Origin of the sequence: uncultured Streptomyces sp. (genome assembly GCF_947488945.1) — a bacterium.
Lineage (GTDB): Bacteria > Actinomycetota > Actinomycetes > Streptomycetales > Streptomycetaceae > Streptomyces.
The window spans coordinates 1-81,514 of record NZ_CANLBS010000026.1 but is presented as its reverse complement, the minus strand read 5'-3'; the positions used below and the strand labels follow the sequence as shown (position 1 = coordinate 81,514).

Here is an 81,514-nt window from a genome sequence, read left to right as displayed (position 1 = left end):
AGGAGGCCGGCGGCTGGCTGGTCGACAAGCACCCCCGCTTCCTCGCCGACACCACCGGCGACGGCAGGCTCGACATCGTCGGCTGCCACGACGACGGCCTCTGGGTCTCCCTCCAGGACGAAGAAGGGGTATTCGCCGAACCTCTCTACATCCTCGATGACTTCGGGGTCGACCAGGGATGGACCTCCATCGACGAGCACCCCCGGTTCCTGATCAAAACCACCAGCGACGGAGTGCCGGACATGGTCGGCTTCGGCCCCCAAGGTGTCGTCGTCGCCCGCGGACGCGGCGACGGCACGTTCGAACCCGCCCGGCTCGTCCTGAACGACTACGGGCAAGCGCAGGGGTGGACGGGCGGGAAGCACCTCCGCCTCCTCGCCGACGTCACGGGTGACAAGAAGCCCGACATCATCGGCTTCGGCAACGAGGGCGTGTGGGTCTCCCACAACAACGGCGACGGCACCTTCGAAAAGGCTCAGCTGGTATGCCGCGGCTTTGGGTACAACGAGGACGCCGGCGGCTGGCGGGTCGACCGCCACTCCCGCTTCCTGGCCGACATCACTGGCGACGGGCGCGTCGACATCGTCGGCTTCGGCGGGCCGGGCGTACACGTAGCCCGCAACCTCTTCCGCCGCTTCCGGACCCGATAGCCCACAAAAAGTACCCGCTGGCGGAGACCAGGGCGTCGCCCAGATCCTCCCCAGAACGGTGTCGCTCGAAGCCGCCGCCGCGGCGCGAGGGCCCGCGTTCCGGCTCTGGGCCGGTTGCTTGATCTTCACAACGTCAATGGTGGGCCGCTGCCCGGTGGTCCGGCGACGGCCCACCATTGACGTTGTGTCAGAGGCCGGGCGTGGAGCTCAGTTCGTCGTACTCACCGGGCGTAGGTGCCGATTCACCGGCCCATGGCAAGGCGGACAGCGGCAAGTGAACGAGTGGGCCGGCCCCGTTGCCCAAAGCACCTTGGGCCGCAGAGTGCCCATGGCGGGGCCGCAGATCCTTCTTGACCCCGCTGGTTCTAAAGTCACGCAGGGTTATTTCACCCAGACGCGCCCGGGACTGGCGGCTGGGAGGGACAGAGACGTATCCGGACACAGGAACTCCAGTTGATCATGGGGGCAGGTCCGCCCCTGCCTACCCGACCGCACGCTCGCCATCCACGACGGCCCTCGGACCACCCTTTTAGGGGACGGGCGATTCGAACAGGGCCCCCAGAGGCCGCCCGGCGGCACCGGCTCCGGCTGATCGCGCCGTGCGGGGGACGGGTCGCCCGTTCGGGAGGCCCAGCACGGCGGGCGAAGAAGCCGACGGACGCTCCGACGGACGCGCCGACCTCCGTCACATCGGACCCGGCCGGCCGCCGGGCGCAGACCTCGCACCCCGGCGGCGCCGGTACTCAGGCCAGGGCGCTGATCTCCTGGATGTACCCGCGGGCCTTCTCGTCGCCCACCTTTTCGAGGATCTCCACCAGCTTCGACACGTACTTCTCGTGGGACTCTTCCCGGGACACGTCCTTCACCGAAGTCCAGGCCTCCCACTTGTACTTGGCGGTGAAGTTCATCATCCCTGGCTTGGGTGTGTCGTTGTTCCCCACCTTCGCCTGCTTGAAGTACTTGTAGAGGTACAGCTGATCATCCGAGGTGGGACGGATCGGGCCGTCCTTGTCTAAATTGGCGACGGTGTCGGCTGACTTCTGGAACTGCGCCTCGCTGCCCATGGGCGGTCCTCCTGCAGGTCGTCCGGGGCAGAAAGCTCGTCCTTCCACACCCGTCACGTAGAGAACGCCTCCGCACGCCGATGGTGACGAAGGCCCGTCACCCGCCAAGCGGCCGGGAGACGGACGAAGCTGCTGACCTCCCAGCCCGGTCTCCCAGGAGTCCGGATTGTCTGTTTTCTCAGCGGAGCTGGGAGGCCGGCTCCCTGTTTTGCCTGGTGGTGGTGTCACCTGGGGCTGGGAGGCCGCGGGTCCGTCCCCATGGGTTCGTCGCAGGCGTGGCGGGATGTTTGGTTTCCGGGTGGGGGGTACTCAAGTGGGCAGGTGGTCGGCGTACGCGGCTGCTGAGGTGCTGGACGGTTGGGACAACAGCTCCCAGCGCCACCCCCCTCTGTCGCCTCCGGGCCGCCCCGGCCCCGCCGCGCCCGGGTGCACCCCGGTGCGCGGGGGCGTCATGCGCAGCTCCATGGGTGGTCACCGCGGTGGTGCGCGCCCGGCGCGGCGGACACCGCCGTCGGCACCCCGGCCTGAGCGGCCGTCATCATGATCTGCCTGAACGATCGCGAGTTTCGGCCCGCCGAGTCCAGGCCGACGCGCGCGGCGGTCCCGTCGACCGTTGCCGCAGCTGTGCCGCCAGTTCCGGCCCGTCGTGACCGCTCCGCTCCCGTGGCCGGCCCGGCGGCGGGCCGCATCCTGCTGTCCCGGCGGAGACCGTCGCCCCCGCCAGCAGGATCCCTCAGCCGGTCCCCGCCCGCAGGGCCGTACCCGGCCGGTGGGCAGTCGGCGGGCCCGGGCGGTTCTTGTGCTGCTGGTTCCGGTCCGCTGTCGGGCACCGCGTTCCGCCGTCCCCGCCGCCGCGCTCCCGCCGACGGCTCACCCCCGGCCCGGCCGGTCTCGTGCGGGCCGCGGGCCTGCTTCCGCGGGAGCGTGGCGCCGTTCCCGCTCACTGGCCGGGTTGCGGCCGTGCCGGCGGACATTGCTGGGCCGGCCGGGTGCGGGCCGTGTCCCGGCCGCCCTGGCGGAGGCTGCTGTCCCCGTATACCGCCAACAGCCCGCCCGGCCCGCCCCCGTCCGCCGTCCCGGGCGGGGCCGGTAATCCCGCACGGCACGGCGCGGCTCCCGTCCCGGAGTTCCGGGAGGGGAGCCGCGCCGTTACTCCGGTCCTGTGCCGTGCCCGGTCGGGGGCGGCCGTGGGTCGTTGTCCTAGCCGTGGCGGCGCCGGCGGATCATCACCAGGGCGCCGAGCCCGACGCAGCAGGCCGCGGCGGCGGCGATCAGGCCCAACAGGGGGTCAGTGTTGCCGGTGTTGGCGAGCGCGCCGTGCGGGTGCGGGTGTGGGTGTGGTGGAACGGGGCCCGTGTGGGTCGGAGTGTGGGTCGGGGTGTGGGTCGGGGTTGGAGTGGGGGTGGGACTCGGCCCGGCCTCGACGAGAACGGTCTCCGCCTTCAGGCCGAGGCCATGGCTCACGGGCACCTGGCCGCCGGTGAGGGCGTCGTGCGTCACTTCGGCGTCGAAGCTGTAGCAGCCGGCGTCTTCCGGATGCACCACGTCGGTGGTCTTCGTACCGTCCGAGGTGAACACGATGGGGGTGTGGCGGGCCGCCACCGGCAGGTCGGGTGCGGACCAGTCGATGCCGTCGCAGGTGCCGTCGGCGCCGGGCGCGAGGGGCCCGTAGAGCGTGACGGTGGCGGTCAGCGTGCGCTCGGAGGGGAGGCCGGATACCGTCACGTCGTCGCTCACGCCTTCGCCTGCCTGCACCGTGGTGGCCGACGCCCGGGTGGTGACGGAGAGAACGGGCGGTACGTACCGGGGCTCGACCAGGAACGTCTCGTGCGGTTCGCCCGGGGCGAAGGAGACGTCCTCGCCGAATGCGGGATCCAGAACGGCGCCGAAGGAGTAGCAGCCCTGCTCGGTCATGGTCTGTTCCGGCGTGGTGGTGCGGTCGGAACCGGTCAGTGTCACCGGGTCGAAGCGACGCGCGACGGGCGGTGTGCCGGTCCAGTCGACGTCGGCGCAGCCGCCGTTCACCGCGCTCAGGGGCCCGTAGAGAGTGATGGCGAGCGAGCCGGCCCCGGTGAGGCCCGACACGATGACGGTGTCGGTGACGGTCTCACCGGTGGTGAGCGTGGCAGCGGAGACCTCGCTGGTCATCCGGGGCGGGTCACCCGCCGCGATGTCCACCGTCACGGCCGACTTGCCCTGCAGCGGCAGTGCCTGGGCGAGCATCATCGCCTGCACCTTGTAGGCCGGGTCGCCCTTCATGAGGGTGCCGATCTGTGCCGTCACGGGCCCGGTGGCGGCCAGGGTCGCAGAGGCGGGCGTAGCCGAACGCAGCCAGAGCTGGCCACCGGGAGCGAGGGAGCCCCCGCTCGCGAACGGCTGGGTGCCCGCAGGGTCGAGGAAGGCTTCGGCGCCTTCGACGGTCACGGTGATCGGGCCGGTCGCGTTGGCCCCGATGGCGAACGGGCCGATCAGCTCTCCGGCCGCGCCGCCGTCCGGGCCCTCGATCGTCGGGGTGGGATCGGCGGCGGCCGGGGCCGGGCCGGCGGCCAGCACGTCGGTCACGATCTTCTGCACGACCTCGTAGAGCGCCCTGTCCTGGTAGTCCGGCGGCATCACGATGCCGTCGGTGAAGTAGTGGATGGCCATCGCGACCGTGCCCGAGCGCTGACGGTTGGCCACCGTCGCATTCGTGGAGGGCACTGCGGGCAGGTCCGTGGCGGGCCAGTACTCCTGCAGGATGCGCTGGACGTAGCCCGCGTTGCGGATGGTTCCGGCCGGTTCCGGGTCGTAGCCGGTGCCGGTGCGCTGGCCCTTCGCCCACTGGACGCAGTAGGCGGAGCCGATCACCGTTGTTCCGGTGGCGTCGCGGAAGTTGTAGCGGCAGGCGTTGGTGCCGTTGGTGACGGTGAAGCCGAGGGCGGCCGGGTCGTAGCCGAAGCCCGGGTAGGCGTTGGCCGCTGGTTCGTAGCCCTCGGGGGCCGCGTACGGCTTGGGCTGGGTCTCCCGGACACCGACCTCGATGCAGCCGTTCGTGCCGTACTGCACGGCGGCGAACGGTTCGGAAGGCGGCACCTCATCCGCGTTCGCGTGAGGCAGCACCGCCATGGCGCAGGTGATCAGGACGCCGAGGACGAGAGTCAAAGAGGTGCCGAGGCGTGAGCGCGGCATGAAGCAGCCTTCCTGCGGAAAATATGACAAATGCGACTCTCGGGCAGTTTTGTCCTGCAAGACACCGGCCACACCGGACGCGCCTCACCGATCCCCCGGCTGCACCATCCGGGACTGCGGAGTTCCGGCGGAGACCAGAGCCCCGGCGCGCACATGTAGGGGCATCGGCGCGGCGGTCTGCCTGCGGCCGGCAGCCGAAGGACATGACGCCTCCATCGGCGACCGGACGGACGCCGAAGCGGCCGAAGGCGTGGCCGAAGGGGTACGCGCGCTGGGCCGGCCGGCTGCCCCGGCGCGGTCCACACCTCCGACGCGGCGGACGCGGACCGTTTGTCCGAGACTGCCGCCGCGCACCTGGGGCTGGTCACCGGCCTGGTGAACAGCCCCGGGTTGAGCGGCCAGCCGGACCGCTGACGACCGCAGATCCCGAAGGGATGCGGCAGGCCCTGGAAGTCAACGTCGTGGGCTGCCTGCTGTGGGCCCGCCGGGCCACCGGCGACACGACGGCGGGCGGGGCGATCGTGAACGTCTGCTCCGTCGCCGCGACCCTCAGCAGCCCCGGCACCTACGTCCACTGCGCTGCGGGCGGCAAAGGCCGCCGTGGGCCGCCCCGACGGTCGGGTTGCCCAAGAAGGTGGCGGCCGGCGGCATCCGGGTCAACTGCGTCACCACCGGCAGGAACTCGACCGGTTTCCACGCTGACCCGCAGCGGCACGCCGGCCCGCGGAGATCGCCCCCACGAGCACCGCCGACCAGCCCGAGGAGATCACCGGAGCCCTCGCCCGGCTGCTCTCGGACGATGCCTCCTACACCACCAGCACGGCGACGAGGACCGCCGGCGGAATGTGAGCAGGAGCGGCCGGCCGGTCCCGGCGGCGGGCGAGGACCAGGCGCCGGAAGGCGTCACTTGCGGTCGGCAGCGAGACGGACCTGGCTGGTCTGCCGAACCCGGGAGCGCCCGAGGAGGACAGCCTTCAACCGGATTTCGTGCCGGCAACATATGCGCCGCTGCTCTTTCCGAGCGTAATCGTTTTCGGTGACCCGCCCGATGTTCTTCAAAGGAGCCCCCTGGGCTTGGCCTTCACCTCTTCGGCAACGGCTTCTCCAGGGCGGTGACGACGTCCTTGTCGAGGTGCATTCCGACTGCGTGGTGGTGGGCCGGCGCGGTCGGGGAGTCCGCGCTGAAACGGTCGTGGCCCGCAGGCAGTTCGTCGTGAGTCACGGTGGGTGCGTCCCGCCCGCTCGGTACCGCGCGACGCTTCGCGTGCCCAGGGTGAGGGTGTCCCCGGACCATCTGCCGAAGGACGAGAACGTCCGGTCCAACGTGGCACTGAAGAAGACCCGGCCTGCCTGCCAGCCCCGGCCGAGCTCATGGAGACGGCTCCTGATCGGGTGGGGTGTCTTGCTGGGCCTGGTGGAGGGCGGTGCCGAGAGGGCTTTGGCGGTAGAGGACATGGCGGCCGTGGCGGGTGCGGTCGATGAGCCGGGCAGCAGCGAGTACGGACAGGTGTTGGCTGACGGCTGCGGGGGTGACGTGTAGTCGGTGGGCGAGCTCGGTGGTGGAGGCGGGCTCGGCGAGCAGGGCGAGAAGACGGGCGCGGGGAGGGCCGAGAAGCCTGTCCAGGGAGGGGGAGGCGGAAGGCGGGGGGCTTTCGGCGAGGGTGGCCAGGCCGCGGGCGGTGTAGATGATGTGGGGTGGCGCGCCGGGGCCGAGCATGGTCGAGACGCCGTCGACGAAACAGCTGGGCGTGAGCAGGAGACGGCGGCCGTCGATCGGGATGTCGGTTGCGGACGCGGCCCAGGGGCCGTTGCGGTGGATGCTCAGCACGCCGTCGGTCCAGTTGAGGCGCGGGCTGATGCCGCTGAACAGGTGTCCGGCGCCGTGTTCGGCCAAGGCGCGGGCCCGGTGGGCGAGGTCCGTCTCCAGCACGGACCGAATGCGCGGCCAACGGGGCAGCAGACACGCGTGCCAGTACGCCTCCAGTGCGTCGGCGATGTCGGCCAGCAACCGGGCGGGGTCCGCGAGGCCGGCCAGCAGCCGGGGCGGGACCGGTTCACCCAGGGGATGGAAGGTCTGTTCCAGTTCCGGTCCGAGGCGGGCTGGGTCGACCGCGCGCAGGGCCATGAGCTCCGAGCGGATGCCGGGAGCGGGGGTGTGAGGACGGGGGGTGAGGAGATCGGGCACCCAGTAGCGGCACCGGGCCACCAGTGAGGTCAGCAGCTCCTGGTCGAGCTGCTCGAACGCCGGACGCATCGCGGTGCGTAGTTTCTGCAGGTGGGGAAAGCGGGCGGCGTGGTTGCCCCACAGGCGCAGACTCAGAACGGTCTCCTGTAGCGGCGAGTACGCGAAGGACGTCGCCGCGAGGTCGGAGAGGCTGAGACGGAACCGGATCATTAAGCCCCAGTCTTAACCCATTCTGCTGCGGCCGCACGCAGGGTTGGCTCACGGCCATGACTCCCGCACCACCTTCCCGGCCGCCGATCGTGCCCGCAACACCGTCCACAAGAGGACGGCGCGTCTCCCTGTCTCCCGATCCGGTCGTACGCGCCCTGGCCGCCCTGCTCGTGGTCAATGCGACCGGCAACGGCCTGTTCCTGACCATCAGCACCCTCTGGTTCACCCACGGTCTGGGGTACTCCGCCCCGCAAGTGGGCTTCGCCCTCACTCTCGCAGGCCTCTGCGGCGTCCTCGCCGCCATCCCGGCAGGGCGCGCGTCCGACCGGCACGGGGCCAAACGCGTCCTGGCCGCCCTGCACCTGGTCCAGGCAGCGGCGATGGTCGGCTACGCCGTCGCCGACACCTACACCGCTTTCCTACTGCTGGCCTGCGGTGTCACCGCGGGCAGCAGAGCCAACGCCGCCGTACGCAGCGCCCTGTACGCGCACAGCCTTCCCGCGGCCACACGCGCTCCCGCCCTCGGACTGCTGCGCGCCGTCAACAACGTAGGTATCGGCGCGGGCGCCGCCCTGGGGGCCGCAGTCGTCGCCCTCGACCGCCCCGGCGCGTTCCAAGCCGCGATCCTCGCCGACGCCGCCACCTTCGTCCTCGCGCTCATCCCACTGCGCAAGGTCCCCGCCACGCAGGCCACCCCTGCACGGGTCCACACGGGTCACCCCAAGGCGGCCAGCGCGCTGCGCGACGGCCCCTACCTGCTCGTCACGGGGCTCAACGCGATCGTCAACACGCTCTACGTCGTCCTGGAAGTCGCCCTGCCCCTGTGGCTCGTCAACCACACACGTGCTCCACGAACCCTGGTCGGCGCCCTGCTGATCCTCAACACCCTCCTCGTCGTCGTGCTCCAGATCCGCGCCGCACACCGAGCCACCACCCTCCCCGCGGCCATACGCTCCTTCCGACTCGGAGGCATCCTCACCGCCCTCGCCTGTGTCACGGCAGCCGCAGCCCCGCACCGCTCTCCCACAGCCGCCACCGTGATCCTCCTGACCGCCGTCGTACTCCTCACCCTCGGCGAAGTCACCTCGCAAGCCGGCAGCTGGACCCTCGGCTACGCCCTGGCGCCCGACCACGCCCAAGGCGACTACCAAGGCGTCTTCCAGACCGGGATCTCTCTCACCCAGGCCCTCGGCCCGATCCTGATCACCACCCTCGTCCTCCCTCACGGAGCCATCGGCTGGATCGCGCTGGGCGCGGTCTTCTGCGCCGCGGCACTCGCTCTCCCACCCGCAGCCCGACGCGCCGAACAGGCGGAAACCGCACGCTTCGGATGACGCCCCCCTTATCCAGCCGTGATCCGCCTCTTCGGCGGGAAGGCAGGAAGCAGGCCTCCTGCCTCACACGGGCGCTCACGGCGTATCCAACAGAGAACTTCAGTGAGCCGTAGCGTCCGGCGCTCTTCGGGCCGGCGTGCGCCGCCCTCACCCGCAGCGACTGCTCGGGGCCCCCGAGAAAGCCGCTTACATCGTGGTGCTCCGCGATTCCCTCTGGACGGAGGTGAACGCGTCGGGGTGCTCCCCGAGAGGCGTGGCCTGCGGCATCGTGAGATGCCGGTCGCCGAAACCGTTCGGCTCCTCGGGAAGCTAAATGAGGCGGACAGACTGAAGATCGCCTCGCCCGCTGGATCGCCGTCACGCGCCGGGACACGCAGCTGCGGCCGTCCCGAAGCCGCTCCACCTGGTAGACGATCGGATCGCGGGTGTCACCGGCGCGGAGGGAGTCCCCGTGCAGGGAGTGGGCATCAGCGCCGCTCCGGCCGTGTGACCCGCGGCGGTCAGGGCCTGTCCGGCCACCTGTCCGCCGTAGGCCCGCATGCGGGCGCCCTCGTGCAAGCCTCCGGCGCCAATATGCACGACAGCCAGGGCCTGGAACCGCTCATCCGCAGCATTCCGCCTCGTGAGGGTTCTGGTTGGTACGGGTCAATCCCTTGGCCGCGCGGGGGGCGGCCATCGTCGGGGTGCCTGATGCCCGCGAAGGCCCCGGACCGCGGCCGGGAGTTCAGCACCTCGGTCGGGGCACGGTCTGCGGTCCTGCTCGAACGCGGGCACCCACGTCCCCGCGCGGCGGTCGGCTCCTGCAGGAGTTGGACGGCGGCGGCCGGCGCGGGGGGTGCGGGGGGTGCGGTAATTCCTCGGGCTGTGCGCCCATCAGATCCTTGAGGAAGGTCGGCGCTCCCACCGTAGCGCCGCACCGGCCGGCCGCGTCCCGGTCCTGGCCTACAGGGCGAATTCGGTGCGCTCGGTGTCGGTGAACTCGGCAGGAGGTCGTCGGCACGGCAGCCGCGGTCCTTGAAGTTGGTCTGCCGCAGATCTTCGGCGACGATGCGGCGGAGCTAGTGCCGCATGCAGCAACGTTCGCCCGGTTGGCGACTGCGCTGGGCGCTTGTCCTGGGCGGCCTTGTGCGGGGCCGGGTGCTGCTTGCACGCGGGAAGGCGTGGCGTTGAACGCCCTATTTGCACCCCTGCGCATAGTTTGACTTACGTCGGTCGGGGTGCGGGTTGACCTTCCCGGACTGGCGGCCTTCCCTGCCCCCTTCTCGATCTGGAGCCACCCATGGGACGACCACTGCGGGTCTTGGTCGCAGGCCAGGGATATGTGGGGCTGCCCTTGGCCATGGCAGCGGTGGATGCCGGGCATTCGGTAACTGCCTACGAACCCGACGGTGAGCGCTGCTCCCGGCTGTGGGAGGCGGACTCCTACGTGGAGGACGTCTCGTCCGGGCGGCTGATGGCCGCGCTTACCACCGGCCGCTACGTACCGGTGGCCGATCCTGCCGCGGTTGCCCCGGAGTGGGATGTCGCGGTCATTGCCGTGCCGACGCCTCTCAGGGACGGGATGCCGGACCTCGGCTGTGTCCGCGCTGCCGGTGTTCTGCTCGGCCGCGGCCTGTGCGGCGGACGGCACCAGACAGTGGTCCTGGAGTCCACCACTCATCCGGGCACAACGCGGGGTGTCCTGACCCCCCTTTTGGAGAACGAGTCGGGCCTGACCGCCGGAGAGGACTTCCATGTCGGTTTCAGTCCCGAACGGATCGACCCGGGGAATCAGCGGTGGACGTTCGCCAACACTCCCAAGGTGATCTCCGGCCTGACACCGGCCTGCCTGTCCCGGGTAGGGGCTTTTTACCAGACCATTACGGAGACACTGCACGAGGCTGGTTCGATGGAGAGCGCGGAGCTGGGGAAGATCCTGGAGAACACCTTTCGGCATGTCAACATCGCGCTGGTCAACGAGATGTCTCGCGTGGCGCACACGCTCGGCCTCGATTTGTGGGACGCCCTGCGGCTGGCCGAGACGAAGCCGTTCGGCTTCATGAAGTTCACCCCGGGTCCGGGGGTAGGGGGCCACTGTCTGCCGGTGGATCCCGTCTACCTGAGCCACCACGTCAGAGCGACTCTCGGCGAGTCGTTCCGCTTCATCGAACTTGCCCAGGACATCAACGAGCAGCAGCCCGGCTACGTGGTGCGACGGCTCCAGGACGGCCTGAATGCCCGGGGGAAACCACTGAAGGGCTGTCTGATCGCCGCACTCGGCCTGTCCTACAAGCCTGGACCGACGGACGTGCGGCAGAGTCCTGCCCGCGCCGTCATCGACATGCTGCGGGCCAGGGGCGCCACGGTGGACATCATCGACCCGCACGCCGCCTCGACCCAGCCGGGGGTCCTGTACGAGATGAACCCCGCAGGCGACTACGACGCCGTCGTCGTCCTTACGCCCCACCCCGAATTCGGCCTGGAGAAAGTCGCCCGCGAAGCCACCTACCTCCTGGACACCCGGGGCGTTGCACCATCAGGTCCCACCGTCGAGTACCTCTGAACCAACCCCACCAGACCCCGCCCGCCTCGGCCCGGGACCGGCCTGAATGGCACCCTTCGACGCCCACTTCTACAAAGCCACCCCCTGAGCCCGCTCGCGACCTCGGGCCCGATCACCCCGCGGTCCGCAGGTATGCCAGGCCCGGGGGCCAGCGGCCCTCCCGCAGCACCGCGGAAGACGAGTCGGAGTGGCTGGTAGTCCACCTGGACCGTCGTTTCGTCCCGGGCGGAGGAACCGGCTCACGCAGACGGCACGCGGACGCCGGACCGGAGAAGAGACCCCTGGCACCGGGGACGCCGACCTGCTGTCCCCTCCACCGTGGAAGCACCGTTCCCGCCCGTGTCCGGTGCGGGCTTCCCACGCGAAAAAAAGGGGTACCCGCGCATGTCCGAAGGACAACTGGCGAGAACCGGTCTGGGGATCGGCACGATGACCGCGTTCGGAATGACGTTCGACGGGATGTGGCTGCTCGCCACCGCCGCAGCCCTCGTCCTGACCGGCGTGATCCTGCTCCGCTGCACCTGGCGCCGCGGCCGCCCAGCCGGCCAGTGAGAACCACCTCACCCCACACCCCGCTCGCACCGCGCGCCTCCTGAAGGGGCCCCGCCATGACCCGCATCACCCCCGCCTCCGCGCTGCGCCGCCGCGCCCTGGCCGCCGCAACCGTCGCCACCGTCCTGCTCGGCTACCTCCTGCTGCGCCGCGTGGACGCCTTCGCCGCCCTGGGCCACGGCGGACGACCACCCTTCGTGATCCTGTACACGCTGACGTGCGCATGGGTCCTGTGGCAGACCCTCCTCGCCTACACCGAACGCCCCCACCGCGCCGCGCCGAACCAACAGCACATCCTGGACACCGCCCACCTTGCGATTCTCGTGCCCCTCTACAACGAGGACCCCGCCCTGCTGCACCGCTCGCTGCAGTCGCTGCTGGAGCAGACCCGGCTCCCGGACACGGTGAGCGTGACCGACGACGGGAGCGGGAGCGACTACACCGCCCAACGCGACTGGTTCACGAAAGCGGGCACCGAGGCCGGGATCCGCGTCGTCTGGCAGCGCACGGCCAATCGCGGGAAACGCCACGCCCAGATCACCGCGGCCGACGCCGCACCCGAGGCGCAGTACTTCGTCACGATCGACTCCGACGTCGAACTCGACCCGCTCGCCCTCCACGAGATCCTGCAGCCGTTCAGCAACCCGGACGTGCAGTCCGTCGCCGCCGTCGTCCTGTCCGCCAACGCCCGCACGAACTGGCTGACCCGCCTCTTCGACCTCCACGCCGTCAGCTGGCAGCTCAACGAACGCTCCGCACAGTCCGTCCTCGGCTCCGTCACCGTCAACACCGGTGCCTGCGCCGCCTACCGGGCCGCCGTGATCCGCGACCACACCCGCGCCTACCTGGAAGAGACGTTCCTGGGACGCCCCGTGGCCTTCTCCGACGACTCCATGCTGACCCTCCTGGCCAAACTCCGCGGCAGAACCGTCCAGCAGCCCACCGCCTTCGCCCGCGCCACCATGCCCGAAAACCTCAGCCACCACCTACGCCAACAAGCCCGCTGGATGCGCGGCTCCGCCATCCGCTCCTTCTGGCGCGTCCGCTACCTCCCCACCACCAGCTACGCCTTCTTCGGCCAGGTCTCCAACTGGTTCATGACCCTCGCCACCACCGCCACCTTCACCTGGATCATCATCCTCCAGCCCCTCAGCGCCACCGCCCCCTTCTGGGCCCTGCTCATCGCCCCCATCCTCTTCGGCTACCTCCACACCCTGCCCTACCTCACCATCCGCCCCGAAGACGAACCCCTGCGCACCCGCCTCCTCGTCTACGCCTGCACCCCCCTCGCCACCCTGTGGAGCCACACCGTCCTGCGCACCATCCGCTGGTACGGCCTGGCCACCTGCGCCCGCACCGGCTGGGGCACCCGCGAGAAGATCGAGGTCTACGCGGACAGTTCCTCCTCCCTCACCCGGGAGCCGGCGACGGCAGGCGCAACGGCACCAGGCCTCCCATCGCCCAAGATCCTAGAAAAACGATCTTGACCACTGATCGAACGACGTCGGCGGAATGGTTTCTGGGCGGCCCGGGCTAGTCACATCAAGCTATGGATTCTCCCGACCGCTCCCGTCACAACGGATGTGGGGCCCTCCCATGCGAGGGCCCGGGACTGGAGGCCCCGATGTGCCCGAGTTTTCGCCCCATGGCCCTGCTGGCTGCCGCTGCGGAGGCCGTCGCCCCCGCCAGCAGGTCCCCTCAGCCCGTCCCCGCCCGCAGGACCGGACCCGGCCGGTAGGCAGTCGGCGGGCCCGGCCGGTTCTTGTGCTGCTGGCTCTGGTCCGCTGTCGGGCACCGCGTTCCGCCCGCGCCGTCCCCGCCGCGCTCCTGCCGACGGCTCACCCCGGCCCTGGGCGCTCTTCTTGTCGTAGAGGTCCGCGATGCGGGGTCGGCCAGGGCTGCAAACGCGGCAAGGAAGAAGGCCCGTTTCAGCTGCTTGTTTCCCCTTTGGGAGGGCTGCTCCCCGCGGATCGAGGACCCAGAACTGCGGGTCGCGGGTGCGACTCCTGCGTAGGCGGCAAGGTGGCCGGCGGTCGGGAAGGTGCCGCCGTCGCCGACTTCGATCAGGATGCGGGCTCCGGTCCTGACGCCGAGTCCTGGACCGAACTGGCTGGCCGCCGCCGAAAGCCCCGGCAGCCGCATCATCGACCGCAACGCCGCCCACTACCTGGCCGGCGGAATCCCGGGCGCTGGCACCGCTTGACACCACGTCGGCGCGGGCGGGTCATGCCCCGGCCCGCCCGACCCCCGTACGCCGACGGCTCATTCCCGCCCGCTGACCGCTAGTTGGATCCCCAGGCCGACCATCACGAAGCCCGACGCCCCACCGATCCACGACAGCCGACGCGGCGACTTGGCCAGCCAGTTGCGGGCCGTCCCGGCAACGAGGCCCCAGGCCGCGTCGGAGACCAGCGCAATCAGGACACAGATCGTGCCCAGCAGCAACAGCTGCATCTGCGCGTTCCCCGTTGAAGGGTCGACGAACTGCGGCAGAACCGCACCGAAGATCAACAGGCCCTTGGGGTTGCTCACCCCGACGATGAAACCCTCCCGGAAGACCCGGCCCGCACGGCCCGCCCCCGACGCGTCCTGCTCCTGGACCACCAGATGCCTGCGATGCCGCCAGGCCTGCACACCGAGGTACACGAGGTAGAGGGCACCCGCGAACTTCAGGATGGAGAACACCAGATAGGAGCGGGCGAGCACCTCCCCGAGCCCCAGTGCCACGAGGACCACCTGGACGAGGAGCCCCGCCTCGTTCCCCACCGCCGTGGACACGGCGGCCCGTCGCCCAAGCGCCACTCCCCGGCTCACCACAAACAGGACACTCGGTCCTGGCACAGCGATCAGCACGGTCACCACGGTCAGAAAGACGGCGAGACGCTCTAATGCGATCACGCCCACAGGGTACGCACCACGCCTCCAACACCTCGGCCCTTCCGGCGATCTGCCCAAGGCCCACAACCGCGTGCGGCCCCACACATGGGCCACGCCTGCGCGACCGTGCCGAGCGCCTGGCCCGGCGGCCGGCTTACACGTCTGGCAGCGCCGGGGAGAAGTGTTAGCGGGGCGATCCGGTGCGGCGTACGCGAGACGCACCCTCGCGGTCATCGGTGGTCGCACCCCGCACGCCTTCTACGTCGAGGGCTGCGGCGGCCACGCCCCGAACGCCTGCAGCTGGCCGGCGTGGCGAACATCATCGGGTCCTGCACCAATCCGCCGCCGAGTACGGCCCGCATCGGAACGGAGACCGACGGATCCGTCGACGCACATCTGCGCGTGCACGGCGTCGCCAGGCTCAGGGGCGCCGTGCATGTCGGTGTTTCCGACGATCACCCACGGGAACACGCACGCGCCGAGCGCCCTCGTCGGGGAGGGGGCCGCACAGCTGATCACGGCCGCCGGGTAACCGGACCGGTCGACGAGGCGGGCAGCCGGTGGCGGCCGCCCGCGCCGAGGGTGCTCAGTAGATGTTGGCCTCGATCTGCGAGCCCTCCTCGCGGCCGGCGTTGATCTGCGCGCGCAGCGAGATCTCGTCGTAGACACGGACCTCCTTAACGATGCGGCCCTCCTGGATCAGGAACTGCGAGACGCCGAGCACCGTGACCGGCTTGCCAGTGATCGGCCCGAAGGACGGGGTGCCGCGGTAGGTGCCGTGCATGGTCCACAGAACTGCCACGCGCAGGCCCGCGTAGCGCGGGGAGAAGTTCGTCTGGATGTCCCGGACCGCGAACCGCGCGTCGGGGAACGGGCCGACCATGGCGAGCAGATCGGCCTGGTAGCGCTCGGGCCGGATGACCGTCCGGTCGCCGATCGTGTGGAGGAACAGGTCACGGTCCATGTAGTCGTGAACCTTGTTCAGCTGACGCTGCGTCCACACCTCGTCGATGAACCGGAGCACCATCTCGCACTCGGGACGGAACTCGTCCGGACGCTCACCGCTGACCCCGTTGACCAGCACGTCCTGCGGCGGTTCGTCGAGCATCGAGCCGCTGTAGCCCTGGAAGGTCAGCTCACGGGCCGCCTCGGCCGGGTCCTGGCCGCGCTGCAGACAGTCCGCGAGGTCGTCGCGCACGACCCACTCCTCCACCATCCGGCCGCGCCGGTAGAGGCAGTTGGCCACGGTGCGCTTGCGGATGCGGATGTTGCGGCCGTCCACGAGGTGCTCGTCGGCGGAGAAGACCAGGTGCGAGCTGAGGAACGCGTCGTCGCCGCGCGCCTCCCACACCACGTCCTCGGCCTGGCCGATGTGGCCCGGCGTGCTGCCCATGCGGATCGTGCTGCCCTCGATGACGCCGTCACGTCCGACGACGGTGCCGAGGCTGGCGTGCACGATCGAGTCGGGCTCGTAGTTGTCGACGATGTGGGCGATGTCGCGGTCGACCCAGATGCGGTCGGTCACCTCGCGGATGAATTCGTCCGGGTCCTTGTAGGGGAGGTATGCGACAGGGGCCAGGGCCATGGTGCTTTCCGTTCCAGTGGAGTGGTGCGTGTGTGAATGCGTATGCGGACGGCTGGTCATGAGGGTAGCCGGGGGGCCGACGCCGCCCCGGCGGGGGCTAGCGGGCGAACTTGTCCGCGCCGAGCTGACTGCGGTACGTCTCCGTCATGAAGGCGCTCACGACGGCCAGCGCCAGGAGCGCGCCCACCGCCAGGTAGGCCCAGACGGCGTAGATGGTGTCGAAGGTGCTGACCAGCAGGGTCGCGACGAACGGCGTGGTGCCCATGAAGATGGAGAACGAGCTGTTGTACGCGATGGCGCTGGCGCTGAACCGGGTGCGGGTGGTGAACAGTTCGGCCGCGCAGACGGTGACGATGCCCGTGAGGAAGAACTCCGGCACGAGGTAGATGAGCTGGCTGGCCACGGCCGTTCCGAAGGTGCCGTGCTCGCCGACCATGAAGGCGACCGGGACCAGCACGATGCAGGCGATGGCCCCGGTGACCAGCATCGGTTTGCGCCCGATGCGGTCCGACAGCATGCCGGCCAGCGGCAGCATCGGGATGAGGACGGCGATGGAGATGGCGTTCGAGGTGAGGGCCATCCACCGCGGCAGGCCCAGGGTGTCGGTCAGGTACTGGGGATAGAACGTGACCCAGGTGTAGGACAGGATCGCGAGCATGATCGAGATTCCGCAGAAGACCAGGATCGGCCGCCACTGCGAGCGCAGTGCCTCGCGGATCGGGTCCTCGACGACGTCCGCCCCCTCGTTGGTCGCCCGGACGAACTCCGGCGTCTCCTCGATGTGGCGGCGCAGCCACACCCCGACCAGGCTGAGCGGGATCGCCAGCAGGAAGGGAAGTCGCCAGCCGTACGAGTCGAGTGCCTCGCCCTCGAACACCCAGCTGGTCAGGGCCGCCGTGCCGGCGCCGGCGAGAGTGCCGACGAAGCAGCTGTTGGAGGCGTACGACGTGTAGTAGGCGCGACGGTTCGGCTCCGCCCATTCCACGATGAACGCGACGGCTCCGACGTACTCGCCGCCGGAGACGGAGCCCTGGACGACGCGCAGCAGCAGGAGCAGCACCGGGGCGCCGACGCCGATCTGCTGGTACGTGGGCAGCGCCCCGATGAGGGCGGTGGCCACACCCATGGCGACGATGGTCCACAGCAGGGTCTTCTTGCGGCCGACCCGGTCGCCCCAGCGGCCCACGAGGGTGCCGCCGAGCGGGCGGAACAGACAGGCGACGGCGATGATCGCGTACGTGCTCAGGACTGCTACGGCCCTGTCGCTCTGGGGGAAGAACGCCGGGGCCATGATCGGCGCCATGTAGCCGTACAGGCCGTAGTCGAACTGTTCGACGAAATTACCTATGCTGCCCGCGCCGATCGCTCGGCGTATCGCTTTCCGCCTGTTCGGGTCGGCCTGGGGGGAGGTGACGGCTGGGCCGGGTGGCGCCGTGGCGGACATGGCTGCTCCGATCACGCGGGGAATGAGGAATGCATACGTATGAATCACGAGGGCTGGTCGAGAACACTAAGGACCCCGGTCCGGGGCGTCAAGGGTGTGCCGGGAGCGGGCCGGCAGGCCCGGAAAGCGGCAGCCGGGAGCCCGGCGGGGGCGGCGCGCAGGGGGTGCCGTGACGCCACGCCGCAGGCAGGGCCTCGGCCGTCCCGGATCCGGTCAGGCGGGGGCTTCGGCCGCGTCCGTCGTGCCGGGCCCGGCGAGGGCGCGCATGGTGTCCATGAGGACATGGGCCATGTTGTAGAGGACGAGTTGCGCCCCCTGGCGCTCGGCGGTCCGGCCGGCGTCGAGGCTCGGCACGATCGTCATCACCGCGCGCTTGTTGGCCCGCGCCGCGTCGTGCGCCCGCGCGGTCAGCCCCTCGACGACGCCGGGCCCCGGGAAGCCGCAGTCCACGGCCAGGTCGGCGGGGCCCACCAGGACCGCGCCCACCCCCTTGGTGCCGAGGATCGCGTCGGCGTCCTCGCAGGCGCGCCGGGTCTCGATCATGGCCACGACCAGGGTTTCGCGGGACGCGGCCACATGGTCGGCCGCCGTGACCGTGCCGAACCGGCCCGCCCTGCTGTAGGTGGCGAAGCCCCGCTCCCCCCACGGCGGATAGTGGCTGGCCGCCACCGCCCGTACCGCGTCCTCGTGGCTGTCCACATGCGGGAAGATCAGCCCGGCCGCGCCCAGGTCGAGGCAGCGCAGGGCGAGCGCAGGCTCGGCCGAGCCGACCCGGACCAGGACGTCGGTGCCCTGCGCCGCAGCGGCCGTGAGGTGCTGCTGGAGGAGGGCCGTGTCGGCGGGGCCGTGCTCGCAGTCGATGACGACGTAGTCGAATCCCGCGACCCCGGCCATCTCCACCAGCGTCTCCGAGGGGAGCCGCAGCAGGGCGCCCCGCAGCTGCTCGCCGTCCGCCAGCCGCTGCTTGAGGCTGCGGTGCGGTGTGCGGTGCGCGGTCACCGGGCCACCATCCCCGCGGAGAGGTCGATGTCGGCCCCGCACAGGCCGCGCATGCGCAGCATCGCGGTGACGGCCTCGCCCACCTCGTCCTCCGTGACCATCCGCCCCAGGGCGGAGCGACCGACGAACTCCTGCTCGGCCTGCGCGTGCGTGCTCCCGGTGCGCTCCGCCTCCAGACGGAAGTTGCGCTCCATGCGGGGACCCGAAACAGGACCGGGGGAGAGCGAGTTGACTGTGACCCCCAGCGGTCCGACCTCGCCGGCCAGCGTGGTCGTGAGACCGATGACCGCCATCTTCGACGCGCAGTACGGGGTGCGCCGCGACAGCGGGCGCTTGCCCGACACCGAGGCGATGTTGATGACGTCTCCCGCGCCCCGTGCGGTCATGGCGGGCAGGAAGGCCCGGCACATCAGGAACACCCCGCGCACGTTCACGTCGAAGACCTCGTCCCACTCCTGCGGGGTGATCTCGGTCAGCGGGGCGACCGGGCCGGCGATCCCGGCGTTGTTGACCAGGATCGATATCTCCTCGCCGGCCAGACCACGGGCGAGCTCCTCCACGTCGTCGGGGTGGGAGACGTCGCAGACGCGGTACGAGACCCGCGGGCCGAAGCGCGCCGCGGTCTCCTTGAGCGCGGCCTCGTTGCGGCCCGTGATCACCACGCGGGCGCCGTCGGCGAGCAGCGACCCGGTGACGGCCCGGCCGAGACCGCTGCCGCCGCCGGTGACGAGCGCGGTGCGGCCGGTCAGCGGTGTGGTGCGGCTGGTCATGCGGCGCCCTCCTCGTTCCACGGCAGGGTGCCCTTGCCGTACTTGGCGGCGCGGACGTCTCCGGAGCGGGCGTGGCCCTCGAAGAGCTCGATGCGCGCGGCCCGGCCGCACACCTCGCCGAGCAGTGCGGAGGACGTGGTGTCGGTGACCTCCTGGTACGTCACCGTCTTGAGGTACTTGCCGACCCACAGGCCACCCGTGTAGCGGGCGGCACCCCGGGTGGGCAGGACGTGGTTGGTGCCGATGACCTTGTCGCCGTAGGAGACGCAGGTGCCCTCGCCGAGGAAGAGCGCTCCGTAGTCGCGCATCTTCTCCAGTGCCTGGCGGGGGTTCTCGGTCAGCACCTCGACGTGCTCGCTGGCGTAGGAGTCGGCGATCCGGAAGGCCTCGTCGAGGGTCTCGGCCACCACGATCTCGCCGTGGTCGCGCCAGGCGGGTTCGGCGAAGTCCTTCGTGGGCATGCCCGGCAGGAGGCGCTCGATGTGCCGCTCGACCTCGCGGCCCAGCTGCTCGGAGGTCGTGACCAGTACGGCGGGGGAATCCGGGCCGTGCTCCGCCTGCGACAGCAGATCGACGGCCACGACGAACGGGTCCGCGTTCTCGTCGGCGATCACCAGGATCTCGGTCGGTCCGGCGAACAGGTCGATGCCGACCTCGCCGAACAGCTGTCGCTTGGCCTCCGCCACGTACGCGTTGCCCGGCCCCGCGAGCATCGGGACGCGGCCGATGGTCTCGGTGCCCACGGCCAGCGCCGCGACCGCCTGGACGCCGCCCAGCAGGTAGATCTCGTCGGCGCCCGCGAGGTGCATCGCCGCGACCGTCGCGGCGGGGATCTCGCCCCGGATGGGCGGTGTGCAGGCGGCGACGCGGGGAACGCCGGCCACCTTGGCGGTCACGATCGTCATGTGGGCCGACGCCGTCAGCGGGTAGCGGCCGCCGGGCACATACGCGCCGGCGGCGGCAACGGGGACATGCCGGTGCCCGAGGCGGACGCCGGGCAGCGTCTCGATCTCGACGTCGGCCAGCGAGTCACGCTGGGCCTGCGCGAACGTACGGACCTGCTGCTGCACGAAGCGGATGTCGTCCAGGACCGTGCCGGGCACCTGGGACACGATCCGCCGGACCTCGTCTGCGCTGAGGCGGAACGACTCGGGGCTCCACTTGTCGAACTGCTCGGAGTACTCACGGACCGCGTCGTCACCGCGCCGGCGGATGTCGTCGAGGATGGCGTGGACGCGCTCGGCGACATCCGCCCGGGCCGCGCTGACCTGCGCGGCGGGGAGGGGGGACTTGAGGTGTCGGGGCATGACGGCTCTCTTCCGATGAGGATGAAAGGGGGCGGGGTGGTGCGTTCAGGGAGCGGCGGGCGCCGGTCTCGTACCGCCGGCGGCCGTGACGAGTCCGCGCAGTGCGGCCGTCACCGCCTCCGGCCGCTGCCACGGCAGCAGGTGTCCCGCCTCGGGCAGCAGGGTCAGGGCGGCTCCGGGGACCGAGTCCGCGATCGCCCGGTGGTAGGAGGGCGGGCACAGGGTGTCCCGCTCCCCGGCCAGTACGGCGGTGGGGCAGCGGGCCGTCCGCAGGGCGGGGGCCGCGTCCGTGCGGGTCGCCTGCGCGGCGAGCTGGGCGCGGGCGGCCGTGGCGCCCACCGAGTGCGCCATGGCGCGGTAGCGCCGCGCGGCCTCGGGCGTGGGGGTGCGGTCCGGGAACATGTCCGGCAGCGTCTGCTCGACGGCGTCCGCGAACCGGTCGGCCGCGATCAGTTCGTCCATCGCCCGCCAGGCCGTGTACTGCTCGGGGCGCGGCGGGCCCGCGTTGGTCGCCATTACGCACAGACCCGCGATCCGCTCGGGCGCCCGGCGCAGCGCCTCGAAGCCGACGATGGCTCCCAGGCTGAGCCCGACGAGCACGAACGGGCCTGTCACCGTGGCGAGCACGTCCTCGGCGAGCTCCCCGATGTCCCTGCGCCGCAGGGCGACGTGGTGGACGTCGTGGCCCTCGGGGAAGCCGACGTCGCGCCACAGGCTCGCGTCGCAGAGCATTCCGGGTACCACGACGAACGGCGGCGGACGGCCCGTGTCCCCGTCCTCCACGCCGGTCACCAGGAGCGCGCGGAGCGGGGCAGCAGGGCGTACGGGGCGACGTAGCCGTTGTGGTCGATGCCCAGGCCCGCGTCCGCCGCGCTCTTGCGCACCTCCTCGTCCCACTCCAGACGGACGCGCCCGTCACCGGAGTTGACCACGAGGAGGTCGCCCTGCTCGTCGCCGACATTGCGCACGGTGCGCCAGGCGTCCTGCGGGACGGAGAGCATGTCGCGGGGGCCGAGACGGACAGTGAGGGAATCGGTGCGGTTGACGGTGACCTCCCACAGGCCGTCCTTCACGATCAGTGTCTGGGTCTCGTGCTGACGGTGCGCCGAGACGCCCTGCCCAGGGTCGGCGCGGAGCCAGGCGACGTTGTGCCCGTGCGGGTTGAACACGCGGGGCTCCTGGTGCGGGTCCTCCGTCATGCCGTAGCCGATAACGCAGCTCAGCCGGGCGCCGCCGCCGGGCAGGGCGCTGTCGAGGAAGGGGTGCTCGGAGAAGACCAGCTCGTCCGCGGCGGCGATTCGGCGCTTCATCTGGTCGGGGGTGTAGTGGCGCAGCCGGTCGATGTGCTCCTGCGTCATCGGGCTGACCAGCTCGGACTCCGGCGGGAGGGTGTCGCCGGCGACGGTGTCGACCAGCTGGTTGTCCGCGGTGAGGTACAGGCCGTGCTTCCCGGCCTCCCGCAGGACCGAGGGGCCCCAGATGATGCCGCCGGTGTGGTCCATGCCCAGCACGGTGAACATCCAGCCGTCGTCCGGCCCGGTGTTGGTGAAGCCGCGGAAGATCCAGGTGGGGATGGAGGCGATGTCGCCGGCCCTGAGGGTGAGTTCTCCCTCGGTGCCGTCGGCGCCCCAGCGCAGCAGGTACTCGCCCTCGGTACAGACGAACACCTCGGCGGTGTAGTGCAGATGGAGGTTGTTGGTGATGCCGTGCGGCATCGCGGCGGCACCGATGTTGTAGCCGTGCGGCAGCCGGAGGTTGACGTGCTGACCGGCGGCCTGGGAGACGCCCGGCCCGATCATCGCGTAGTTCTCCTTGCGGTCCGACCCTGGCGTACGGCAGTCGATGAAGGCCTGATTGCACGAGACGAAGTCGCTGCGCGGGACCGTGCGACGGGCCAGCTCGCTGGGTGATACCACGACGTCGGGCATGACTGCCATGACTGCTCCTTGCGTGTGAATACGTATGTATTACATGACAGGCGCCGATGTGTTGGATGTCAAGGGGGCTGGGTTGGAAATTGGGTGGTGCATGCGTTTCCGTGCGCGCGCCGCAACGACCGGGCGGTGCACGGCCACGCGTGCATAAGGCATACGTATACTGATCCGGAGGCGCGGTCGGGCGGCTCCGGTGGCGACGAGGAGAGAGCCGATGGGGATCACCAGTCACGACGTGGCCAGGCTGGCTGGTGTCTCGCAGCCCACGGTCTCGCGCGCGCTGCGTGACGACCCCCGTGTGTCCCAGGCCACCCGCGAGAAGGTCAGGCGGGCGGCCCAGGCGCTGAACTACGTGCCGAGCGAAGCCGGGCGCACGCTGTCGACGAGCGCCACCCGGCGGGTGGGCGTCATCGTCACCGATCTGACGAACCCCTTCTACCCTCATGTCATCGCCCCGCTCCACGACGAACTGAGCAGTCTCGGCTACCGGATGATGCTGATCACCGAGCGGTCCGACGAGGCGGTCGCCGAGGAGAAGCTGCTCGACCAGTCGATGGACGGAGTCGTCCTCGCCACCGCCACCACGGACTCCCGCCTGCCGGCCCAGCTGGAGCGGCGTGGCATGCCGTTCGTCTTCCTCAACCGCGACACCGGGCGGAGCGACGACTTCGCCTCCGTCGTCGACAACGAGGGCGGCGGACGGCTCGTCGCGCGGGAACTCGCGGCCCTGGGGCACCGCCGTGTCGCCGGGATCTTCGGTTCCGCCAACACGACGACGGGGCGCGAGCGCGAGCTGGGCTTCCGGCTGGCCCTCGCCGAGGCGGGCGTAGGGCTTCCGGAGAGCCGGGTGGTGCGTGGGGCCTTCGAGTACGAGACCGGCTACCGGGCGCTGCCCGCCCTCCTCGACGCGGACGAGCCGCCCACGGCGGTGTTCTGCGGCAACGACGTCGTCGCCATCGGTGTCCTGAACGCGGCGCTCGCGGCGGGTGTCAGGGTCCCCGAGGACCTCACCGTCATCGGCTTCGACGACCTCCCGATGGCGGCCTGGGAGGTGTTCCGGCTTACCACCGTCCGGCACGATCTGCGGGAGCTGTCGCGCCAGGCGGCGCGTCTGCTGGTGCGGCGGATCGCCAAGGAGGTCGACCCGGCCGGTGAACGCCTGGTCCTGCCGACGGAGTTCGTCCCCCGCGCCACGCACGCCCGCGCCCGCTGAGCCGCCCCGGCCCCGTCACACCGCCCGCTCCGGAGTCCGCTCCGTGCCCGAGGGGCATGCCGCCGGACCGTCGCCCGTGGCACCCGCCCGGCGCTGCCGCGCCGCCCCCACCGCGACAAGCATGGCGGCGAGCCCCAGCGAGAGCCACAGCTCCAGTCGGTGACCCGGCAGTACGGCCATGAGCACCAGCACCCCGGCGATGAAGGCGACCGTGGCGAGGGTGAGGTAGGGGAACGCCCACATCCGGACCTCGGCCGGCAGGCCCCCCTTGCGGCGGGTCGCGTACTGCGTGAGCGCGATGACCATGTACATCATCAGGGCGATCGCTCCGCTGGAGGCGATGAGGTACGAGAAGACCTCCGGCAGCAGGTAGTTCGCGATGACCGCGGCGATCCCGATGACGGTGGAGGCCACGACCGCGTTGGCCGGAACTCCGCGCCGCGAGGTACGTGCGAAGGCGGCCGGGGCGTCACCCCGGCCGGCCAGTGAGAACATCATTCGGGACGCGGTGTAGACGGCGGAGTTCAGGCAGCTGCTCACGGCGACGACAAGGACGACGTCCATGATCCACGCGGCGCCCGGGATGTTCATCCGGTCGAGGGCCGCCTGGTAGGAGCCGGCCGCCAGGTCACCGGCGTTCCACGGGACGAGGCAGACCACGATGAAGATCGAGCCGATGTAGAAGAGGCCCAGCCGCCAGACCACGGCGCGGACGGCCTTCTTGATGTTCTTGCGCGGCTCCTCGGACTCGGCGGCGGCGATGGTGACGATCTCGCTGCCCTGGAAGCTGAACATCGCGGTGAGCAGGCCGGCGATGACGGCCATGGCGCCTTGCGGGGCGAAACCGCCGTGGCTCCAGAGGTTCGAAACGCCGTGGGTGTCCGAGCCCGGCAGCACACCGAGCACGGCGAGCACGCCCAGGACCAGGAACGCCACGATCGCGATGACCTTCAAAAGGGCGAACCAGTACTCGAATTCCCCGTAGTTGCGCACCGCGAGCAGATTGCTGCCCGCCAGTACGGCGATCACCACGAGCGCCGGGATCCAGCTGGGGACCGAGGTCAGGCCGGCGATCACCTCGCCCGCCGCGATGGCCTCGATGGGGATGACGAGGATGTAGAACCACCAGTACAGCCAGCCGATCGAGAAGCCCGCCCAGCGGCCCAGCGCGCGGTCGGCGTAGGTGGAGAAGGAGCCCGTGTCCGGCTGGGCGACGGCCATCTCGCCCAGCATCTGCATGACGAGCACCACGAGCGCGGCCGCCAGCAGGAACGAGATCAGAACGGCCGGCCCCGCGGCGACCACGGCGGTGGACGAACCGACGAAGAGGCCGGCGCCGATCACCCCGCCGATGGAGATCATGGTGATCTGGCGGCCCTTCAGGCCCTGGGTGAGAGCGGTGCCGTTCCCGCCTCCGGGAGGCGGGAACGGCGCGGACGGGCGATGTCGCATGGGTGGACCTCGGTTGTGGGCGGTGTCAGGGGGGAGCCGGTGCGGCCCAGGGCGCGGCCGACAAGGGGCGCGCCCCGGCGACCCCGTGCCGCCGCACGCGGAGCGGCGGCACGGGAGAGCGGTCAGAGCTGGTCGCGCAGAGCGGCCGGGATCTCGTCGAACGCGCCGGACGTCCGCCCGATCCGGTCGATGCGGAGCGTCGCCGTGGCGCCGTGGGCGGCCAGCCCTTCGAACGCCGAGATACGCTCGACGGCGGGAGCGAGGGAAGCGGTCCCCTCCTTCGAGGCGCGCTGGTACGTCAGCGGCTTGAGGAAGCGGGAGACGGAGAGCCCCGCGTTGTAGCGTGCCGTCTTGCCCGTGGGCAGCACGTGGTTGGTGCCGGCGATGCCCTTGTCGGAGTAGGCGACCGTCGACCACGACCCGATGAACAGCGAGCCGTAGTTGGAGAGGTTCCCCAGGTAGTAGTCGTCGTCCTCGGTCTGGATCTCCAGGTGCTCGGGGGCGATGACGTCGGCCACGGCGACGGCGTCGGCCCGGTCGGCCACCACGACGACGGACCCGAAATCACGCCACGCCGGGCCGGCGATGTCCCGGGTGACCAGGGACTCCAGCTGGCGGTCCATCTCCGCGATCACCGCGCGTCCCAGCTTCTCGGACGTGGTGATCAGCGCGGCGGGCGAGTTGGGGCCGTGCTCGGCCTGGCCCAGCAGGTCCGCCGCGACCCACTCGGGGTCGGCGCTGTCGTCGGCTATGACGGCGACCTCGGAGGGGCCGGCCAGCAGGTCGATGCCGACCCGGCCGAACAGCTGCCGCTTGGCCTCGGTGACGAACGCGTTGCCCGCGCCGACCAGCATGTCGACCGGGGCCTCGCCGAGCAGGCCGAAGGCCATCGCGCCGAGCGCCTGGACGCCGCCGAGCGCGAACACCCGGTCGGCGCGGGACAGATAGGCGCCGTACAGGACGGCGGGGTGCGCGCCGTGCTCACCCGATGGCGGAGTGCACGCCAGCACCGTGGGCACACCGGCGGTCTTCGCCACGTTCACCGTCATGAAGGCGCTGGCGAGCAGCGGGAAACGGCCGGCCGGCAGATACGCGCCGACCCGGGAGACGGGGACGTAGCGCTGGCCGCCGGCGACCCCCGGAGCGACCTCGACCTCGAAATCCGTCAGGTGCTCGCGCTGCGCGGAGGCGAACCGGTGGGTGCGCTCGTAGCCCATCTCCAGGGCGGTGCGGACGTCCGGGGGCAGCGCGTCCCCCGACTTCTTGAGCTCGGTGGCCCCGATCTCCACGTCGCCGGACCAGCCGTCCAGCTCCTGGGCGTAGGCGCGCACCGCGTCCATGCCCTTGTGCTCGATCTCCTTCAGCATCTGAGAGACCCGCTCGACCACCTTGGGGTCGCGCTGGGCGGGGGGACCGTCCACGGACGGCTTCTTGAGCCACTGGAACGGGGGGAGAGCCTGTGCTTCGTCGTGCGTGATCTGCATGGCAGGGACGCTAGACGTCTCGCTGCCACAGGACCAGAGGGGCGAGTCCTGTCCTATCCACAGGGTTTCCCTGATCCCCGCGTTGAGGCTGCGACTCAGAGACCGAGCTCGGTACGGAGTTCGCGAAGGGTGTCCTCGGCCAGCCGGGCGAGCTCCCTCGTGGCCCGCGACAGCGGATGTCCCCGCCGCTTGACGAGGGCGACCGTGTCGTAGAGGGGGTCGGCGAACGAGACGGTGCGCAGCCCCGACGGGAACGACGGACCGGCGACCACCGCCCTGCTGGCGATCGTGTCGCCCACCCCGGCCGCCACCAGGTCCAGCGCGGCCTCCACGCGCTCCAGCTCGATGAGCGGGTCGATGGCGACCCCGGCGAGCTGGGCCCGCTCCGCGAGCTGCCGCCGGGTGGGGTCCTGCCAGCCGTAATGCGCGTCGTAGAGAACCAGCGGGGCCCGGGCGAACGCCTCCATCGTCACCGGGATGCGGGTCCGTTCCTCGCTCGCGCTGATGTAGAACACCTCGTCGCGCAGGAGCGGGGTCACCACCAGCCCCTCGTCGTCGATCGGCAGGACGACCAGGCCCGCCTCGATCCGGCCGGCGGCCACGGCGGCGGCGGTCTCCGACGAGTTCTGCCCCACGAGCCTGACCCTGACGGACGGATACCGGGCGTGGAACATCTGCACGAGGTTGGACAGTAGGTAGTAGTCCGCGTTGCGCAGAACACCGAAGGTCGCCGTCCCTCCGCCCAGGGAGCCCAGGGAGCGCACCGCCCTCGTCCCGCCCTCGGCGGCCTCCAGGGCCTGCTGGGCGTACGGCAGGAGTTCCTGGCCGGCCGAGGTCAGGGTCAGGGTGCGGCTGCCCCGTGCGAACAGCTCGGCGTCCAGTTCCGTCTCCAGGCGCCGCACCAGTTCGGAGGCCGACGCCTGGGCTATGTCCATGGCCTGCGCCGCCGCGGTGAACGACCCGAGTCGCCCCGCTTCGACGAAGGCCCTCAGCTGGGTGAGGGTCATGCGTGTTCCTGTGTCTGTCGGATCGGTGAGGCGTCCGGGGCGGTCGTGCGCAGCGCGGACGCGGTGGCCCTCGTTCTACCACGGAGCCACTGGTTCTCCCTGTGGATCCCGCTGGGTAAGGGGGCCTTGTCCTGAGATAGACGCGATGATTGGCTCGTCAGCGCCCCGGGACGAGCGCTCCCGGGACCAGCGCCCCCAGGGCCAGCGCCCCCGGACACCACCAGACAGCCACGGGACACCCCCTTGTGCGGAAAGTTGCCCACTATGACGGTCCCCCTGTCGATCGGCCTGGTCCAGGCGGCCGCGCTCCACCACAAAGCCGATGATCCGGACGCCTTCGCCGCGGACGTACGCCGTGTCGTCGAGGCGCATCCCGGCATACGCCTGCTCGCCTACCCGGAGTTGCATCTGTGTGGCCACGAGCCCGGCGAGGATCCCGGGACGGTCATGACCGAGGCGGCCGAGCCGCTGGACGGCCCTCGCGGCACCCGGCTGGCGGCCCTCGCCCGCGAACTGGGCATCTGGCTCGTGCCCGGCAGCGTCTACGAACAAGGCTCGGACGGCAAGATCTACAACACCGCCCCCGTCTACTCGCCCACCGGCGAACGGGTCGCCGAGTACCGCAAGATCTTCCCGTGGCGGCCGTACGAGACCACGGCGTCCGGCAGCAGTTTCGTGGTCTTCGACCTGGAGGGCCACGGACGCGTGGGCCTGACGATCTGCTACGACGCCTGGTTCCCCGAGACCACCCGCCACCTGGCCTGGCAGGGCGCCGCCCTCGTGCTCAACCTGGTGCGCACACCGACCGTCGACCGCGCCCAGGAGGTCGTGCTGGCCCAGGCCAACGCGATCGTGAACCAGGTTTTCATGGCCAGTCTCAACGCGGCGTCGCCCGACGGCATCGGACGCAGCGTCGTCGTGGACCCCGAGGGGCGTACGCGCGCCGAGGCCGGGCCCGGCCCCGAGGAGGTCCTGACCGACGTGCTGGACCTCGCCGAGGCACGGAGGGTGCGCGCACGGGGGACGGCGGGCCTCACCCGGGTGTGGGACCCGTTCGCGGACGACCAACTCCCGCTCGAACTCCCCCTGTACGCAGGACGGATCTACCCGGACCGCTGGCGCCGCGGAGCCCGGCCGTGAGCCGGCCCCTCCGCTCATGGTGCGAGGGGCCGAACGCCGTGCCTCAGCGGCCGGGCCGGGAGACGGACGCGGCCCCGGTCCGCAGCCAGACGGTAGTCCACGGCGGGAGCGTGTCACCGGTGAGCGGCGCGGAGGTGAGGAGGACCTCCCCCTGGGGCAGCCGCACGGGCTCGTCGGACAGGTTGGCGGCGGTCTGCCAGCCCCCGGTGCGCTCGAAGTGCAGCAGCCCCTGAGGTACCGGTTCCTGCGGGCCGGCCCACGCCAGCGCCTCGTCCGTGACCAGCGTGCGACGTAGTCGCAGGGCCTCGCGGTACAGCTCCAGGAAGGATTCCGAGTCCCCGCCCTGTGCCTCCGCCGCATACCGGCCCCAGCCGGAGGGCTGCGGAAGCCACGAGCCACCGGAACCGAACCCGAAGCTGGTGCCCTCAGTGGTCCACGGCAGCGGTACGCGGCAGCCGTCGCGCCCCTTGACGCGTCCGCCGCTGCGTATCCACATCGGGTCCTGGAGGTCCGCGCGGTCCAGGTCCGCGACCTCGGGAAGGCCCAGCTCCTCACCCTGGTAGACATACGCGGAACCGGGCAGCGCCAGCATCAGTAGGGCAGCGGCCCGCGCCTTGCGTTCACCCGCCGCCAGGTCCGGGGCCGGCACCCGGCCGTCGGTGAGCAGCCACGCCTCGATGTCGCGCTTGCGGTGGTCGCCGGGCAGGGCATAGCGCGAGACATGACGTACGACGTCGTGGTTGGAGAGCACCCAGGTGCTCGTCGCACCGGCGTCGCGGGCGTCGGCGAGCGCCGTCTCGATGGTGGCGCGCATCTCGTCGGCGTCGAGCCGTGCGCCGAGGAAGTCGAAGTTGAACGCCTGGCCCAGCCCGTCGGCGGAGGCGTACGCCATACGCCGTGAGGTGCCCACCCATGCCTCGGCGACGGCGAAGCGCGGCGGGTCGTACGAGTTGAAAACCTGCCGCCAGCCGCGGTAGATCTCGTGCACCGCGTCGCGGTCCCACAGCGGATGACTGCCGTCGGCCGGCAGGGCGTCGGGCTGGTAGCTCTGCTGGTCACCGAGGTCGCGCAGCGGTGCGCGCAGGTCCTTGGCGAGGCCGTGGGCGACATCGACGCGGAAACCGGCGACACCCCGGTCTGACCAGAACCGCAGGGTGTCGTGGAAGTCCTCACGGACCTCGGGGTTGTCCCAGTTGAAGTCGGGCTGCTGGGGCGCGTAGAGGTGCAGGTACCACTGGCCGTCCGCAATCCGGGTCCAGGCGGGGCCGCCGAAGCTGGACGGCCAGTCGGTGGGCGGCAGTTCACCGTCGTCCCCCCGCCCGTCGCGGAAGACGTAGCGCTCGCGGGCGGCCGATCCGGGCGCGGCCCGCAGTGCCTCCTGAAACCAGACGTGCTGGTCGGAGGAGTGATTGGGGACGATGTCGACCATGATCTTCAGGCCGAGCCGGCCGGCCGTGGCGACCATCTTGTCGAAGTCGTCGAGGGTGCCGAGCCGCGGGTCCACATCGCGGTAGTCGGCGACGTCGTAGCCGCCGTCGGCGAGCTGTGAAGGGTAGAACGGGCTCAGCCAGACGGCGTGCACACCGAGGTCGGCGAGGTAGGGCAGCCGTGAGGTGACGCCGGGGATGTCGCCGACTCCGTCGCCGTCGGAGTCGGCGAAACTGCGGGGATAGATCTGGTAGATGACCGCCTGTCGCCACCAGTCCGCGTCGCAGGGGGAGGACGGGGAGGGGGCGGGGGAGTCGTGGTGGGGCATGTGTGTACCTCTCGGGCTGCGCCCAGGACGGGGTTCGGATGTGCGGAAGTCAGGAGCGTGACGGCCGGACCGGCCGTCACGCTGTACGGGGCCCGGTCAGCCCTTCACCGCGCCGGTGGTCATGCCGGAGACGACGGACCGGCGGAAGATCAGCACCAGGACCGCGATCGGCACGGTGGCGACCATCGCGCCGGCGAAGATCACCCCGTACGGCACCTGGTACTGGCTGGTGAACAGGGCGATGCCGACGGAGACGGTGCGCCGGTCGTCGGAGCCGTTGAAGGTGAGCGCGAGCAGGAATTCCGACCAGGTCGCGGTGAAGGAGAACACCCCGGCCGTGAACATCCCCGGCCGGGCCAGCGGCAGGATCACCGTCACGGCGGTGCGCAGCGGGCCGGCACCGTCGATGGCCGCGGCCTCCTCCAGTTCCCCCGGGATGCCGCTGAGGTAGTTGCGCATGATCCAGATCGCGAACGGCAGATTCAGTGCCACGTACGGGATGATGAGCCCCGGGTAGCTGTTGAGCAGCCCTGCCTGACGCTCCATGAGGAACAGTGGCACGAGCAGGGCGATCGGCGGGAAGACCGACAGCATCAGCAGCGCTGTCATGATGGCCCCGCGGCCGCGCAAAGGCAGCCGGGCGAGGGCGTAACCGGCGAAGAACGCCAGGGACAGGATCAGCACCGTCGAGCAACAGGCCACGACGACGCTGTTGAGGAAGTAGTGGCCGATGCCGTTCCGGGAGAACGCCGTCTCGTAGTTGCCGAGGGTGGGAGGGGACGGCAGCAGCGAGGGCGGCGTCGCGCTGATCTCGCCGGGCCCCTTCAGGGAGGCGGACGCCATCCAGATCAGGGGCAGCGTGGCGCACACGGCGATCACCAGCCCGCCGAGGTTGACGGCATTGACGTAACGGCGCACGCCTGTGCGCGGGACGTGGCGGCTCATGCCCGCCCCTCCTCGTCGGCTTGGGCACGGAAGACGCGCAGGAACAACAGGCAGCAGGCCAGGACGATGGCGGCGGTGGTGATCGCGACGGCGGCACCACCCCCGAAGTCGAGGTTCTGGAACAGGATCCGGTACCCCAGCATCGCGACCGACTGGGTGGCCGTCCCCGGGCCGCCCTGGGTCAGGACGAACGGCAGGTCGAAGATCCCGAACGCCTGCAGGATGCGGAAGAGGACCGCGATGGCGACGATGGGCCGCAGCTGCGGCAGCGTGACCCTCCAGAACGTCGTCCAGGCGCTCGCCCCGTCGATCTCGGCGGCCTCGTAGACGTCGCCCGGGATCAGCATCAGACCGGCGAGCACGACAATCGCGACGAACGGCGTCGTCTTCCACACGTCGACGGCGACCATCGCCGCCATCGCGGGCACCGGTTCACCGAGGATGTCGGGCCGGGTGCCGAGCAGTTGCTCGCAGAGCCAGGTCACCGCGCCGTAGGTGCCGTTGAAGAGATACGACCACAGCTGCGCCGCGACCACGTTGATCAGCGCCCACGGCAGCAGGAGCAGGGCGAGGATCCACCCGCGGGCAGCACCGAGCCGTTCCAGGACGAGCGCTGTGAGCGTCCCGAGGACCAGCTCGATGAAGACCGAGACGACGGTGAAGCCCAGCGTGAACGCGAGTGCCCTGTACCACTCGGAGTGCGTCAGAAGCGTTTCGTAGTGCGCGAGGGTGGGCGAGCCGATCCGCAGGCCGCCGTACTCCAGCCGGACCTCGCAGAAAGACAGCACCAGCGAGAAGACGACGGGGAAGACCGTCACCGCCGCGATGACCAGGAGAGCGGGGGAGGCGAACAGCCACCCGGTGCGGGCGCGACGGCGGGCGGCGAAGCCTGGGGGCGCGCTCTTCGGGTACCCCCGGGACCGGGGCGGTGCGTCGCCGGTACGGCCGGTCGTCGCCGTCACCGCTGTCCTCGTCGCTGTCCTCGTCTGCTGTACTGAACTCACAGCGCTTTTCCTTCCAGGGCCGTACGCAGCCCCTCGCGTGCGGCGCGGACACCGGCCGCGGGTGAGAGGCTGCCGCGTACGACCGCGTTCGCCGGGGTGTACAGCGCCTTGCTGACCTGCGGGTAGTACGGGGTCTGCACGGGCCGGGCGACGAGTCGCAGGTCAGCCGCGCGCAGGACCGTCGGGTCGCCCGCCGCACGCGCCTGAGGGCCGCTCAGCACCGAGGTCATCGCAGGGATGACGCCGGCCTCCCGGGCGAGGAGGCGCTGCACCTCGCTCCCGGCGCAGAACCGGGCGAACTCCACGGCGGCACCCAGTTCCTGGGAGCTGGGGTTGACGAAATTGCTCCAGCCGCCCGCGCAGGAGACACCGGACCGGCCGGTCCCATCGAAGCCCGGACGCGGCGTGGCCGCGATCCTGCCACTGACACGGGAGACCTTCGGATTGCTCGCATTGACCCAGGCGTACGACCAGTTGCGCAGGAACAGCCCGCGCCCGTTGGCGAAGGCGTCCTGCGAGTCCGACTCCTTGTACGTGGCCACGGTGCGGGGCGAGACTCCGTGTGCGGTGAAGTCGGCCATGAGCGAGAAGGCCCGCTCCGCCTCGGCCCCGCCCAGTACGGCCCTGCCCCGCGCGTCCAGGACCTCGGCGCCCGCGTCGGCGAGGAATTCGGTGACGTTGGCCGTCAGCGACTCGGAGACCCCGGCCTGCCACAGGAACCCGGTCTCCACGTCGCCGGCCCTCTGCACCGTGCGGGAGGTGTGCAGCAGCTCCTCCCAGCTGCGCGGGGTGCGCAGCCCGTGCTTGGCGAGGAGGTCCTTGCGGTAGAAGAGATAGGTGCTGTCGGTGAAGAACGGAACCGCGTAGGCGCTGCCACCGAACGTGGAGCTGTCACGCAGGGCAGCCGGAAAGGCGTCCCAGAAGCCGCTGGGAAGCAGCGTCTCCACTGGCAGTGCGAGCGAGGCGTGGCCGAACTGCGCGGGCCAGGTCGTGTCGCCCAGATACACGTCGGGCTGGGGGGACCCGCCGGCGAGCTGGGTGGCGATGGCGCTGCGGTTGCCGTCCGAGGTGGACAGGGCGTTGATCTTCGAGACGCGGACGAGAGGGTGCCGCCGCTCGAAGGCACGGATGATCAGATCCGCGACGACGGCGCCCCGCCGGGAGGGGATCTCGGAAACCCACCAGGTCAGCCGGGCCGGTTCTCGGGGGACGGTCGCGGCCTGCGTGAGCAGGTCGTCGAGGTCCTTCCCTCCACACCCGCCCAGCAGACCCGCCGCGGCGACGCCCGCAGCGCTCGTCAGCAGTGCTCTGCGGTCCAGGGTCATGGCGCACTCCCTCCCTTGGGCTGTCGAATGACAGCGCTGTCACGCTAGGGAGGTTCATGAGTCGTGTCAATGGTCACAGTCGCCTGCATATAGTGGAAATACATGATGACAGCGCTGCCAAGTGGTTAGCGGTGCGAGGTGATTGTTGTGTTAGCGTCCAGCGCATGGTCGGTGAATCCGCAGTGAGGGGCGCCACGCTGGCGGATGTCGCCCAGAGGGCCGGAGTCTCGCCCTCGACCGTCTCGCGCACGCTGCGCGGTCTGTCGACGGTGTCCCCGGAGACCCGGGCGCGCGTCGAAAAGGCGGCGCGCGAGCTGTCGTTCGCGATCTCGCGCAGCGCGTCCAGTTTGGTCACGGGGCGTACGGGGCGTGTCGCCGTGCTCGTGCCCAACCTCGACTCCTGGTTCCTGGGCGCGGCGCTGGCCGGTATGGCGCCCGCGCTGAACGCGGTCGGCCTGGACATGCTGGTCTACAGCGTCACCACCGCCGAGCAGCGCGCACAGTTCTTCGACCGTCTGCCGGCCCGCCGCAACGCCGACGCCCTGCTCGTCGTCAGCTTCGCGCTCTCTCCCGAGGAGCGCGCGCGCCTGGATGACCTGGGCATGCCGCTGGTTTTCGTCAGTCAGCACGAACAAGGCAGAGCCGGCGTCTACGTGGACGACGTGGAGGCCGCCCAGCGCGGCACCCGCTATCTGCTCAACCTGGGCCACCGGCGCATCGCCTACCTGGAGCCCGCGGACGCCTCGGGATTCGCCTGGAGCAGCAGGGCCCGCCTCGACGGCTATCGCACCGCCCTGGCGGAGGCGGGTATCGAGCGGGACGACGACCTCGTCCGCCATGTCGCCGAGTGGCAGGGACCGAGTCTGGAAGCGGCGGTGGGGCGGCTGCTCAGCCTCGCGGAGCCTCCCACGGCGATCTTCGCCGAGACGGACGACATCGCCTTCAGGCTCCTCACGGTGCTGCGCGGGGTCAACGTCCCAGTGCCGCAACGGATGTCGATCCTCGGCTTCGACGGTCACGCGATGTCCGAGCCGTGGGACCTCTCCACGATGGCGCAGCCCGCCCGCCGGCTGGGCGAGGCGGCGGCGGAGCTGGCCCACCGCGTGATCCACGACCCCGAGGCGTACCGGGGGCGCCACGTGGTCCTGCCTGTGGAGCTCGTCCCTAGAGGCAGTACGGGCCCGGCACCGTCCCCGTTGTCCGGTGACGAGGGTGAAGGCGCGTGACGACGGGAGCGAGGCGTGGCCGGCCGGTTTGACCTCCCGCGTCGCCTGCCGGGCGTCAGCCGAGCCGGAAAGGGCAGGCGTCGGGTACCGCGCCCACCGGGATCACCGGGCCTCCCGTAAGGGGTCGGCCTTTTCAAGCCAGCGCCGATCGGTGAAGGCCCCGCAGAAGGGCGCTACGGCAAACGGACATCCGGGACCCGGTAAGGCCCATAAGGCCCTGCGCCTGCCCGACGACGGCCGGCACCCGCCCCCGGACCCTGGGGTGGTGCCGCCGTTCCCGACCACCGCCCCCGCCGGCCGCGACACAGGGCACGCTCCGTGTTCCCCGTCCCGCGCCGACGGCTGCCCCAGTTCCGGCTGGTCCGGAGCGGGGGGTGCCTCTATGTCGTTCGTCAAGGCATCCCTGGCGGGTTTGGGGTGGTTCGGGTGGTGGGTTAGGCGGCGAGTTCGACGTTCTTCGGGGTCCGGGATTCGTAGAAGGTGCCGTCGCGGAGCATGGCGAACAGGACGCTTATGCGTTGGCGGGCGAGGCGGAGGAGGGCTTGGGTGTGGGTTTTGCCGCGGGCTCGTTGCTTGTCGTAGTAGACCCGGGATGCCGGGTCGGCGTTCATGCAGGCGAAGGCGGAGAGGAACATCGCGCGTTTGAGCTGCCGGTTTCCGCCGCGTGGTGCGTGTTCGCCGTGGATCGAGGTTCCGGACTGCCGGGTGGTCGGGGCGAGGCCTGCGTAGGAGGCGAGGTGGGCGGCGGTGGGGAAGCTGGTGCCGTCGCCGACGGTGGTCAGCAGGACTGCGGCGGTCCTGACACCGACGCCGGGCATCGAGGTCAGGACCTGGGAAAGAGGGTGGGCCTCCAGCAGGGTGTTGATCTGGGATTCCAGAGTCCGGCGCTGTTCGTCTGGTCGGCCCGCTCCGAGATCACGGCCTGAAGGCCTCGCCTGCGCAGGACCTGACGAATCGCGCGGGACGAGTACGCCTTGTCCGCGATGACTGCATCGGGCCTGCGGCGGGGCCGCCCGGCACCGGTCCGGGGCACCCTCAGCTCGTCCATGACCGTGTCGAAACGGTGGAATCGTTCACGTTGCCGGGCGTGACGACGACGGCCAGGGGCAGGCCCCGGCCGTCGCAGGCGAGATGGATCTTCGTGGTCAGCCCGCCGCAGGACCGGCCCAGCGCCTGGCCAGCCGACACGCGTGCCGGATCCTCCAGTTCGTCCCCCGCTGCCGCCGCTTTTTTCGGGCGCCGGCGGCGTGCTGATGGGCCCGGTTGATCGTGGAGTCCACCGACACCGTCCACTCCACGGCTCCGACGGAGTCATCGAGGACCTGGACCTGTTCGAGCAGACGGGCCCAAGTACCGTCCGCTTCCCAGCGGGCGAACCGCTCGTAAGCCGTCTGCCACGGCCCGTAGCGTTCCGGCAGGTCACGCCACGGGGCACCGGCCCGCAACCGCCACAACACCCCGTTGATCACCTGCCGGTGATTTCGCCACGGCCGCCATCCCGCCGTGCGTCCCGTGTGAAAGCCGCACACGGGGCGCTGATCTGCGCGCCCCCACGCGCTCGTGCGGAGGAGTGTGCGCGCCCCTCCTGAAGGGCTATGGCACCGGTGTCCGAGCGAACTGATGATGCTGGTGTCACAAGGCAACCGCCCACCGATGCCGACTGGCCGCCCTGGTTCGCGCGGTCGGATCCCCGGGGCCGGTCACTGTCCGCCGGACGACGAGAGCGGCCGCCCGTGAGCCCCGCGAGGGCACGGCGCGTGTGCGCTCTGCCGGCGAGTGCCGCCGCCCCGACCCCCGGCTGCCCGCCACCTACGCCGCACCCAAGGAGCCGAGACCGTGCACACCATGCGCTTCACGTTTCCCAGAGACCGGTTTCTGGCCGGCTTGATGACGGCCCTCATGGCCGCCCTCATGATCATGGCAGTACCTGGCCAGGCTCACGCCGCCGACACCGTCACCGCCACCCCCTCCACCGTCGTGGCGGGGGAGACCTTCACCGTCGACTACACCATCGACCTGCCCGCCGGCGCCAACAGGCGGGTGATCTTCAGTGTGAAGGACTCCGCACTCGGAGAGTTGCCGGACTTCACCTCGCTCGTCTCCTGTACCGGCAATGTCTCTGCCTGCGGCGAACTCGCCACCGAGTACTTCGTCCCGGTGGGCGGCTCGACGGCTCCCACAACGAAGTCCGGCTCCCTGACCCTGCGGGTGGATCCCGGCACCCCCGCGGGCGAGTTCGACCTCTACTACGGCTCCGCCGACATCTCCGGCACGAACTTCCTCCGGCCCGGTCCCACGGTCACCGTGACCGCCGCCCCCCAGGCCGATCTGTCCTCCGGTACGGCCCTCACCGGCTCCGCCGTGGGAAGCACCATCAGTGTCACTGCCCAGGTCACCAACAACGGCCCCGACACCGCCGGCGGCGTCAACCTCACTACGACCCTGCCCGCCCAGGTGAGCGGCGTGACCGGGCTCCCCGGCGCCTGCACCTTCAATGCCACCGCCAAGACCGTCACGTGCACCGCACCCACCCTGGCCACCGGCCAGACCACCGCCTACACGTACACCGCCCAGCTCAGCCTGCTCTCCCTCGGCGCCCTCCCCGTCTCCACCACCGCCACCGCCACCACGGCCGATCCCGTCCCCGCCAACAACACCAGCAGCGGATCCTGCACCGCCGTCACCTCTCTGGTGATCCTCTGCTGAATCCGCCCCCCACCGAACCCCCGGGGCCGCGCCGGCACCCCACCACCGGCACCGCTCCACCCCCCCGTCGCTCCACAGAGAGCCTCGGGCCTGGAAGCAGCAGACCATCCGACCCGCCCGCGCCTCCTTCCCCCGCCTACCGGAATCGCCCGCCACGCATCAGGCCCGGCGGGTGGGCTGCTCGTGAAGGCAAAGACCAGCCACTGTGATGCACGCCGTTGTCTCCCCGACAGCCGACAGAAGGACCCACGATGCGAACCGCGAATCCCATGACGCGCACGCGGAAGATCGCGATGCTCGCCTCCAGCCTGCTCCTGGGACTGGCCGGCACCATCGCGCTGCCGTCCACCGCGCACGCGACCCCGATCGACGTCACGTGCCTGACCGGGAGCCGGAACACCCACTACACGCCCCCGCTCACCAACACCTCCCAGGCGCACCAGCTGGACATCAGCGAGAACTTCAGCTGCCTCTCCCTGCTCGGCGGCATCAGCAGCGCCTCCAGCACCAGCACCCGCACCGTCACCACCAGCTGTTTGCTGTCGGTCCAGACGCCGCTCACCCTGCCGGCCCGCACCATCACCTACCACTGGAACACCGGCGCCTCCAGCACGGTCACCTACCCGGCCGTCACCGCCGCACGGGCCGCCGACGGCACCGTCACCGTCATCTCCGTCGGCGCGGTCACCGCCGGCCTCGGCATCGGACAGACGGCCACCCAGACCACCGTCGAACCCAACCTCAACCTGACCGCTTGCTCCACCACCGGCCTCAGCGACACCAACAGCATCCTCAACACCCTGATCATCGCCCCCCTCTGACCCTCTGGCGGTCACTCACCGAGCCCTCGGCGCCCCGCAGCACGCATGCCCCACCCCGCCCTTGAGGAGAACCACAGTGATCCGGCATCCCCTGTCCTTCCTCACCGCGCTCCTCCTGCCCCTGGCCCTCTTCATCACGGCTCTGTCCCGCCGTGCCCCCGGGAAGTGAAATGAAATTCACCTTGCTGAAGCGTTTCGCCTGCGTGGCAGGCGCTTCCTCTCTCATCGCAGGCACCATGTTCCTCACAACGGGGACAGCCCATGCCTCCGAATCAGGAAGCCCCTCGGGAGTGACGTGCGCCGTCACACTGGAGACCCAGTTCAGCCCCGGCCTGACCTTCACCGAGCAGTCCACAACGCTGAGCTTCGATGCCAGGTACCGCACGTGCGTTTCCGACGATCCCACCCTGACGTCCGGAACCCGTACAGCCAGCAGTACCGTCGTCCGCTCGTGCAACAGCCTGGCCGGTACGAGCAGCGGGACCTACACCATCTCCTGGAACAACGGCCAAAGCAGCACCATCAACTACAGCCGGAGCGCTACCTACGTTGCGGGCCAGGCCGTCCAGGTGGACACCGGGATCGTGGCGTCCGGAGAGTTCAGCGGCCGCAACTATCTCTACGAGACAGTGGGCCCGCAGCCGAATCTCCTGCGCTGCGCCACCCCCGGCGGGGTCACCTCACTCACGTCGGTGGGCACCGTAATCATCTTGTAGGCGCAATACCGGTGTTTTAGATTCTGCTGCTTCGCGATCAGCGAAGGAGCGGACTTGAGGAAAGACCAGCCGAGCAGGTCGGCATACGGCACGGGCCCGGCCCTCCGACGGATCGGAGGGCCGGGCCCGTGCCGTACTAGACAGGTCTCATGAGACGCAGCAGAGAAGAGACCGCGCCCCAAGACCTGCCGGGTGACCTGTGGCATGCCCTGGTTCAGCACCAGCACACCCACCCGACGCGGTGGGCCGTGTCGGGCCGCTCGCCCGCCCGGCCGGGCTGCTGTCCTTCACCGCGGCCGCCGACACGATCCTCGCGACCGGGGTGCAGCTGACTGGAGCAGAGACCATGCACGAGGTGAACGAGACACTCCGGGCGATGACCGGCAACCTGCCCGCGCCCATTTCAGTGGCCCCGGCGTCGCCTTGGAGGTCACGCTCGGCAGACGGCAGGAGCTCCCGATCCACACCGCGCACACCGCCGGGCTCACCCGGCTCTTCCATGACGCCACCTACACCATTAGCGACCGCAACGATGCCGCGAGCGGCTGCTGCTCCCACTGCGACGGGACCGGGCGCGCCCGCTTCCTGTGGGAGCCGGCCCCCGGGGAAGCCTGACCGAGAGGGGGGTGGGTAAGCCACCCCGAACGGCGGCTTGCCCACTCAGCCCCCCGGGCGCTGAGGTGGTGCCCGCCCGGCTGGACGTCCCGGCCGGGATCGCGAGGGAGGCACCGGTGAAGACCTTCACGACGTGGGAGACGGCCGTTCGGCGCGACGTGCACCGCTGCGGGCGGGCGTGGAGCGAGCAAGCACTACGGGTCCTCGCCGACACCAGCGAGGCGCTGGTGACCGCCTGCGCGCCCGGTGCTCAGGCGCTGTGGCCGGCCCTGTACGCCAAGGCCCGCGCCGACGGCGACCGGTCGGTCCGTACGGAAGCGTTCGACGCGATGGCGACGGGGGAGTGGGAGCTGGCGCCCGGGGTGTGGCAGGAGACGGAGCTCCTGCTGTGGAAGCCGCCAGCGGCGTGGTTCAGCATCAACGCCTTCTACACCGCGGGCGGGCTGAGGAACTGGTACGTCAACTTCGAGCACCCCACCCGCCGCACCGAGATCGGGTTCGACACCTTCGACCTGACCATCGACCTCGTCATCGACCCCGACCTCAGCACGTGGACGTGGAAGGACGAAGACGAGTACGCCCACGTGCGGCGCCTGGGCATCGTCACCGACACCGAGCACCAGGCGGTGGAGTACGCCCGCTCCCAGGTCCTCGCGATGCTCGAGGAACGCACCGGGCCGTTCGCGGACGCCGACCGGTGGGCGGCCTGGCGCTGGGAGCCGGCCTGGCCCACGCCGTGCCTGCCCCGGCGAGAGGAAGCCGGCCCGGGAGCGGTGGCGGCGAGCCGGTGATGCCGCGCCCTTGACCGAGGCGCCGGTGCGCGGGACGGTCATTGCGCAACTCCACGCAACTGGCTCGCCCGGGAGGCGATCATGGCGTTACTTTTCTTCGGCACGGACCCGAACTCCGGTGGAGGGAACTGCCCTGCGGTGTGGGTGGACACCGAGGCCGCTGAGGGGCCGGAACTGGTTCTGCAGGGCAAGTTCGCCGACACGGCGACGCGGGCCGCGTGCAGTCAGGACAGTCCGACGGCGGATGACGAGGGCGTCATCCGGCTCTCCGTGCGGATGATCGACCAGATCAGGAAGGCGTGCGATGCCGCAGAAGCCGCCAGCGCTCAGCTTTGAGGACCTGCTCGACTCCGCCCAACGGCACGCCCTGCACCTGGAACTGCGGGACGTCTACGCCGTGGGGGAGGAGAGGGCGGTCTACGACGCGTTCCTGCGCGACGGAAGCGTGCCCCCGGACGACTCGGAGTACTGGAGCGGGTGGCTGCCGCTGGTGAAGCGGACCGTGGCGCGCGGGGTGAAGGTCTACCGGGCCCGGGTCGTGTCCGAGCCCGTCACCGACTACATCCGCTTCGAGCACGCCATCACCGACGCCAACCTCCGCGCCGGCGAACAGGTCCGCTGGCTCCCCCGCCGCCGCGCCTCCACCCTCGCCCTGCCCGGCAACGACTTCTGGCTCATCGACGACCGAATCGTGCGCTGGAACCTGTTCTCCGGCGACGGCGAGGCCCTCGAGCCCGACCACACCGACGACCCGCAGGCCATCAAGCTGTGTGCCGAGGCGTTCCGCTCGGTGTGGGACCTGGCCACCGACCACGCCGACTACCGCATCTGACCGACGCACAACCCAAGGGCCACGCACCTCATGACGACCGCCTCCCCCTCGTCCAGCGCTCAGGCGGCCCGCGAGGCGCTCGCCGTCCGGTTGCAGCACCTGCGCAAGGACGCCGGCCTCACCGGGAAGGAACTCTCCGCCCGGTGCGGCTGGCACCCCGCCAAGACCACCCGCATCCAGAAGGGCGCGGCCGCACCCTCCGACAGCGACATCCGCACCTGGTGTTCGGCATGCGGCGCGGACGACCAGGCCGACGACCTCATCGCCACCGCCCGCGCGGTCGACTCGATGTACATGGAGTGGCGCCGCCTGCACCAGGGCGGCATGCGCCAGGTCCAGGAGGACTGGTACGCCCTCCACGAGCAGACCCGCCACTGCCGCGTGTACCTCTCCAACGTGCCGCCCGGCTTCCTCCAGACCCCGGCGTTCGCGACCGCCCTCCTGACCCAGATCACCCGCTTCCAGGGCACACCGAACGACGTCGCCGAAGCTGTCGCCGCCCGCGTCGCCCGCTCCCGGTTCCTTTACGAGGGCGGACACCGCTACGTCGTCCTCCTCGAGGAGTCCGTCCTGCGCTTCCGCACTGCCGACCCCGAGGCGATGCGCGGGCAACTGCGCCATCTCCTGACGGTGATGCCACTCGCCTCGCTCTCGCTGGGGATCATCCCGTTCACCACGCAGCGCACGGTGTGGCCGCTGGAGGCGTTCTACGTCCACGACGACACCATGGCCGTGGTGGAGACGCTGACGGCGGAGATCAAGGTGACGCAGCCGCGCGAGATCGCCGACTACGCGAAGGCGTTCGCCGGCCTCGCGGAGATGGCCGTCTACGGAGACGCTGCCCGCGCCCTCATCCAGGCCGCGATCGACACCCTGGAGTGAATTCCCGCAATTACCCGCAATCAAGTTGAGGGCCAATCCGATTGCTCCGTAGCGTCGAATGACACCGACGCATCCACCCATCGGAGGCGGTGCCCATGAGCGCATCCACACCTTCCGCACCCGCCCCTGTACGGTGCGGCCCACGGTCCTCCGTCTTCGGCCGGCCTTCTCCGGAGCTGCTGGCACGCGCCCGCCGCGGCTACGCCCGGTTCCTCGCCCAGACCGACCACGGGAACGCTGAAGGCGCCACTGACAACCAGCAGGAGTCCCCGCGGTGACCGGCGCCCGCCCCAACGATGGCACCCCTGCCACGTGCCCCAGCACCCGTACCGTCCTGCACGACCCCGACGGACTTCTCGAAGCCGGGCTCCAGCCCGACCGCGGCCCTCACGAGTGCCTCGTCACCGCAGTCCTCGCCTGGACCGGCCCGGACACCCTCGCGATCCGCGACTACCACCAGATCGCCCTCCAGCTCACCGCCCACGCCCGCGCGCTCGCCACCGAACTCCACCACCGCACCGGCCGCCTGCCCAAGGACAGCGGCCCCAAGGCCCTCGCCGAAGTCGTCCTGGACGAGACGGACGCCCAACTCAGGCTCCTGCCGGAAGGCACCATGCGCTGCGCCCAGAACCGCGCCCGTACCGTGCGTGCCCTGTACGAGCGTCTGGACCGCCTGGCCGGACCCCGGCCCACGAGCGGCTCGCGCGCCCAGGAGACCTGATTGCGGGGGGTGCCGGTGGGTCGGGGGTCTTGGTGCTGGTGGGCACCGAGACCCCCGCTCTACACGGTGCAGGGGTGGTTGCGGCGTCGTTGGGCGGTGGCGAGAAGGGCGGTCACGGTGGCGGGTTCGGTGCCGGTGACCGTGGCGATCTGGTCGATGCTGAGGGCGAGGTCGTTGTGGAGCAGGGCGGTGTTCTCGGCGGGGTGAGGGTGTGTCCGCTGCGCCGGGCGACGGTGCGGGTGTGGTTTTCCCAGGCCCAGGCAGCGGGCTGGGGTTCGGCGACGACGGTGGTCCAGTTGCTGGCCACGGTGTCGAAGAGGTGGGTGACGGCGAGCTGGGCTTCTTCCGGGCCGAGGCGGGTGGCGGCGTAGGCCTGGTAGGCGGGCCGGTGGAGGTCGTAGAAGGCGTAGAAGGCGTGCGTGAGCAGGATGGGCGGGCTGCGACCGTGGGCGCGTTGACGGCCTCGGCGAGAATGACCTCGCGGCGGGTGTCGCAGCCGTCGGAGGCGTTGATCCCCTTGTTCCAGTGCTTGTAGAGGTTGCGCTGGTAGCCGTTCCGGTGTTCGTCGGCGACGTCGAGCCGGTCGATCGCGTCGAACAGCGGCAGTTCCACCTGGGCGTTGGGTGCGCCGGCGGGGGGCTGGGCGGGGGAGTACGAGGTGAACGGCCGTTCCTCCACCGGTGTTCCGGTGAGGGCGCCGGCGGGAGCGGTGGTGGCGAGCAGGGGCAGGGCGGCGAGCAGGGGCAGGGCGGCGAGGGCGAGCGCGGGCACGCCGCGGCGCATCAGGTTGATCATTACGGCACGTGATCTAGCAGCCGTTCCCTGCCTCTCGGCGTGGCGATGACGGGTTGTCACCCGATCGCGTCACTGGTCACCTGAAGAAACGGCACGTCGTGCCCGGGGCGCGATCGGGAAGCGACCTGCTCGTGAACGTCCGCCCGGGCCCGGCTGCTTGCCGGCCAGGGTCACCGCGCGCCTGCCCCCGGTCGCGCGCCAGACGCCTCGCGCTCTTCTCCGGGGGCGTCGACGCACTTGCGGCTGACGGCCCGCTGCGAACGCACCAACGGGCCAGCCGCAGTCGTTGCTGTTGATCTTCAGTGAGCGGGTTTGGTCGTTGAGGTGGGCCATGCCCGGCCTCGCGGCCTACAGGAGGGTGAAGGTATGCAGGGCGCCGAGGCTGGAGACGGAGCCGCCGAGCAGGGTGCAGTTGGTGATCTGCAAGGAGGGGGCGGTCATGGTTTCGACGAAGCTGCGCCCGGCGAGGTAGCCGCTGGTGACGGCGCCGGTGAAGGTGTTGGTGAAGACCGCCCCGGCGAGGTTGGACACGCGTTGGGCGGTGACGGTGCTGCTTTGTCCGTTGCTCCAGTTGATGGTCCAGCTCACGGTCGCGGTGGACAGCAGTTGCAGGCAGGAGCGCTGGGTGGTGTTGGAGGACATGTGGGTACCACCGGTGATGCTTGCCGCGGTACCGGTACCCACACACGGGCCGTAGGTTTGGTCGATGGCGCGGGTGCTGGTGGCTGCGGTGGTGGTGATGGGCGGGTCGTAGGTGGTGGTGGATGTGCTGGTACAGGTCAGTGTGTCGAGTGCGGACTCAGCTGCGCTGGCCGGTGCGACGGGCAGGGCGAGTGCCAGGGCGGGCACAGCGGCTATGAGAAGACCTGCGGTCGCTGTCCTGAGTGACTTGGGCATCAGCGGTGATCCTTTCATTCACATGGGCCCTGCGGCACGGCGAGCTTGCACTTGGTGGGCGTCACCAGATGTGCGGCAGGAACTGCACGGTGGGGATTGCCCTCATGGTGTCCAGGTGTCTGCGTTCGGGCCATAGCCCGTTCGGAGCGGAGTGAGACGAAGACGGACCAGTGCGCGCGCGGGCACACCCGTGTGCGCGTGTGCACACCCGTGTGCGCGTGTGCACTCGAACTCGGCCGAGGCTGCTGGGGGCACCGCACACCACGGGGGGAGAGGGCGCAACGAACCACAGCGCTTCCTCCGCGTGAACACCACGGCCAGACCTCGCTCGTCGGTTCGTTCCCGGCCGGGTAGCGGGTTATCGGTGTCGCACTGCCGCTGACAGAGCGTGGCACGGCGACGCCGGTGCCGGGCAGGGAATCTCCTGCCCGGCACCGGTGCGGACCGACATGGGAAGCGTGGACGGAAGGCCGCCGCGTCGCACTGTGCTGCCTGACGCCCTCGGACCCCATGCCGGGACGTTAACGGCCGGGATGGGGTCAACTCCGGCCGCTCCACCACCAGGCACCACCCCGTCGAAAGGACCGACCGACATGACCACCGCACCCCAGAGCCACCAGCCCGCTCTCCCGGCCGCGCCGGCCCCGGCGCCCGCCCCGGTCCCCCCGGTCCCGCCGACGTCGTCCGGGCCGTCCGTCCTCGCCGTCTCCGCCGTGTCCGTTGTCTGCACAGTGGCCGTCATGGCGCTCTGCGGCGGAGCCGGCCTGGTGGTTTTCCTCCGGCCCGGGGCCATGGCCCCGCTCACGGCCGCGCTCGGGACGGCCGGGTTCGTGGTCGCCGCGGCGTCCCCGTTCATCACTGCCGCGCTCGCCCGCCGGCAGCGCTGAACGGCCGTTTCCCCGCCGGGGCCCGGTGAGCGCGCTTCTGCCGCCCTGGGGCCCCCGTTGCCCGGTGTTGGCCGCGTGGGGCCGCCAGACCGCCGCGCAGCGGCTCCTGGGGCGGTCCGGTCCGCCTCCCGGACAGCCTCTTGCCCGCATCATTCGGCCCTTCGCCGAGTGGCAGGTGCTCCGCGATGCGCGTCGCCGCGCTGCCCGCGGCCGTTACACGGCCGGATCAGCCAGCACTGACCGCACCGACATCCGCACCGCCGGCCTGTTCATGACCTGGCTCGACGAGAACCAGCTCGATCTGAGCGCCCTCACCCAAGAAGCCCTCGACCTCTGGCTCACCACGCATCCCACACGGCGCCAGGGGGTCGGGGCGTTCGTCCGCTGGACACTCGCCCCCCGCCTCACCAGCGGGATCAAACTCCCCCGGAGGTCAAGACCGACGCCTCGCACTCTCTCACCGAGGACGAGCACTACGGACAACTTCGTCGCTGCCTCAACGACGACCAACTTCCGCTCGACGTCCGCATCATCGGCTCGATGGTCAGGCTCTAAGGGATGCAGGTCACCCGCATCGTCACCTTGACCACTGACCGCTTCCACAAGGAGGAGACGGACTGGTACGTCACATTCGACCGCGAGCCGGTCCTGCTGCCGCCCAAAGTGGGTCGACTCATAGAGGAGCAAATCCGGCACCCTGCACGCGTCTCGATGCTGGAGCAACTACCTGGAGACGGACCGCGTTACCTCTGGCCAGGCCGACCTGCTAGTCGCCCAAGTGGCGGAGGGTGGGCGCTCACGCGATTGAAGCGGCACGGCCTACCGAGCTTGAGCGCGCGGAACACCGCCATGATCGAATTCGTGGCGGAATTGCCTCCGATCGTCGTCAGCGATCTCCTGGGCATCGACCCCGGCACGGCGCACAAGTGGGCCCGGTTCGCGCAGGACAGCTGGGCGGGCTACCTAGCTGCCTGCACGAACGACGATGCGAAACCGCCGGATAGATCTTGAAGGACCAGTGACGGGACCATCCGCGAGAAATGCTGCGACACCTTGATGTGGCAGGCCCGACAATCGTTCGATGACTGCCAAGAAGCGTTGCCTCACCCTCCATGTTGTCGTTCCTGATCTTCCGCAGAGGGGTGCAAGCGTGGAGGTCCGACCGCTGGTCGACAGTGAGGACATCTTGGCTGAGGTGTTCACAGAAGGGCCGGGCGAAGATCCCAAGTACCTCTTGATGCCGGACGGTCCTCTGACGGCTGGTCCTGAGCCGCACGAGGTGCGGCTGGCCGAGGCCACGTGCACCGAAGGGTGCTGCGGCGCCCTCTATGTGACCATCCGGCGCGACGGCGACCACGTGATCTGGAGCGAGTGGCGCAACCACGACGAGGACAACGTTGACCTGCCTGAGTTCTGGTTCGATGCTCGGGAGTACCAGACAGAGGTAGAGCGAGCCGTTGCGGACCACAGTTGGGAGTGGCCAGCACGCACTGTTGCCCGGCTGCTGGAGCTGGACCTCAGAAAGCGCGTCGCTGGCTTGCACGATGGGAATGTGAACTCGGCGGTGTGTCCGCCTGGCTTTGGGAGCCCGACCAGATCAACCTCTTCCTCTTCCATCCGGGCCGCTCGGCCATCGGGGAAGACCGCCCATGGCTGCAGTTCCGGATGGTGCTCGACGTCTCCAGTGACGACCCTGAAAGTCAGGCCGAGAGACTTGCTGAGCAACTCGTGGCGGGTGACCCACGTCAGACAGCCGAGGTCTGTGGCGGATCACCGGAGTACGCCAAGCAGCTTGGTTATCCATGGCCGCAGCGGCAGAGGGCCTGAACGCGAGGAACACCGCCTGCCGGTAGGAACAGTGCAGGGTTGGAACACTGCCTCTTCACCAGTCGCCTGGCTCGGCTGACCACTCCGGCCTTGGGCACCTGAGGGTGCCGCCGGAGTCCGTGCCCCGACTGGAGTGCAGAAGGCCCGGGCCGTGGTCCGGGGCCTTCTGACAGGACCGGGGAGGAGCCGCGAGGAGGTACCGATCTTTCTCCTGGGGGGATTGTGGAAGAACCGATCTTGGTCGAGTCCATCAGGTACGCAGATGTGTGCCAGGGATGCGGCGGCGAGGCACAGCTGTGCGGTGTTCAGGCGTTGGTGGGCCAGGAACTGCGGTGGGATGTCGAGTCGACGTGTCCGGCCTGCGGGTTCGGCCTGGCCGTGTGTGGCGGTGACCTGCCGGAGGAACTGCGTGGCCGACTGCTCTCCGAGCACGGGCGGGCCATACTGCGGGTGCCCCCGCCACCGAGCAACGCCGCCACCATGAGGGTGCTGCGGGCGGAACTCGGTATCGGCCTGGACGCCGTCCGGGCCGTGTTGGAGCAAATCCTGAGCGGCCAGTACACCGGGACCCTGCCCGAGATGGAACTCCTGGCGCGGAAGCTGCGGGCATCAGGCATCGAAGCGGCCGCGTCACGACAGTGACTCAGTGCGACCGCCGGTGCGGAAACCGCAGCGGTCCCGTCGGCGACTTCCGTGGAGACGGCCGCGGCGGTTCCGTCCCTAGGTCGCATGGCCGGCCGGGGTGTCGTACACCGGACACATGGATGAGGAACGAGGTCGGTGGCATCCGGGCGAGGTGGTTCCGGAGAGCGGGGTCTACGCGTGTGACTGCGGGGCCGGTCACCACTGGAGCACCGACGTGAAGGGCCACCGCTTCCCGCCCCTTCCCGCGGGCTGCTCCGGGGCTTCGTGGACGCTCCGTACGGACGCCCACCCCGACTCCGACGCCTGACACTCCGCCCCCGGACGCCCTGGAGGGAGGCTGTGTGGTGCTGAGGCCGCCGGTGGAGCCGATGCTCGCGCAGGCCCGCGACACCCTCCCCATCGGCAACATCGCCTTCCAGCCCAAGTTCGACGGTTCTCCAGACACTTGAGATGTGTCTCATACGGGTGAGTCTCGTGGGTTGGCCGTGGCCGGTTGAGCGTTAATCCGGTTGGCCGAGTGGAAGGTTCCTCGGAACGTCGTTGTCAGCCCCGGAGATGTGGTGCGCCTGTTCTTCACGGACACGCGGAAGGTCTGGAAGGTCGGGGAAGTCGCGGGCCTGGGACACGCCGAACTTGCCGAACTCTTCGAGCGACGTCCCCTCTCGCGGGGTACGCCGATCCTCCTGGATGAGGCGATGCGGCCGGTGGAGCCGGTGTCGTCGTGGTTCCGGTCGCTGGCGTTGGACCGCAGGGACGCTAAGACGATGCGGTCGTATGCCTACACCGTGCTGATGCTGTTGCACTTCCTCTTGGCCCGTGGTGCGGATCTTCTGTCGGCGACGGAGATAGACATCCGTGAGTTCCGTCTGTGGCGGCAGGACCATGCCGAGGAAGTCGTCGACGACGTTTCGTGGGACCGGGATTGGGCGGCCATCGAGTCTCTCTACCGGTATCTGATCCTATCCGGAGAGGTTGCTGCTCGACCGTGGCGGTCGGTACCCCGGGGGTCGCTCTCCAGCGGTATCCGCCCTGATCTACGGGTCCGTCATATGGAGCTTGATCAGTACCTCTACCTGCGGGATGTGGGGTTCGGTGGACTGACTCCGGATGCCGGGTTGGACATGTCGTTCCGCGGTTGGTGTCCTCACCGCAATCGGGCGGCGTGCGAGCTGGCGCTGATGACGGGGATGCGGATCCAGGAGTGGTCGACGCTGCTGCTGCCCGAGGTGGGGTTGTGGGGCGGGCCGAGGCCGCCGTTCGCGGACGTCGATCTGAAGGCCTGCGCGAAGTACGGCCATCCACGCTCGGTCTATGTCCCGCCGGGGCCGATGGAGCTCCTTGACCCTTATCTGCTGCTGGAGCGTTCGGAGATCGTGGCGCGAGCTCAGCGCACGCTGCGCAGGCGGCATCGCGAGCTGTTCGTGATCGACCGGCTCGAAGCCGATGGCATGAAGGTCCGCGGGATTCTCAACGGCCGCACCACCACGCGGGTGATCAAGAACATGAAGCCGGACCTGCGGCGGCTGGCGGTGATGGAGACCGGCGGCGGACTGGATCCGCTGGCCCTGTTCGTCGGACCGGGCGGGAAGATGCTCACCTTCTCGGGCTGGGACCGGGTCCGCTGGAGGGCCTGGGACCGGTTGAAGGCCTGGTCCGGCGACCGGCACGCGCCGGTAATGCCCCGGCAGCGCTGGCTCTTTCACGATCTGCGGCACACGTTCGCTCTGCGGCTTCTGATCTTCCTGACGCGTGAGGCGCTGAACGACGCGGAGGACCAGGGCCTGCCGATGTCGACGCTGCTGGACCACATGACGGGCAATCCGCTGCTGGTGGTCCAGCAGCGTCTGGGCCATGCCCACCCGTCGACCACCTACCGCTACATCCGCTATCTGAAGAACCCGATGCGGGAAGTCGACGAGGCCTTCCGCCAGTGGACAGCAGCCGGCGGCGCCTCTTACGCCGCCGTCGCCCGCGGTCTGATGCGTTTGGAGGACGCAGGTCATGCCACGCCGAGGTCAGTACACCCGTGATTTCCCCCCTCCTCTTCCCCGCCAGGAGGCCCCGGCTCGGGCTCGGGTCGGAGTGCGCCAGGCCGTTTCGGCTCCTGGCACTTCGGGCCGCACGCTCACGGTCTCGTTGGATCCGGCGCGTTTCTCCTGCGCGAAGCTGGCTGCGGAGCTGGCGGATGAGTGGGTGGAGCTGGTCGAAGACGCCGGTTACAAGGCGACGTCCATGAGGCACTACCGGCAGACGATCGAGTCGTTCTGCGAGCACGTGGACACCACCGTCCCCCGGCCGCACCAGGCGACTCTGGCGGGCACCGACCCAGACCTACACCACGCGGTGACGGAGTGGGTGCGGCAGCTGCCTTCCCGGCACGAGCCCGGGTCGCGGGGGCCGGCCTGGCACGCGGGACGGCTGCGGACGCTGATCGGACGGCGGTCTCTTCACGCCGAGCGGGTGGTCGCCGGGCATCTCAACGGCTGGCTCGAAGGGGCCCTGGGAGTGCGTCGGGGGGAGACGAACGAGTTGGATGAGTTCTCCCGGGCAGACAGGAAGAAGATCGTGAAGGCGGCCTGGGCCGCCCGCATAGACGCCGAGAGGCGCATCGCGGAGGGCTGGGAACTCGTCACCCGGGGCCGAGACCCGCGCGAGGCGGGCTGGCTGGAAGAGGCAAATCTGCTCTGGGCGATCGCCCACAACGTCCTGGACTGCACGCAGATCAGCACGTCCCTGCCCCTCTGGCGGGCGCTGCCGCCCAGTCTTCAGCAACTGGTGCCGGCCGGGACGGCCGCGACCGCCGCGAAGCACGCCCTCGTCAGGGCCCTGGTGAACCGGCTGTTCCTGAACAATCGTGACCTGCATGCCTACCGGGTGCTGCTGATGGCGGCCACGGGCCGGGCCCCGGAGGAGGTCACCGCGCTGAGTGAGAACGAGATCGAGTTCGCCCATCCAGCGTGACGATCGATTTCAGCAAGGGCAGGGCCCGCGCGCGGATGCGGCAGGCGTTCAGCACCGGGGAGCCGCAGAGCCCGACGCTGCTGCATCCGGCCCGACCGCGGCTGGACGCCGGTGAGATCAGCCATCGGCTGCTGGAGCTGAATAGACCTCTGGCCGAGCGGTTCGGTGTTACGCCCGTCCCGCTGTTCCTACGGGCCGCAGTGGTCTGGCCGGAGGTCACGGCCTCGGTGATGGACCGGGCGCTGCCCTTCACTCGCTGGCTGAAGGAGCAGGGGGTGTCGGTGGACGGGAAGCCGGACATCCGGCGTCTGCGCAAGTCGAGCAAGGTCGAGAAGGCCATCGCTTTCAAGGGGCGTGTCAGTGACATCGCCGATGACCATTCGGTGCAGACCTTCCACCGCCACTACGCGCACGGCACCACGCTGAAGGTGATCGCCGGAAGTGTGATCACCACGGCTCAGAGCCGGTGGCTCGACAAGGCCCTGAACGGTCCCGTCGTGCTGAGCGGGGAGGCCGAGCAGTCGCTGGGCGAGCCGGGCTCCGCTGCCGCCCTCGGGCTGACGGGGGAGGAGATCGAGCACTTGCGCTCCGGGCAGCTCGACATGGGGGTCTCCAGCTGCAAGGACCCGTTCGCTTCCCCCTACGGGCGTCCCGGTCAGCTCTGCCCGGTTGCTCCGACCCGCTGCCTGGAATGCCGCAACGCGTTCGTGCTGCCGTCGAACCTGCCCCAGCTTCTGTTGTTCTCCGACCATCTTGAGCGGCTTCAACTGCGGCTGTCGCCTCAGCATTTCCACGCGCTCTGGGGGCAAAGCCGTGTCAACGTGACCGAGGCGATCAGGGCCCGCACCGACGCGGAGATCGGCCAGGCCCGCCAGCAGATCGCCGAGGACCAGCTGGCCCTGCCGCTTCCCCTCTCAGCGCATGTGGAGTTCGACGCGTGAGCAGCCGCCTGCCCCTGGCTCTTCCCGATTCCGTCTTCCGGGACGACGAGCCGGTCATCCAGTCGCATCCGCTCCTGAAGGACGCCCGGCCTCCGCTGTTCGGCCACACCGGACTCTGGGACCTCAACGGCGTTGTCCGCAAAGCCCCCAACCTCCAGGCCGCCGGCATGCGCGTGATCTTCCGCGGGCTCGACTCCCAGTGGAACCTGCTGGCCCGGGAAATGGCCATGATCTGGTTCAACCCGCGCCACCCGGCCGTCCTCGCCCGCGGCCTGCATCTGCCGCCTGACCCGATGACACCGATGACGGCCTCTCAGCGCATCGGACACCTGCGGGCCATGCACGCCTTCGGCGTCTTCCGCCAACTGCCCCAGTGGGTCGGCGAATGGTGCGACGACGACTTCAAGAGCTACATCCAGCACCGGTGCGAGCAGGGCGAACCGGCCAGCGCCATCGGACACGTCCATGTGATCAAGGCCCTGCACCGGTTTAGAGGAACGCTTGCCCGCGCAGGACTGGCCCGGGACCCCTGGCCCGACACCAGCACGAACGCCGTGGTCAACGTCCCCACGGTCCCCGAGCTGAAAACGCGCGCGATCCAGCCGAGTACCTGGTTCCCGCTGGTCCGAGCGGCCTGGACTTACATCAACGATTTCGGTCCCGACATCCTGCGCGCGCTGGAGCGCTGGCACGGGTTGCAGACCGCGGCCCGCCCATTGCCGATGGCCGAGGCCGACGCACTCTTCACCGCCTGGCTCGCGGACTCCGGCAACCGGGTCCCGATCCACGAACGGACCGGGAAGCAGGCGGTGAACTGGCAGCTGATGTCCTGCCTGATCGGCATCGATCCCCGCACGATGGACTTCTTCACCACACAAAAACGCTCCGGGCTGGCCCGGCGGGCAGCCGTCGAAGAGGCCGTGGCCGCCGACCGGATCCGGCACAGCCTGATCGACGACCTGCACCAGGTCTCCCGACCGGACGGCAGCAGCGGCCCCTGGCACCGGGGTCTCCAGCCCAGTGAGCTCTTGGTCGAGTGCCTGGCCCTGCGCAACGCCTGCTACGTCTTCGTCGCCGCGTTGTCGATGATGCGTGACTGCGAGATCCGCGAGATCACCAAAGACGCCCTGACCGAGTACTTCGGCACCCCGGCGGTGAAGTCCATCAAACGCAAGCTCGACCCCGACCTGCCAGACGTCCACTGGTGGATCATCGCTCCGGTCGCCCAAGCCATCGAGACCGCCATGCGGTTGTCGTTGCACGACACCCTCGCGTTCGCCGCGGTCAGCGCCCGTTTCCACGGCGAAGGCTTCACCAGCCAGACAGCCATCAAGCGCTTCATCGACCATATTAACCGCTACCGGGGCGTCACCGGCCTGGCAGAGATCCCCCCGGGCAAGGTCACCCCACACATGTTCCGCAGAACCATGGCCATGCTCACCCGCGACTACCCCGGATCCGAGATCGCGGTCGGCATGCAGCTCAAACACGCCGCAACCCGAGCCCTGGCCAACCGCACGACCCAGGGCTACATGGACCATGACCCCTCTTGGGCCCGTCTACTCGACACCGCCGTCGCCGAGCGCCGATTCCACCGCCTGCGGGACCTTTTCGACGCGGACAGCCGCGGCGAGACCATCGGCTACGGACCCGGCGCTGACACCATGCGCCAGGCCTTCGCCGCGGTCCGCGAGAAGGCCGAAGCCCTCCGGGCCACCGGCAAAGCCCAGCGCGGAGATGTCCGTGTCGAACACGGCCTGCTCCAACGCACCCACCTGTCGATCCGGTTCGGCAAGCTCAACCACTGCACCCTGGACGAGAACAATCCTGTCGGCGCGAAGTGCCTCGAAGACGCCGTCGTTCCCCCCGGGCACAGAGGCCCGCTGATCGACCGCTGCCAGCCCTCCCGCTGCGGGAACAGCATCATCGCTCCCGAGCACCTGCCGATCTGGCGGGCCGAGCACACCTCCCTGACCCGGCTGCGGGACCTGCCCAAACTCCCCGCGAACCGCAGTGCCCTGGTCGACCAGCAGATCCGCGATATCGAGATTGTGCTCATCAAGGCGAAGGAAGCATGACCGCCCCCGACCAGTCGGCCGTCTCTCCAAAGGCCGAGAAAGCCCTGCGGGACGCCATGAACCGGCTCTTCACCGGCCGCCCCGTCCGCACCGACGGCAAGCTCACGAAGCAAAACCTCTGGCGCGAGGCCGACGTCAGCCGGGCCACCATGAACCGGGCGACCGCTGTCCTCGCCGAGTGGGACAACCACGTCAACCAGAGCACAGCGAGCGAGCACGACCAGAAACAGACGGAGGAGATCGCCCTCCTGCGGCGCCGACTGAACGACAACCGGACCGAGCGACAGCAACTCCAGGACCAGGTCGACGCGGCGGCCACCGTCATCGCCGTCCTTCTCGCCGAGAACTCAGCGTTCCGCGAGCAACTTGCCAAGCGGTCAGCCACCGTGATCCCCCTCGGCCGCTCGCACGCCGCCCGAGAGTGATCTTGAGCCGCATCTGAAGTCGGCCGGATGAAATCCAGACGACACGGCCAGCAGCTCTTCACTACTGTCCAATTAGGAGGGACATGGAAATGGCACTGGTCAAGAAGGGGTCGCGGCGCATCGTCGTCGACGGCACCACCTACCGCTGGAGACTCCGCGGAAGGCCGACCTATAGCCAAGGCATGGCCTGGCGTCCCCTCACCTTCGCCGTCGAACATGCCGAGACGCCGGGCACCACTCTGGTGATCACCACCAACAAGCCCCACTCGGCCAACTGGGTCGGCACAGCAGCCGTCCCCGTTCTGCCGTCCGAAGTCGCCGCGAGCATCCGCGCCGCCCGCGCTGTTGGCTGGGTGGCCGAGAATCCAGGCTCCCCCTTCCGCCTCGACCAGTCAGAGGGCTTCATCCCCTTCTCCTGAGCCACTAGCGGCAAGGACTCGTCGACCGCATGATCGTTGCACCCCCATCGACCGTCCCAGATGTCTCATGAGACATACCAAAGTCTGGAGAACGACGGCTTCCGGGCACTCCTGTTCACCCCGTCCCGTGACGGGGACCCGGTGCTGCTGCAGACCCGCCGCGGCACCCTCGTCCAAGACCGCTTCCCCGACCTCGCCACGGCCGCGCGGGACCTGCCGGACGGGCTCGTCCTCGACGGCGAACTCACCGTCCTGGACCAGCACGGACAGCTCAGCTTCACCGCCCTGCAACGCCGCGCGACCGCCGGCCGCAACGCCCGGACCCTGGCCGCCGCGATGCCCGCGCACTTCATCGCGTTCGACGTCCTGCAGACCGACGGCCACGAACTTCTGAACGTCTCGTTCGTGCGCCGGCGTGAGGTTCTGGAAGGGCTGTTCGCCGACGACCGGGTCGGGCCGCCGTGGACGCTGTGCCCGTCGACCACCGACCCGGCGGTTGCGGGGGAGTGGCTGCACGAGTGGACCGACGTCCCCGGCGTCGAAGGCGTCGTCGCCAAGAGCCTCACGGGCCGCTACCGGCCGGGCATGCGCGCCTGGACCAAGATCCGCCGCAGGGACACGACCGAAACTCTCATCGGGCCGCCACCGGCTCGCTGCAACGCCTTCAAGCGCTGGGCGCTACGACATGGCTGGTCGGCTCGGCCTGGTGGGGAAGAGGGTCCCGCTGAAACAAGGTCCGGCGCGCGACGTCGCCGAACACCAGCTGGCCCGGACCACCCCTGGACCGCCGTCCGCTTCACCACGTCGTGGAACAGCCGCACACCATTGGACCCGGTCCTCGTCGCCCCGCTCCTGGTCGCGGAAGTCAGCGCGGGCACCTCACAGGATCACGGGGTCTGGCGCCACCTTGTCCGTACGAAGGCCTCCACCTCGACACCACCAACACAGACGTCCCACCCCTCATCGACCCGCACTTAGCGACCGGCTCGGCCGGGCAGGGTGCGCGGAACGGGTGGGCTAAGTAGCCGAGGCGTCGCCAATTCGCCCGGCGGCGATGCCGTCCTGGAGTCGGGTCCAGGTGATGGTGACGCTGGGAAGGTGCGCCGATGAGGGTGGGGGCGCAGGCGTCGGTGCACCTCGGCTGGGCGCTGCTGCCATGAATTCCGTTGGTGTGCCGAATGGTGGGCCCGGATTGGCGGCGCCTGCTGACGCGCGGGTGGGCGGGGTGGTTGCCGGTCAAGGAGTTGGGGGCCGCTGGGTGTCGGGCTGTGTGCGAGGTCGGTCCGGGTGGGGGGTGGTCATGTCGAGGAGGAGCATAGCGTCGTGGTCGGGGGTGCCGGGCTCGGCGGTGTAGGCGCCCAGGCGCTGGCCGGGGGTGCCTTCGAGCTGCATGCTCTGGCCGCTGAGGGTAAGGACGCCGATCTGGGGGTGGTGGAAAGTCTTCTGGGGCTTTTTGTGGCCGACGACCTCGTAGCGTTCCCAGAGCCTGGCGAAGTCAGAGCTCTTGAGGAGGAGCTCTCCGACGAGCTTCGTGAGGTCGGGGGCATCGGGATTGGTGCCGGCCTCGGTGCGCAGGCGGGCGACGCAGGCGCGGACCTGGGTGCTCCAGTCGGGAAACAGCTCGCGTGCGGCGGGGTGGAGGAAGAGGTAGCGGGCGAGGTTGCGCTGGGTTGCGGGCCAGTCGGCGAGGCCCGCGTACAGGGCGAGGCCGCCGGGGTTCCACGCCAGGAGATCCATGCTGCGGCTGACGATGTAGGCGGGGCTGGGCCGCATCGTCTCCAGCAGCAGTTTCAGGTGCGGGCGGACGGTCCGGCTGGGCGGGGGAGGCGGTTCGGGGGCGTAGCGGGCGGCTCGGGCTGCCAGTTCGCGCAGGTGGTGGTGTTCGTCGTCGTCCAGGCGCAGGGCGCGGGCGAGGGCGTCGACCACGGCGGGGCTGGGCCGGGTCTCCTTGCCGCGTTCGATGCGGGTGTAGTAGTCGATGCTGACGCCGGCGATCGTGGCGAGTTCCTCGCGGCGTAGTCCCGGGGTGCGCCGTACGCCGGGCCCGGGGGTGAGGCCGACGCTCTCCGGGCTGGTCTGGGTGCGCCGGGCGCGCAGGAACCGCGCCAGTTCGTCGCCGCTGGTGTGCTCGGGTGCCATGGGGCCAGTCTTGCCCGAACGCGCGGGGCACGGGCAGAGGCGAGGGGGGCCGTGTCGCACCCAGGCTGGGCACACCCCCGCACGATGCGGCCTGCCTGTGCGGGGCAACCGGGGGCACGGTGGAGTGCGTGACCTTTTCAGCCTCCGACCGGCGGGAGCGCCAGTCCATGCCCACCACCACGGCCATCACCGCATCCGGACCCCGTGCCGGTACCGGTGGGCCGAGGCGTCCCGCAGAGGCCGCGGCGCTGGGGGCAGCCCTGCTGGGATTCTTCGTCATCACCCTGGACGCCCTGGTCGTCAACGTGGCCCTGCCGTCCGTCCGGGACGACCTCGGCGGTGGCGTCACGGGGCTGCAGTGGGTGGTCGACGGTTACACGCTGATGTTCGCGAGCCTCCTGCTGTCGGCGGGGTCGCTGACCGACCGCTGGGGCGCGCGCCGGATTTTCGGGGCCGGTCTGGTCGTCTTCACCGTGGCCTCCGCGCTGTGCGCGGGAGCGCCCGACCTGGGCCTGCTGGTGGTGGCCCGGATGGTGCAGGGCGCCGGGGCCGCGGTGATCGTGCCGTCCTCGCTGGCGCTGATCAGGGAGGCGTTCCCCGACGCGAAGCGGCGGGCCAGGGCGATCTCGCTGTGGGCGCTGGGCGGCTCGGCGGGCTCCGCGGCCGGCCCGGTCGCGGGCGGTCTCCTCAGCCAGGCCGACTGGCGGCTGATCTTCCTGGTCAACGTGCCCGTCGGTATCGTCGCCGCCCTCCTGCTGGCGCGCGCACGCCGCTCGCCGCGCGCGGTGAAGGCCCCTTTCGACTGGGCGGGGCAGGTGTCGGCCGTCCTCGCGATGGGGGCGCTGACCTTCGCGGCGATCGAGGCGGGCAGCTCCGGGCTCACCGCCGGGCACGTATTGGCCGCTCTGGTGCTGGCAGTGGTCTCCGCGGGGATGTTCGTGGCGGCGCAGGCCCGCGGGCGCAGTCCCATGGTCGGTTCGGCGCTGCTGAGAGAGCGGACGATGGTGCTCTCCTCGGCGATCGGCTTCGCCCTCAACGTCGGCTTCTACGGCATGATCTTCCTCCTCAGTCTGTACCTGCAGCAGGCCGAGGGCATGTCGCCCCTGGCGACGGGGCTGGCGTTCGTCCCGATGACCCTGCTGACCGCGGCCGTCAGCCCGACCGCGGCCTCCCTCGCCGCCCGCTTCGGCGCCCGGATGCCGGTGATCACCGGGCAGGCGGCCATGGCGGTCGGACTGGTGGTGCTGGCGCTCGTGCCCGCGACGGCGCCGACGTGGCTGCTGGTCGCCGCGATGATCCCCGTCGGGGCCGGCGGCTCCCTGGCCGTCCCCGCTCTGACCTCGCTGCTCCTGGACCACGTCGCGCCCGAGAAGGCCGGCACGGCCACCGGCGTCCTCAACACCGCCCGCCAGGTCGGCGGCGCGCTCGCCGTCGCCGTCTTCGGCGCGCTGATCGCCCGCCCCGGGCACCTGGAGACCGGACTCGACACGGCGCTCTGCCTCGCCGCGGCCACGGTCGTGATCACCACCGCGGCGAGTTTCCAGCTCCGGCCCGCCACCCGCGGATGAGCCCGTGCACGGGGCCCCGCACCGGAGCACACTGATCAAGAAAACGATGAAAAACGGAGATAAAACGATGAAACACATCAAACTGGGCGACCTGGAGGTGTCCCGGATCGGTCTGGGCGCGATGGGGATGTCCCACGGCTACACCGGCTCCGGCACCGACGAGGCGGAATCGGTCCGCACCGTCCACCGCGCCCTGGACCTCGGCGTCACCCTGATCGACACCGCGGAGATCTACGGCCCCTACACCAACGAGGAACTCCTCGGCAGGGCGCTGAAGGGCCGCCGCGACCAGGTCGTCCTGGCGACGAAGTTCGGCCTCGTCTCCCACGTCGGCCAGGGCCCCTGGAACCTCGACAGCGGTCCCGACAACATCCGCACCGCCGTCGAGGGGTCGCTGCGCCGCCTGGGCACCGACCACATCGACCTGTACTACCAGCACCGCGTCGACCCCAACACCCCCATCGAGGAGACCGCCGGCGCGGTCGGCGAGCTGATCGCCGAGGGCAAGGTGCGCCACTTCGGCCTGTCCGAAGCCGGCCCCGACACCATCCGCCGCGCCCACGCCGTCCACCCGGTCACGGCCGTGCAGTCGGAGTACTCCCTGTGGACCAGGGGCGTGGAGGAACGGGTGCTGCCGCTGCTGCGCGAGCTGAACATCGGTCTGGTGCCCTTCTCCCCGCTCGGACGCGGCTTCCTCACCGGCACCATCCGTTCCGCCGACCAGTTCGACGAGAGCGACTTCCGGCGCGACAACCCGCGCTTCACCGGCGAGAACTTCCGGCACAACCTGGCACTCGCCGACGAGGTCAAGGCCGTCGCCACCGAGGCCGGAGCCACCCCCGCCCAGGTCGCCCTGGCCTGGATCCTCGCGCAGGGCGAGGACATCGCCCCCATCCCCGGCACCAAGCGCGTGACCCGGGTCGAGGAGAACACCGGCGCCGACGCCGTCGAGCTGAGCCCCGAGCAGCTCGACAAACTCACCGCCCTGCCCCCCGCCGCGGGGGACACCCACACCGAGGACCAGCAGCGGATGCTCGAACGCTGACACAGGACCGAGCACGACGGACCCGACGGCGGACGAAGCCGTCACAGCACCCCTTCTTTACCTTCCTCTGGAGTACCACCCATGCGCGCAGCAGTGATGTACGGAGCCGGCGACGTCCGGATCGAGGACCGGCCCGACCCGAAGATCCACGAGCCCACCGACGCCGTCGTCCGCACCGTGATGTCCTGCGTGTGCGGCAGCGACCTATGGCCCTACAAGGCCATGCCCGCCACCGACACCGGCCGCCCGATGGGCCACGAGTTCCTCGGCGTGGTCGAGGAGACCGGCTCGCAGGTCACCGGGATCAGGACCGGCGACCTGGTCGTCACCCCGTTCACCTACTGCGACAACACGTGCGACTACTGCCTGCGGGGTCTGCACTCCTCCTGCCGGCACGGAGGCCGCTACGGCATCGACGGCGTCGACGGAGGCCAGGGCCAGGCCGTTCGCGTCCCCCACGCCGACGGCACCCTGGTCAAACTCCCCGTCGGCGCGGACTCACCGCTACTGCCCGACCTGCTGGCCCTGTCGGACGTGATGGGCACCGGCCACCACGGCGCGCTCACCGCCGGCGTCCGCGCCGGCGACAGCGTTCTGGTGATCGGGGACGGCGCGGTCGGCCTCTGTGCGGTGATCGCCGCCAAGCGCCTGGGCGCCGAGAGGATCGTCCTCATGGGCCGGCACACCGCCCGCACCGACCTGGGCCGCGACTTCGGGGCCACCGACGTCGTCGCCGAACGCGGCGAGGAGGGCACCGCCCGCGTCCGTGAACTGACCGCGGGCAAGGGCGTCGACCGGGTCATCGAAGCCGTCGGCGCCCGCCAGGGCCTGGACACCGCCTTCGCGGCCGTCACCGACGGAGGCACCATCAGCCGGCTCGGCATGCCCCAGTACGAGCAGGGCCCCATCGGCACGGACATGATCATGCGGAACATCACCCTCACCGGCGGTGTCTCCCCTGCCCGTGCCTACATCGAGCACCTGATGCCCGACGTCCTCGACGGCAGCATCCGGCCGGGCCGCGTCTTCGACCGGACGATCACCCTCGATGAGGTCCCCGGCGCCTACCAGGACATGGCCGACCGCCGCGTCCTCAAGGCACTCATCACCTTCTGACCCCTCCCGCCGGCCCCGGCGCGGAGAGCCGCACCGGCCCCCGACCGATCCCACCCCCACCCCCCACTCCCAGGAGCCATCCATGCAGACCGTCACCCTGAACACCGGCGCCGAGATGCCGATCCTCGGCTTCGGCGTCTTCCAGATCCCCGCCGACGACACCGAACGCGCCGTCACCGACGCCCTGGCCGCCGGCTACCGCCTGCTGGACACCGCCGCCGCGTACGGCAACGAGGAGGCCGTCGGCCGCGCGATCAAGAACAGCGGCATCCCGCGCGAGGACCTGTTCGTCACCACCAAGCTGTGGATCCAGGACTCCCCCGCCCAGGACAACGCCACGCGCGCCTTCGACGCATCACTCGGCAAGCTCGGCCTGGACTACCTCGACCTCTACCTGATGCACCAGCCCTTCGGCGACGTGTACGGGCAGTGGCGCGCGATGGAAGAACTGCACCGCCAGGGCCGCGCCAAGGCGATCGGCGTCGCCAACTTCTACCCCGACCGCCTCGTCGACCTCGTCAGCAACAACGAGATCGCCCCGGCGGTCAACCAGATCGAGACCCACCCGTTCTTCCAGCGCACCGCCGACCAGGACGTCATGCGCGAACACGGCGTCCAGATCCAGTCTTGGGGCGGCTTCGCCGAAGGAAAGAACAATCTGTTCACCAACCCGGTCCTGAGTGACATCGGCAGGGCCCACGGCAAGTCCGTCGCCCAGGTCGTGCTCCGCTGGCTCGTCCAGCGCGACGTCGTCGCCATCCCCAAGTCGGTCCGCGCCGAGCGCATGGCGGAGAACATCGACGTCTTCGACTTCCAGCTCACCGACGACCAGATGGCCTCCATCGCCACCCTCGACACCGGTTCCTCGCTGTTCTTCGACCACCGCGACCCGGCCGTCGCCGGCCAGCTCGGTAAGCGCCGCCTGACCGACTGACCTCCTCGCCATCACGAGCGCGGGGGTCGACGCCCTCACCGCGGCCCCCGCGCACCCCGGCCCTCCCTACCGCATCGCATCGCGTCGCCCAAGGGGTTCACCGTGTCCCGGGAGCAGAAGATCCCCGACGTCCTGATGGTCGGTGCGACCGGCACCATCGGGCGGCTCGCGGTACGCACCGCCCAGCACCACGGCCTGCGCCCCCAGGCCCTGGTCCGCGACCCACGGCGAGCCGCTCTCCAGCTGCCGGGTAACGAACTGGTCCAGGGCGACCTTGAGGACACCTCCTCGCTGCGGACAGCCGTGCGCGGCGCCGACGCGGTCGTCCTCACCCACGGATCCGGCGGCGACCCGCGCCCCGACGCTGAAGAGCGCATCGACTACGGAGGTCTCCGCAACCTCCTGGCCGCCCTCGACCACGCCCGGCCGCGTATCACCCTGATGACCGCCCTCCACACCACGCGCGGCGACACACCCGGCCAACACGCCGTGGAAGCGACGCTCCGAACGCATCCTGCGTGCCGGCGGCCTGCCCTACACGATCGTCCGGCCCGGCTGGTTCGACCAGGCCGCCCCGACCCGGCGACGCCTCGTGCTGCACCAGGGCGGGAGAGCCGACGGTGCCATCTCCAGCGACCAGCTCGCCGAGACCCTCGTGCGGACCCTGCTAACCGACACCACCCTGAACACCACCTTCGAACTGATCGCCACGGAAGGCGAAGACCCCTCGCCGTCCGACTGACCCGACCTGTTCGCACCGCTGCGCTCCGACACCTCCGGCAGCCCGGACGGACTGCTGGACCCCGACGATCTCCCTCTCGAAGCCGAACCCCCACGCGTCCGAGCCGACCTCGACGCGATCCGCCCCTGAACAGGAGAAGCGAATGACCATAGGCATCGCGCGTGCGGCCCGGACCACATCGCCGGCCGCGGCGGGACGGCGAACGTTCCTCCGCGGCGCCCTCGCGACAGGAGCCGTCGCCATGACCGGAGCCACCGCCGCATGTTCTTCGACCCGGCCGGGCGACGAAAGCACCCCACAACCCTCCCGGCAGCCCGCATTCACCTCCCCGTCCGCGCGGCGGGTCCTGCTGGCCTACTTCTCCCGGCCCGGCGAGAACTACTACTACGGCGAGCGCACGAACCTGAAGGTCGGCAACACGCAGGTCCTCGCCGGGATGATCCGAGACCGCATCGACTGCGACGTGCACCGCATCGAAGCCGCCGACCCCTACCCCCAGGACTACGAGCAGACCGTCGCCCGCAACTCCCGCGAACAGGAACGCGACGCCCGCCCGGCCATCGTCCGCCTCCCGGAGTCCCTCGAACCGTACGGAACGGTGCTGCTGGCCAGCCCCATCTGGAACGTCCGCGCTCCCATGATCATGACGACGTTCACCGACACGTTCGACTTCCGCGGCAAGACCGTCCACCCCGTCACCACCTACGCCATGAGCGGCCTGGGTACCACCGAGGACGACTACGCGGCCGCCTGTCCCGGCGCGACCCTCGCCGAAGGACTCGCCGTACGCGGCGAGGAGGTCCGCAAAGCCGGCGACGACCTCGACGCTTGGCTGCGCCGCACCGCGCTGCTGCGCGGCTGAGCCCGCGCACCTCAAACGCCCCACTCTGACACCCCCGGACCCGCCAGGACAGATCCCAGAGGGGCCGAATCACCACCCCGGCTGCCCAACCCCCGTCACAACACGGCCTGTTGCCCACGCGTGCCGCACCGCAGGCTGTACGGACCCCGCATCGCCTCGCGTACGGCTCCGGCCGGTTGACGCGTCGCGGATGCCGCCAGGCTCGTCACGAACCTCTCCCTCCCGGTGCCGAAAGAGTGGGTATGTCTACCGAACCTTCCGAAGCCACCACCCCACCCCCCACCCAGCCCTTACCCCCCACCCCCGTCCAGCCCTCACGCCGCACCTTCCTCGCCACGACCTCTGCCGTCGGGGGCGTGATCGCGGCGGGAAGCCTCGTCGCGGGCCCCACCCTGCTCGGCGTCTCCGAGGCCGCCGCCGCGGAGGCGTCCCCCAGCAGCCGTGTGTCCCTGAGCGTCAACGGGCGCCGCCACACCCTCACCGTCGACAACCGCACCTCCCTCCTCGACCTGCTGCGCGAGCACCTGGACCTCACCGGTTCGAAGAAGGGCTGCAACGCCGGAGCCTGCGGCGCCTGCACCGTCCTCGTCGACGGGAAACGCGTCAACGCCTGCCTGATCCTGGCCGCCCGCCTGGACGGCTCCGAGATCACCACCATCGAAGGACTCGCCGACGGCGACCGCCTCCACCCCCTTCAGCAGGCGTTCATCGACCAGGACGCCCTCCAGTGCGGCTACTGCACGCCGGGACAGATCATGTCCGGCATCGGCTGCATCCAGGAACGCCGCACCGGCTCCGCCGAGGAGATTCGGGAAGCGATGAGCGGCAACATCTGCCGCTGCGGGTGCTACGTGAAAATCGTCCGCGCCGTCGAGCAGGCCACAGGCCGGAAGTGAGTGGCCATGTACCCGTTCTCCCTGATCAAAGCTCCCACCACCCGTGAGGCCATCGACGCGGGACGGCGCGGCGGCCGGTACATCGCCGGCGGCACCACCCTCGTCGACCTCATGCGCGAAACCGTCGAGCGCCCCGACACGCTGGTCGACATCAGCGGCCTGCCGCTGCGCGAGGTCACCGTCACCGGCCGGAGCGGACTGCGCATCGGCGCGCTGGTGACCATGGCCGAAGCCGCCGCCCACCATAAAGTGCGCACCACTTACCCTGTCGTCTCCCAGGCGCTGGAGCTGAGCGCCTCCGCACAACTGCGGAACATGGCCACCATCGGCGGCAACATCATGCAGCGCACCCGCTGCACGTACTTCCGCGACACCACCGCGGCCTGCAACAAGCGGGAGCCGGGCTCCGGCTGCGCGGCACAGGAGGGCTACAACCGCGCCCACGCGATCCTGGGAACCTCCCCCGACTGCGTCGCCACCCACCCCTCCGACGTGGCCGTCGCCTTCGCCGCACTGGAGGCACAGGTGCACCTCCTCGGCCCCGGCGGGGAACGGACCGTGCCCATCGCCGACTTCCTGCTCCGCCCCGGCACCACCCCCCACCGCGAACAGGACATCCGGCCGGGCGAACTGATCACAGCCGTGGAGATCCCGGCCCATCCCCGGCCGCTGAAGTCCGGCTACCTCAAGGTCCGCGACCGCCAGTCCTACGAATTCGCCCTCACCTCCGCCGCCGTCGCGCTCCACGTCCGCGGCGGGGTGATCCGCGAGGCGAAAGTGGCCGCGGGCGGCGTGGGGACCGTTCCCTGGAAACTGCCCGCCGTCGAACAGGCCCTTCTCGGCGAGCGCCCCTCCGAGCGCCTCTGGGGCCGGGCCGCCGAAGCCGCCGCGGACGGGGCGCGTCCCCTCACCCACAACCGCTTCAAGGCCGAACTGCTCACGCGGACCGTCGAACGCCAGCTGCGCATCGTAGGAGAGAGCACATGAGCCCCCAGCCGCAGGCAGCCGTCGGCGCACCCCTGACCCGCGTGGACGGGCGCCTGAAAGTCACCGGCCAGGCCACATACGCCGCGGACCACCATCCCGAGGGGGTCGTGCACGCCGTCGTCGTCGACAGCCCCGCCGCCCGGGGCCGGATCACCGCCGTGGACACCAGAGCCGCCGAGGCCGAGCCCGGCGTGCTGCAGGTGGTCCACCACGGCAACGCGCCGACGCTGCCCTACGGCCCCAACCCCGGATCGCTCAACCTGCCCGGCGCACGGCTGCGCGTCTTCCAGGACGACCAGGTCCGCTTCCACGGCCAGCCGGTCGCCGTCGTCGTGGCCACCACCCTGGAGGCCGCCCAGCACGCGGCGACCCTGGTGAAGTTCGACGTCACGACCGAGACACCCACCACCGACCTGACCGACGCGCCGACGCCCGGGACACCCACCACCTACACGCGCGGCGACGCGGAAAGCGCCCTGCAATCTTCGCCCGTGCGGTTGGAGATGACCTACCGGCCCGCCCGCACCCACCACAACGCGATGGAACTCCACACCACCGTCGCCCAGTGGGACGGCGACCGGCTGACCCTCTGGGACAAGACCCAGTGGGTCCAGAGCCCGCGGGCCGAACTCGCCGCCAACTTCGGCATCCCGGCACAGAACATCCGCGTCATCTCCCCCTATGTCGGCGGAGCCTTCGGTAACGCGGCCCGCGCCTGGCCGCACATCACCATCGCCGCCCTCGCCGCCCGCCTGACAGGCCGCCCGGTCAAGCTCACCCTCTCGCGCGAGCAGCTCTACTACGGAGTCGGCTACCGGCCCGCCTACGAGTACCGGATCCGCCTCGGCAGCGACCGCGGCGGCCGGCTCACCGCGATGACCCACGACCTGCGCGCCGAGACCTCACGCTACGAGACGTTCGCCGAGCGCGGCGTCCTCGCTCCGGGGCAGATGCTCTACACCACCCCCCACGTCTCCCAGACGTACCGCACGGTGCCGCTGGACGTGAACACCCCCACCCCGATGCGCGGACCGGGCTACTCCACGGCCGCGTTCGCCGTCGAGAGCGCCATGGACGAACTCGCCCACGAACTCGGCATCGACCCCATCGAACTGCGCCGGCGCAACGAACCCGAGACCGACCAGGCCGCGAACCGGCCCTTCTCCACCCGCCGCCTCCGCGAGTGCTACACCGTCGGAGCCCGCACCTTCGGCTGGAACCGCCGCAACCCCCGCCCCCGCTCCACCCGCGACGGCGACTGGCTGATCGGCACCGGCATGGCCACCGCGCTCTACGACACCCTGCGCGCCCCGGCCCAGGCCCGCGTCCGCCTCGACGCCGACGGCACGGCCCTGGTCGAGTCCGCCACCAGCGACATGGGGCCCGGTACCTACACGTCCATGACCCAGGTTGCTGCCGACGCCCTCGGCCTCGCCGTCCGCAACGTGACCTTCCGCCTCGGCGACACCGCGCTACCCCCCGCGCCCGTCCACGGCGGCTCGCTGACCATGGCCAGCGTCGGCTCCACCGTCCAGGACGGCTGCGACAGACTCCGCCAGCAGGCGATCACCCTCGCCGTCGAGGACGAGGAATCCCCGCTGTACGGAACCGGCGCCGCCGACATCGTCGTCCGGGGCGGCCGACTGCACCTCAAGGGCAACCCGGCACGCGGAGAGACCTACCGCCAACTCCTCGCCCGCAACGACCGGGACGCCCTCGAAGCGCTCGGCTCCTACACCCCCGCCCAGTCGAGGTCCTCCATGTACGCCTACGGCGCGGTCTTCGCCGAGGTCGCCGTCGACGCCCGGCTCGGCATGGTCCGAGTCCGGCGCATGCTCGGTGTCTTCGACGCCGGACGCATCATCAGCCCCAAACTTGCCGACAGCCAGGCCATCGGCGCCATGGTCGGCGGCATCGGCGCGGCCCTCCTCGAACACACCGTCACCGACCACCGCGACGGCCGCATCGTCAACGCCAACCTCGCCGACTACCTCGTCCCCGTCAACGCCGACACCCGCGACCTCAAAGCCCTCTACCTCGACGGCCGCGACGACGAAGCCGACCCCATCGGCGTCAAGGGCCTGGGCGAAGTGGTCCTGGTCGGAGTCGCACCCGCCATCGCCAACGCCGTCTTCCACGCCACCGGCCGCCGCGTACGCGACCTGCCCATCACCGCCGAATCCCTGCTCTGAACCCGAACACCACGCCCCGGGGCAGCGGCCCACCACCCGCCGCTGTCCACGGGCCGGAACACCGCCCGTTCTCTTCTTGAGACCGCCCGTGCTGAACATCGCGGACACGCTGCTCAACTGGTGCCGAGAGAAACGCCCCTTCGCCCTTGCCACTGTCCTGGACATCAAGGACAGCGCGCCCCCGCCCCTCGGCAGCGCCCTTGCGGTGGGCGCCGACGGTAGCGTGTCTGGAGGACGCGTTGAGGACGCCGTCTACGACCTGTGCCGCTACGTTCTCAACGGTGACGAGCCAGCCACCCGGGCGCGCTTTGGCTACGCCTACGACGACGCCTTCGCCGTCGGCCTGACCTGCGGCGGCGACCTCGACATCCTCGGGCAGCGTATCGACCCCGGCACCCGCCCCCACCTCCCGCGGCCCAGGACGACGTGGCGGTCGGCCGGCCCGTCGCAGTGGCCCAGATCGCCGACGGACCCGAACACCTCGTTGGCCTTCGTGTCACCAGTGACGACGACCCGCACCGGGGCGGGAGGACCCCGGGGGCGGCGGCACTGGCCAGCATCCGGGGATGGCCTGTGGTGATGCGGGCCCCGCGGTGACCGGAGCCGAGACGTAGACGACCGGCCGAAGCACTGATCGGGGCCGTCACGGGCTCGCTGCAACGCCCCCAAGTGCTGCTGCTGGGGCGCTACGACACGGCCGGCCAGCTCCGCCTGGTAGGGAAGACAGCCCCGCTGAAACAAGGTCCGGCGCGCGACGTCGCCGAACACCTCACACCAGCCGGCCCGGACCACCCCTGGACGGGCGTCCGCTTCACCGCATCGTGGAACAGCCGCACACCACGGGAACCGGCCCTCGTCGCACCCCTCCTGGTCGCGGAAGTCAGCGCCGACACCTCACAGGACCACGGGGTCTGGCGCCACCCCGTCCGCTACGAACACCTTCGCCTCGACGCCACCCACACAGACGTCCCACTCCTCCGCAGCGGCGCACCCTGACGGCGTGCGAGCGAGGCCCACCGCCCTTGCTGCTACGACCCGGCGCCCTGGCGCATCACAGCGAGGTTGTTGCGGGTGGTGAGGGTGTTGGGGTGGTCGGGGCCGAGGATGCGTTCGGTGTCGGTGAGGACGGCTTCCATGAGGGCGATGGCTTGCGTGGTGCGCCCGGCCTGCCAATAGGAGCTTGCGAGGTTGTGGCGGCTGATGAGGGTGTTGGGGTGTTCGGTGCCGAGGATGCGTTCGGTGTCGGTGAGGACGGCTTCTTGGAGGGCGATGGCCTCGGTGGTGCGCCCGGCCTGCCAGTAAGAGTTGGCGAGGTTGTGGCGGGCGGTGAGGGTGTCGGTGTGTTTGGTGCCGAGGATGCGTTCGGTGTCGGTGAGGACGGCTTCTTGGAGGGCGATGGCCTCGGTGGTGCGCTCAGCCTCCTGGTAGGAGGCAGCGAGGTTGTTGCGGGCGGTGAGGGTGTCGGTGTGTTCGGTGCCCAGGATGCGCTCTCGGTCGGTGAGGACGGATTCCTGGAGGGCGATGGCCTCGGTGACGCGCCCGGCGTCGCAATAAAAGGCAGCGAGGTTGTGGCGGACGGTGAGGGTGTCGGTGTGTTCGGTGCCGAGGATGCGTTCGGTGTCGGTGAGGACGGCTTCCTGGAGGGCGATGGCCTCGGTGGTGCGCCCGGCCTGCCAGTAGGAGAGGGCGATGTGTTCGCGGGCGGTGAGGGTGTTGGGGTGTTCGGTGCCGAGGATGCGCTCTCGGTCGGTGAGGACGGCTTCCTGGAGGGCGATGGCCTCGGTGGTGCGCCCGGCCTGCCAGTAGGAGAAGGCGAGGTTGTGGCGGGTGGTGAGGGTGTCGGGGTGGTCGGCGCCGAGGATGCGCTGGCTGCGATCGTTGAGGCGGTCCCAGTATGCGATTGCCACGGTGAACAGACCGCCGTCGCGCAGGCTGCCCCCGGCCCGGTAGAAGACCCGGTGGCCGTTCGGGTGCCAGAGGTGGTCGCTGGTGTGCTGGTGGAGGTGTTCGGTGTTGGAGCGCAGGGCGGCGGCCAAGGTGGGGTGGGCCAGGTCGAGGTCGGGCCAGATGTTCAGGAGTGCGTCGGCGGCCGCCTGGGCGAGCGAGGAAAGGGCTTCAGCGGGGGTGGTTTCGCGCGTTGCGCGGGCGGTGAGTGCGTGAATCCGTACGGCGCGGGGTTCCTGTCGGCAGTCGCTGTTGATCAGTGCGTACCGGTGCAGGACTCGCAGCACTGCTTCGGCTTCTTCGACGGTGACGTCGGGTGCCTCTTCGTCCGTGTCCGGGGGAGTGGTCCGGTGTTCGGTGAGGTGGGCGAGGACGGTGGGGGTGGTCCAGAGGGTGTGGGGGTGTCCGGCGGGGTCGAGGTGTGCGGCGAGCTGGAGCGCTGGTCGGGCGAGGCCTGTGGGTTCGGTGTGTTGTGCGGCGTCGAGGGAGAGGAGGAGGGTGGTGGCGATCTGCCGCCCGTAGCCTTCGGCGTCGGCCGTCTTCGGGAGGACGTGTTCCAGACGGCGGGAGCTGTCGTTGAAGAGAGCCAGGTACTGGGCGCTGGTGAGGTCTTGGTTGAGCATGTGGGCGGCGGCGTGCCCGAGCGCGAGCGGCAGATGTCCGAGCGCTGCGGCCAGGTCGTCGAGGGTGTCGTCGAGGAGGTGCCCGGCGTCGTCCTCTACCAGCCGGGTCCGGAGATAAGCGGTGGCTTCGCCTGGTGTGTAGACGTCGACCCGAACCCTTCGGCGTCCGTTGCCGGTGAGGATCGCGTCGTGGAGCCGGGTGGTGCCCAGCACCCATCCGGTGCCGGTGCGGCTGGCCGGCCACCAGGGGCCCATCCGGGCCGGGTCGGTGATGTCGTCGAGGACGACCAGCCACCGACGTTCCGTGGTCGCGAGCCACGAGAGCAGCGCCCTGGCGTCCTGCTCCGGGTCGTCGCCGATGGCGCCGGGGGCGGCGACGAGGCGGGCGGCTTGGGCGTAGAGGGTGATGATCTGCTGGACTTCCGTGGCGGGTGTCCACAGGACGAGGTCGGTGCCGTCGTGAAGGGCTTCGTTCGCGTAGGCCGCGGCGAGCTGTGACTTGCCGACACCTCCGCCGCCGGAGAGCACCTGCGTCAGCACCGCTGACGCCCCCTGCGCCCGTGCGGTGTCCACCTGTTCGCGGAGTGCCGTGCGTGGTTGGAACGCGCTGGCGAGGCTGGGGACGGCGCCGATTTCGAGCGGCCACGTCACCTTGCGAGGGGTGTGGTGGATGTGGGTCTGCCGGTTGTCGACGACCTGACTGCCGGGCCCGATCGCGTTGTGGGCGACGTCTCTTCCGGCACCGATGCCACCGTCCCCGACCGTTACCGGTGGAGTGCTGCCGGAGTTCTGCCGGGGCGCTGGAAGGCTCTCTGCGCCTGCTGCCGTTTCGGAGGCTTCGTCACGGTTGCGGCGCCGTGGCCATTGGGGGGTCATCGGCGTTCGCTGTCGTCGCCGAGCGCGTTGTCAGCGATGTCGCCGCCGGCGGCGATACCGTCCCGTCCGGCGCGCACGTCCGCGTCCTGACCACCCACGGAACTCGGCCCGGCCGCTGTCGGGGGGCGGACGGCTTTCGACCGGTCGCCGATGGCGTTGCCGGTGATGTTCCCGCCGGCGGCGATCCCGCCACGCCCGCCGCGCACCCGACGCCCACCACCACTCGTTCCGGGGCTGCGGACGAGGGTGATCACGGAGACGACGAACGCGGCCAGGCCGACCACGGCTCCGGTGACGCTCGCGGTCCGGTCGGCCATGTCCGGCTCCACCACCAGCGCCACGACGAGCCCTGCCGACACTACGCCCGCGACGACGGCGACTACCCATACGGCGATGCGCGCCGTCCCCGAGACTGCCACAGTTCTGCCCCCACAGTTGTGTCCGATGCCCCGTCAGAACGGGGTCTCGACGATACCGCTGCCAGCGGTGGTCGGCGGTCGGAAGCCGCGCGGTGCGGCGCGGCTGGCGGCCGGTGGCGCGGCGTCGTTGGGGCGGGTCTCAAGGACCTGGTGGGGGGCGTCGTTTTTGTGTGGTGGGTGGTGGGGGTGTGTGGGGGGTTGGGTGGTGTGGGGGGTGGGGGTGTGGTGTTGGTGCCGCACGTCACCGCACCGCGGCGCGCCGCGGTGCGGTGGCGCGGTGTGGTGGGTGTGGGCGGCGCCGGTGCGGGGGTGGTGCGGTGGTGGGTTGGGGTGGTTGGTGGCGGGCGGGTGTGGAGCCCTTTCCCCGCCGGGTTCGCGGGGGTCCGGAAGGATTTTGAAAGACATTGGAAAGGGGGAGCCAGTTAGTGCGTACTGGAACAGTAAGCACTGGCCGATATATCGGCCGCGTGGAATGCGCGGTGCCTGTTTACCGGCTGTTCTCCCCCGGCACGGGAAGAGGAGAACCGGGTGGGTGGAACGCTGGGAACGGGTGGCCGGCGCCGGGAGCGGGAGACGGCCCAGCCCCGGTCGCTGCGGGTGCCGCTGTCGTTCAACCGGGCGGAGATGGACGTGCTCGTGGCGGCCGCGGACCGGGAGTCGATGGCACCGGCGTCGTGGGCGGCCCGCGCCGCTCTCGCGGTCGCCCAGGAGGTCCTCGTCCCCGTCTCCGCGGACCGCGCGGACGTCCTGCGCGAGCTGGTCAGAGCGCGCGCCCTGCTGCACGAGACAGCCATGGCCGTGGGTGAGCTGGCACCGGATCACCCCGATACCGAGGACACCCTCGCCGCGGTGCGCGCGGCCGTGGTGCGGATCGACGGGGCGACGCTCCAGGTGATGCGGGAGAGGCGCACCCGATGATGCCGAAGAAGGCCGACGGCGGGACGGACACGTTCCAGCTGCTGGAGTACCTCTACGGTCCGGGCCACCGCGACGAGCACACCGACCCGCATCTCGTGGCCGCCTGGGACCCGCATCTGTCCTGCCCGGCACGCGACCCCGCCGCCATGTCGCTGGGCGCGCTCGCCCTGTTGCTGGACGCCCCGGTCGATGCCCTGGCCGGCCCCCGCCCGGCCGAGCACGTGTGGCACGTCGCGGTCCGCAACGCCTCCGGCGACCGGCTCCTGGCCGATGCCGAGTGGGCCGAGGTCGCGGCCGCGATGGTGGACGCGGCGGGCATCGCCGGACACGGTGACGCGCACGCCTGCCGGTGGGTGGCGGTGCGTCACGCCCCGGACCACATCCACCTCGTCGCGACGCTCGCCCGCGCGGACGGACGCCACCCGCGGATCCGGGGCGACATCCCTGCGATGCACACCGCCGCCCGCCGGTTCGAGGCCCGCTGGGGCCTGACCGCGATGTCCCCGGTGGACCGGACCGCGCGGCGGGCGCCGACCACGGGCGAGCTCGCGAAAGCCGACCGGCACGGACATCCTCGGACGGCCCGTGAGGTTCTCCAGCGCACCGTCCGCGAGGCCGCGGCCCTCGCCGATTCGGACACCGGGTTCCTGGACCGGTGCCGGGACGCGGGCCTGCGCGTACGGGAACGCTACGACCAGGACGGCATCCTGGTCGGGTACGCGGTGGCGCTGCCCGGCGACCGTGCGGCCGGCGGGACCCGCCCGGTCTGGTTCTCCGGCGGCACGCTGGCCTACGACCTGTCCCTGCCCCGGATCCGCGAGCGCTTCGACCTGCCGGCGGGACCGGTGGACTGGACGACGGCCGGGGCCCGGATCCGCGAGGCCGCAACGCTCCTGACCACCGCCGGGCGGCTGGAGGGCGCGGGCGACGTCGCGGCCCTCGGTGACCTCCTGGCCGTCGCGGCCGCGCACGCCCCCGGCCTGGTCCGCGACCGCCTCACCGCCGCGGCGGCCGCGTTCGAGCAGGCCGCCCGCGCCCCCGGCGCCCGGTCGCTGGAGGGGCGGGCCCGTGCGGGCTGGCGGGCCTCGGCCCGCGCCCTGCAGCAGGCGCCCCGTACCGCGCGCGCCGGCGGGGCGCCGGTCGTCCTGCAGTTGCTGCTCGCGTTCGTCGAGGCGGTCGAGGCGTCCCGCCGGTGGCACGAGGCGGCCGAGCACCGCGCGCAGGCACGCGCGGCCGCCGCCACGGCGGTGCTGCTGCGCGAGGCCGCCACCGCCGCCGGCGCACCCGCCCGCCCCGGCAGCTCCCGCACCACGACCACGACGGCGACGGCCAAGACCGCGACGGCGACGTCGAGGACGACGTCGAGGGCGGCGGGCCGTGGCCCCGGACCCGTCCCGGCCGTTACCCGGATGTCCCCGCGGCCGGGCCCGGACCGGCCGGGCCCGCCCCGCACCCGCTGACCCCGACCCCGGAGGAACCCACCGCCATGGCCACCCCCACGTCCCCGCCCTCGGTCGGCGAGCCGTTCTCCGAAGCGCTCGCCGAAGCCGCCCAGACCGCCGCGATGTCGGTCCGGCTGCTCCTCACGATCGCCGACGCGGTCCGCCGCGCCGCCCAGAAACACCACCACGGCCGCGAACAGACCCTGGGGGAAGAGGCCAAGAACCTTGCACCGGGCTGGTCCGCCGAACAGCTCCGCGAGACCGTGCCGGGCCCCGTCCTCGACAACCTCATGAAGGACCCGGACTGGCCGGTGATGGCGTCTCAGCTCGCCTCCCTCCAGCAGGCCGGCGTCGACCTCACCACCTTCCTCCCGCAGCTCGGCCGGATGGCCACCAACGTGCAGCGGGCCGTCGCCGACAACATCACCCGCACCCGCACCGAGGGCACCGACCGGTGGGCCGACCTCCTGCGCACCACGGTCCCCGAAGGCCTGGTCCGCGACGCGATCCTCGCCTCCCCGGCCTGGCCCGGCATCGCCGCCGCCATGGCCCGCCTCCACACCCAGGGCGTCGACGTCGCCCAGATCCTCACCGACGCCCACACCGCCGGACTCGGCGTCGACCAGGCCGCCGCCGCCGTCACCACCGCGGCCGCCGCCGTGCCGCCGCCCCCGACCACCGCGGCCGCCGTGCCGCCGCCCCCGACGACCGCGCCCGCCGCTGCCGTGCCGCCGTCCCCGGCGGCCACGCCCGCCCCCGCGGTGCCCGGTGTTCCCAGCCCCGCCGCTCCTCCGGCCGCCGGCGCCCCCGCGGCGGGGGCACGGGCGGGTTCGTGGGCTCCGGCCGGCGCGGACGTGAAAGCCCTGTGGGGACCGCTGACCGAGGGCCTGCACCTTCCAGAGGTCCTCCACCTCGACGACCGCGAGACAGCGCTGGGCCAGCTCGGTGTCCGCCCCTCGGAGAACGCCCGCCTGGTGTCGCTGCTGAAGGAGACGCTCGGCTCGGACCGGGAGGCCGGTCTTCTCGTCGGCGCACGGGCCTGGCCCCTGCTCGCCTGCCGCATGCTCCGCACCGCCCGCACCCCGGAAGGAGAGCCCGGCCTGGGCCCGGACGGCGAACAGGACCTGCGCGCCCGCCTGAAAACCCTGGCCGACCACCCGGCCTGGAAACAGGGCCCCGCCTCCGGCCTCACCGGCCGCCTGCTCGCCGCCACCCTCACCGCCCTGACCACCCCGCCCGGCACACCCGCGACCGGCCCCCGCGTCTCCCCGGCCGCCGCCCGCTCCCGCTCCACCACCAACGCGCCCGCCCCGGCGGGCCGCGCCCCGGCCGCTCCGGCGGAAGCCGCCGTCCCCGCCCACCGCCAACAGCCCGCCCCCGCCCGCCGGACCGGACGCGGCCGGTAGGCAGTAGGCGGGCCCGGCCGTCACGGCCGGGCCTCTCCGCTCTCCTGCGGGTACTCAGGCGCGCCGCCACCGCCGGTGCCGCCCGTCCCCCGCCTCGACCTCCGGCCCCGGCGTAGCAGTGGCGGCGGGTGCGGGTGCGGGGTGGGCCTGGCCGGGTACGGACGGCTGGATCACCGCCCGGTCGGGCGCGGGCGTCAGCGCCTGCTGAAGGTCCGCGATGTGCTCGACACGGGCCTCCAGCTGCTTCCGTAGGTGCGCGGCCTCTCGGCCTGCGCGAGCTGCCGCCCGTACTCGGCTTCCGCGAGGGCCAGGGCGTGTTCCTGGCGGGCGCGTTCGAGTGCGGCACGGAGTCCGGCGACGTCCTCCTGGCCCACGACGACCGCCCCGACAGACCCGACCGCCCCGGCTCGGAGCGGTCGGAGGCGTGTCCGGCGGCGCGGGAGCGTTCAGCCGGAACCCGGCCGCCAGAAGGTCGTCGACGGGGATCAGGTAGCCGCGGACCTCGTCGTGGACGGAGTTGGGCAGGTCGCCCGCCTCGCGCCGCCGGCGGTTCGTGCTGCGGCTGACACCGCACGCCGCAGCGGCCTCGCGCCGGGGTGAGCATCGCCACGCGTGCTCATCCACCCATCCTCCCCCGCCCCGCACCACCACCACGCCACCTGCAACGCCCGAGTGCGCCGGGGGATCCGGCGGTGTTGGTGCAGGTAGGACGCGTGGCAGCCCGTTGCAGCAAGGCGTCGTGCAATGCGCGAGGCTACCCCAGGTCACCGACTCCCTTACCGGCGGACGAGAGAGCGCCGGGGTGTGGTGAGGACGGGCTTGCGGGGCTAACCCCGCCGCGTCGCACGGTGCTGCCCGGCGGCCGGAACCGCTCCCCAGGAGCGCCCCGGCAGCCTTCGTCCGCAGTCACCACGACATCGAGGGGGAACCCGACCATGAGCACCGCACCGCAGCCCCAGAACCCGAACCCCGTCCCGGCCGCGCCCGACCCGAACCCCGCCCCGGCCGCGCCCGACCCGAACCCCGCCCCGGCCGCGCCCGTCCCGGCGCCCGCTGCGGTCCCGCCGGCGTCTCCCGGACCGTCCGTGCTCGCGGTGTCTGCCGTGTCCGTCGTCTGCACCGTGGCCGTCATGGCGCTCTGCGGCGGAGCCGGCCTGGTGGTCTTCCTCAGGCCCGGAGCCATGGCCCCGCTCACGGCCGCGCTGGGGACGGCCGGGCTCGTGGTCGCCGCGGCGTCCCCGTTCATCACTGCCGCGCTCGCCCGCCGGCAGCGCTGAACGGCCGTTTCCCCGCCGGGGGCCCCAGGGCGCGCTTCTGCCGCCCCGGGGGCCCCAGTGGCCCGGGTTGGCCGCGTGGGGCCGCCAGACCGCCGCACAGCGGCTCCCGGAGCGTGCCCCGGTCTACCTTCCAGGTGGCTCTCGGTTCGGCCTCTCAGGTGTCCGGGTTGTCTGTTTTTCTCAGGAAGCCTGGGAGGTCACCATGTTTTCCCTGGTGGACATGTTCGCCGGAGAGCTGGGAGGTCACGGGTCCGTTTCCTCTGTTTCGTCGCAGACGTGCCGGGATGTTTGGTTTCCGGGCGGGGGGTACTCAAGGGGCCAGGTGGTCGGCGTACGCGGCTGTTGAGGCGCTGGACGGTTGGGACAACAGCCCCCAGTGCCGCCCCCTACTCCCTCGGCCTGCTCCGGCCCGGTCGTGCCCGAACACGCGGCGCGCGGGGACCACGGGCTGCTCCTGGTGGTCACCGCGGCGGCCCCGGCCCGCCACGGCGGAGGACGTCGCCCCCACCTGCTGACCGCGGCAACCGGGCCTACCTGCCTGCTCCGCACGCGGCCGGCACCCGCAGGACACGGCACGGCCCCCGTCCCGGAACTCCGGGACGGGGGCCGCACCCTTGCACCCCCACCCGTGCACACCGTCCTGCGCCTTGCCCGGTCAGGGGCAGCCGCGGATCCAGGAGCCGAGGTGGGCGCCGAGGACGGATCCGACGGTGCCGTCGAACCAGTGCGCGGAGCGCAGGCCGTTCTTGTACGCGGCCTTGTACACCTCGCAGGCGTGGCTGGCCTTGGGCGGCTCTCCCACGCTCACGTCGCCGACGGCGGGACGGTTGACCACGAACAGGGCCGGGTCTCCGTGCGCGCCCTTACCGAAGTACGGGCTCTCGTACGTCTGGACCCTCCACCCGTCGTCCCAGTCCTCCTGCGTGCCCTCCATCCAGAAGTTGCGCCCGTACGTGTCGAACGCGCCCAGCCACTTCTCCTTGTCGGGGCTGGCGTAGTAGACGTGCCACTGACTGTTCGTCGTGCTGAACATGCTGTTCCACGACTGGAAGTACACATACAGCCGGATGTGCCCGAGTTCCGTGCGGTAGTAGACGCTTCCCTCCACCCCCGCTCCCGTGTTCAGCAGGGAGCAGGAGGTACCGCTGTGCGGCCGGATCCGGTTGGGCGGGTGGCCCTCGTACTGCGGCCAGTTCCCCCACTTCGTCATCTCGCCCGCGAGATAGAGGTCCTCGTCCAGGCCGTTCCAGATGAGAACGTCCCGGGACGTTTTCCCGCCATACCGCCAGGACATCCCCGACAGCTCCCAGATCTTCAGATTCTGTTTCGCCTTCGGCTCGGGCAGGATCAGCCCGGAATCGGCCTGTGGCCCGGTGGGCTCGAAACTCGGATCCGGATCGAGGCGGGTGCGCCCCGACACGTCGGGCGGGAAACCGTCGCCTTCGGGCGCGGGCACGTCAGGCGGTTCACCCATCCGTTCCCCGGGCGGAAGGCCTTCGCGGGCGGGCACGGGCACGCCAGGTTGCTCACTCATCCGTTCTCCCTCGGGTTCGCCGTTCGCAGCCCCGTCCGGGGGCGCGGTCACCAGCAGGCCTCGGACACCTGCCTGCCGGGATCACCGGGCCTCCCGCACGGGGCCGGCCCTCCCCTCAACCCTGCGCCGATCGACGGGGGCCCCGCAGAAAGCGCTACGGCAAACGGGTGACACTCCGGACCCGGCAAGGCACACCAGCGCTCCGTCCCGGTCTCCCCGGGGTGAGCCTGGCGGTGCTCCTGGAAGCCGCTGTGGCGGTGCGCCGGCCCTGTGCCCGGATGTCCTCGCCCAGCCTCCGGGCGCCGGTTTCTGACCGGCCCCTGCCCGCACCGTGCAAGGCCGTCGCTCCCGAGGCAGCACGAGACCCTGGGCCGGACGCATGCCCAGGGTCCCGCTCCACGCGCACCAGCCTTACGCCGCCGCCCATTCCAGTCCGAGGCCCGCCAGCCGTTGAAGCTGCTCGCCGGTGAGCGTCGCCCTCCGGCTCTTCACGTTCGACAGCCACACACCGAGCCGCACCGGCGTCCCGTCCGGCGACTCCTCGGACCAGGACCGCGGTACGACCAGCGTCCCCTCCCGCTCGACGTACTGGGCGAGCGCGACCAGACCTCGCTCGAACGCCCCGGCCCGCGCCCCGCCCGCCGCCCGCCGCGCCCGCGCCTTCGCCGCGGCGGCGGCCGGCTTCTCGGGCGGCCGGACGCCGACCTCGACCAGGCGCTCGCGCTGCCCTGCGGACAGCCGCTCCCACCCCTCCCGCTGGGCGGCCAGCCACGCGCCCACGTCGAGCCCGTTCACCACCGACCCCGGCTCCACGCACCCGGCCACGCTCCCCGGGACCACAGCACCCTTCAGGGCCGCGTAGTGGCGCTGCCAGTCGATGGGCCAGTCCGGGTTCCAGTCCGGATCGATCGCAGCCAACTGCGCCGCCCGCCGCTGCGCCCGCTCCACGTCCTTGCCGAGCCCGTTCTTCTTCCGGGCGTTGGCCAGCCACTGCCCAATGGGCCGGTCCATGATCATCGCCGTGACCGGCGCCGCGAGGGTCCCGTACGCGGCGAAGTAGGCCCTCGCCGCGCCGAGGTTCTCCTCCCACGCCGCATCCGCCGGGTCCCACACGATGTCCAGCGCCTCCAGGTCCCCGGCCCGCTCGGGCAGCATCGTCCCGGCCCGCATCGCCCGGCGCTGATCGGACAGCCACCGCCCCAGCGGGAACCCGCCCTCACCCCGCTCGTCCCCGCCCTCCACGTGGTTGTACGGGACGGCGAGGTCACCCTCCCGCTCCCGGTACGCGACCGCCGCCCGGTGCCCCGCCCGCCAGTTCGCGTGCTCCGGCTCGATCAGGTTGTACTCCACCATCCGCGCGACCAACGCCGGATCCCGGTGCACCCCGAACCGGAGCAGCAGCCGCTGCTCCTCCCCGTCGTCCCCCTCGGGTGCCGGCCCGAGCCACGGCGACGCCGGCTTCGTCCGCTGCAAATCCTCCGACGGAACAGCCAGCATCTCCACCGCACGCTCATCATGCGCCCTCAGCCCGGAAAGAACCTTCAACAAAGGCCGATACGACGCCGAATACGGCATGTCTTCCGGAGTTTCATCCGGACCGAGAAATACCGGAACGATCAGCGTCGCCAATTTGTCCTGACCGGGCTTCTGCCGAAGCGCACGCCCGATAGCTTGCACGATATCTACTGCCGACCCTTTCGGGTCGATCAGAGCGACGGAATCCACGCTCGGGCAGTCGACCCCCTCACCGAGCACCCGGCAATTCGACATCACCGCCCGCCCCGCCCGCGCCCCGAACCGGTACAGCTCCTGGGCCCGCATCTCCGGCTCGTGCTCACCCGACAGCCACCCCGACCACACCTGATCCGGGTGCCGCTCCGGGTCGGCCGCGTGCAGCCGCCGCGCCACCCGCTCCAGGCCCACGCTGAAGGCCTGCGCTTCGATCGTCCGGTGGTGGAAGGTGATGCACCGCTGAAGCCCGTGCTCCGCCATCGTCTCCAGCAACGCCGCCTGCAGCACCGCGAGCCGCTCACCGCGCACATGCTCCTCGAACCGCTCCTCGCCGTACAGCTTCTCCAGCGTCAGCCGCTTGTCCCGCAGCTCGACGACGACGATCTGATACCGCGCCAGAAGGCCCCGCGCGATCGCGTCCGAGAGATCCAACGCCCACAGAACCGGCCCGAAGATCCGCTCGTCCGACATCGAACAGGCCATCTCCTTCGGCAGCCGGTCCACCGGCGCCCGCCGCCCCGCCTCCCCGCTCCCCTCCGGGAACTCCGCCCGCCAGCGCGGCCGGGGCCGCTCCATCCAGATCCGCGGCGTCGCCGTCAGATACAGCCGGCGCATCGCCGGAAGCTGCTCCTGGTCGTGGACGACCGCCCACGCCTTACCCAGCGACCCGCTGGTTCTGTGGGCTTCGTCCACACAGACCAGGTCCCATACGTCCAGGGGAAGCCCGTACAAGCCTTCGTGGGCCTCGGTCAGCACGGGCAGCGACGCGTACGTCGCGAACACCGTCACCGGCCCGTTGCCCCAGTGCAGCGCCAGCTGCTGGGCGTTCGTCGTCGACGGCACCCGCAGGTCGTACAGACGCGGATCATCATCCATCGAGCACACCGCCACCATCGGCCCCGAACGCCCGAAAGCCCGCCACTCCCGCACCGTCTGCGCCAACAACTCCAGCGTCGGAAGAAGAACCAGAACCCGCCCATGCGGAGAAATCCGCCGCGCCGCACCAGCGGCAATGAACGTCTTTCCCGTGCCGCACGCCGCATGCACCTGGCCGCGCAATCCATTCCTCGGAATCTGCTGGCCCGGCCGAATTTCCAGCCCCGCCACAATGGCATCCACCGCTTCCGCCTGATGCGGGAAAAGCGTAATTTCACCGGTCATGACGAGAAGTCTCCAGATCCAGGGGAGGAGGTAGCCGTTCACTCGTGATGCTACCCGCGCATCACTTGATGCACGACCATGATGCATCACATCGACTGGCGGTTGGCCTGTTCCGACCTCACCATGGCCGGTCACTGTGCTACATTGCGGAAGCAGTGCGCATCACAGCCTTCCCTGAGTGCGAGCATGTCCCCGACATGACTTTCCGTCAGAACGAGACCCTCCACCCCCCGGCCCCGACCTCCTCGCGGGGGCGGACCCCAGGCCGGCCCCAGGAGGCAGTGCCCATCGGTTCGGGATCCTACCCGCAGGCACAATTGATGCACCGGCACCCACCACCGTAGCCAGCCCGGCGAAGCCGGCAGGGCGGGAGCGCAGCGGACGCCCAGTCTCGCAGCGAAGCGGAGAGACCCCACCCAATTACCGCGCAGCGGTAATCCAATTCACGCGAAGCGTGAATTACCATAAACCGCGCAGCGGTTTATCAAAGGCGCGCAGCGCCTTTACGAATTCGCGAAGCGAATTCCGTCACTGCCCAGCGCGCAGCGCTGGGCTACCCGCTCCGCGGGG

69 protein-coding genes and 6 pseudogenes are annotated in these 81,514 nt (G+C 70.8%); 45 read left to right on the top strand and 30 right to left on the bottom strand.

Going from position 1 to position 81,514, the window contains the following annotated elements; genetic code table 11:
- The coding region (locus Q0994_RS29915) for a VCBS repeat-containing protein (protein WP_299540829.1) at positions 1–650 on the top strand (650 nt) is incomplete at its 5' end.
- Positions 651–1,393: 743 nt separating this feature from the next.
- Here the strand turns inward: Q0994_RS29915 and Q0994_RS29910 are convergent.
- Together Q0994_RS29910 and Q0994_RS29905 are read right to left on the bottom strand one after the other, a co-directional pair.
- Positions 1,394–1,714: an acyl-CoA-binding protein gene (locus Q0994_RS29910; RefSeq protein WP_299540827.1), complete on the bottom strand. Its 321-nt coding sequence runs from the start codon at positions 1,712–1,714 to the stop codon at positions 1,394–1,396.
- 1,200 nt (positions 1,715–2,914) lie between these two features.
- Entirely contained in the window at positions 2,915–4,882 is a 1,968-nt protein-coding gene (locus Q0994_RS29905) for a hypothetical protein (RefSeq protein ID WP_299540825.1), read from the bottom strand.
- A 106-nt stretch (positions 4,883–4,988) separates the two neighbouring features.
- Between Q0994_RS29905 and Q0994_RS29900 the strand changes: the two are divergent.
- Positions 4,989–5,731, top strand: a pseudogene (locus Q0994_RS29900) (SDR family oxidoreductase).
- Between the two features lie 232 nt (positions 5,732–5,963).
- Here Q0994_RS29900 and Q0994_RS29895 read toward each other — a convergent pair.
- Together Q0994_RS29895 and Q0994_RS29890 are read right to left on the bottom strand one after the other, a co-directional pair.
- Positions 5,964–6,104, bottom strand: coding sequence for a hypothetical protein (locus Q0994_RS29895; protein WP_299540821.1), 141 nt, complete (start codon positions 6,102–6,104; stop codon positions 5,964–5,966).
- A gap of 147 nt (positions 6,105–6,251) precedes the next feature.
- Positions 6,252–7,277, bottom strand: a complete 1,026-nt coding sequence (locus tag Q0994_RS29890) for a helix-turn-helix transcriptional regulator (RefSeq protein WP_299540819.1) — start codon at positions 7,275–7,277, stop codon at positions 6,252–6,254.
- A 56-nt stretch (positions 7,278–7,333) separates the two neighbouring features.
- Between Q0994_RS29890 and Q0994_RS29885 the strand changes: the two genes are divergently transcribed.
- Positions 7,334–8,611 (top strand): MFS transporter, encoded by a 1,278-nt coding sequence (locus tag Q0994_RS29885; RefSeq protein WP_299540816.1) that lies wholly within the window; start codon positions 7,334–7,336, stop codon positions 8,609–8,611.
- A 311-nt stretch (positions 8,612–8,922) separates the two neighbouring features.
- Here the strand turns inward: Q0994_RS29885 and Q0994_RS29880 are convergent.
- Positions 8,923–9,148, bottom strand: a pseudogene (locus Q0994_RS29880) (acyl-CoA thioesterase domain-containing protein); the annotation flags it as partial.
- Between the two features lie 742 nt (positions 9,149–9,890).
- On the opposite strand from Q0994_RS29880, the gene Q0994_RS29875 reads away from it, so the two are divergent.
- The 3 genes from Q0994_RS29875 (at position 9,891) to Q0994_RS29865 (ending at position 13,192) form a co-directional block, all read left to right on the top strand.
- Positions 9,891–11,153: a nucleotide sugar dehydrogenase gene (locus tag Q0994_RS29875; protein ID WP_299540813.1), complete on the top strand. Its 1,263-nt coding sequence runs from the start codon at positions 9,891–9,893 to the stop codon at positions 11,151–11,153.
- Positions 11,154–11,537: 384 nt separating this feature from the next.
- Entirely contained in the window at positions 11,538–11,705 is a 168-nt protein-coding gene (locus Q0994_RS29870; protein WP_299540811.1) for a hypothetical protein, read from the top strand.
- A gap of 56 nt (positions 11,706–11,761) precedes the next feature.
- Positions 11,762–13,192 (top strand): glycosyltransferase, encoded by a 1,431-nt coding sequence (locus Q0994_RS29865; protein ID WP_299540809.1) that lies wholly within the window; start codon positions 11,762–11,764, stop codon positions 13,190–13,192.
- 356 nt (positions 13,193–13,548) lie between these two features.
- On the opposite strand, the pseudogene Q0994_RS29860 reads toward Q0994_RS29865, so the two are convergent.
- The 9 genes and pseudogenes from Q0994_RS29860 to Q0994_RS29820 all read right to left on the bottom strand — a co-directional run.
- Positions 13,549–13,805: pseudogene (locus Q0994_RS29860) on the bottom strand (IS110 family transposase); the annotation flags it as partial.
- A gap of 162 nt (positions 13,806–13,967) precedes the next feature.
- Positions 13,968–14,603 (bottom strand): LysE family translocator, encoded by a 636-nt coding sequence (locus Q0994_RS29855; protein ID WP_299540806.1) that lies wholly within the window; start codon positions 14,601–14,603, stop codon positions 13,968–13,970.
- Between the two features lie 565 nt (positions 14,604–15,168).
- On the bottom strand, positions 15,169–16,167 hold the full coding sequence (locus Q0994_RS29850) for an ester cyclase (protein WP_299540803.1): 999 nt from the start codon (positions 16,165–16,167) through the stop codon (positions 15,169–15,171).
- Positions 16,168–16,264: 97 nt separating this feature from the next.
- Positions 16,265–17,611 carry an MFS transporter gene (locus Q0994_RS29845; RefSeq protein ID WP_299540800.1) on the bottom strand — a complete coding sequence of 449 codons (1,347 nt, stop codon included), beginning with the start codon at positions 17,609–17,611 and terminating at the stop codon, positions 16,265–16,267.
- 213 nt (positions 17,612–17,824) lie between these two features.
- A complete protein-coding gene (locus Q0994_RS29840; protein WP_299540798.1) occupies positions 17,825–18,610 on the bottom strand; it encodes an HpcH/HpaI aldolase/citrate lyase family protein in 786 nt (261 codons plus the stop codon).
- Entirely contained in the window at positions 18,607–19,380 is a 774-nt protein-coding gene (locus Q0994_RS29835) for an SDR family NAD(P)-dependent oxidoreductase (RefSeq protein ID WP_299540796.1), read from the bottom strand. The genes Q0994_RS29840 and Q0994_RS29835 overlap by 4 nt, the downstream gene beginning before the upstream one ends.
- Positions 19,377–20,687, bottom strand: a complete 1,311-nt coding sequence (gene hisD / locus Q0994_RS29830; protein ID WP_299540794.1) for a histidinol dehydrogenase — start codon at positions 20,685–20,687, stop codon at positions 19,377–19,379. The genes Q0994_RS29835 and hisD (Q0994_RS29830) overlap by 4 nt, the downstream gene beginning before the upstream one ends.
- Positions 20,688–20,732: 45 nt before the next feature.
- A complete protein-coding gene (locus Q0994_RS29825) occupies positions 20,733–21,470 on the bottom strand; it encodes an alpha/beta fold hydrolase (RefSeq protein WP_299540792.1) in 738 nt (245 codons plus the stop codon).
- Between the two features lie 5 nt (positions 21,471–21,475).
- Positions 21,476–22,624, bottom strand: a complete 1,149-nt coding sequence (locus tag Q0994_RS29820; protein ID WP_299540790.1) for a cupin domain-containing protein — start codon at positions 22,622–22,624, stop codon at positions 21,476–21,478.
- 190 nt (positions 22,625–22,814) lie between these two features.
- Here Q0994_RS29820 and Q0994_RS29815 point away from each other — a divergent pair, with 190 nt between their 5' ends.
- Entirely contained in the window at positions 22,815–23,834 is a 1,020-nt protein-coding gene (locus Q0994_RS29815; RefSeq protein WP_299540788.1) for a LacI family DNA-binding transcriptional regulator, read from the top strand.
- A 15-nt stretch (positions 23,835–23,849) separates the two neighbouring features.
- Here the strand turns inward: Q0994_RS29815 and Q0994_RS29810 are convergent, their stop codons facing one another.
- From Q0994_RS29810 to Q0994_RS29800, 3 genes are all read right to left on the bottom strand, one after another.
- Entirely contained in the window at positions 23,850–25,286 is a 1,437-nt protein-coding gene (locus tag Q0994_RS29810) for an amino acid permease (RefSeq protein WP_299540786.1), read from the bottom strand.
- A 122-nt stretch (positions 25,287–25,408) separates the two neighbouring features.
- A complete protein-coding gene (hisD, locus tag Q0994_RS29805) occupies positions 25,409–26,770 on the bottom strand; it encodes a histidinol dehydrogenase (protein WP_299540784.1) in 1,362 nt (453 codons plus the stop codon).
- 95 nt (positions 26,771–26,865) lie between these two features.
- A complete protein-coding gene (locus tag Q0994_RS29800) occupies positions 26,866–27,777 on the bottom strand; it encodes a LysR family transcriptional regulator (protein ID WP_299540782.1) in 912 nt (303 codons plus the stop codon).
- Positions 27,778–28,041: 264 nt separating this feature from the next.
- Here Q0994_RS29800 and Q0994_RS29795 point away from each other — a divergent pair, with 264 nt between their 5' ends.
- Positions 28,042–28,917 (top strand): carbon-nitrogen hydrolase family protein, encoded by an 876-nt coding sequence (locus Q0994_RS29795; protein WP_299540780.1) that lies wholly within the window; start codon positions 28,042–28,044, stop codon positions 28,915–28,917.
- 43 nt (positions 28,918–28,960) lie between these two features.
- Here Q0994_RS29795 and Q0994_RS29790 read toward each other — a convergent pair whose 3' ends face one another.
- From Q0994_RS29790 to Q0994_RS29775, 4 genes are all read right to left on the bottom strand, one after another.
- The gene (locus Q0994_RS29790; RefSeq protein WP_299540778.1) at positions 28,961–30,673 is read right to left on the bottom strand and encodes a glycoside hydrolase family 13 protein; all 1,713 of its coding nucleotides are present in this window, start codon (positions 30,671–30,673) and stop codon (positions 28,961–28,963) included.
- A 96-nt stretch (positions 30,674–30,769) separates the two neighbouring features.
- Positions 30,770–31,618, bottom strand: coding sequence for a carbohydrate ABC transporter permease (locus Q0994_RS29785; protein ID WP_299540776.1), 849 nt, complete (start codon positions 31,616–31,618; stop codon positions 30,770–30,772).
- Positions 31,615–32,622 (bottom strand): carbohydrate ABC transporter permease, encoded by a 1,008-nt coding sequence (locus tag Q0994_RS29780; protein WP_299540773.1) that lies wholly within the window; start codon positions 32,620–32,622, stop codon positions 31,615–31,617. The genes Q0994_RS29785 and Q0994_RS29780 overlap by 4 nt, the downstream gene beginning before the upstream one ends.
- The gene (locus Q0994_RS29775; RefSeq protein WP_299540770.1) at positions 32,619–33,947 is read right to left on the bottom strand and encodes an extracellular solute-binding protein; all 1,329 of its coding nucleotides are present in this window, start codon (positions 33,945–33,947) and stop codon (positions 32,619–32,621) included. The genes Q0994_RS29780 and Q0994_RS29775 overlap by 4 nt, the downstream gene beginning before the upstream one ends.
- A gap of 164 nt (positions 33,948–34,111) precedes the next feature.
- Between Q0994_RS29775 and Q0994_RS29770 the strand changes: the two genes are divergently transcribed.
- Entirely contained in the window at positions 34,112–35,173 is a 1,062-nt protein-coding gene (locus tag Q0994_RS29770; RefSeq protein ID WP_363325586.1) for a LacI family DNA-binding transcriptional regulator, read from the top strand.
- Between the two features lie 434 nt (positions 35,174–35,607).
- On the opposite strand, the pseudogene Q0994_RS29765 reads toward Q0994_RS29770, so the two are convergent.
- Both Q0994_RS29765 and Q0994_RS29760 read right to left on the bottom strand, forming a co-directional pair.
- Positions 35,608–36,066 (bottom strand): annotated as a pseudogene (locus Q0994_RS29765) (transposase); the annotation flags it as partial.
- A gap of 2 nt (positions 36,067–36,068) precedes the next feature.
- Positions 36,069–36,666: pseudogene (locus tag Q0994_RS29760) on the bottom strand (IS5 family transposase); the annotation flags it as partial.
- A gap of 352 nt (positions 36,667–37,018) precedes the next feature.
- Between Q0994_RS29760 and Q0994_RS29755 the strand changes: the two are divergent.
- The 8 genes from Q0994_RS29755 (at position 37,019) to Q0994_RS29720 (ending at position 43,257) form a co-directional block, all read left to right on the top strand.
- The gene (locus Q0994_RS29755; protein ID WP_299540833.1) at positions 37,019–37,879 is read left to right on the top strand and encodes a DUF11 domain-containing protein; all 861 of its coding nucleotides are present in this window, start codon (positions 37,019–37,021) and stop codon (positions 37,877–37,879) included.
- 269 nt (positions 37,880–38,148) lie between these two features.
- Positions 38,149–38,700, top strand: a complete 552-nt coding sequence (locus tag Q0994_RS29750; protein WP_299540767.1) for a hypothetical protein — start codon at positions 38,149–38,151, stop codon at positions 38,698–38,700.
- Positions 38,701–38,870: 170 nt separating this feature from the next.
- Complete coding sequence (locus tag Q0994_RS29745; protein WP_299540765.1) at positions 38,871–39,416, top strand: hypothetical protein; 546 nt, start codon at positions 38,871–38,873, stop codon at positions 39,414–39,416.
- A 731-nt stretch (positions 39,417–40,147) separates the two neighbouring features.
- A complete protein-coding gene (locus Q0994_RS29740) occupies positions 40,148–40,822 on the top strand; it encodes a DUF402 domain-containing protein (RefSeq protein WP_299540762.1) in 675 nt (224 codons plus the stop codon).
- An 81-nt stretch (positions 40,823–40,903) separates the two neighbouring features.
- Complete coding sequence (locus Q0994_RS29735; protein ID WP_299540759.1) at positions 40,904–41,158, top strand: hypothetical protein; 255 nt, start codon at positions 40,904–40,906, stop codon at positions 41,156–41,158.
- Positions 41,127–41,654: a DUF6879 family protein gene (locus Q0994_RS29730; protein ID WP_299540756.1), complete on the top strand. Its 528-nt coding sequence runs from the start codon at positions 41,127–41,129 to the stop codon at positions 41,652–41,654. Before Q0994_RS29735 ends, Q0994_RS29730 begins: the two co-directional genes overlap by 32 nt.
- A 30-nt stretch (positions 41,655–41,684) precedes the next feature.
- Positions 41,685–42,536 (top strand): helix-turn-helix transcriptional regulator, encoded by an 852-nt coding sequence (locus Q0994_RS29725; RefSeq protein ID WP_299540754.1) that lies wholly within the window; start codon positions 41,685–41,687, stop codon positions 42,534–42,536.
- Between the two features lie 274 nt (positions 42,537–42,810).
- A complete protein-coding gene (locus Q0994_RS29720) occupies positions 42,811–43,257 on the top strand; it encodes a restriction endonuclease (RefSeq protein ID WP_299540752.1) in 447 nt (148 codons plus the stop codon).
- A gap of 1,143 nt (positions 43,258–44,400) precedes the next feature.
- Here the strand turns inward: Q0994_RS29720 and Q0994_RS29715 are convergent.
- Positions 44,401–44,949, bottom strand: coding sequence for a hypothetical protein (locus Q0994_RS29715; RefSeq protein WP_299540749.1), 549 nt, complete (start codon positions 44,947–44,949; stop codon positions 44,401–44,403).
- Between the two features lie 593 nt (positions 44,950–45,542).
- Here Q0994_RS29715 and Q0994_RS29710 point away from each other — a divergent pair.
- The 12 genes from Q0994_RS29710 (at position 45,543) to Q0994_RS29655 (ending at position 56,110) form a co-directional block, all read left to right on the top strand.
- The gene (locus tag Q0994_RS29710) at positions 45,543–45,836 is read left to right on the top strand and encodes a hypothetical protein (RefSeq protein WP_299540747.1); all 294 of its coding nucleotides are present in this window, start codon (positions 45,543–45,545) and stop codon (positions 45,834–45,836) included.
- Between the two features lie 558 nt (positions 45,837–46,394).
- Entirely contained in the window at positions 46,395–46,847 is a 453-nt protein-coding gene (locus Q0994_RS29705) for a hypothetical protein (protein ID WP_299540744.1), read from the top strand.
- A 70-nt stretch (positions 46,848–46,917) separates the two neighbouring features.
- The gene (locus Q0994_RS29700; protein ID WP_299540741.1) at positions 46,918–47,742 is read left to right on the top strand and encodes a hypothetical protein; all 825 of its coding nucleotides are present in this window, start codon (positions 46,918–46,920) and stop codon (positions 47,740–47,742) included.
- Positions 47,743–47,900: 158 nt separating this feature from the next.
- Positions 47,901–48,305: a hypothetical protein gene (locus Q0994_RS29695; protein ID WP_299540739.1), complete on the top strand. Its 405-nt coding sequence runs from the start codon at positions 47,901–47,903 to the stop codon at positions 48,303–48,305.
- Positions 48,306–48,423: 118 nt separating this feature from the next.
- The gene (locus tag Q0994_RS29690; protein ID WP_299540736.1) at positions 48,424–48,615 is read left to right on the top strand and encodes a hypothetical protein; all 192 of its coding nucleotides are present in this window, start codon (positions 48,424–48,426) and stop codon (positions 48,613–48,615) included.
- 253 nt (positions 48,616–48,868) lie between these two features.
- The gene (locus Q0994_RS29685) at positions 48,869–50,338 is read left to right on the top strand and encodes a site-specific integrase (RefSeq protein WP_299540734.1); all 1,470 of its coding nucleotides are present in this window, start codon (positions 48,869–48,871) and stop codon (positions 50,336–50,338) included.
- 106 nt (positions 50,339–50,444) lie between these two features.
- Positions 50,445–51,269 (top strand): hypothetical protein, encoded by an 825-nt coding sequence (locus tag Q0994_RS29680; protein ID WP_299540732.1) that lies wholly within the window; start codon positions 50,445–50,447, stop codon positions 51,267–51,269.
- On the top strand, positions 51,266–52,210 hold the full coding sequence (locus tag Q0994_RS29675; protein ID WP_299540729.1) for a hypothetical protein: 945 nt from the start codon (positions 51,266–51,268) through the stop codon (positions 52,208–52,210). The genes Q0994_RS29680 and Q0994_RS29675 overlap by 4 nt, the downstream gene beginning before the upstream one ends.
- The gene (locus tag Q0994_RS29670; protein ID WP_299540726.1) at positions 52,207–54,288 is read left to right on the top strand and encodes a hypothetical protein; all 2,082 of its coding nucleotides are present in this window, start codon (positions 52,207–52,209) and stop codon (positions 54,286–54,288) included. Before Q0994_RS29675 ends, Q0994_RS29670 begins: the two co-directional genes overlap by 4 nt.
- Positions 54,285–54,713, top strand: coding sequence for a hypothetical protein (locus Q0994_RS29665; RefSeq protein WP_299540724.1), 429 nt, complete (start codon positions 54,285–54,287; stop codon positions 54,711–54,713). Before Q0994_RS29670 ends, Q0994_RS29665 begins: the two co-directional genes overlap by 4 nt.
- A gap of 89 nt (positions 54,714–54,802) precedes the next feature.
- Complete coding sequence (locus Q0994_RS29660) at positions 54,803–55,132, top strand: hypothetical protein (protein ID WP_299540721.1); 330 nt, start codon at positions 54,803–54,805, stop codon at positions 55,130–55,132.
- A gap of 60 nt (positions 55,133–55,192) precedes the next feature.
- Positions 55,193–56,110 (top strand): ATP-dependent DNA ligase, encoded by a 918-nt coding sequence (locus Q0994_RS29655; RefSeq protein WP_299540718.1) that lies wholly within the window; start codon positions 55,193–55,195, stop codon positions 56,108–56,110.
- Positions 56,111–56,368: 258 nt separating this feature from the next.
- On the opposite strand, the gene Q0994_RS29650 is transcribed toward Q0994_RS29655, so the two are convergent.
- Positions 56,369–57,271, bottom strand: a complete 903-nt coding sequence (locus tag Q0994_RS29650; protein ID WP_299540715.1) for a helix-turn-helix transcriptional regulator — start codon at positions 57,269–57,271, stop codon at positions 56,369–56,371.
- Positions 57,272–57,399: 128 nt separating this feature from the next.
- On the opposite strand from Q0994_RS29650, the gene Q0994_RS29645 reads away from it, so the two are divergent.
- The 12 genes and pseudogenes from Q0994_RS29645 to Q0994_RS29590 all read left to right on the top strand — a co-directional run bounded on the left by Q0994_RS29645 (position 57,400) and on the right by Q0994_RS29590 (position 68,609).
- Positions 57,400–58,839: an MFS transporter gene (locus Q0994_RS29645; protein WP_299540712.1), complete on the top strand. Its 1,440-nt coding sequence runs from the start codon at positions 57,400–57,402 to the stop codon at positions 58,837–58,839.
- Between the two features lie 67 nt (positions 58,840–58,906).
- A complete protein-coding gene (locus tag Q0994_RS29640) occupies positions 58,907–59,884 on the top strand; it encodes an aldo/keto reductase (protein WP_299540709.1) in 978 nt (325 codons plus the stop codon).
- Between the two features lie 81 nt (positions 59,885–59,965).
- Positions 59,966–61,000 (top strand): zinc-binding dehydrogenase, encoded by a 1,035-nt coding sequence (locus Q0994_RS29635; RefSeq protein ID WP_299540706.1) that lies wholly within the window; start codon positions 59,966–59,968, stop codon positions 60,998–61,000.
- Positions 61,001–61,082: 82 nt separating this feature from the next.
- Positions 61,083–61,934: an aldo/keto reductase gene (locus tag Q0994_RS29630; protein ID WP_299540703.1), complete on the top strand. Its 852-nt coding sequence runs from the start codon at positions 61,083–61,085 to the stop codon at positions 61,932–61,934.
- 135 nt (positions 61,935–62,069) lie between these two features.
- Positions 62,070–62,354: pseudogene (locus Q0994_RS34215) on the top strand (NAD(P)H-binding protein); the annotation flags it as partial.
- Between the two features lie 91 nt (positions 62,355–62,445).
- Entirely contained in the window at positions 62,446–62,676 is a 231-nt protein-coding gene (locus Q0994_RS29620; RefSeq protein WP_363325587.1) for an NAD(P)H-binding protein, read from the top strand.
- A gap of 241 nt (positions 62,677–62,917) precedes the next feature.
- Complete coding sequence (locus Q0994_RS29615) at positions 62,918–63,538, top strand: flavodoxin (RefSeq protein WP_299540697.1); 621 nt, start codon at positions 62,918–62,920, stop codon at positions 63,536–63,538.
- Between the two features lie 242 nt (positions 63,539–63,780).
- Complete coding sequence (locus Q0994_RS29610; protein ID WP_299540695.1) at positions 63,781–64,434, top strand: (2Fe-2S)-binding protein; 654 nt, start codon at positions 63,781–63,783, stop codon at positions 64,432–64,434.
- A gap of 6 nt (positions 64,435–64,440) precedes the next feature.
- Positions 64,441–65,421 (top strand): xanthine dehydrogenase family protein subunit M, encoded by a 981-nt coding sequence (locus Q0994_RS29605; RefSeq protein ID WP_299540693.1) that lies wholly within the window; start codon positions 64,441–64,443, stop codon positions 65,419–65,421.
- Positions 65,418–67,613: a xanthine dehydrogenase family protein molybdopterin-binding subunit gene (locus Q0994_RS29600; RefSeq protein WP_299540690.1), complete on the top strand. Its 2,196-nt coding sequence runs from the start codon at positions 65,418–65,420 to the stop codon at positions 67,611–67,613. Before Q0994_RS29605 ends, Q0994_RS29600 begins: the two co-directional genes overlap by 4 nt.
- An 88-nt stretch (positions 67,614–67,701) precedes the next feature.
- Complete coding sequence (locus Q0994_RS29595; protein WP_363325585.1) at positions 67,702–68,193, top strand: XdhC family protein; 492 nt, start codon at positions 67,702–67,704, stop codon at positions 68,191–68,193.
- 89 nt (positions 68,194–68,282) lie between these two features.
- Positions 68,283–68,609, top strand: a complete 327-nt coding sequence (locus Q0994_RS29590; protein ID WP_299540688.1) for a hypothetical protein — start codon at positions 68,283–68,285, stop codon at positions 68,607–68,609.
- A 32-nt stretch (positions 68,610–68,641) separates the two neighbouring features.
- On the opposite strand, the gene fxsT is transcribed toward Q0994_RS29590, so the two are convergent.
- The gene (fxsT, locus tag Q0994_RS29585) at positions 68,642–70,831 is read right to left on the bottom strand and encodes an FxSxx-COOH system tetratricopeptide repeat protein (protein ID WP_299540685.1); all 2,190 of its coding nucleotides are present in this window, start codon (positions 70,829–70,831) and stop codon (positions 68,642–68,644) included.
- Positions 70,832–71,052: 221 nt separating this feature from the next.
- Positions 71,053–71,475 carry a hypothetical protein gene (locus tag Q0994_RS29580; protein ID WP_299540683.1) on the bottom strand — a complete coding sequence of 141 codons (423 nt, stop codon included), beginning with the start codon at positions 71,473–71,475 and terminating at the stop codon, positions 71,053–71,055.
- A gap of 528 nt (positions 71,476–72,003) precedes the next feature.
- Here Q0994_RS29580 and Q0994_RS29575 point away from each other — a divergent pair.
- The 3 genes from Q0994_RS29575 to Q0994_RS29565 are packed head-to-tail and all read left to right on the top strand — an operon-like array spanning position 72,004 to position 75,241.
- The gene (locus tag Q0994_RS29575) at positions 72,004–72,393 is read left to right on the top strand and encodes a hypothetical protein (RefSeq protein WP_299540680.1); all 390 of its coding nucleotides are present in this window, start codon (positions 72,004–72,006) and stop codon (positions 72,391–72,393) included.
- Positions 72,390–73,853, top strand: coding sequence for a mobilization protein (locus Q0994_RS29570; RefSeq protein WP_299540678.1), 1,464 nt, complete (start codon positions 72,390–72,392; stop codon positions 73,851–73,853). The genes Q0994_RS29575 and Q0994_RS29570 overlap by 4 nt, the downstream gene beginning before the upstream one ends.
- A gap of 26 nt (positions 73,854–73,879) precedes the next feature.
- Positions 73,880–75,241: a hypothetical protein gene (locus Q0994_RS29565; protein WP_299540675.1), complete on the top strand. Its 1,362-nt coding sequence runs from the start codon at positions 73,880–73,882 to the stop codon at positions 75,239–75,241.
- Between the two features lie 194 nt (positions 75,242–75,435).
- Here Q0994_RS29565 and Q0994_RS29560 read toward each other — a convergent pair whose 3' ends face one another.
- Entirely contained in the window at positions 75,436–75,615 is a 180-nt protein-coding gene (locus Q0994_RS29560) for a hypothetical protein (RefSeq protein WP_299540673.1), read from the bottom strand.
- Positions 75,616–76,176: 561 nt separating this feature from the next.
- Here Q0994_RS29560 and Q0994_RS29555 point away from each other — a divergent pair.
- Positions 76,177–76,518: a hypothetical protein gene (locus Q0994_RS29555; protein ID WP_299540671.1), complete on the top strand. Its 342-nt coding sequence runs from the start codon at positions 76,177–76,179 to the stop codon at positions 76,516–76,518.
- 655 nt (positions 76,519–77,173) lie between these two features.
- Here Q0994_RS29555 and Q0994_RS29550 read toward each other — a convergent pair.
- Both Q0994_RS29550 and Q0994_RS29545 read right to left on the bottom strand, forming a co-directional pair.
- Positions 77,174–78,052: a hypothetical protein gene (locus Q0994_RS29550; RefSeq protein WP_299540669.1), complete on the bottom strand. Its 879-nt coding sequence runs from the start codon at positions 78,050–78,052 to the stop codon at positions 77,174–77,176.
- A 411-nt stretch (positions 78,053–78,463) separates the two neighbouring features.
- The gene (locus Q0994_RS29545; protein ID WP_299540667.1) at positions 78,464–80,944 is read right to left on the bottom strand and encodes a DEAD/DEAH box helicase; all 2,481 of its coding nucleotides are present in this window, start codon (positions 80,942–80,944) and stop codon (positions 78,464–78,466) included.
- Positions 80,945–81,514: the final 570 nt, after the last annotated feature.

Excerpts from the sequence above, each read along its gene's own strand:
- Q0994_RS29850 (WP_299540803.1), bottom strand. The coding sequence starts at position 16,167 with ATGGCCCTGGCCCCTGTCGCATACCTCCCCTACAAGGACCCGGACGAA.
- Q0994_RS29665 (WP_299540724.1), top strand. The coding sequence starts at position 54,285 with ATGACCGCCCCCGACCAGTCGGCCGTCTCTCCAAAGGCCGAGAAAGCC.
- Q0994_RS29835 (WP_299540796.1), bottom strand. The coding sequence starts at position 19,380 with ATGACCAGCCGCACCACACCGCTGACCGGCCGCACCGCGCTCGTCACC.
- Q0994_RS29870 (WP_299540811.1), top strand. The coding sequence starts at position 11,538 with ATGTCCGAAGGACAACTGGCGAGAACCGGTCTGGGGATCGGCACGATG.
- Q0994_RS29800 (WP_299540782.1), bottom strand. The coding sequence starts at position 27,777 with ATGACCCTCACCCAGCTGAGGGCCTTCGTCGAAGCGGGGCGACTCGGG.
- Q0994_RS29605 (WP_299540693.1), top strand. The coding sequence starts at position 64,441 with ATGTACCCGTTCTCCCTGATCAAAGCTCCCACCACCCGTGAGGCCATC.
- Q0994_RS29660 (WP_299540721.1), top strand. The coding sequence starts at position 54,803 with ATGGCACTGGTCAAGAAGGGGTCGCGGCGCATCGTCGTCGACGGCACC.
- Q0994_RS29885 (WP_299540816.1), top strand. The coding sequence starts at position 7,334 with ATGACTCCCGCACCACCTTCCCGGCCGCCGATCGTGCCCGCAACACCG.
- Q0994_RS29735 (WP_299540759.1), top strand. The coding sequence starts at position 40,904 with ATGGCGTTACTTTTCTTCGGCACGGACCCGAACTCCGGTGGAGGGAAC.
- Q0994_RS29875 (WP_299540813.1), top strand. The coding sequence starts at position 9,891 with ATGGGACGACCACTGCGGGTCTTGGTCGCAGGCCAGGGATATGTGGGG.
- Q0994_RS29785 (WP_299540776.1), bottom strand. The coding sequence starts at position 31,618 with ATGAGCCGCCACGTCCCGCGCACAGGCGTGCGCCGTTACGTCAATGCC.
- Q0994_RS29690 (WP_299540736.1), top strand. The coding sequence starts at position 48,424 with ATGGATGAGGAACGAGGTCGGTGGCATCCGGGCGAGGTGGTTCCGGAG.
- Q0994_RS29730 (WP_299540756.1), top strand. The coding sequence starts at position 41,127 with ATGCCGCAGAAGCCGCCAGCGCTCAGCTTTGAGGACCTGCTCGACTCC.
- Q0994_RS29705 (WP_299540744.1), top strand. The coding sequence starts at position 46,395 with ATGCAGGTCACCCGCATCGTCACCTTGACCACTGACCGCTTCCACAAG.
- Q0994_RS29630 (WP_299540703.1), top strand. The coding sequence starts at position 61,083 with ATGCAGACCGTCACCCTGAACACCGGCGCCGAGATGCCGATCCTCGGC.
- Q0994_RS29790 (WP_299540778.1), bottom strand. The coding sequence starts at position 30,673 with ATGCCCCACCACGACTCCCCCGCCCCCTCCCCGTCCTCCCCCTGCGAC.
- Q0994_RS29715 (WP_299540749.1), bottom strand. The coding sequence starts at position 44,949 with ATGCCCAAGTCACTCAGGACAGCGACCGCAGGTCTTCTCATAGCCGCT.
- Q0994_RS29610 (WP_299540695.1), top strand. The coding sequence starts at position 63,781 with ATGTCTACCGAACCTTCCGAAGCCACCACCCCACCCCCCACCCAGCCC.
- Q0994_RS29570 (WP_299540678.1), top strand. The coding sequence starts at position 72,390 with ATGATGCCGAAGAAGGCCGACGGCGGGACGGACACGTTCCAGCTGCTG.
- Q0994_RS29615 (WP_299540697.1), top strand. The coding sequence starts at position 62,918 with ATGACCGGAGCCACCGCCGCATGTTCTTCGACCCGGCCGGGCGACGAA.
- Q0994_RS29655 (WP_299540718.1), top strand. The coding sequence starts at position 55,193 with ATGTCTCATGAGACATACCAAAGTCTGGAGAACGACGGCTTCCGGGCA.
- Q0994_RS29775 (WP_299540770.1), bottom strand. The coding sequence starts at position 33,947 with ATGACCCTGGACCGCAGAGCACTGCTGACGAGCGCTGCGGGCGTCGCC.
- hisD (WP_299540784.1), bottom strand. The coding sequence starts at position 26,770 with ATGCAGATCACGCACGACGAAGCACAGGCTCTCCCCCCGTTCCAGTGG.
- Q0994_RS29550 (WP_299540669.1), bottom strand. The coding sequence starts at position 78,052 with ATGAGTGAGCAACCTGGCGTGCCCGTGCCCGCCCGCGAAGGCCTTCCG.
- Q0994_RS29710 (WP_299540747.1), top strand. The coding sequence starts at position 45,543 with ATGACCACCGCACCCCAGAGCCACCAGCCCGCTCTCCCGGCCGCGCCG.
- hisD (WP_299540794.1), bottom strand. The coding sequence starts at position 20,687 with ATGCCCCGACACCTCAAGTCCCCCCTCCCCGCCGCGCAGGTCAGCGCG.
- Q0994_RS29600 (WP_299540690.1), top strand. The coding sequence starts at position 65,418 with ATGAGCCCCCAGCCGCAGGCAGCCGTCGGCGCACCCCTGACCCGCGTG.
- Q0994_RS29755 (WP_299540833.1), top strand. The coding sequence starts at position 37,019 with ATGCGCTTCACGTTTCCCAGAGACCGGTTTCTGGCCGGCTTGATGACG.
- Q0994_RS29745 (WP_299540765.1), top strand. The coding sequence starts at position 38,871 with ATGAAATTCACCTTGCTGAAGCGTTTCGCCTGCGTGGCAGGCGCTTCC.
- Q0994_RS29555 (WP_299540671.1), top strand. The coding sequence starts at position 76,177 with ATGAGCACCGCACCGCAGCCCCAGAACCCGAACCCCGTCCCGGCCGCG.
- Q0994_RS29810 (WP_299540786.1), bottom strand. The coding sequence starts at position 25,286 with ATGCGACATCGCCCGTCCGCGCCGTTCCCGCCTCCCGGAGGCGGGAAC.
- Q0994_RS29905 (WP_299540825.1), bottom strand. The coding sequence starts at position 4,882 with ATGCCGCGCTCACGCCTCGGCACCTCTTTGACTCTCGTCCTCGGCGTC.
- Q0994_RS29820 (WP_299540790.1), bottom strand. The coding sequence starts at position 22,624 with ATGGCAGTCATGCCCGACGTCGTGGTATCACCCAGCGAGCTGGCCCGT.
- Q0994_RS29750 (WP_299540767.1), top strand. The coding sequence starts at position 38,149 with ATGACGCGCACGCGGAAGATCGCGATGCTCGCCTCCAGCCTGCTCCTG.
- Q0994_RS29795 (WP_299540780.1), top strand. The coding sequence starts at position 28,042 with ATGACGGTCCCCCTGTCGATCGGCCTGGTCCAGGCGGCCGCGCTCCAC.
- Q0994_RS29565 (WP_299540675.1), top strand. The coding sequence starts at position 73,880 with ATGGCCACCCCCACGTCCCCGCCCTCGGTCGGCGAGCCGTTCTCCGAA.
- Q0994_RS29770 (WP_363325586.1), top strand. The coding sequence starts at position 34,112 with ATGGTCGGTGAATCCGCAGTGAGGGGCGCCACGCTGGCGGATGTCGCC.
- Q0994_RS29545 (WP_299540667.1), bottom strand. The coding sequence starts at position 80,944 with ATGACCGGTGAAATTACGCTTTTCCCGCATCAGGCGGAAGCGGTGGAT.
- Q0994_RS29725 (WP_299540754.1), top strand. The coding sequence starts at position 41,685 with ATGACGACCGCCTCCCCCTCGTCCAGCGCTCAGGCGGCCCGCGAGGCG.
- Q0994_RS29700 (WP_299540741.1), top strand. The coding sequence starts at position 46,918 with ATGACTGCCAAGAAGCGTTGCCTCACCCTCCATGTTGTCGTTCCTGAT.
- Q0994_RS29650 (WP_299540715.1), bottom strand. The coding sequence starts at position 57,271 with ATGGCACCCGAGCACACCAGCGGCGACGAACTGGCGCGGTTCCTGCGC.
- Q0994_RS29640 (WP_299540709.1), top strand. The coding sequence starts at position 58,907 with ATGAAACACATCAAACTGGGCGACCTGGAGGTGTCCCGGATCGGTCTG.
- Q0994_RS29890 (WP_299540819.1), bottom strand. The coding sequence starts at position 7,277 with ATGATCCGGTTCCGTCTCAGCCTCTCCGACCTCGCGGCGACGTCCTTC.
- Q0994_RS29635 (WP_299540706.1), top strand. The coding sequence starts at position 59,966 with ATGCGCGCAGCAGTGATGTACGGAGCCGGCGACGTCCGGATCGAGGAC.
- Q0994_RS29845 (WP_299540800.1), bottom strand. The coding sequence starts at position 17,611 with ATGTCCGCCACGGCGCCACCCGGCCCAGCCGTCACCTCCCCCCAGGCC.
- Q0994_RS29865 (WP_299540809.1), top strand. The coding sequence starts at position 11,762 with ATGACCCGCATCACCCCCGCCTCCGCGCTGCGCCGCCGCGCCCTGGCC.
- Q0994_RS29910 (WP_299540827.1), bottom strand. The coding sequence starts at position 1,714 with ATGGGCAGCGAGGCGCAGTTCCAGAAGTCAGCCGACACCGTCGCCAAT.